Annotated in this window: 113 protein-coding genes and 3 pseudogenes (1 of these 116 running past the window's edge); 52 read left to right on the top strand and 64 right to left on the bottom strand. The window is 58.2% G+C overall.

Annotated features, from left to right (window positions below):
* The 5 genes from dsbG to DMX12_RS06450 all read left to right on the top strand — a co-directional run.
* Positions 1–543 carry the 3' portion of a thiol:disulfide interchange protein DsbG gene (gene dsbG, locus DMX12_RS06465; RefSeq protein WP_009681551.1) on the top strand. It extends 252 nt beyond the left edge of the window, so the window shows 543 of its 795 coding nt (coding positions 253–795); its start codon lies beyond the left edge, outside the window; it ends in the stop codon at positions 541–543.
* A gap of 82 nt (positions 544–625) precedes the next feature.
* A complete protein-coding gene (locus tag DMX12_RS06460; RefSeq protein WP_009681550.1) occupies positions 626–1,027 on the top strand; it encodes a hypothetical protein in 402 nt (133 codons plus the stop codon).
* 195 nt (positions 1,028–1,222) lie between these two features.
* A complete protein-coding gene (locus tag DMX12_RS29260; protein ID WP_009681549.1) occupies positions 1,223–1,381 on the top strand; it encodes a hypothetical protein in 159 nt (52 codons plus the stop codon).
* 5 nt (positions 1,382–1,386) lie between these two features.
* Complete coding sequence (locus tag DMX12_RS06455; RefSeq protein WP_009681548.1) at positions 1,387–3,009, top strand: ArdC family protein; 1,623 nt, start codon at positions 1,387–1,389, stop codon at positions 3,007–3,009.
* Positions 3,010–3,024: 15 nt separating this feature from the next.
* Positions 3,025–4,197, top strand: a complete 1,173-nt coding sequence (locus tag DMX12_RS06450) for a hypothetical protein (RefSeq protein WP_009681547.1) — start codon at positions 3,025–3,027, stop codon at positions 4,195–4,197.
* A 103-nt stretch (positions 4,198–4,300) separates the two neighbouring features.
* On the opposite strand, the gene DMX12_RS29410 is transcribed toward DMX12_RS06450, so the two are convergent.
* Positions 4,301–4,465, bottom strand: coding sequence for a hypothetical protein (locus tag DMX12_RS29410; protein ID WP_009681546.1), 165 nt, complete (start codon positions 4,463–4,465; stop codon positions 4,301–4,303).
* Positions 4,466–4,587: 122 nt separating this feature from the next.
* Here DMX12_RS29410 and DMX12_RS06445 point away from each other — a divergent pair, with 122 nt between their 5' ends.
* From DMX12_RS06445 to DMX12_RS06435, 3 genes are all read left to right on the top strand, one after another.
* Positions 4,588–5,529 carry a tyrosine-type recombinase/integrase gene (locus DMX12_RS06445; RefSeq protein WP_009681545.1) on the top strand — a complete coding sequence of 314 codons (942 nt, stop codon included), beginning with the start codon at positions 4,588–4,590 and terminating at the stop codon, positions 5,527–5,529.
* Between the two features lie 64 nt (positions 5,530–5,593).
* The gene (locus tag DMX12_RS06440; protein ID WP_009681544.1) at positions 5,594–6,214 is read left to right on the top strand and encodes a hypothetical protein; all 621 of its coding nucleotides are present in this window, start codon (positions 5,594–5,596) and stop codon (positions 6,212–6,214) included.
* 20 nt (positions 6,215–6,234) lie between these two features.
* Entirely contained in the window at positions 6,235–12,315 is a 6,081-nt protein-coding gene (locus tag DMX12_RS06435) for a hypothetical protein (RefSeq protein WP_009681543.1), read from the top strand.
* Positions 12,316–12,356: 41 nt separating this feature from the next.
* On the opposite strand, the gene DMX12_RS06430 is transcribed toward DMX12_RS06435, so the two are convergent.
* The 16 genes and pseudogenes from DMX12_RS06430 to DMX12_RS06355 form a co-directional block, all read right to left on the bottom strand.
* On the bottom strand, positions 12,357–12,590 hold the full coding sequence (locus DMX12_RS06430) for a hypothetical protein (RefSeq protein ID WP_009681542.1): 234 nt from the start codon (positions 12,588–12,590) through the stop codon (positions 12,357–12,359).
* Between the two features lie 236 nt (positions 12,591–12,826).
* Positions 12,827–13,743 (bottom strand): annotated as a pseudogene (locus DMX12_RS30235) (Tn3 family transposase).
* Positions 13,744–13,746: 3 nt separating this feature from the next.
* Positions 13,747–14,307 carry a recombinase family protein gene (locus tag DMX12_RS06420; protein WP_009681541.1) on the bottom strand — a complete coding sequence of 187 codons (561 nt, stop codon included), beginning with the start codon at positions 14,305–14,307 and terminating at the stop codon, positions 13,747–13,749.
* A gap of 294 nt (positions 14,308–14,601) precedes the next feature.
* The gene (locus tag DMX12_RS06415) at positions 14,602–15,168 is read right to left on the bottom strand and encodes an OsmC family protein (protein WP_004574805.1); all 567 of its coding nucleotides are present in this window, start codon (positions 15,166–15,168) and stop codon (positions 14,602–14,604) included.
* Between the two features lie 14 nt (positions 15,169–15,182).
* Positions 15,183–15,959, bottom strand: coding sequence for an SDR family NAD(P)-dependent oxidoreductase (locus DMX12_RS06410; protein WP_004574804.1), 777 nt, complete (start codon positions 15,957–15,959; stop codon positions 15,183–15,185).
* A 59-nt stretch (positions 15,960–16,018) separates the two neighbouring features.
* Positions 16,019–16,603 carry a TetR/AcrR family transcriptional regulator gene (locus DMX12_RS06405; protein ID WP_004574803.1) on the bottom strand — a complete coding sequence of 195 codons (585 nt, stop codon included), beginning with the start codon at positions 16,601–16,603 and terminating at the stop codon, positions 16,019–16,021.
* Positions 16,600–17,280: a cupin domain-containing protein gene (locus DMX12_RS06400; protein WP_004574802.1), complete on the bottom strand. Its 681-nt coding sequence runs from the start codon at positions 17,278–17,280 to the stop codon at positions 16,600–16,602. Before DMX12_RS06400 ends, DMX12_RS06405 begins: the two co-directional genes overlap by 4 nt.
* Before the next feature lie 177 nt (positions 17,281–17,457).
* On the bottom strand, positions 17,458–17,997 hold the full coding sequence (locus tag DMX12_RS06395) for an enolase C-terminal domain-like protein (protein ID WP_198528928.1): 540 nt from the start codon (positions 17,995–17,997) through the stop codon (positions 17,458–17,460).
* Between the two features lie 4 nt (positions 17,998–18,001).
* Positions 18,002–18,214: pseudogene (locus DMX12_RS29805) on the bottom strand (GntR family transcriptional regulator); the annotation flags it as partial.
* Between the two features lie 121 nt (positions 18,215–18,335).
* Complete coding sequence (locus DMX12_RS06385) at positions 18,336–19,913, bottom strand: aldehyde dehydrogenase (NADP(+)) (protein ID WP_049696799.1); 1,578 nt, start codon at positions 19,911–19,913, stop codon at positions 18,336–18,338.
* A gap of 17 nt (positions 19,914–19,930) precedes the next feature.
* Complete coding sequence (locus DMX12_RS06380) at positions 19,931–20,938, bottom strand: Ldh family oxidoreductase (protein ID WP_047150112.1); 1,008 nt, start codon at positions 20,936–20,938, stop codon at positions 19,931–19,933.
* A gap of 60 nt (positions 20,939–20,998) precedes the next feature.
* Entirely contained in the window at positions 20,999–22,681 is a 1,683-nt protein-coding gene (locus DMX12_RS06375) for a choline dehydrogenase (RefSeq protein WP_016715857.1), read from the bottom strand.
* Positions 22,682–22,694: 13 nt separating this feature from the next.
* Positions 22,695–24,194, bottom strand: a complete 1,500-nt coding sequence (locus tag DMX12_RS06370; RefSeq protein ID WP_047150111.1) for an aldehyde dehydrogenase — start codon at positions 24,192–24,194, stop codon at positions 22,695–22,697.
* A gap of 54 nt (positions 24,195–24,248) precedes the next feature.
* A complete protein-coding gene (locus DMX12_RS06365) occupies positions 24,249–25,730 on the bottom strand; it encodes an APC family permease (RefSeq protein WP_110676715.1) in 1,482 nt (493 codons plus the stop codon).
* A gap of 69 nt (positions 25,731–25,799) precedes the next feature.
* Positions 25,800–26,138 (bottom strand): annotated as a pseudogene (locus tag DMX12_RS06360) (transporter substrate-binding domain-containing protein); the annotation flags it as partial.
* Positions 26,139–26,526: 388 nt separating this feature from the next.
* Positions 26,527–27,426: a LysR family transcriptional regulator gene (locus DMX12_RS06355; protein WP_029380371.1), complete on the bottom strand. Its 900-nt coding sequence runs from the start codon at positions 27,424–27,426 to the stop codon at positions 26,527–26,529.
* Between the two features lie 133 nt (positions 27,427–27,559).
* Between DMX12_RS06355 and glyA the strand changes: the two genes are divergently transcribed.
* The 7 genes from glyA (at position 27,560) to pabB (ending at position 35,745) form a co-directional block, all read left to right on the top strand.
* Positions 27,560–28,831, top strand: a complete 1,272-nt coding sequence (glyA, locus tag DMX12_RS06350; RefSeq protein ID WP_009683820.1) for a serine hydroxymethyltransferase — start codon at positions 27,560–27,562, stop codon at positions 28,829–28,831.
* Positions 28,832–28,889: 58 nt separating this feature from the next.
* The gene (locus tag DMX12_RS06345) at positions 28,890–30,215 is read left to right on the top strand and encodes a D-serine ammonia-lyase (RefSeq protein WP_009683819.1); all 1,326 of its coding nucleotides are present in this window, start codon (positions 28,890–28,892) and stop codon (positions 30,213–30,215) included.
* Between the two features lie 101 nt (positions 30,216–30,316).
* Entirely contained in the window at positions 30,317–31,219 is a 903-nt protein-coding gene (gene folD, locus DMX12_RS06340; protein ID WP_029380372.1) for a bifunctional methylenetetrahydrofolate dehydrogenase/methenyltetrahydrofolate cyclohydrolase FolD, read from the top strand.
* Between the two features lie 11 nt (positions 31,220–31,230).
* Positions 31,231–32,127 carry a formyltetrahydrofolate deformylase gene (gene purU, locus DMX12_RS06335; RefSeq protein WP_009683817.1) on the top strand — a complete coding sequence of 299 codons (897 nt, stop codon included), beginning with the start codon at positions 31,231–31,233 and terminating at the stop codon, positions 32,125–32,127.
* Between the two features lie 225 nt (positions 32,128–32,352).
* Positions 32,353–33,699, top strand: a complete 1,347-nt coding sequence (locus DMX12_RS06330; RefSeq protein ID WP_016715860.1) for a gluconate:H+ symporter — start codon at positions 32,353–32,355, stop codon at positions 33,697–33,699.
* Positions 33,700–33,794: 95 nt separating this feature from the next.
* Entirely contained in the window at positions 33,795–34,358 is a 564-nt protein-coding gene (folK, locus tag DMX12_RS06325; RefSeq protein ID WP_009683814.1) for a 2-amino-4-hydroxy-6-hydroxymethyldihydropteridine diphosphokinase, read from the top strand.
* 43 nt (positions 34,359–34,401) lie between these two features.
* Positions 34,402–35,745 carry an aminodeoxychorismate synthase component I gene (pabB, locus tag DMX12_RS06320; protein WP_009683813.1) on the top strand — a complete coding sequence of 448 codons (1,344 nt, stop codon included), beginning with the start codon at positions 34,402–34,404 and terminating at the stop codon, positions 35,743–35,745.
* Positions 35,746–35,750: 5 nt separating this feature from the next.
* Here the strand turns inward: pabB and DMX12_RS06315 are convergent, their stop codons facing one another.
* The 7 genes from DMX12_RS06315 to DMX12_RS06280 form a co-directional block, all read right to left on the bottom strand.
* A complete protein-coding gene (locus tag DMX12_RS06315; RefSeq protein ID WP_009683812.1) occupies positions 35,751–36,434 on the bottom strand; it encodes a serine acetyltransferase in 684 nt (227 codons plus the stop codon).
* A 375-nt stretch (positions 36,435–36,809) separates the two neighbouring features.
* Complete coding sequence (gene istB / locus DMX12_RS06310; RefSeq protein WP_009686136.1) at positions 36,810–37,613, bottom strand: IS21-like element ISPst3 family helper ATPase IstB; 804 nt, start codon at positions 37,611–37,613, stop codon at positions 36,810–36,812.
* The gene (gene istA, locus DMX12_RS06305; RefSeq protein ID WP_110676733.1) at positions 37,606–39,105 is read right to left on the bottom strand and encodes an IS21 family transposase; all 1,500 of its coding nucleotides are present in this window, start codon (positions 39,103–39,105) and stop codon (positions 37,606–37,608) included. Before istA ends, istB begins: the two co-directional genes overlap by 8 nt.
* 170 nt (positions 39,106–39,275) lie before the next feature.
* The gene (locus DMX12_RS06295; protein WP_031642852.1) at positions 39,276–39,656 is read right to left on the bottom strand and encodes a hypothetical protein; all 381 of its coding nucleotides are present in this window, start codon (positions 39,654–39,656) and stop codon (positions 39,276–39,278) included.
* Positions 39,657–39,680: 24 nt separating this feature from the next.
* On the bottom strand, positions 39,681–40,589 hold the full coding sequence (locus tag DMX12_RS06290) for a SprT-like domain-containing protein (protein ID WP_366945892.1): 909 nt from the start codon (positions 40,587–40,589) through the stop codon (positions 39,681–39,683).
* Between the two features lie 68 nt (positions 40,590–40,657).
* On the bottom strand, positions 40,658–40,936 hold the full coding sequence (locus DMX12_RS06285) for an HU family DNA-binding protein (protein WP_009683795.1): 279 nt from the start codon (positions 40,934–40,936) through the stop codon (positions 40,658–40,660).
* A gap of 65 nt (positions 40,937–41,001) precedes the next feature.
* Entirely contained in the window at positions 41,002–41,289 is a 288-nt protein-coding gene (locus DMX12_RS06280; RefSeq protein WP_131201113.1) for a hypothetical protein, read from the bottom strand.
* A gap of 418 nt (positions 41,290–41,707) precedes the next feature.
* On the opposite strand from DMX12_RS06280, the gene DMX12_RS06275 reads away from it, so the two are divergent.
* From DMX12_RS06275 to DMX12_RS06220, 12 genes are all read left to right on the top strand, one after another.
* A complete protein-coding gene (locus tag DMX12_RS06275) occupies positions 41,708–41,992 on the top strand; it encodes a hypothetical protein (RefSeq protein ID WP_009683793.1) in 285 nt (94 codons plus the stop codon).
* 8 nt (positions 41,993–42,000) lie between these two features.
* Positions 42,001–42,933 (top strand): recombination-associated protein RdgC, encoded by a 933-nt coding sequence (rdgC, locus tag DMX12_RS06270; RefSeq protein WP_023118078.1) that lies wholly within the window; start codon positions 42,001–42,003, stop codon positions 42,931–42,933.
* Positions 42,934–42,938: 5 nt separating this feature from the next.
* The gene (locus DMX12_RS06265; protein ID WP_009683791.1) at positions 42,939–45,014 is read left to right on the top strand and encodes a DNA cytosine methyltransferase; all 2,076 of its coding nucleotides are present in this window, start codon (positions 42,939–42,941) and stop codon (positions 45,012–45,014) included.
* Positions 45,004–45,234 (top strand): hypothetical protein, encoded by a 231-nt coding sequence (locus DMX12_RS06260; RefSeq protein WP_009683790.1) that lies wholly within the window; start codon positions 45,004–45,006, stop codon positions 45,232–45,234. The genes DMX12_RS06265 and DMX12_RS06260 overlap by 11 nt, the downstream gene beginning before the upstream one ends.
* Complete coding sequence (locus tag DMX12_RS06255) at positions 45,231–45,767, top strand: hypothetical protein (protein ID WP_009683789.1); 537 nt, start codon at positions 45,231–45,233, stop codon at positions 45,765–45,767. Before DMX12_RS06260 ends, DMX12_RS06255 begins: the two co-directional genes overlap by 4 nt.
* Positions 45,764–46,447: a hypothetical protein gene (locus DMX12_RS06250; protein WP_009683788.1), complete on the top strand. Its 684-nt coding sequence runs from the start codon at positions 45,764–45,766 to the stop codon at positions 46,445–46,447. The genes DMX12_RS06255 and DMX12_RS06250 overlap by 4 nt, the downstream gene beginning before the upstream one ends.
* Positions 46,448–46,455: 8 nt before the next feature.
* Positions 46,456–46,875: a hypothetical protein gene (locus DMX12_RS06245; RefSeq protein WP_009683787.1), complete on the top strand. Its 420-nt coding sequence runs from the start codon at positions 46,456–46,458 to the stop codon at positions 46,873–46,875.
* A gap of 28 nt (positions 46,876–46,903) precedes the next feature.
* On the top strand, positions 46,904–47,380 hold the full coding sequence (ssb, locus tag DMX12_RS06240; protein WP_023118079.1) for a single-stranded DNA-binding protein: 477 nt from the start codon (positions 46,904–46,906) through the stop codon (positions 47,378–47,380).
* Between the two features lie 73 nt (positions 47,381–47,453).
* A complete protein-coding gene (locus tag DMX12_RS06235) occupies positions 47,454–47,873 on the top strand; it encodes a hypothetical protein (protein ID WP_033690665.1) in 420 nt (139 codons plus the stop codon).
* Complete coding sequence (locus DMX12_RS06230; RefSeq protein WP_009684309.1) at positions 47,870–48,118, top strand: AbrB/MazE/SpoVT family DNA-binding domain-containing protein; 249 nt, start codon at positions 47,870–47,872, stop codon at positions 48,116–48,118. The genes DMX12_RS06235 and DMX12_RS06230 overlap by 4 nt, the downstream gene beginning before the upstream one ends.
* Positions 48,115–48,468 (top strand): type II toxin-antitoxin system PemK/MazF family toxin, encoded by a 354-nt coding sequence (locus tag DMX12_RS06225; RefSeq protein WP_023118080.1) that lies wholly within the window; start codon positions 48,115–48,117, stop codon positions 48,466–48,468. The genes DMX12_RS06230 and DMX12_RS06225 overlap by 4 nt, the downstream gene beginning before the upstream one ends.
* On the top strand, positions 48,465–49,187 hold the full coding sequence (locus DMX12_RS06220) for a hypothetical protein (RefSeq protein ID WP_009684311.1): 723 nt from the start codon (positions 48,465–48,467) through the stop codon (positions 49,185–49,187). Before DMX12_RS06225 ends, DMX12_RS06220 begins: the two co-directional genes overlap by 4 nt.
* Before the next feature lie 50 nt (positions 49,188–49,237).
* Here DMX12_RS06220 and DMX12_RS06215 read toward each other — a convergent pair whose 3' ends face one another.
* From DMX12_RS06215 to DMX12_RS06165, 11 genes are all read right to left on the bottom strand, one after another.
* Entirely contained in the window at positions 49,238–49,690 is a 453-nt protein-coding gene (locus tag DMX12_RS06215; protein WP_009684312.1) for a hypothetical protein, read from the bottom strand.
* Between the two features lie 236 nt (positions 49,691–49,926).
* Positions 49,927–50,376: a hypothetical protein gene (locus DMX12_RS06210; protein WP_015026481.1), complete on the bottom strand. Its 450-nt coding sequence runs from the start codon at positions 50,374–50,376 to the stop codon at positions 49,927–49,929.
* A gap of 26 nt (positions 50,377–50,402) precedes the next feature.
* Positions 50,403–51,749: a replicative DNA helicase gene (gene dnaB / locus DMX12_RS06205; RefSeq protein WP_009684314.1), complete on the bottom strand. Its 1,347-nt coding sequence runs from the start codon at positions 51,747–51,749 to the stop codon at positions 50,403–50,405.
* Positions 51,750–51,935: 186 nt separating this feature from the next.
* Positions 51,936–52,433 (bottom strand): hypothetical protein, encoded by a 498-nt coding sequence (locus DMX12_RS06200; RefSeq protein WP_023118082.1) that lies wholly within the window; start codon positions 52,431–52,433, stop codon positions 51,936–51,938.
* 156 nt (positions 52,434–52,589) lie between these two features.
* Positions 52,590–52,907, bottom strand: coding sequence for a hypothetical protein (locus DMX12_RS06195; protein WP_110389097.1), 318 nt, complete (start codon positions 52,905–52,907; stop codon positions 52,590–52,592).
* 92 nt (positions 52,908–52,999) lie between these two features.
* Positions 53,000–53,713, bottom strand: a complete 714-nt coding sequence (locus DMX12_RS06190; RefSeq protein WP_009684318.1) for a hypothetical protein — start codon at positions 53,711–53,713, stop codon at positions 53,000–53,002.
* Positions 53,714–53,726: 13 nt separating this feature from the next.
* Positions 53,727–55,706, bottom strand: coding sequence for a DEAD/DEAH box helicase (locus tag DMX12_RS06185; protein WP_009684319.1), 1,980 nt, complete (start codon positions 55,704–55,706; stop codon positions 53,727–53,729).
* Positions 55,707–55,784: 78 nt separating this feature from the next.
* A complete protein-coding gene (locus DMX12_RS06180) occupies positions 55,785–56,135 on the bottom strand; it encodes a hypothetical protein (protein WP_009684320.1) in 351 nt (116 codons plus the stop codon).
* Between the two features lie 433 nt (positions 56,136–56,568).
* On the bottom strand, positions 56,569–57,033 hold the full coding sequence (locus DMX12_RS06175; protein ID WP_031642858.1) for a hypothetical protein: 465 nt from the start codon (positions 57,031–57,033) through the stop codon (positions 56,569–56,571).
* Positions 57,034–57,221: 188 nt separating this feature from the next.
* Positions 57,222–57,548 (bottom strand): hypothetical protein, encoded by a 327-nt coding sequence (locus DMX12_RS06170; RefSeq protein WP_009684322.1) that lies wholly within the window; start codon positions 57,546–57,548, stop codon positions 57,222–57,224.
* Positions 57,549–57,995: 447 nt separating this feature from the next.
* Entirely contained in the window at positions 57,996–59,402 is a 1,407-nt protein-coding gene (locus DMX12_RS06165) for a hypothetical protein (protein ID WP_009684324.1), read from the bottom strand.
* A gap of 22 nt (positions 59,403–59,424) precedes the next feature.
* On the opposite strand from DMX12_RS06165, the gene DMX12_RS29255 reads away from it, so the two are divergent.
* On the top strand, positions 59,425–59,634 hold the full coding sequence (locus tag DMX12_RS29255; protein WP_023118086.1) for a hypothetical protein: 210 nt from the start codon (positions 59,425–59,427) through the stop codon (positions 59,632–59,634).
* 74 nt (positions 59,635–59,708) lie between these two features.
* On the opposite strand, the gene DMX12_RS06155 is transcribed toward DMX12_RS29255, so the two are convergent.
* The 4 genes from DMX12_RS06155 to DMX12_RS06140 are packed head-to-tail and all read right to left on the bottom strand — an operon-like array spanning position 59,709 to position 63,861.
* Complete coding sequence (locus DMX12_RS06155; RefSeq protein ID WP_009684325.1) at positions 59,709–60,422, bottom strand: EAL domain-containing protein; 714 nt, start codon at positions 60,420–60,422, stop codon at positions 59,709–59,711.
* Positions 60,423–60,449: 27 nt separating this feature from the next.
* On the bottom strand, positions 60,450–60,965 hold the full coding sequence (locus DMX12_RS06150) for a hypothetical protein (protein WP_009684326.1): 516 nt from the start codon (positions 60,963–60,965) through the stop codon (positions 60,450–60,452).
* A gap of 55 nt (positions 60,966–61,020) precedes the next feature.
* The gene (locus DMX12_RS06145) at positions 61,021–61,704 is read right to left on the bottom strand and encodes a hypothetical protein (RefSeq protein WP_023118087.1); all 684 of its coding nucleotides are present in this window, start codon (positions 61,702–61,704) and stop codon (positions 61,021–61,023) included.
* A gap of 9 nt (positions 61,705–61,713) precedes the next feature.
* Entirely contained in the window at positions 61,714–63,861 is a 2,148-nt protein-coding gene (locus tag DMX12_RS06140; RefSeq protein ID WP_023118088.1) for a DNA topoisomerase, read from the bottom strand.
* Positions 63,862–63,958: 97 nt separating this feature from the next.
* Between DMX12_RS06140 and DMX12_RS06135 the strand changes: the two genes are divergently transcribed.
* On the top strand, positions 63,959–64,237 hold the full coding sequence (locus tag DMX12_RS06135) for a hypothetical protein (RefSeq protein WP_009684330.1): 279 nt from the start codon (positions 63,959–63,961) through the stop codon (positions 64,235–64,237).
* 16 nt (positions 64,238–64,253) lie between these two features.
* Here the strand turns inward: DMX12_RS06135 and DMX12_RS06130 are convergent, their stop codons facing one another.
* The 22 genes from DMX12_RS06130 to DMX12_RS06020 all read right to left on the bottom strand — a co-directional run bounded on the left by DMX12_RS06130 (position 64,254) and on the right by DMX12_RS06020 (position 88,207).
* Entirely contained in the window at positions 64,254–64,598 is a 345-nt protein-coding gene (locus DMX12_RS06130; protein ID WP_007975543.1) for a hypothetical protein, read from the bottom strand.
* A gap of 9 nt (positions 64,599–64,607) precedes the next feature.
* A complete protein-coding gene (locus tag DMX12_RS06125) occupies positions 64,608–69,836 on the bottom strand; it encodes a strawberry notch C-terminal domain-containing protein (protein ID WP_009684331.1) in 5,229 nt (1,742 codons plus the stop codon).
* A 74-nt stretch (positions 69,837–69,910) separates the two neighbouring features.
* Positions 69,911–71,212, bottom strand: coding sequence for a hypothetical protein (locus DMX12_RS06120; protein WP_009684332.1), 1,302 nt, complete (start codon positions 71,210–71,212; stop codon positions 69,911–69,913).
* Positions 71,213–71,247: 35 nt separating this feature from the next.
* Entirely contained in the window at positions 71,248–72,762 is a 1,515-nt protein-coding gene (locus tag DMX12_RS06115) for a UvrD-helicase domain-containing protein (RefSeq protein WP_009684333.1), read from the bottom strand.
* A 131-nt stretch (positions 72,763–72,893) separates the two neighbouring features.
* Positions 72,894–73,370: a hypothetical protein gene (locus DMX12_RS06110; RefSeq protein WP_009684334.1), complete on the bottom strand. Its 477-nt coding sequence runs from the start codon at positions 73,368–73,370 to the stop codon at positions 72,894–72,896.
* Positions 73,371–73,420: 50 nt separating this feature from the next.
* Entirely contained in the window at positions 73,421–74,311 is an 891-nt protein-coding gene (locus DMX12_RS06105) for a DUF6685 family protein (RefSeq protein WP_023118090.1), read from the bottom strand.
* A 290-nt stretch (positions 74,312–74,601) separates the two neighbouring features.
* Positions 74,602–75,012: a hypothetical protein gene (locus DMX12_RS06100; RefSeq protein ID WP_009684336.1), complete on the bottom strand. Its 411-nt coding sequence runs from the start codon at positions 75,010–75,012 to the stop codon at positions 74,602–74,604.
* Between the two features lie 11 nt (positions 75,013–75,023).
* Positions 75,024–75,800: a hypothetical protein gene (locus DMX12_RS06095; protein ID WP_023118091.1), complete on the bottom strand. Its 777-nt coding sequence runs from the start codon at positions 75,798–75,800 to the stop codon at positions 75,024–75,026.
* Between the two features lie 203 nt (positions 75,801–76,003).
* Positions 76,004–76,609 (bottom strand): hypothetical protein, encoded by a 606-nt coding sequence (locus DMX12_RS06090; protein WP_009684338.1) that lies wholly within the window; start codon positions 76,607–76,609, stop codon positions 76,004–76,006.
* 141 nt (positions 76,610–76,750) lie between these two features.
* Positions 76,751–77,008: a hypothetical protein gene (locus tag DMX12_RS06085; protein ID WP_009684339.1), complete on the bottom strand. Its 258-nt coding sequence runs from the start codon at positions 77,006–77,008 to the stop codon at positions 76,751–76,753.
* Positions 77,009–77,187: 179 nt separating this feature from the next.
* The gene (locus tag DMX12_RS06075; RefSeq protein ID WP_009684340.1) at positions 77,188–77,622 is read right to left on the bottom strand and encodes a hypothetical protein; all 435 of its coding nucleotides are present in this window, start codon (positions 77,620–77,622) and stop codon (positions 77,188–77,190) included.
* Positions 77,619–80,645 (bottom strand): hypothetical protein, encoded by a 3,027-nt coding sequence (locus tag DMX12_RS06070; protein WP_023118093.1) that lies wholly within the window; start codon positions 80,643–80,645, stop codon positions 77,619–77,621. The genes DMX12_RS06075 and DMX12_RS06070 overlap by 4 nt, the downstream gene beginning before the upstream one ends.
* Positions 80,642–80,911 (bottom strand): hypothetical protein, encoded by a 270-nt coding sequence (locus tag DMX12_RS06065; protein ID WP_009684343.1) that lies wholly within the window; start codon positions 80,909–80,911, stop codon positions 80,642–80,644. Before DMX12_RS06065 ends, DMX12_RS06070 begins: the two co-directional genes overlap by 4 nt.
* Positions 80,904–82,136, bottom strand: coding sequence for a hypothetical protein (locus DMX12_RS06060; RefSeq protein WP_009684344.1), 1,233 nt, complete (start codon positions 82,134–82,136; stop codon positions 80,904–80,906). Before DMX12_RS06060 ends, DMX12_RS06065 begins: the two co-directional genes overlap by 8 nt.
* Complete coding sequence (locus DMX12_RS06055; RefSeq protein WP_009684345.1) at positions 82,136–82,849, bottom strand: HNH endonuclease; 714 nt, start codon at positions 82,847–82,849, stop codon at positions 82,136–82,138. Before DMX12_RS06055 ends, DMX12_RS06060 begins: the two co-directional genes overlap by 1 nt.
* A gap of 14 nt (positions 82,850–82,863) precedes the next feature.
* Positions 82,864–83,256: a hypothetical protein gene (locus tag DMX12_RS06050; RefSeq protein WP_009684346.1), complete on the bottom strand. Its 393-nt coding sequence runs from the start codon at positions 83,254–83,256 to the stop codon at positions 82,864–82,866.
* 17 nt (positions 83,257–83,273) lie between these two features.
* A complete protein-coding gene (locus tag DMX12_RS06045) occupies positions 83,274–83,807 on the bottom strand; it encodes a hypothetical protein (protein WP_009684347.1) in 534 nt (177 codons plus the stop codon).
* A gap of 10 nt (positions 83,808–83,817) precedes the next feature.
* The gene (locus DMX12_RS06040; protein ID WP_009684348.1) at positions 83,818–84,747 is read right to left on the bottom strand and encodes a hypothetical protein; all 930 of its coding nucleotides are present in this window, start codon (positions 84,745–84,747) and stop codon (positions 83,818–83,820) included.
* Positions 84,747–85,961, bottom strand: a complete 1,215-nt coding sequence (locus DMX12_RS06035; protein ID WP_171021351.1) for a DotG/IcmE/VirB10 family protein — start codon at positions 85,959–85,961, stop codon at positions 84,747–84,749. Before DMX12_RS06035 ends, DMX12_RS06040 begins: the two co-directional genes overlap by 1 nt.
* Positions 85,962–85,984: 23 nt before the next feature.
* The gene (locus tag DMX12_RS06030; protein ID WP_009684350.1) at positions 85,985–86,905 is read right to left on the bottom strand and encodes a DotH/IcmK family type IV secretion protein; all 921 of its coding nucleotides are present in this window, start codon (positions 86,903–86,905) and stop codon (positions 85,985–85,987) included.
* The gene (locus DMX12_RS06025; protein ID WP_009684351.1) at positions 86,902–87,555 is read right to left on the bottom strand and encodes a DotI/IcmL family type IV secretion protein; all 654 of its coding nucleotides are present in this window, start codon (positions 87,553–87,555) and stop codon (positions 86,902–86,904) included. Before DMX12_RS06025 ends, DMX12_RS06030 begins: the two co-directional genes overlap by 4 nt.
* A gap of 133 nt (positions 87,556–87,688) precedes the next feature.
* Positions 87,689–88,207, bottom strand: coding sequence for a hypothetical protein (locus tag DMX12_RS06020; RefSeq protein WP_009684352.1), 519 nt, complete (start codon positions 88,205–88,207; stop codon positions 87,689–87,691).
* Between the two features lie 1,279 nt (positions 88,208–89,486).
* Here DMX12_RS06020 and DMX12_RS06015 point away from each other — a divergent pair.
* On the top strand, positions 89,487–90,806 hold the full coding sequence (locus tag DMX12_RS06015; protein WP_009684354.1) for a replication initiation protein: 1,320 nt from the start codon (positions 89,487–89,489) through the stop codon (positions 90,804–90,806).
* A gap of 384 nt (positions 90,807–91,190) precedes the next feature.
* Here DMX12_RS06015 and DMX12_RS06010 read toward each other — a convergent pair whose 3' ends face one another.
* Both DMX12_RS06010 and DMX12_RS06005 read right to left on the bottom strand, forming a co-directional pair.
* Positions 91,191–92,147: a ParB/RepB/Spo0J family partition protein gene (locus tag DMX12_RS06010; RefSeq protein WP_015026520.1), complete on the bottom strand. Its 957-nt coding sequence runs from the start codon at positions 92,145–92,147 to the stop codon at positions 91,191–91,193.
* An 89-nt stretch (positions 92,148–92,236) separates the two neighbouring features.
* On the bottom strand, positions 92,237–93,361 hold the full coding sequence (locus DMX12_RS06005) for an AAA family ATPase (protein ID WP_009684356.1): 1,125 nt from the start codon (positions 93,359–93,361) through the stop codon (positions 92,237–92,239).
* 299 nt (positions 93,362–93,660) lie between these two features.
* On the opposite strand from DMX12_RS06005, the gene DMX12_RS06000 reads away from it, so the two are divergent.
* From DMX12_RS06000 to DMX12_RS05965, 7 genes are all read left to right on the top strand, one after another.
* On the top strand, positions 93,661–93,933 hold the full coding sequence (locus DMX12_RS06000; RefSeq protein ID WP_009684357.1) for a hypothetical protein: 273 nt from the start codon (positions 93,661–93,663) through the stop codon (positions 93,931–93,933).
* Positions 93,933–94,856, top strand: coding sequence for a hypothetical protein (locus tag DMX12_RS05995; protein WP_023118095.1), 924 nt, complete (start codon positions 93,933–93,935; stop codon positions 94,854–94,856). Before DMX12_RS06000 ends, DMX12_RS05995 begins: the two co-directional genes overlap by 1 nt.
* A gap of 54 nt (positions 94,857–94,910) precedes the next feature.
* Positions 94,911–95,438 (top strand): hypothetical protein, encoded by a 528-nt coding sequence (locus DMX12_RS05990; RefSeq protein ID WP_009684360.1) that lies wholly within the window; start codon positions 94,911–94,913, stop codon positions 95,436–95,438.
* A 656-nt stretch (positions 95,439–96,094) separates the two neighbouring features.
* Complete coding sequence (locus DMX12_RS28935; RefSeq protein WP_131201116.1) at positions 96,095–96,289, top strand: hypothetical protein; 195 nt, start codon at positions 96,095–96,097, stop codon at positions 96,287–96,289.
* A gap of 41 nt (positions 96,290–96,330) precedes the next feature.
* Positions 96,331–96,636: a hypothetical protein gene (locus tag DMX12_RS05975; protein ID WP_009684363.1), complete on the top strand. Its 306-nt coding sequence runs from the start codon at positions 96,331–96,333 to the stop codon at positions 96,634–96,636.
* Between the two features lie 19 nt (positions 96,637–96,655).
* Positions 96,656–97,417: a hypothetical protein gene (locus DMX12_RS05970; RefSeq protein WP_009684364.1), complete on the top strand. Its 762-nt coding sequence runs from the start codon at positions 96,656–96,658 to the stop codon at positions 97,415–97,417.
* A gap of 112 nt (positions 97,418–97,529) precedes the next feature.
* Positions 97,530–97,892, top strand: coding sequence for a histone-like nucleoid-structuring protein, MvaT/MvaU family (locus DMX12_RS05965; RefSeq protein WP_009684365.1), 363 nt, complete (start codon positions 97,530–97,532; stop codon positions 97,890–97,892).
* Positions 97,893–97,950: 58 nt separating this feature from the next.
* On the opposite strand, the gene DMX12_RS05960 is transcribed toward DMX12_RS05965, so the two are convergent.
* The gene (locus tag DMX12_RS05960; RefSeq protein ID WP_009684366.1) at positions 97,951–98,922 is read right to left on the bottom strand and encodes a site-specific integrase; all 972 of its coding nucleotides are present in this window, start codon (positions 98,920–98,922) and stop codon (positions 97,951–97,953) included.
* A gap of 526 nt (positions 98,923–99,448) precedes the next feature.
* Between DMX12_RS05960 and DMX12_RS05955 the strand changes: the two genes are divergently transcribed.
* From DMX12_RS05955 to pilV, 15 genes are read left to right on the top strand one after another with little or no spacing between them, the layout of a single operon-like run.
* Positions 99,449–99,937, top strand: a complete 489-nt coding sequence (locus DMX12_RS05955; RefSeq protein ID WP_009684367.1) for a DotD/TraH family lipoprotein — start codon at positions 99,449–99,451, stop codon at positions 99,935–99,937.
* Complete coding sequence (locus tag DMX12_RS05950; protein ID WP_023118096.1) at positions 99,924–100,733, top strand: type IV secretory system conjugative DNA transfer family protein; 810 nt, start codon at positions 99,924–99,926, stop codon at positions 100,731–100,733. The genes DMX12_RS05955 and DMX12_RS05950 overlap by 14 nt, the downstream gene beginning before the upstream one ends.
* On the top strand, positions 100,730–101,935 hold the full coding sequence (locus DMX12_RS05945; protein ID WP_110676709.1) for a type IV pilus twitching motility protein PilT: 1,206 nt from the start codon (positions 100,730–100,732) through the stop codon (positions 101,933–101,935). Before DMX12_RS05950 ends, DMX12_RS05945 begins: the two co-directional genes overlap by 4 nt.
* Positions 101,928–102,197: an IcmT/TraK family protein gene (gene icmT, locus DMX12_RS05940; protein ID WP_009684370.1), complete on the top strand. Its 270-nt coding sequence runs from the start codon at positions 101,928–101,930 to the stop codon at positions 102,195–102,197. The genes DMX12_RS05945 and icmT overlap by 8 nt, the downstream gene beginning before the upstream one ends.
* Before the next feature lie 10 nt (positions 102,198–102,207).
* Positions 102,208–103,341, top strand: coding sequence for a ParM/StbA family protein (gene parM / locus DMX12_RS05935; protein ID WP_009684371.1), 1,134 nt, complete (start codon positions 102,208–102,210; stop codon positions 103,339–103,341).
* Positions 103,342–103,344: 3 nt separating this feature from the next.
* Positions 103,345–103,791 carry a hypothetical protein gene (locus tag DMX12_RS05930; protein ID WP_009684372.1) on the top strand — a complete coding sequence of 149 codons (447 nt, stop codon included), beginning with the start codon at positions 103,345–103,347 and terminating at the stop codon, positions 103,789–103,791.
* Between the two features lie 27 nt (positions 103,792–103,818).
* Positions 103,819–104,661 carry a toxin co-regulated pilus biosynthesis Q family protein gene (locus DMX12_RS05925; protein WP_052960512.1) on the top strand — a complete coding sequence of 281 codons (843 nt, stop codon included), beginning with the start codon at positions 103,819–103,821 and terminating at the stop codon, positions 104,659–104,661.
* 2 nt (positions 104,662–104,663) lie between these two features.
* Positions 104,664–106,355, top strand: coding sequence for a PilN family type IVB pilus formation outer membrane protein (locus tag DMX12_RS05920; RefSeq protein WP_015026533.1), 1,692 nt, complete (start codon positions 104,664–104,666; stop codon positions 106,353–106,355).
* 2 nt (positions 106,356–106,357) lie between these two features.
* Positions 106,358–107,701, top strand: coding sequence for a type 4b pilus protein PilO2 (gene pilO2, locus DMX12_RS05915; protein ID WP_023118098.1), 1,344 nt, complete (start codon positions 106,358–106,360; stop codon positions 107,699–107,701).
* Positions 107,688–108,209, top strand: coding sequence for a type IV pilus biogenesis protein PilP (gene pilP / locus DMX12_RS05910; protein WP_009684378.1), 522 nt, complete (start codon positions 107,688–107,690; stop codon positions 108,207–108,209). Before pilO2 ends, pilP begins: the two co-directional genes overlap by 14 nt.
* 19 nt (positions 108,210–108,228) lie before the next feature.
* Positions 108,229–109,791, top strand: coding sequence for a GspE/PulE family protein (locus DMX12_RS05905; protein ID WP_009684379.1), 1,563 nt, complete (start codon positions 108,229–108,231; stop codon positions 109,789–109,791).
* A gap of 1 nt (position 109,792) precedes the next feature.
* Positions 109,793–110,875, top strand: a complete 1,083-nt coding sequence (locus tag DMX12_RS05900) for a type II secretion system F family protein (protein WP_009684380.1) — start codon at positions 109,793–109,795, stop codon at positions 110,873–110,875.
* Positions 110,876–110,907: 32 nt separating this feature from the next.
* Entirely contained in the window at positions 110,908–111,474 is a 567-nt protein-coding gene (locus DMX12_RS05895) for a type 4 pilus major pilin (RefSeq protein ID WP_023118099.1), read from the top strand.
* 26 nt (positions 111,475–111,500) lie between these two features.
* On the top strand, positions 111,501–112,478 hold the full coding sequence (locus DMX12_RS05890; protein ID WP_009684382.1) for an ATPase, T2SS/T4P/T4SS family: 978 nt from the start codon (positions 111,501–111,503) through the stop codon (positions 112,476–112,478).
* Positions 112,475–113,815, top strand: a complete 1,341-nt coding sequence (pilV, locus tag DMX12_RS05885) for a shufflon system plasmid conjugative transfer pilus tip adhesin PilV (RefSeq protein ID WP_256598402.1) — start codon at positions 112,475–112,477, stop codon at positions 113,813–113,815. Before DMX12_RS05890 ends, pilV begins: the two co-directional genes overlap by 4 nt.
* Positions 113,816–114,377: the final 562 nt, after the last annotated feature.

The following is a 114,377-nucleotide window of genomic DNA, read 5'->3' as shown; positions in this document are numbered from 1 at the left end:
CAAGGCGCCAATCTTACCAGCGTGGATCTGGCTCGTACTGCGAGTGTAGAACCGGTTCCGCAGAGTAGTCAGTCCGCAGACAGTCTGGCTCATGCTTGGAAGCAGGCCGAGCAGCTGAAATGGCTGGCGGAGGGGGATGCTGATCGCGTGATGTACGCCTTCTTCGATCCGAACTGCGCGTACTGCCACGAGTTATGGGGCATGCTCCGGGCGCCGGTTGCCGCAGGTGACGTTCAAGTTCGCTGGATCCCGATTTCCATTCTCCGGGCGTCGAGCAACGAGTTGAACGCAGCGATCTACCAGCAGGCAGCTACCGAAGGCGTGCTGATCCCGATGGCTGAGATGGCGAAGCGTCAGCTGCAGCCGGCGACAGTCACCGAAGACATTCGCCAAAACCTTGCGGACAACCTGGCTCTATTCCGCCAGGCGGGGTTTCGAAGAACTCCGATGATTCTTTACCGGGACCGGGACAAGGGCCAGGTAAAGGTATTTGAAGGTGCGCCACTTCCCCAGGAGCTGGCGGTGATGCTCAAAAAAGAGTAGCGACCAAGCTACCAATAATGAACACTTCCTCTGCGCGGCCTACCAGCATCTAGGTCGCGCTAGCTTCAAGGAACACGTGACGATGGAAAACGCAAAAGAAGTATTCGACGGACTCATTCAAACAGTTGTCTCGGAGGCCTTGCTGGCCGACGCCATTGAGCAGTATGCCGAGGTGGAGATCGCTGATCCGAATGAGCGTGAGGAATTCGTTGAGACGTACTCCGACGAGACATACCAGCCCGTGGTTCGGAAAGCAGTTTTGGATGTGGTGGTGGCTGTCGCGGCCGCTGATCGCCTCGTCGAAGACGTCGCCTTCCGGATGGTTGTCGGAATGCTGGAACCTGAGGAAAGCAATGAGGTGATTCGAGCCATGAAGCTCGTCATGCTGGACAAGATTACTGAGGACGCCTTGTCCGATATGGATGATCTTGCAGGCCTCAAATTCAAAGGTCGCATGGACTACTTCCGTACCTGCATCGGCTAAGTCCCGCCTAAAGCGCTCCCCCTTCCCTTACCGGCTCCGGCGCACCATGTGCTTCCCAGATGGAGCTGGCCTTCTTTTCTTGGCATCCTGCCAGGCCCGGCGACGGGTCTTTTCGCGCTCAAAATTGACTATCGTTTGTTTTTAAACGCCTCAGTTAATAGAATCATGGTGATTTCCCCCTAGATGGAGACTGCCATGAGCGATACCGCCAACACCAATACACAGAAGATCCTGCCTGAAGTCGGCGCCCGTGATATCCCCCACGACGATCTGGGCTGGCAGGAAGTCCGTGACCTCGGGCTGGACGCCGTCCCGGGCGATCTGCAGGATGCCGAAGATCTGGACGGGGAGTAAGGCTGATGGCCCTGATCAAACGCCTTCGTCCCAGCGATTCGGCGACACAGGCGCCGCCGGCCCATGCTCCTGTAGCCTCTAACAATGCCAGCCGGCAGGACACGAAGCTTTCTTTGTTGCAACTGGAGGCCATCAGGGTCTTCCGCACCCTGAAAGGCCGAAGCTGGAAAGCCGAGCTGAACAACTGCTGGAGTCGCTCCAGCTACCCAGGCCTTGGGACTCAGCATGCGGCCGTTCTGCAGCAGCTTAGAAACGAGTTTGGCCCTGAGTGGCTGCAAAAATTCAGCGTCAGTCAGCAACAAGATGCGCTGTATAAGGCTGCGCAAGAAGCGCTGCAGGTCGAAGAGTTACTCCGACACGATTCCAACGCCACGTCTGAGCAGATTTCCAGGGTCAAGGATGATCGTAAGACGGCAGAAGCGACTGCCATGCTGTGGGAGCGCGGCGATGATCGGAGCTTTAGCGCCGATGGCCCGTCGGTCCGCTTGAGCATGAGCGATGAGGCGCCGGCAGCCTCGTCGTCACCGGCATTGCCATCCAGCCCTCCCCCGATCGAGGAGCCGATTGATCCCCTCGAAGCAGCAGCCGAACCTGGTCGACGGAAGGGCGCTGGAGCTGGGAAAAAAGGGAAGCACGAGCGAGGTGCGCCTCGTGACCACTACCAAGAGGTGACGGATCAGATCATATCCGCCATCGAAGCTGGAGCAGAGCCTTGGCGATGCGAGTGGGATAACACACCGCGATGGCCGATGAATCCCGTAACCGGCAAGCCCTATCATGGCATCAACGTGATGCTACTTCTTTCGCAGGGTTACCAAGAGAACCGGTGGTGCTCCTACAAGACCGCGCAAGCTCAAGGCTGGCAAGTCCGTGGCGGTGAAAGCGGCTCCAAGATCTACTTCTACAAGCGTCTCACCAAGGAAACCGGCGAGCTGAGTGCGACCGGCGAACCAGAAGTTCGCGTCATACCGCTTCTTCGCAGTTACTCGGTTTTCAACCTGGCACAAATGGACGGGGCTCCTGAGCTGGAGACCACTGGCCGCGGAGAGAAGCTGCTTTCATCCGAGACTCGGGATATCTGCGAGGAGATCATTGAGGCTTGCGGGGCCGACATCGTCCATGGCTTCCGCCGCGCAGGCTACTCCCCTTCCGAGGACAGGATCTATATGCCCGACAGGGAGTCGTTCTCCTCCGACGCCGAGTACTACACCACTCTGCTGCACGAGATCGCACACTGGTCAGGTCACGAAAGTCGCCTAGCTCGTGAGTTCGGGCCCAGCCGCGACTCAGATGAATATGCTCGCGAGGAACTGCGTGCGGAGATGGCCAGCGCCATGATGGCCATGCGGCTTGCGCTGCCCGGAAGCGTCGATGGGCATGCGGGCTACGTCGACCACTACCTGCAGGTCCTCCGCAACGACAAGAAGGAGATTTTCCGTGCCTCGCGTGATGCGGAGCGAATGGCTCGATATGTACTCAGCTTCCATCCCGACTTCCGTGAGGAATTCGAGGCAGAACACCGGGACCAGATGACGGCCGCGGTTGCGGCAGGCGCCCCGGATGACATTTTCGACGCCAGTGACTTCGACTTCGAGCCGGACTTAGAGCTTGAAGGTCCTCGTCCTTAACACAGGTACACAGACATGTTGAACAGTATCGACGACGTTCTGGCGCACTGGCCTGCAGAGGAGCACTGGCCAGTCACCGGAGTACGCGACCGGGTGACGGATCTCCTGCAGCGCTTCGATGATCTGGAGCAGCTGCATCGTTTCTGGACGACGGTACGGGAAATGCGTTTTCCCGGCACCTATGGTCAGACTCCCTGGCCTTTCTCGTGTCGATTGGCCCACTTGACCTTTGATGTCGCAAATCCTCATCAGAAGCTGATGGATGACATCGAGCGCTACCGTGATTCGAGTGACAGCTCCCTGGTCGAGAGCTGTCATGAGGAGCTGCGAGCCCTCATGGCGCTTGAAAACAGGATGATCGTCCAGGATCCGCATCGGCGATTCGCGGACCGGATTTTTCGAGCACTCGGGCAGGGCCTTCAGCAGGGTGTGAAACCCGTGCAGCTACCAGGTGGTCATGTGTTGGCCGCCCCCCATTACGCGGCGCTCGTGTGTGATGGGATAGGCCCGCAGACGGTGCCCATGTGCGCCGTGCTCGCATTGTCACCGAAGCTCCTGGATAGCGAAGTGTACCTATTCCGCGGCAGCTACCCAGGGGCGTGCGGTGATGCACCGTTGACATCTCTAGGTCTCAAGTCGCTGCTTCCCGGTGTGAAGTCGGACCCTGATTTAGGCGAATTGGCCCGAATTTACCTGACCTCGGCAGAGGGTGCTGCGGGATATGCGTGGGGCGACACTCGGGGCGGCGATGGCGCACATGGTGCTGAAAATCTCACCCACCTGGTGCTCCTGGGTTACGCCGAGAGGACAGGCGGATCCGAGCCGAACCAGCTGGGGGGCTCGTGGCCCCAAGTCAGCGTCACTCCCGCCGGCGTCACAGCGATCCACTCTGCGGGGGTGCTTCCTGCTATCGCTCGCCAGCTCTCCCGCGGAACCGCCCTGCTCCATTGCTGCGATGAGACTTATGAGTTCGATGTGTGCAGTGGCGCTATCGTGGCTAGCTCAGGGCGGCTGCCGGCAGTCATGCGCGTTGACGTCGGCGAGCTTCAGGAGGCCTTCCCGGACGAAAGCATTGGCGACCGCGATTACGAAATCCCCGAGGTCTGCTATCTCGATTTTTCTGGCGCCAAAGTTATGGCAGACGCGACATTTCGAGATGAAAATAATGGCACACGGCCATCGCTTTAGGGCATAAAGAAAGGGGCGCCAAACCACTGGTCTGACGCCCCTTTTTTGTAGACTCTTGTCCGCAGAATAGCGACTTTTAATTGGTTATAAGGCCCGCCTGAGTTTAGCGGTACCTGAGCTGGAGGGATTCTTTGGCTTCGGCTGCAGCTTCCCGGACATCAGCGATCTTGACGCTGCGCGAGGGGCTGGAGGCTTGAGAATTACCCAGCGCCGGGCCTTGCTTCACCTGGTCAACCAGTGATTTCAGGGCCAAGGTCATCGTCTGCATGTGGGTTCCTCTGTGGCTATGACTCGCATTGTTTTATAGTTTAACAGCGCCAACGTGAAACATATAGGCACTCTGTAGCTACTCTGAAATCAAATTTATACACGAAAATTGGATCTCTTTCCGTGACCACTCCCGCATTCGCCGTCGACGCATTCGAGAACTGGCTGAGGACCGCCTTCGCCAGCCCGTATTCGTCGAAGACGATTCGCGTCTATTGCGCAGTGGCGACCGGCTTCCTGCGCTACATAGACAGTCGAAGCGAGGAAGCGTTCCCCAATGCGCTTGACGATGATTGCGTGATAGCGTTCCTCCGAGCTCCTGGCGTCGGCGGGAAGCCCTATTCCAGGGCATATCAGGTCTTGCGCCACTCTGCGCTGTGCGCCTTGTTCCACTGGCTTGTTGAAACCGGAGTCGTGACGGATAGTCCAATGGAACGCCTGCCGAGACACACGGGCCGCAGGCCTGGCACGCCAGGTGGAGGAAACCGGCCAAAGAGACTGCCTCCGGTTTTGATGTGGCGAGACCAGCGTCATCTCTTACAGGTGATAGACTCAAGTCATGGCCCAGCGAAAGTCAGGGATTCCGCCATAGTCAGCTTAGGGCTTGCGACCGGTCTCCGGAACGAAGAGATCTGTAATGCCACTATTAGTGGACTGGACCTTCACTACCGCCGGATGAGGGTAGTAGGAAAAGGGAATAAGGAGCGGCTGATCGACTTTTCACATGACGACCGCGCCCTCGATCCCATGCGTGCATGGCTCAAGACCCGGGCCGAAGTTTTGCAGCAGCACGAGCGGGAAAGCGATCTGCTCTTCATCTCAAGGGCTGGACGACGTCTCTCCGGATCGCTTGTGTACCAACAGGTATCCCGGCACCTGCAGTCTGCTGGGCTGGCAGGAAAGCTGAAGCGTTGTGGCGCACATGTGCTCCGCCATACGGCCGCGAGCGTCATGTTCGCCAGAGGCGTGCCGATTTTGCAGATCAAGGAGAATCTTGGGCATGAGGATCTTGCCACAACACAGATCTATGCCCATTTGCTGCCACCAGAGGGAGAGGCGATGTGACGACGCCTCTGTTTTACTTTCGTTTGATTATAAATACTAATCTTAATATGATGGTTTTCGATTGATGGACGAACGACATGATGTCTTGCTTGTCGGGGTGAACACCGACAAGCACGAAGCATACGCCCTAAAGCGGGACAAACAGATCGTTCGGGTCGCGCAAGGGGTTTACTTCAGGACGGGAAAAGATGCCGAGGTCCTTTTTGAGCTCTATGGCATCCGCCTGGCGAAGTTCTGCTTCCAAAGCGCTGCTTTGACGCACTCCACCGCCTGGTACCGCAAACCTGTGGACGGGCGAGTTTTTCTAGGAGGTGACTACCCATACAAGAAAAGCATCGCGCCATACGAGGGTGACTTCCGCATCGTACAGAGCATGGTCCATCCCAAGCTCACCGACGAGAGGATGTACGAGCTCGCAAAGTTCGAGGATCCCCTGGGGCAGTTCGAGATGCACTGCGCTACCCCAGAAATGACGCTGATCCACCTGATGGACGCGACGAAGAAAAACGTCGAGAAACATCTCCCGGAGCAGGAGATGGACAAGATCTTTGAGCAGCTGCAGCTGAAGTATGGCAGCAAGGCCTCCACCCTGGCCGCGCTTGAAACCATCGCCCAGGCAGCCGAGAAAACCAATGAATTCGAGCGCCTCCTCAAGCACTTCTTCTCTCAGCGGAGGCGCAGCTGAAAATGAGATGAGGTAAGTGGATGCCAACCTGGATCGACCTTTCTGAACATGATGTAGAGCTAAACGTCCAACAAGATCCAGAAGGCAAGTCGCTTGTCCTGCGGTCATTACCTGGGGGAGTGATCCCCCAGTCGGTAACGGAGCTGGGTTTCGAGAAAGATGGAGCCCTCTACCGACGCACCAACCTCCGCTTCACCCTCCCCGAAATTATCCGCCACTTCCCCAAGGCCAGGTCGCGCCAGATGGAAATGTCGGAGATATTCTACGTCCCCATCCCGAGCAATCTTGAAGCTGTTTCAGTCGCCGCGGGACAAAACGCCGGCGTCGAAAAGGCCCCCTGGCAGATGAGTTCGGCAGAGTGGATTTCCGCTCGACGCGAGCTCGCCACACCGATGAAGGTTTCCGCAAGTTCCGAGGCTGGGCGAATTGGCAGGCTTTCCGAGCTTTCCTACGGTGTTGCGGCATGGCGGCATCAGCGTGCGCTCGCCGGCGACCAAGAGGCCATCGCGGCGCTGGAAGAGGCCGTAACGCACTACGACGTGGTGATGAAAGCTCTCTCGGAGGGCAAGCAGGTCCCTTTCGATGTTGTTGCCGAGTACCCTTCCCTTCTGGATCCTGAGCCAGACCAGTCGCACACAATCGCTGCAGCTGCGCCTGAACGGTCATCTGTCGCAGCCTTCATGCTTCCGGCAATCAAGTCGGCACGTAAGCGCACTGGTCCTGCGCGAGTCGTGAAGGCCCATGAAGTAGCCAAGTTTGGCCGTCGCGGCATGGTGTCTGAGTACCTTGTGGTATTCCAGGATGGTCGCTTCCCCTGCAGCGTTGAGGCGCTCGACCGAAAGCAGGCGATAGACTTCGCCCAAGCCGAACGCCTTCGTCTCGATACCGCAGAGCAGCCGGTAGATACCTCCCCTGCAGCGCCTCATCCTCAAGACCAGATCCAGGCAGCATCGATCGATGACGCTTGGGAGCCTGAGCGCGTTGGCGCAGCGGCGGGCAGCAGCTCGATCGAGCCCACGGAGGCATGGCTGGTATCCCAACACCAATTCAAGACAGTCGCGGTCACCAGGAGGGCCTCGGACGGAACAGTGGAGGTCCATTTCCGTAACCAGGCATTCGCGACAGACCAGATCACACCCGCAAAAGCGCTGACTGCAGCTCACAAGCAGGCCGTTCGCCGGGCATTCGCCGACGGCAAGCAAATACCATTTCACGTCTTGGTCGACTATCCAGATGTCGCCTACGGCCCAGGTGAACGGGCAGCCCGGTCCGTCTCCAAGCTGCTATCAGAGGCTGGCCTGGCAGAGCGGCTGATGACGGGATTCAACAGCTACGTCCGGCTCGTCAATCCGCCCTACACGGATCTCATTATCGAGCGTCTGCCAGCGGAATCGTCGCCACGTCTCTGCCTCACCCACTACCTGGAGTCGAACGGCGATCGTTTCATCGATAGCGAAATGATTTTCGAGATACGCCCCGCCGGTCACCTCGTTCTGTGCGAGACCGCAGTGCAGAACCCGATCCGTGGCGGAGAACTGCGGGGCCTTGACCGCAGCTTCGCGAACATCTTTGCCCAGAACCTCCTTCAGCAGGGGTTCTCCAGTGCCCGGCTGGAATGGTCGGATGATGCCGATGAAAGCCTGGAAGACGGCCCTGAGAATCGCCTTTACGAGGGGATGGCCATCGTTGAAAAACTCGCCGCCGAGCTCAACGCGGAAGTCTCACCTTGGGAGGAGTCTGGCCCGTCCACCATTGGCAAATGGCGCTACGCCACGCTGGTCCGCGAAGACGTATCTGTCCGTATCGCTGTGTCCCAAGGGGGTGTGGTGCAGGTCAACGGCGACCCCTTCACCAAAGGTGAAAGAGTGCTCCACGTGGCGGCGGAGGCCGTCAGGGAGTCCCTGGTTGAGGCCTTCAAGTTTGAAAGCACGAGTGCAATCTCCTCGCCCGTCCAGCTGTCTCCTTATGAACTAGGTCGACGGGCTGCAGAACAGGGCATGAAGTGCGTTCCAGCCTGGGATAAGGATCTGATGGCAACGTTGGGGGGCAACGTAGGCGATGGCGTACCTGCGATGCGCGAATGGATGAAGGGCTGGCACGAGATCAATGCGCAGCGTGAGGTATTGCCTCGACCTGCAACGACCACCGATGCAGAGCCGGCCGATATCACCAGATCACGTATTTTGCTGCGCTTGCCATCCACCGCTCCCACCAGGCTCCCCCTGTACGGGATCAACACGAGGTACGAAGCTACTCGCTATTCGCTTCCCGGCGATTTTTACGCTGAGACATCCTTCAACGGGTACCGGTTCTTCGCCCCGGCCGAGCACTATCGCTCGGCCGATTTCAGCAGAGCCGAGCGCGACTTGTATGCCGCTCATAAGCGTGGCGACCACAATGCAGTCAAATCCGCCCGGCAACTCATGGCCTCGGAAATGACCGAGATGGTCGCCGCCGCCCGGGCCACCTTGCCACAAAATGAGCTCACCGGGAGCACAATGCAGGCGGGCGATCGAGTCCGCTTCACTCCTGCCAACGCGGCAAAGCAGCCGGTCACCGGGGTGGTGAGCAAGGTTCTTGAAAACTCGGCGGGTGACAAAGGCTTCGAGCTAATTCGAGATGCGGCCGAAGCGATGGTGGAAGTCGAGACGTGCTGGGTAGCTGACGGATCCCTGCAGTTCCTACCGCCCGCTGATCCTGTAGAAGCCTTTCAAGCTGCTCTGGCGGTGTCGAGGAAGGAGGTCGATCCCAAGCGCCGGGTTCAGGCACTCATTCGTGTTCTTTGCGCTGACAGAGGAGTGGTGTCCCAAGGAGACTGGGTTGCCCAGCTCGCCTTCAGCGCCGACCTGCCGGCGGACCAGGCCCAGCTGGTGACGCTCATGGAGAAACATCTACCCTCTCCCGCCTCATTCAACATAGCCGTAGGTCTGGAACAATTTCAGGATATACCCAGCGAGCCCAAACGGCTGGCGGATGCAGTGAGGCGACTGGGTGATAACCTCCGGGGGTTCAAAGCCAGCCATCTGCGGAAAACTGCAGCGCGGATCGAGGACTTGCGCACCATTGCTCCTGAGAACGCGCTGGCCATCGAGATGCTAGAAAGTGCTGCAACCACCGTCCACCAGGCGGAAAGCCTCCTGGTCGACCTGGAGGCCAGGCTCGCGGCAGCCAAAGCCGAAGAGGAGGAGCGCAACTGGGAACGGTTCGAGCCATTCGGGGCCCAGGCCGTGACAAAGCCTCTAGCGTCAGAAATCGGTTTCACCAAAGCATGGATAGACAAGGATAACGGCTGGTTCCGGGTCCGGAACGGAGCTTCTGTCGCTTGGACCAACGGCCACGTATTCGATTTGGAAGAACCGAACTACCGCAGCTTCGAGAAGAACGAGAGCCGTCGCTTCCAGAATACGCCTCTGGCGAAACGGCCGGACATCAGCCGTTTTCTGGAGCATGAGACCGCTGACGCGATGAAACCGGTATTCGTGTACCGAAGGATGCACGACGACAAAGATGCCGTGATCCTAGCCAGGTCCTCGGGCCGCCTCGTTTCACTCGACAAGCGCTATCACGACTACATTGCGGTGAAGTACCCAGGGGCCGTGTTCTTCGTAGCCAATGACTGGGAAATCGACGCTCCGAACCACGGCTCTCTTGTGCACGCGAAGTTGGATGGCCAAATCGTCGCCGGGGTGATGCCGCTACGAGGATTGGATCCGGCCTACACGGTCGACCTCATTCAAACCAAGATTCTTGCTGTCACCCAAAAGGGCGCAGTGGACGAACAAGACTCCTCCGAGGTCGAGAACCTGTTGTATGAAGCCGACCAGCGGGTAAAGGGCCGGGCGATGGCCACCGCAATGATCCAGGTTGCTTTGGACGAGGGCCGCTGGTACAGCGCGATCACAACTCATCACCATCAGGGTAACCATAGCGGCCGATCGGAGCCGATGACTTGCCGAGGGGACGGGTTTACCTCTCGATTCGACGCCGTATTCTATGCCGGCAACCGAATCGTCCTGGAACAGCGTCGGATAGCTCGATCACAGGACAGCGTCACAACGCCCAGACAGAAGGCCGAAGCGCTGAAAATGGCAGATTGGGCGCTGCAGCAAATCCTCGGCGAGGTCGCTGTCTCGTGGAATGACCGCACACCAGGACAGGGATGGTACGAGGCTCGCCGTGAAGGTCCTGAGTACGCCGAGCTGCGCGGCTCCGGCCTATCGGAAGCAGACGCACTGGATGACCTTCGAGAGCGAATCGAGGACTCACTCAGCCAAGCAGATCATTACTGGAAGTCCATTGGCAGCAACGACGCCGGCGAATCTCTTGAAGAGAACACCCTGGGCATTCGCAGCATCGTCAAGGACGGTGTGCGGATCACCGAACCTGCCGCCGCGTTACCGCACGGAGGCCCCGGCGTTCTGCAAGATCGTCCCAAGAATTTCCTGACGAACGATGAAGCTGCTCCATCGGCGCTGGCCACGTCGCCAGAGAGCGGGGTGGCCCAGGGAGCAACGCACAAGGTCGGTGACCTCCTCGACAATGCAACGGTCCACGTGCTGATCCGTGGAACAGCTGTCTCCCTCATTCACCGCAAGCTATCGAAGTATGACCCCCGCCGGCAGGATGGCGGCAGGGATTGCTTCTGGGCGAGAGCATTCATCGGCGGGGAATGGCGCCCGCTCGGGCAGCCCTGGCCCAAAAAGCCGAGTCAGTCTTCGCTTGAGACCGCCTTGGCTGTAGCGGCATCCGCCCCGGCATTCGACAGCAACGCCTTCTTCGTCCAGCTGAATGAGGAAATACGCCAGGCGAACCTCGGCGCCGACAGCACAGCCGAGATCCAGCCTCTTGACCAGAGCAAGTTCCGGGCACAGCCCCTGGACGATCGCTCCTACGAGTTACGGTTCAAGGACCGCGCATCGCCGTTCTTCATCCTGGTGGAATACCAGTCGCCTGGAACCTACTTGCCGAATACCGGAGGCGGTGTGACTGGCCCCAAAACTAGCCTTTCCTCCGCCTGCGCGTGGGCAGTGCGCGAACTGGACCGCCTGCAGGCCCACTACGAGCGCAGACTGCAGGAACAGAACAAGGACAACCCTCGGTTCGAGGTCGACGCTACGAGCTTCATGGAGCTCTTCCCGGCCGATAGCGATGGCCACCAGCTGCTCGACCACGTCCTGCAGGTGTACCAACAGAAAGGTATGCAACGCCGTATCGGCCAAGGCCAGCAGCAAGATGCTGATCTGCCAGCGGAGCTTCAGCTGAACCGTGCCACCGACCAGTCGGTTATGGTTAGGCTGGACGATCCCGACTGCCCTCTTTCGATCGAGCTCCGCTGTGCTGTAGAAGCATCCGGACGCCGGCCGTGGGACGCACTGCAGGCCATCCAGCAGGCTGTCGCAGCTCTACAGACAGAAACGGCCTGGTCACGGTTGAAGAATGAACGCGGCGACGCCGGCATCGAGATGGAGCGGGTCGCCCAAGGCTACGCCGAGTTCATGAGAGCGCAGGATCCGGATCGCCACAGCGGGATCCCCGGCCGGATGCACCGCGAGTTCGCCTTGGCGTTGATCGACAAGGACATCGATCATTTGCTGGGGTGGCTGGCTCGGCCGCGGGGGCAAAACGATCTATCCAAGCGCTACTTCACACAGGTCACAGGCATCAAACTAGCCAAGACAGCCAAGGAGATCACCGTAGCGATCTATGGGTGGGCAGGATACTCGCCGGAGCAGGCCAGCCAGATGGAGGCGGAAAAGCAACATCGCCGCGACGCCGCTGCGCAGCAACGTGCTGCTGAGAGCCACTTGCAGCACGTGCTCGCTCAGCTTGACCGCACGCACTACCGTTACAACGGAAACGTGGTGACCGCACGCCAGTTCGTCGACGACATCATTGCAGGCGGCTTCGATTCGCTGCAGACGAAGCGAGTAGGTGCCGTCGATCGCTATCGGTTGGTCAATCGTGCCGAGGACCGGCTGTACGAGATCTCTGGCCACCTGGTCGACTATGCGCGGCATGTGCTTGCTCAACGTGAGCAGCGACTGGATCTTGAAACGGCTGAAGAGCCAGTTGCAGAACCTTCCCGGCCACGCCTCGGATGACTGTCCACCCGCCCCCCGAGACATCCGGGGGCGGGTTCCTTTCAGCTGGTGAGCAAGGGATCTGCGCCCAAGTCAGCGAGGCGTTTATCGCGGCGTTGCTCTGCGGCCTTTTGCAGGCGGTCAGCCTCCGCCTGGCTCAAAAGTCCAGCATCAGCCAAGGCGTCAATATAGCCCCAGACGTAGGCCATTTTGACACGCACCTGGATCGGATCTGCTTCATCTGTAATGAGCTTTAGTGCGGCCGCTAATTTGGCCTGCTGCGCTGCGGGGTGCATAGTTAGTCAGCCGCAGCTTTTGGATCGGTCGCGACGATCGTCGCGACGCTCCCATCCGAAAATTTCAGGCTCTCGACCTCCTGCCATTTCAGGTCCCGGATCTCCGTTACGCTGACAGAGGAAGTAGCACCTAGGAGTACCTTACACCCAGTGGAGATTTCGACCAGCTGAGGTGACTTTGCAGCGGTCTTACTGATCGATATGGGGCGAATAGAGAAAACGGAAAAAATCGTACGCTAGGGTTTTCCGGGCAGCCTTAGCGGCCGAAACTTCCCGTCCTCCAGCCTGCGGCTCTGCCGCCAGACGTAATTGCCGGTCAGGTTGATGTGTTCCCAGCCCAGCGGCGACAGGTATTGCAGCAGCTCGCCGTCCACCGGTTTGCCGGCCTCGACCAACCCCTGGGTGGCGCGCTCCAGGTACACCGTGTTCCACAGCACGATGGCGGCCGTCACCAGGTTGAGACCGCTGGCCCGGTAGCGCTGTTGCTCGAAACTCCGATCCCTGATTTCCCCAAGGCGGTTGAAGAACACCGCCCTGGCCAGGGAGTTGCGTGCTTCACCCTTGTTCAGACCGGCATGCACGCGGCGGCGCAGTTCGACGCTCTGCAACCAGTCGAGGATGAACAGCGTGCGCTCGATCCGGCCCAGCTCGCGCAGGGCCACGGCCAGGCCGTTCTGGCGTGGATAGCTGCCGAGCTTGCGCAGCATCAGCGAGGCGGTGACGGTGCCCTGCTTGATCGAGCTGGCCTAGCGCAGGATGTCATCCCAGTGGGCGCGGACGTGCTTAATGTTCAGGGTGCCGCCGATCAGCGGGCGCAGCGTCGGGTAGGTGCGCAGTTCCTGGGCGTGCTCGCGGCGAGTCACGTCTCGCTCGCCGTACTTCGGCCAACTCGCCGGGTCGGCCTGAACTTGCTTGGCCACCCATAAGATGACCGGCTCGGGCGGCTCGCTGTCGGTGCCCAACGCATAGCCGGGGTAGCGCAGCAGGCTGAGCTGCACCGCGAAGCCAAGGCGGTTGGCGTCGCGCGTCGCTGGCGGATCAGCGACAGGTCGGAGTCGTTGAAGGTGTAGTAGCGGATCAGGTCATCCTGGCTTTCCGGTAGCGCAAGCAAGGTGTCGCGCTCGGTGGCCGAGAGGATCGAGCGACGCGGCATAAATCAGTCGTCCGTGCGGAGGTACTGGTAGAGGGTTTCACGGCTGATGCCGAACTCGCGGGCGAGCTGCGCCTTCGGCTCGCCGGCAGCGGCCCGCTTCCGCAACGTGATGGCTTGCTCGTCGGAGAGAGCTTTCTTGCGGCCACGGTACGCGCCGCGCTGCTTGGCCAGGGCGATGCCCTCGCGCTGCCGCTCGCGGATCAGGGCGCGCTCGAACTCGGCGAAGGCCCCCATCACCGACAGCATCAGGTTGGCCATCGGCGAGTCCTCGCCGGTGAAGACCAGCCCCTCCTTCAAGAACTCGATCCGCACGCCACGCTGGGTCAGCTTCTGCACCAGGCGGCGCAGGTCATCGAGGTTGCGGGCCAGGCGATCCATGCTGTGCACTACCACGGTGTCCCCTTCGCGGACGAAGCTCAGCAGCGCTTCGAGCTGGGGGCGCTGGGTGTCCTTGCCCGAGGCCTTGTCGGTGAACACCTTGCTCACCTCGGTCTGCTCCAGCTGGCGTTCCGGGTTCTGGTCGAAGCTGCTGACCCGGACGTAACCGATGCGTTGTCCCTGCAAGATGCCTCCATGGGCTGGATGGGCGGCAGGGCTTACGTTGGTTTTTGGTTCCATTGCACCCGAAGCCTTGAATTTATCAGGCTGAAATCTAAGACCTTGGCAAGCATGTGTCAAAGAATGTGAAAGCGGACTCTATTCTGACGGCGCGGCACGGGCATGCCTGACATCCGGTTAGGGTATACCTCAAATTGACACTGCGTATTCCAGAGAACGTGATGACGGAAGGTTGAACCTTCCGTCATAGCGCATCTGGTTTGGCCTCCCGTCAGCCAACCACGGGAAACACTGACTCGATCATTGGAGAATGGTCAGCTTGGCCTTGAGATCAATGGCTCTCGCGAAGTTGTGGTAATTCGGCGATGTTCGCTGCACCTGCGCGTGCAATGCTTTCAGCGCCGCCGAATCCGCCGACGACTCCATTTCGACCTCATACTCGACCTGGTCGTACCCTGGATTGATCCCAGGATCGATTCCAAGAAAACCTCTCAGATCGAGGCTTCCCTTCGTGCGGATAGTCAGCGATTGCAACTCGATGTTCATTGCCGCCGCATTTGCCGCGTAGGTTGCAGTCATGCATGCGTTCAACGCAGCCAGGATCAATTCTTGTGGATTAGCGGCCGTGTCGGTACCGAGCAATTCTGCCGGTTCGTCCGCGTCGATGACAAAGCCGCGCGCCAAGGCCGTGTCACCTAGTACGAGCGGCATGGTTCGCGCACGCGTCCGGGTGCCACCCTCCCAGGTTGTCACGACGCCGAACGTCGCGATGCCTGCGGCGGGCTTTGCTGCGACCTGATCTGCAAACTCACGCAATGCGCCGACGTTGATCCCGTTGCCGGGAGTTCCTTTAATGTTTGTGTTCATTTCTCGTTCCCCCATTATGTGTTACGCCCGGCCATCACGCCGCCGTCAACGTCCCAGATTGCGCCCGTCACCCATGCTGCCTTGTCCGACAACAGGAAGAGGATGACCTCGGCGACGTCTTGTGGCGTCCCAACCCTGCCGATTGGGTGGAAGCTGTTGAATCCCTGTAAGGCGCCATGAACCTCGGCCTTGGGTATGAATCCCTCGTAAATCGGCGTTTCGACAACCGCCGGAGAAACGGCATTGACCCTGATTTGTTTGGATGCCAGCTCCATCGCAAGGTGCTGGGTCAGCGAATGCAAACCTGCTTTTGCCATCGAATACGCGGACGACGGCGTAGCCGCAATCGCCTGCTTGCCCCACATCGAGCCGATGTTCACAATGGCGCCGGGACGCTCGCTGGCCACGAGATTGGCCACGACTTTTTGTGTGATGAAGAAGAACGCTTTATTCAACGTCAAATATTGTTCGTAATCACTTTCCGTGTGCTCAAGAAACGCCTTCGGGAAGAACACCCCAGCCGCGTTGACCAGAAGATTGATGTCCTTGTGGTGTTCATCGATGGTATGCAGGAGTCGCTTCACATCTTCGGCTCGCGAGAGATCGGCAGTCAGGGCGGTCACGGTGCCCAACGACGACAGCGCCTTGCGGGCCTCTTCGGCCTTGTCTTCACGGTGACCGACGATGACGACGCTTCCGCCTTGCTCAAGAACCATGCGGGCAGTTTGCAGTCCCATCCCGCTAGTGCCGCCGATGACCAACAACTTCTTGCCATTAAATTCAGTACTCATAATAATCTCCTTAACTACCAACTAAATGGTAGGGTTGTGTTGCAAAAAAAGTGCCGACCTCAGGTCAACACGGTGGAAAGAAAAGTGTTTCCAACTTCGGCCGGTCCGCGTGACGACCGCATGCCACGGCCCACCATCATCGAGCCTTCCAACGCGCACAAGAATGCCTCTGCGAGAGCCTCTGGGGTGGAATTCGAGGTGATCAGCGCGGCACGCTGACCATCGGCAACGACAAGAGTCAACCAGTCGAGATTGACTTTAAAGAATCGCTCGACCTCGCTCACAACGGCGTCCGGCAGCGAGTCCGACTCGGCACCCAACATGCCGCAGACACAAAGGCGCCGGTCCTTGGCGAAGGTGCGTTCGAAAAGTGCCGCATACGCAGTTAGCCTGTCAGGCGCTTTCGCATGCTGCCCTTCGATGCTCAGCAACTCCTCACGAAACCGGTGCGTGTAGCGCTGTGCGACCACGGCCACGAGTTCACCCTTCTTGGGAAAGTGGTGGTGGATACTTGGTTTTTTGATGCCTACCAACTGGGCCACGTCGTCGTATGAGAAGCCGTTGTAGCCGTGCTGCTGTACCAACCCTTCAGCGGCATCGACCACCCGCTCGGCGGTCGGCGAGATTTCGGAGAAATGCTTCATGCAAGCGCCTCATTTGATTCGGCGACTGGCAGGTGGCCTGTCTTGACCAGGATGGTGCAGCCTGTATTGCTGAAGGGACGGTGAGCACTCAAATGCGGACTGCGCATCCATGTGCCGGTAGGGTAGCTTCCGAACTCATCCTCAAAGACGCCTTCCAACACATAGATTTCTTCACCGCCGTAGTGACGATGCGAATTGAATCGTGTCCCCGGGGCCCAGCGCACCAAAGCCGTATGTTGTGTGTCGAACTCAGAAAGTGGCATCACCGACAGACCCGGCACGAGGCCTGGAAACCAGGGGCCGTTACGGGTGTCGACCACGGTGCGTTGGCTGTCGGCTAGATCAAGATGGCGCAGCTTGACGAACAACGTGCAACCCGTCGCGGAGCTCGGTGCATGCGAAGAACCTGGTGGATTCTTGATGTAAGTCCCAGGCCCGAAGGTCCCGGATTCGTCGCTGAATTCGCCGTCCAGGACCAGAATCTCCTCGCCCAAGTCGTGCTTATGATTTTCAAAAGCGGAGCCCGGCGCGTATCGCACGATCGAGGTGGCACGCGCCACTTCGTCGCCATCACGCTCCAGTAACTGGCGTTGAATCCCGGTCGCTGGCGAATCGACCCACTGTAAGCTTGAAGGCTCGACGACAACACGCTGCGAAAGATCTGAATTGAGTTTCATGGCTTTATTTCATCTACCGACTACTTGGTAGGTAAGTTATAAGATCCCGATTTGTTTGTCAAATAGCTTTCGCCATTTTCTTTCATCCATTGAAAAAACAATGAATTGGTTACAAGAACTCGCGAAGCTTAGCGTACGATTTTTTCCGAATTCTCTATCGTCCCCAACAAGAACCGTTTATTCGACGCTGAACAGCGGCGCCCCCAGCCGGCCGACATCCACTTCGATGCCCAGCCCCGGCCCCGTCGGCGCGCTGCCGAAGCCGCCCTGCGAACGCGGCTGGTAGTGGGCCAGGTGGCCGTCGGTCCAGTCGTTGAAGAACGGTGTCATCAGCAGGCTTTCAGGGCGGGTGGTGGCTGCTACGTGGCTGGTGGCAGCGGTGATGATGTCGCCGCCCCACATGTCCTCCACCGACACCGCCATGTTCAGATCCTGCAGCAGGTCGCGGGCGCGCACCAGGTTGGTCAGGCCGCCGAGCTTGCCGAACTTGATGTTCACCGACACCGCGTTGGCCTCGTACTTGGCGCGGAACACTTCGTCGGCGCTGACGATGGATTCGTCCAGCACCAGCGGCAGGCTCGAGCCGCGGGCAGCGAGGATGCAGTCAATGGTGCTGCGGCACGGCTGCTCGACATACACCGGCAAGCCGGCCATGCCCTGGATCGCCAGCTTGGCGCTGGCCAGCGACCAGCCGCCGTTGGAGTCGGCGACGATCACCGTCGCGGTTGCGGTGGAATTCCACCAGCCCTTCCGACTCCAGGCGCTTGAGCGCCTCGCGCACCGGGATCTTGCTGACGTTGAACGACTTGGCCAGTTCGTCTTGGCGGATCGGTTCGTCTTCCGGCAACTCGCCCTTGATAATCGCGTCCCGCAGGTGCTTCAGGATGATCTCCGAGCTGGAAGGGGCAATGCCCAGGTTGGGGACGTTTTTCAAGAAAAGAGACACGGTGGTTTTTCTCCAGGGCGGACTTCGAATATTTTATACGAAATTTTTCAGCCCGCACCATAGCCCGATCCGCGCCTGCCCCGGTAGCCCGGAGCAGGTACAGGATATGTCAGGCCGCCGCCGTGCTCGCCCGGCCATTGACCAGGCGCGTGATGCCCAGCGGGTTGTCGCGCTTGAGAGCATCGGGCAGCGCGCTGTCCGGGAAGTTCTGGTAGCACACCGGGCGCAGCCAGCGCTCGATCGCCAGGCTGCCGACCGAAGTGCCGCGCGCATCCGAAGTGGCCGGGTAAGGCCCGCCGTGAACCATGCCGTCGGCCACCTCGACCCCGGTCGGGTAGCCGTTGACCAGCAGGCGCCCGGCCTTGTCCTCCAGCAGCGGGATCAGTTCGGCGAAGGCCTCCAGGTCTTCGTCATCGCCGATCAGGGTCACCGTCAGCTGACCTTGCATGGCCTCCAGGCCACGCAGCAGTGCGGCCTTGTCATCGAGGGCAATCAGCACCGATGCCGGGCCGAACACCTCTTCCTGAAGCACTTCATCGCCTTCAAGCAGCAGGCGCTGATCGGCGCCGAACAGGCGGGCCGGCGCCTGCCCGTCGGCCGCGCCCTCCGCCAGCAGGCGAATTCCGTCAGTGTCCTGCAGATGCTGCGAACCGCACTGGTAGCTGCGTAGGGTGCCGGCATTGAGCATGGTCTGCGCCGGCTTGCCTTGCAGGGCGCTGCCGAGCACCTCGCCGAAGGCGCTGAAGGCCGGCGAGCGCAGGCCGAGCACCAGCCCCGGATTGGTACAGAACTGGCCGCAGCCGAGCACGATCGAGTCCGCCAGTTGCCCGGCGATGACCACGCCACGCCGCTCGGCGGCACGGGGCAGGACGATCACCGGGTTGATGCTGGACATCTCGGCGAACACCGGGATCGGCTCCTTGCGCGCGGCGGCCATGTCGCACAGGGCACGGCCGCCCTTGAGCGAGCCGGTAAAGCCCACGGCCTTGATCCGCGGGTGCTTGACCAATTGCTCGCCGACCCCGCTCCCGTAGATCATGCTGAACACCCCCGCCGGCAGGCCGCAGCGCTCGACCGCCCGGGTGATGGCGCCAGCCACCAGTTCCGAGGTCGCCATATGCCCGCTATGGGCCTTGAACACCACCGGGCAACCGGCGGCGAAGGCCGAGGCGGTATCACCGCCCGCAGTGGAAAAGGCCAGGGGGAAGTTGCTCGCGCCAAACACCGCCACCGGGCCAATGCCGATCTTGTATTGGCGCAAATCCGGCCGCGGCAGCGGCAGGCGCTCCGGCAATGCGCTGTCGATCCGCGCGCCGAGGAAATCACCACGGCGCAGCACTTCGGCGAACAGGCGCAACTGGCCCGTGGTGCGCTTCTGCTCACCCTGGATCCGGGCACTCGGCAGTGCGGTTTCGCGGCAGACGATGGCCACGAAATCCTCACCCAGGGCATCGATCTCGGCGGCCACGGCGTCGAGGAAATCGGCTCGCTGCCCGGGGCTGGTGCTGCGGAATCGAGCCGCCGCCGCAGCGGCGGCATCGCACGCCTGGTCCACTTCCTCCGCGCTGGCTTGCCAGAAGGTCCAGGGCAGTGCCTCGCCGGTGCTGGCATCGACACTGCGATGGGGGGTGGTGCCGTTGGCGCAACGCGCACCGGCGATGAAGTTCTTGCCTGATATAGCCGTCATCACATGTTCTCCAGGCGCTACCGATGCAGTAGCGCGTTCAGTTCGTCCAGCAGTTCATCGTTGATCTCGACGCCCTGCGCCAGGCTGCGCCGACGCGCCTCGTAGCGCCGGGCGGAAGGCAGGCGGGCACCCTGCTGCTCGATGCTGTCGAACAGGGTTTCCGCGCTGTGCAGGTAATGCTCGTAGCGCTCGCCAAGAAAGCGCCTGGGGTCGAAGGCCAGGATCAGCTCGCCATGGAACGGCGAGGCTCCCGCACCAGCGTCGTGGGCCAGCGACTGGGCGCTGGTCAGGTCGCCGATCAGCGGCCCCGCCAGCAGTTCGATCATCGCCGCCAGGGCCGAGCCCTTGTGCCCGCCGAAGGTGAGCATGGCGCCCTGCAGCACGGCCTCGGCCGACGTGGTCGGCTCGCCGTCGGCAGATACGCCCCAGCCCAGCGGCACCGGTTTGCCGGCACGCCGGTGCAACTCGATATCGCCACGGGCAATGGCGCTGGTGGCCATGTCGAAGACAAACGGATCCTTGCCCGGGCGCGGCCAGCCGAAGGCGATCGGATTGGTCCCGAACACCGGCCCGCGCCCGCCCGCCGGAGCGACCCAGGCATGGCTCGGGTTGCAGGCCAGGGTCACCAGGCCGAGGTCGGTCAGGGTCTCGATCTCGACCCACAGCGCCGAGAAGTGCACGCAGCGGTTGATCACCAGGGCCGCCACGCCGTTGTCCACCGCCTTGCGCCGCAGCAGCGGTACACCGCGGTCGAAAGCCAGCTGGGAAAAGCCACCGGCGGCATCCACCCGCACACTGCCCGGCGCATGGTCATGCACCTGCGGCTCGGCGCGCGGGTCGACCTTGCCGGCCTTCAGCGTGGCGATGCACACCAGCAGGCGGTAGACGCCGTGGGAAGCGCACTCATCCCGTTGTCCGCAGACCATGGTCCGCGCCACGGCAAGCGCCTGTTCGCGACTGAAACCGTGCAGTTCGAGCACCGCGCGGGCGAGGCTGTCCACCTCGCTCAAAGCAAGACGCGCCAAAAGTCGTTTCTCCATCAGGATGTCCGGCGGCGAACGGGTCGCCGCCGGACCGGGGCAGGGTCAGTGGGGCATGCCGGCAGGCAGTCCGGGTTTGTCCAGGGCCGGCGCCAGCGCTTCGCGCCAGGCCGACACTTCCATCGGCGCAGCGACCTGGCCGAGGATGTGGTCGGACAGTTTTTCCGCCAGCATGATGGTCGGGGCGTTGGTGTTGCCGGTGGTCAGCGCCGGGAACACCGAGGCGTCGACGATGCGCAGCCGGTCGATGCCATGGACGCGGCCGTCATGGTCGACCACCGCCATCTCGTCCACCCCCATGCGGCAGGTGGAACAGGCGTGGAAAGTGGTGCCGGCGTTGTCGCGGATCCAGGCTTCCAGCTCGGCATCGCTCTGCAGGTGCTTGCCGGGGCTGAGCTCCTCGCCGCGCAGTTCGTCCCAGGAGCGCTGGGCGATCATTTCCCGGGTCTTGCGCAGGCCTTCGCGCAGTTGCTCCAGGTCGCCCGGCGCGGTGAGGAAGTTCAGGCGGATCAGCGGATCGGCCTTGGGATCCTTCGAGGCCAGGGTGACGCTGCCACGACTGGCCGGGCGCATGACGCTGGTGAAGTACTGGAAGCCCGGGGTGATGCGCGCCTTGCCGCGGTAGAACTCGCCCACCATGGGGAGAAATTCGTGCTCCAGGTTGGCGTACTCGACCTGGTCGTTGCCACGGAAGAACGCCCCCACCTCGAAGTAGTTGGACGCCCCCAGGCCACTGCGCGCGGCCATCCAGCGCGCCCCGACGAACAGCCGCCCGAGCGGCGACAGCGCGCGGGTCGGCGACACACCCTGCTTGGGCGTCGAATACTGGATCGCCACGGCCACGTGGTCCTGCAGGTTCTTGCCGACCCCGGGCAAGTGGTGGCGCAGCTCGATGCCGAGGGCCTTGAGCTCGTCCTGATCACCGATGCCGGCGAGCAGCAGCAACTGCGGCGAACCGAAGGCACCGGCACTGAGGATCACTTCCTTGGCGGCATGGCTGATCTGCTCGACGCCATCGATCTCGTACTTCACCCCGACCGCGGCCTTGCCGGAGAACACCAGGCCGGTGACGAAGGCGCGGCTTTTCACCACCAGGTTGTCGCGCCCGGCGGCCGAGTCCAGGTAGCCACGCGCGGTGCTCCAGCGCTCGCCCTTGTAGGTCGAGGCCTGGGCCACGTTGACTCCTTCCTGGCGCTCGCCGTTCTGGTCCGGGTTCAGGCGCAGGCCGTAGTCCTGGCCGGCGCCGAGGAAGGCCTGGTACAGCGGGTTGTCGGCCTTGCAGCGGTGCACGTGTAGCGGCCCGGAACCACCACGGAAGTTGTCCGTGCCACCGTCGAAGGTCTCCATCTTCTTGAAGTACGGCAGGCAGTGGCTGTACGACCAGTCGGGCAGCGCGGCCGCCGCCCAGCCGTCGAAGTCCAGCGGGTTGCCGCGGACGAAGACCATGCCGTTGATCGACGACGAACCGCCAAGCACCCGGCCACGGTGCTGGTCGCTGCGGTTGCCGTTCAGGCCCGGCTCGGGCTCGCTCTTGAAGCCCCAGTTGAAACGCTTGCTTTCCAGGGGCAGGCCCAGGGCGGCGGGCATCTTCAGGATCACGCTATCGTGGCGCGGCCCGGCCTCCAGCAGCAGGACCCGGGTGGTGCGTTCGGCGCTGAGGCGGTTGGCCACCACGCACCCCGCCGACCCGGCACCGACCACGATGTAATCGAACTCGTTCTTGCTCATTTGCCGCGCCTCATTATTTCAGTTGGATCCAGATCGTCTTCACTTCGGAATACTGGTCATGGGCCAGGAACGACTTTTCGCGACCGCCGAAGCCGGACTGCTTGAAGCCACCGAACGGCACCGACTGGTCGCCTTCGGAGAAGCAGTTGACCGACACGGTGCCGGCACGGATGGCGCGGGACACCTTGTGCGCGGTGTGCAGGTTGTTGGTGTAGAGCGATGCGGCCAGGCCATAGGGGGTGTCGTTGGCAATGGCGATGGCCTCCTCGACGCTGGAGAAGGTGATCACCGAAAGCACCGGGCCGAAGATCTCTTCGCGGGCGATGGTCATCTGGTTGCTGACGTCGTCGAAGATGGTCGGCTCGATGTAGTAGCCGCCGGTCTCCTGGCGAATGCGCTGACCGCCGAGGATGATCCGCCCACCCTCCTCCACGCCCGCCTTGATGTAGCCGAGGATGTTGTTCATGTGCTTCTCGTCGATCAGCGCACCGATGCGCGTGCCTTCGACCAGCGGATCGCCGACGGTCCAGGTCTTGAAGTGCTCGACCAGCGCTTCCAGCAGCCGGCCCTTGACCTTCTCATGGACCAGCAGGCGCGAACCGGCGCTGCAGTTTTCGCCCTGGCTGAAGAGAATGCCGATGGCCAGTTGCTCGACGATCGGCTGCAGGTCATCGACATCGTCCATGACGATGGCCGGGCTCTTGCCGCCCAGTTCGAGGATGACCTTCTTCAGGTTGGACTCGGCGGCGTACTTGAGGAAGTAGCGGCCGACTTCGGTGGAGCCGGTGAAGCTCAGGCAATCCACGTCCGGGTGGCGACCGAGGGCCTGGCCGACGGTCTCGCCGAAACCGGTGACGATGTTGAATACGCCGGCCGGGATCCCGGCCTCGGCCACCAGTTCGGCGAAGCGCAGGGCGCTGAGGGTGGTCTGCTCGGCGGGCTTGACGATCAGCGAGTTGCCGCCGGCCAGGGCCGGGGCGGTTTTCATCGCCAGGATGGCCAGCGGGAAGTTCCACGGGATCACCGCGCCGACCACGCCGACCGGCTCACGCACCACCAGCGAAACCAGGTCGCCGGGCGTCGGCGAGCTCTGGTCGTAGAGCTTGTCGATGGCCTCGGCGTGCCAGCGCAGGGTCTCGATGGCGTCCGGCAGGTCAGCGGCCAGGGCGTCGTCTACCGGCTTGCCGTTGTCCAGGCTTTCGATCAGGGCCAGCTCTTGGGCGTGCTGCTCGACCAGGTCGGCCAGGCGCAACAGCGCACGCTTGCGCTCCTTCGGCGCCAGGCCGGCCCAGCGCCGGTCCTCGAACGCCGCCTTGGCGGCCGCTACCGCCACCTCGACATCCGCCGCGTCGCACTCGGCGATGCGGGTGAGGACTTCACCGTTGGCCGGGTTGACGGTAGTGAAGGTCTTTCCGTCCAGGGCATCGACGAAGCGTCCATCGATAAAGGCCCTGGTCTGGAAGCGCTGGGCCTTGGCCCGCTCGGCGAAGTTGGGGCGAAGAGTGTTGGTCATGCTGTTTCCTCATTGCTGGATAGGTGACTGCCGCACGGGCATGGCTGGACCGGGTTACTCGCAGAGCACCGACTTGATCCGTTCGTACTTGGCTGGATGGCATCGCTTGACGTAGAAGCCGTAGGCCCAGCCGGCGGCGAACACGATGAACACAAGCGCCGCCAGCAGGTTAGCCCAGGTGCCGCTGAGGCCCAGGAGCAGCTCCACGCTGCTGAGCGCGTAGTAAAGGAAGACGCACAGGCCGGCGACGGCGATCAGCGGGGCCAGGAAGGCATTCCAGAAGCGCTGGTCGCAGCGGGTGCGGCGGAAGAACACGAAGATGGCGATGCTAGCGATGGTCTGCGCCAGGACGAGGCCGATCGCGCCCATGCCGGTCATGCTGGCGTACAGCACGTTGTACGGGTCCAGGCCCATCACCGCGAAGAAGCCGACGCAGATCACGGCACTGACGGTCTGCACGATCGAGGCGACGTAGGGGGTCTGCGCCTTGCGTCCGGTGTAGCCGAGCGGCGACCAGACCAGATGCTGGCGGCCCAGGGAGTACAGGTAGCGGGCGATGTTGTTGTGGATGGTCACCATGGCCGCGAAGATCGCCGTGACGATGAAGATATTGAAGAAGCTGGTGGCCCAGCCGCCCAGGACCATGTCGCTGACCCGGAACACCAGGTTGCCCGACTCCTTGGTGGCGATCTCCACGGCGTGATCGGTGCCCAGGGTGCAGATGATCAGCCAGGTGACGCCGCTGTAGATGGCGGCCATGAAGAACACCGAAAAGTAGGTGGCGCGGGGAATGGTGCGTTTCGGGTCGCGGGCTTCCTCGCTGTAGATCGCGCTGCCCTCGATGCCGCTGAAGGTGACGCAGGCGAACATCAGGGCCACGCCCAGGCCGGGGCTGAGCAACGCCGACGGTGCGAAGGGCGCCAGGCTGAACGAGGTTTCGGCTGGGCTGTTCAGCAGCATGCCGCCGGCCAGGACGAACAGCAGCAGGCATTCGAAGCTCATCAGGAAGCCCAGCACCCGCGCGCCGGAATGCACGCCACTGACGCCGAGGTACAGGCAGGCGGCCGCCGCCACCGCTGCGCACAGCCACCAGGGCACGGCCACGCCGGTGGCCTGGAGGATCAGCTCGGCCGCATAGAAGCCAAAGCCGCCATAGAGGCCGACCTGGATCGCCGTATAGGAAAAGATGGTCAGGGCCGCCGTGCCCAGGCCGGTCAACTGGCCCATGCCCAGGGTCACGTAGGCATAGAGCGCACCGGCATTGCTGACATGCCGGGCCATGGCCACGTAGCCCACGGCGAACAGCATCAGGATCGACGCAGCAAGAATGAAGGCCGCCGGCGAACCGACGCCGCTGCCGATGCTGAGCATGATCGGCACGACGGCGACCACGCTGGTCATCGGCGAGGCCGCCGCGATGATGAAGCAGGCGATGGACGTAACGCCGAGGGTGTTGCGTTTCAGACCGTGGTTGCTACCGCCGCCGAGCGCTGGGGCATCGGCGGAGCGCACCTCGGGTTGCTGGGTATGATTCATCGTTTCAGCTTCCTGTAGTTATTTTTGGCAGCTAAACAAAGGGGAAGGCCCATTATTTTATATTGTATACGATTGTTTCCAATCTCGTGAAAGAAGGTCGACCTCACCAGACTGCAGCGCCGTGAAGCGTTCCTTGGTGGTTAACTGCGTGTACTTGACCTTGGTTGCATCACCAAAGAGGGCTGCAGCAACAGCCCTGCAAACATCTACATCGAATCCGTGAAAATTACCCTTGGGGTCGGTATAAGAGAAGCCTGGCAGGCCATCACTGATACCACATTGAACAAATCCCTTCTTCTTGACATTGTCGAGCGTCGTACCGGCCATGGCACCCATTGACATCATCGAACTCAGCGTCAGTGCTGCGACTGTCAGGCCAACTTTGAAGATCTTGTTTTCATTTTTCATGTTATTGCTCTCATGGATTGCAGCACAGACATTCCGCCCAAGCGATGACGCTCTAGCAGGTACTCAACCAACTCTCAGAGGCAGAAAACATCAGACAGGCCACTACGGCCCAGAGAAACAATCAGAAGATTTTTTAAGTGGCATAGGCTGCCCTCTTTTTATTTTTAAAAAGCCCCGTTTCCGGGGCGAAATATGAAGCACCGTCAGACCTACCGAATTACTGAATGTCAGGATCAGCAATTGAGTGTGCCCAACCGAGAGTCTCCTCCCGGTTGAGATCAACCTAGCGCCTATAGAAAAAGAGAAAAAGCGAATAATTTTACAATATTACGTAAGCTAAGCTTACGAATGCGGCTACACGCCACTATGATGTTGATTTTTAGGGGGGTCACCGAATCTCAGCCGCGTGTTGCTCTAGGCATTGTACGAACACCTGAAGCGCCGGGCTCCTCTTCTCACCCTTGCGAAATGCAATGGATATGCGGCGCCGAATCTCTGGTTCCAGTCGACAAATTCGTGTGCCCTGTAAATCTTTACGAGCCCTAAGTCCAGGGAGTATGGCAATCGCGCACCCCTCGCTAACTAACGCTCTGGTAACCTCGAATCCCTTGCAACGCGCGATGATGTTGGGCGTGTACCCTGATTTCTGGCAAGCATCGGTCAACATCCTGGTGTAAGTGGAGGAGGCTGTATCCATCACCCAGTTTTCATGCTCAAGATCCTGCCACGTGACAGTCTCCATCACTGCTAAGCGATGATCAGGCGACATCATCACGTTGAACACGTCTTCGATGAGTGGTGTGATTTCGATACTGGGGTCAAGCAGGCCGGGTGGTACGTTCAAGTCATCGATCAGCGCAATATCTGTCTGCCAACTGCGCAGAGCATTCATCCCTTCCTCAGGCTCCATTTCCTCAAACAGCACCTCCAGGCGAGGATGAGTGGCATGGAGTGTTTGAATTGTCTTGGGCATCAACGCTGCTGCAACTGAGGGAAATGCAGCAATCCTCAGGTCTCCAGCCACGACCTTTTTCAACTCGGCCATATCGGCCCTAGCGGATTCGAGCTCTTCAAAGATCCTATTGGCTCGCTCAACGAGCTTTCTGCCAGCGATGGTCAGATCTACGCCTCTCCCGCGCCGTTCTACCAGATCGATCCCCACCTCCTGCTCCAACAGCGAAATCTGCTGGGAGACAGCGGATGGCGATACGTGCATCGCTTCAGCAACGGCTGCCATGGTCTTACGTACCGCAAGCTCTCTCAAGGCACGCAACTTACTGATATCCATCAAGTTTCCCCTAAAAAGCGACATCTCAGAAAATCATTAAGTATTGCTTACGTATTATTGAAATATTATTCGCTTTTTTTGATCTGGGACAGGGTATAGGTTTGAAAAAAACCCCAACAAAGGTAACGCCGTAATGACCCACTCCTACTTCAACGACAATCTTGCTGAGCGCGACCCGCTGATCTTCAAAGCTCTCCAAGACGAGAAAAAACGTCAGCAAGGCCAGATCGAACTGATCGCCTCTGAGAACTCGGTGAGCTTCGCCTCTCTGGAGGCCATCGGTTCGGTCATCACCAACAAGACCGTTGAAGGCTACCCAGGCAAGCGTTTCCACGGCGGCGCTGATTTCGCCGACGTTGTCGAGCAAGCTGCCATTGACCGCGCAAAAGAACTTTTCGGCTGCGGCTTCGTGAACGTGCAACCACACTCCGGCACCCAGGCCAACCAAGCTGTGTTCTTTGCACTTCTGCAACCAGGCGACACAGTATTGAGCCTGGATCTGGCTTCGGGTGGGCACCTGAGCCACGGCGCAAAGCCGAACCAGTCGGGCCGTTGGTTCAGCATCGTTTCGTATGGCGTAGATCGCGAAACTGGCCGAATCGACTACGACAACGTCGAAGCTCTGGCCTTGGAGCACAAGCCGAAGCTCATCATCTCGGGTGGCTCGTCTTACCCACGTGAAATCGACTTCCCGCGTATGCGAGAGATTGCCGATAAGGTTGGCGCAACTTACCTGGTGGACATGGCCCACTTTGCCGGACTTGTCGCTGCTGGAGTGCACCCTTCGCCGATTCCACACGCAGACATCGTGACCTGCACCACCACCAAGACCCTCCGTGGTGCTCGCGGCGGCTTGGTCATGACCAACCGCGAAGACCTCTTCAAGAAGCTTCAACCGGCTGTTTTCCCAGGCGTACAAGGCAGCGCACACCTGGCAACCATCGCCGGTAAAGCAGTGTGCCTCGGTGAAGCTCTGACCGATGAATTCAAGACCTATGGTGCAAACGTCAAAGCGAACGCTCGCCTGCTTGCAGAAGTTCTGCAGAAGCGTGGTGTACGCATCGTCAGTGGCGGCACTGATACTCATGTTGTTCTGGTAGATGTTTCGTCCAAGGATCTGACCGGTCAGCAGTCGCAGGACGCGTTGTCGGAAATCAACATCACCTCGAACAAAAACCCGATTCCGTTCGACAGCGCCAAGCCATCAGAGTGGAAAGGCCTGCGCCTGGGTTCGTCAGCGGGTACTACTCGAGGTTTTGGTGCCAAAGAGTTCGAAGTCATCGGCAACCTGATCGCAGATATCTTCGATGCACAAGTTGCTGACGAAACTACCCGTGCCGCCGTCATCGCGAAGAGCCGCGCAGTAGTTGCCAAACTGGTTGCCGACTTCCCAATCTATGCCTAAGGGGTACATGGCGGATGCCTAGACCATCCGCCTCACTCCACGCTGTAGGAAAATAAAAATGAGCGTTCAACTTCCCAATGATCCAGCGCGTGACGATGTCCTGGCTGGCCGACCTGCGCTTTGGCTAAACCCGAACCTGAAAGCCAACGGCATTGCTGACCAATCGCTGCCGATCCGGGCTGCTCAAGTTAAAGAGGCCGAAGAAAACTGGCAGCTGCTGGCGCCAGTGCTGGAGACGTGCTTCCCCGAACTCAAGGCATCGAAGGGCCGGATCCAGTCCAAGCTGATCGAAGCCGAAGATCTGCGTGGTGCTCTCGGGTATGGCACTTCGGAATACGGTCGTGTCTTCGTCAAGGCAGACGGGGACTTGCCCGTCGCGGGTTCGATCAAAGCACGTGGTGGCGTTTATGAAGTCTTTATGCACGCCAAGAAGATGGCTGAAAAGCGCGGCATCCTGACTCCTGGTGGCGATATTACCGTCCTGGTGGGAGAGCAGGCCCGCGCTCTTTTTGCCCAGCACACCATTGCCGTGGGCAGCACAGGTAATCTGGGGCTGAGCGTTGGTATTGCCGCTCGCGCTCTGGGCTTCCGAGCAGTGGTGCACATGTCGTCGGACGCCAAACAATGGAAAGTTGATCGGCTCACACGCCTGGGCGTGGAGGTCGTGCAGCACAAGGCCGACTATACCACTGCAGTCGAACACGCTCGCATTGATGCAGAGGGCGATCCAAGCATCTACTTCGTGGATGATGAGCGCTCGGAAATGCTGTTCTTCGGTTACAGCGCTGCTGCCAGCGAGCTGGCAGTGCAGCTCAAAGAGCAGGGGGTCACCATCGATGAAGACCATCCATTGTTCATCTACCTGCCATGCGGTATTGGCGGTGCACCCGGTGGCGCGGCATACGGACTGAAAGCTATTTTCGGCGATGCCGCTCACGCTTTCTTTGTTGAGCCGGTTCAGTCTCCATGTGCCATGGTTCACATGATGAGCGGTTCTAAAGAGCTGATTTCGGTGTATGACGTTGGCCTGACTAACCGAACTGAAGCAGACGGTATGGCGGTTGCCCGTATGTCGGAGTTCGTAGCGGATGTCATGAAGCCAATGCTGTCCGGCGTTTTCACTGTCGACGACGACGACTTGTTCCGCTGGCTCTGGAAGGCGCAAACCACTCAAGCAATTCGCCTTGAGCCATCAGCTACTGCAGGCTTTGCCGGCCCAGAGTTCATCGTGAACAGCAATCAAGGTCGTGCTTATCAAGAAGCTCACGGACTGAGCAATAAACTCGCTCAGGCAACACACGTCATTTGGACAACTGGTGGCGCTTTCGTTCCTGAAGAGCAATTCAAGGAATTCATGGCGCGCGGAGCTTTACTGGTCAAATAAGACCAGAGCTCTAAAGGGGGTGGCAAACAACACCCCCACTCCTCAAATTTGCGCCAATGAAAACCAATCACGCCAGTCAATGACGTTGAGGTGTTAGTTTCATGAACAATCAATTCTTGGCCGACCGTATCGACGGGAAAGGCTTTGCAGCCAATCTCGTGGACAAACTTACGGAAGAAGTAACCGAGATTAAAGAGCAAACAGGACTCATTCCTGGCCTGGCTGTTGTACTTGTTGGCGAGGATCCAGCAAGTGGCGTTTATGTAAGTGCCAAACACCGCCAGACATTGGCCATCGGTATGCAGTCGTTCGTTCATAGGCTGCCCGCTGATACAACCCAAGCTGAGCTAATGGGTCTCTTGGACGAGCTGAATGCCGCTCCGGAAGTTAATGGCATTCTCGTGCAACTACCTCTTCCTGCACACCTTGATACCAACGCGGTTATCAATGCCATTGATGCAGACAAAGATGTGGATGGTTTTCACATCCTGAACGCTGGCCGTTTGGCCACAGGCCAAGACGCCTTGGTTCCCTGCACCCCGCTGGGCTGCTTGATGATGCTGAAAGACCGTTTGGGCAGCTTGGCCGGAATGAATGCTGTAGTTGTCGGCAAATCAAACATTGTTGGTAAGCCAATGGCCCAGCTGCTGATGGCCGAGAACTGCACCGTGACCGTCGCGCACTCCAAAACGCGAGATGTCCCTGCGTTGTGCCGAACTGCCGACATTTTGGTGGTAGCGGTAGGGCGGCCTGAGATGGTGAAAGGCGATTGGATCAAGCCAGGCGCTGTCGTTATCGACGTAGGTATCAACCGCATTGAACGTGATGGCCGGTCGCGCATCGTCGGCGATGTTGCATATGACGAAGCAGGGCATGCATCGGCGATTACACCAGTACCAGGCGGTGTTGGCCCGATGACCATTGCGTGCCTGCTGGCCAACACTGTGACCGCGTTCAAGCGTCAGCACAAAATCGTAACCAAAAAAGAAGCTGTTGCTGTTTAAGGTGATCCCAAATGACCAAGACTAAAAATAATTATGTACTGCGAGTAACTTGCCCTTCGATCCGTGGCGTCACAGCTGACATCACCAGCTTCTTGTCTTCTCGCGGCTGCAACATCCGCGACAGCGCACAGTTCGACGATGAGAGCACCAACCACTACTTCATGCGTATTACCTTCCGTTCGGAAGAAGGCCAGTCGCTTGAAGATCTGAGAAAAGAGTTCCAACCCCTTGTTGATAAATACAAGATGGAGTTCGAATTCTTCGATGAGCGCGCCAAGCGCAAAGTCATTCTGATGGTTTCCCGTTTCGGCCATTGCCTGAACGACCTGCTGTATCGCTGGGGCATCGGCGCCCTGCCAATCGATATTGTCGGTGTGATCTCCAACCACCTGGATTTCCAAAAGGTGGTCGAAGGGCATGGTATTCCCTACCACCATATTAAGGTGACCAAGGAGAACAAGGCTGAAGCTGAAGCAGCACAGATGCGCATCGTCCGCGAGGCGGGTGCAGAGCTGATCGTACTCGCCCGTTACATGCAGATTCTGTCTGACGAAATGTGCCAGCAGATGTCGGGGCGGATCATCAACATCCATCACTCGTTCCTCCCGTCGTTCAAAGGCGGCAGCCCCTACAAGCAAGCCTTCGAGCGAGGCGTGAAGTTGATCGGTGCAACCTCTCACTTCGTCACCGCCGACCTGGATGAAGGCCCCATCATCGAGCAAGACATTGTTCGAATCACCCATGCGCAAAGCCCAGAAGACTATGTCTCCTTGGGTCGAGACGTAGAAAGCCAGGTGCTGGCACGGGCCATTCATGCCTACGTGCACGGGCGTGTGTTCATGAACGAGAACAAGACGATTGTGTTCCCGCCGTCGCCTGATTCGTACTCCTCTGAGTCTATCGGTTGAGATGAGCGCGTCCCGCGCTCGTTTCGCCATAGTACCTAAGTGTTTGATCAAAAATTGGTGTAGGTGACTTGTACCCTCTTGGACGTCAACCCAAGGGGGTATTCCTACTCGTAAAAATTGAAATTGCAAGTTGAAGTAAGCCATGCCTAATCAATAAAGCTTCGGCACTTTACCTATCTCATTTATAGCTGCCCAAATAAAGAAAACAAGGTGCGAGGCATAGAAATGCAAGATACAACTTGGCTGTTAGGAGTTCTGTTTTCCTCCATTGCACTGATCATCTTCTTGATCATGAAAGTACGACTTCACGCTTTCTTGGCGTTGATAATCGCGTGCTTTGTCGTCGGCTTCGGCTCCGGCATGCCGGCAACTCAAATCGTCAAATCACTGGAGTCGGGAATAGGCGGAACCCTTGGGTTCCTGATCGCCATCATCGGGCTCGGCGGCATCTTGGGCAAAATGCTTGAGGAGTCAGGCGGGGCCGAGCGGCTGGCCAAGACTCTTCTCGACAACTTGGGATCAACACGGGCCCACTGGGTCATGGCTATCGTCGGCGCTATCGCTGGCATTCCTGTGTTCTTCGAGGTTGGATTCGTACTTCTCATACCTTTGGTGTATGTGGTGGCCCGCGAAACCAAGATCAACTTGATGTTTCTTGGGATCCCACTGGCCATCTCTCTGATGACCATCCACTGCATCCTCCCCCCCCACCCGGCTGCCATGGCCATCACTGGTATGCTACATGCCGATGTAGGTACCGTGATTCTTTACGGCCTTATGGTCGGCATTCCGACCATGATCATTGCCGGGCCCATCTGGGTGAGTCTGTTCTGCGGAAAAGCAGCGAGCGAAAAGCAGCAAAGCTTCTTGGAGTCGCACGGAAAGCACTTGCCTGCTGAACGGGCACTCCCAGGCATCGGCATTACGCTGATGACCATCGCCTTGCCACTGATCCTGATGGTCTTCAAAACCGCTGCTGCTGGCCTACCGGCTGACTCTCTGGTACAGCATGTCGCGCAGTTTGTGGGCAACCCACTGACCGCCCTGATGATCTCCGTCGCCTTTGCCTACTGGTCTCTTGGCTTGCGCCAAGGCCGCACCATGCAGCAACTGCTAGAGATTACCCAACGCGGTTTCCCAGCGCTTGCAAACATCATCTTCGTGATCGGCGCCGGCGGGGCTTTCAACGCCGTCCTTATCGAGAGCGGCGTTGGTAAAGCGATTTCGAACATGCTGGCCGGCACTGATATCAACCTGATCATCCTGGCATGGTTCATCGCATGGCTGATGCACTTCGCCGTGGGCTCGGCAACTGTGGCCATGGTAAGCGCTGCGAGCATGATCAACCCAATGCTGGCCGCTGACCCTCACCTGAAACCGGAAATCTTGGTCGTCGCTATTGGCGCCGGCTCCATAGGCTGGGCACACGTCACCGACTCGGCATTCTGGGTCGTGAAGGAGTATTTGAATGTCTCGCTGTCGGAGGCACTCAAGAAGTTTACCGGAGGAACCGTTGTTGCCTCCCTCGTTGCACTCCTGGCCACCCTGATACTGAATTACTTCCTAGGTTGACTTTAGCCATTTGCCATTGACGGCCTCCTTTCCCAACCTATTTGACGCCAAGCGGAATGGACGTCAAATAGGTAAGCACCTGGTGAATTGAAACTATGCCAACACATTATGTTTATCTCGGCCTTGGCAGCAATGTAGAGCGGGAAATCCACATTGATATGGCCCTGTCGATGCTTGAAGAACACATCGACCCTCTGCGCCGTTCGCCTATCTATGAAAGCGCCTCGATAGACCCTCGACAATCCCCGTTTTACAACCTGGTCGTAGGGGGCAGTACCGACCTCAGCCTGGCCGAACTCAACGCGTGGATCAAAGACATCGAACTCCTTCATGGGCGAACCAGCAGCACTCAACGCTTCATTCCCCTTGATATCGATATCTTGCTGTTTGATGACCTCGCGGGCCTCCATGAGGGGATAGAGCTCCCCAGAGCAGAAATTCTCGACCGGGCGTTCGTGCTCTATCCGTTGCAGCAACTGGCCCCACACCTCAAGCACCCAGGCCTCGGCATTTCATTCGCCGAGTTGTGGCGTCAGTTGCAGCCAGGGCCTCAGCTGTCATCTGTACGTTATCCCTTCGGTGTCAGCTCGTTTGCTCTTACAGTGCAAGCCGGGAGATTTCCGCTACCGGGTGATCCCTGCCAGCTCGCAGCGATATAGCCCGATCAACGATCCACACGTCTTGAACTCGCTGGAGCCTTGTATGCAGCCTTTTCACGTGCATCCTCTCCCTTACTTGGCAGACCCCACCGTCTTTTTCGCAGTTATCCGTAATGCCCCTGGGGCTGTTCTCTTTGACTCTGGTCGCCCAACGTCCCAACGAGGCCGCTACGATCTGATGAGCGCCTGGCCGATCAGAAGCTTTCAACCGTATGAAGGTGAGTCTTCAGCAGCATTCGCAGAGCGTTTACGGGCTGCGCTCAAGAGCCTCGGGCATAGGCGCCCAGATGAAGAGTTGCCATTCACGGGCGGCCTCATGGGGTATCTCAGCTATGACTTTGGCCGAGCAGTGATTGGTCTCAAGCCGTCGGAGAGGGTGCAGATCCCAACTGCCCTTATCGGTCTATACACCTGGGCCCTAGTATCAGACCATCAAACGCGCCAATCACGACTGATCTTCAATCCGGCTGTAAATAACCAGGAACGCAAAAGCATCATTTCGCTGTTTCAATCGGGCACGACAAGGAAAACAGACGAGCCTTTCACATTGGGCGCCAAGTTTACTCCGACCGTTACCTACAACGCTTACGAAAATGCCATCTCCAGCATCCATGACTACATCGCAGCGGGTGACTGCTACCAAGTGAATTTCACACAGAAGTTCTTTACCAGCTATTCGGGCAATCCATGGCGCGCCTATGAAATCCTCCGAAACCATTGCGCAACCCCTTTCGGTGGCTACATCAACCTGGGTCAGCATGACGCCATAATGAGTTTTTCACCCGAGCGCTTCATTCAGAGCATCAATGGGCGGGTTGAAACTCGACCTATCAAGGGCACGATGCCTAGGGGCCGGACAAGCGCTGAAGACCAACACTACGCAGAAAAACTGGCAGCCAGCGAAAAAGATAGGTCTGAAAACCTGATGATCGTTGACCTGCTTCGTAACGACATCGGGAAGAACTGCAGATCCGGCTCAGTCAGCGTCCCTGAGCTGTTCAGCATCGAGTCATACCCAAACGTTCATCACCTGGTCAGCACTATCCAGGGCGAGCTAGCCGAGGGCAGAGATCCGATAAACCTGCTGTTCGATGCGTTCCCCGGTGGATCGATCACGGGTGCACCGAAGAAGCGCGCCATGCAAATCATCGATGAGCTGGAAGCGACTGAGCGCAGCATCTACTGCGGCTCTATGTTCTATCTCGACACAGCCGGCCATATGGACAGCTCGATCACCATCCGGACACTGCTCGCCAACAGTGGGACGATCAGTTGCTGGGGTGGTGGAGGGATAGTGGCCGAGTCGACCGCCCAGGGTGAGTATCTAGAGTCCGTGACGAAGATCCGAAACCTCCTGAAGTGCCTGGAGAGCTACTTTCTACCGTAATCAACCTAGTTCACGACATCAGCAACAGATTCAGTGAACAGGGTGCACTCCGGCAACGTGACGCCCTTCTTGACGATCACGCCTCCACACAACACTGACTGAGCGTGAACAGTGACGCCCCGCTTCAACACCGGGCTTTTGCATGCCCCTACAGGGCTGCGAAGGACGCTAACCGCATTCCAAAGCGTGACATCGTCTTCGATCACCACACCGTCATCAATCACCAAGCCTTGGCCATGGCGGACAACTACACCTTTGCCGATCTCCGCGCCAGGATGAATATCGATTCCCCACACCTGAGCAGCCCAGTTCTTCAACATCATGGCGTTGTGGTGTTCGAGATTGAGCCAGAGCATATGACTGATGCGATAGAGCTGCAGAGCCTGGAAGCCTGCACAGGAGGACAGCGCGACATAGTGATCGACACAGGACGGATCATCTTTTACGAAACGCTCGAGATCAGCTGCAGACTGCACAGCGATTGCCGGCTCAGAGCGGAGCAGCGCCGTCAGCCAGGCCTGCAGCTTGTCTCCGCCCAGGTGCCTCAAGCTGAACCCGAGATTGGCGCCCAGAGCTGCCTCGAAGCAGTCATGTTCGAGAACGCGGTACTCCACATTCCATCGCATAACGGGGTTCCAGCCCGCAAACTGCTCAGCTTGTTGCCTGAGCGAACGCCATACCTTGCTCATGTGGCCTCATGAATTTCAGAATCAAGGAGATGATGAGTTAATGTGGCACGTAGTTCCACAACAGTATAGCTTAAGTTTCCTTAAGCATTAGGTAAGAATAGCTTACCAAAAGGAGGAACCTACCCAAGCCTTACGCTGATGAGTAATTTTGAAGCATTAAGGATGTGAGGTGCCGCAGCGCTGTTGGCGCTGATGGAAAATTGACCCACCCTGCCGATTGAAATTTGACCCAGGGCGGATTGCTGATTTTGTTACCAGCAACTGTGGATAAGTCTACCAGCGCAGCTGCTGTTGCCCCCACTCCTTCGCTAGCCCAGTTCAGTTGTTTAAGACCTGCCACACGCAGCCATGTAGCAGGCCGTCGTCGCCATGAAATCAGAACGGCTCATCGTCCTCCGGTTCTTGGCCGCCCTTACGCTTTCGCTCCCGTGATTTGATCTTGGCCTGGGCCGCCAAGCTACTGTGTTGCAGGCGATAGGACTCGTTACCGGTTTCGACGATGTGGCAGTGGTGGGTCAGCCGATCCAGCAGGGCGGTGGTCATCTTGGCGTCGCCGAACACGCTCGACCATTCGGCGAAGCTCAGGTTGGTGGTGATCACCACGCTGGTGTGTTCGTACAGCTTGGACAGCAGGTGAAACAGCAACGCACCGCCAGCCTGGCTGAACGGCAGATAACCCAGTTCGTCGAGGATGACCAGATCCATGCGCAGCAGTGCCTGGGCGATCCGCCCGGCTTTGCCGTCGTGTTTTTCGCGCTCCAGCAGATTGACCAGATCGACCGTGGAGTAGAAGCGCACGCGCTTACCGTGCCGGGTGATGCCGGACACGGCCAGCGCGGTGGCTAGGTGGGTTTTACCGGTACCTGGCCCACCGATCAGCACCACGTTCTGCGCGGTGTCGGTAAAGCTCAGATTGGCCAGCTCGCTGATCAAGCGAGCGTCGGCGCTGGAGGCGCTGAAGTCGAAGCCGGCCAGATCGCGGTGCATCGGCAGCTTGGCCATGTTCATCTGGTGGCTCACCGAGCGCATGGCGCGATCTGTGTGCTCTTGTTTCAGCAGGTGTTCGAGCAGCCACTTGGACGAGGCTGTGTTCGACTCACCCTGTGCAGTTAACTCCGCCCAGGCCGTGGCCATGCCGTGCAGGCGCAGCTCCTTGAGTTCCGCCATCAAATCACGCATGACCGACCTCCTCGGCCTGGCCACGCAGGCGGTCGTAGCGCGCCGTGTTAGCGACGGGGGCTTCCTTGAGCGACAAGTGGGTTTCGACGCTGGGTGGTGGTTCGGATGCTGTCAGCCGTGCCACGACATTGAGGATGTGTTCGGCGCTCAGGCTGCCGCTCTCCAGTGCCAGCTCAACGGCTACCAGCACGGCATCGAGTCCGGCGACCGGTACGGCAGCCAGGACTTGCGCCATGATCCGGTCACCGCCGGCATGACGCCCCAGACCGTGCTTAAGCTGACGCAGCGGCGCTGGCAGATCAGCAAAGGGCGCTCCGTTGCGCAGCGCACCGGGCTTGCGTTCGATCAGCGGGAGGTAGTGCTGCCAGTCATAGCTGACCTGGTCGCGATCCAGCAAGCGGACATGGCTGGCAATCAGCGCATCATCGGCCACCACCTCGATTCGCGTCGGATACAAACGGCTGCTGACCCACTTACCCGCGTACTCACATGGCACCGAGTAGCGGTTGCGCCCGACGCTGACCAGGCAGGTGCTGGAGACCCGCGCAGGCCGCTCGACGTAACCGTCGAATGGCGCTGGCACAGGCATCAGTTCAGCGCGCTCCAACTCCAGCACTTCGGCCACACTCAGCCCGCTGTATTGAGGGTGCGTCAGCTCGTTCCAAAGCGCGCGGCAGCGCTGGCCCAGCCAGGCATTGAGTTCCTCGAAGGAGTGAAAATGACAGTCCTGGGCGTCTAGCCAGATGCGCCTACGGCTGTCTTGCACGTTCTTTTCAACGATGCCCTTTTCCCAACCAGCGGCGACGTTGCAGAAGTCCGGATCGAACAGGTAATGCGCGCACATCACCGCAAAGCGCGCATTCACCGTCCGGCCTTTGCCCTTATTGACCTTGTCGACGGCCGTCTTCATGTTGTCGTAGATGCCCCGGCGCGGCACGCCGCCCAAGGAGCCGAACGAGCGTGTATGGGCGTCAAATAACATCTCATGGCCCTGGCTCGGATACGCCACAAGCCAGAACGCACGGCTGGCACACAGCTTCAGATGTGCCACCTGCATACGCCGGTAAATGCCGCCGACCAGCAAGCCTTCCTCGCTCCAGTCAAACTGAAACGCCTCGCCAAGAGCAAAGGTCAGCGGCACAAAGGCCTGCGACGCCTTGCCCTGTCCCCCTCGCCAGGCACGGATAAACGCGGTGAGCTGGCTGTAGCCACCGTCATAACCTTCGGCTTTGATTTGCGCCAACAGCGCCTTGGCACTGCGCCGCTGTTGCTTGGGCCGCAGCGAATCGGCTTTTAGCGCCTGCTCCAGCGTGGCGTGAAAAGGGCTGAGTTTGTTGAAGATCGCGCGGCGTTGGTAGACCGGCGGCTTGGCCTCAGGTGCTCTGACCCACTTGCGAATCGTGTTGCGCGCCAACCCGGTGCGCTTGGCTATCTCATGCAGCGACAGCTTGTCGCGGAAATACATCCGGCGGATTTTGCCCATCATTTCCATACTGATCACCCTGTGTTCTCCTGCTCAAAAATTGAGCAGAAGCAGTTGAGCACCTGGGTCAGTTTTCAGTCGGCAGAACAGTCTCTACTGGGTCAGTTTTCGGTCAGCGGCAACACTCTTGAACTGCTCGGGAGTCATTCTGTCAGCCATAAGAGCCCCTTCCGCCTGAGTCAATCATTGAGCTCGACAACGGCAACGCCAGTACCGACCACCGCCTGGAAAGCAGCAGCATCCAGCGCTTGGTATTCGCCGCGGTGCAGGTGGACACGAATCACCGGGTCAGCTCCGCCAGAAGAGATCAACGCCAACGAACGCTCTAGCAATTCGCGCAGTTGCTCGGTCGGTCCGCCCTCAGGACCTGCAAGACGGGTATAGAACACTGCAGTGTTCTCAACGGTCGGTTTCGCCTTCTCGGCCAGTAGCGGACACCAGGTGTCCGGCCCCATGATCTGAATGCCGGCCTGATGGAAAACGCCCGATGCGGTTTCCAGGGTGAACTCATGAGTCGCTCCATACTGCATAGTCTTCTCCAGTCTTTTGAACATCGCCATGGGGCCAACAGTTTGAACTGAGGTTCAATCAGCAGCAAGAGCTTCCTGGGTAGAGTCTGCAGACAGCTCCAGGACAACCAAGCGCTCCTCGCATTCCTCACAAATAACTTTCAACCCTGGCTTGCCCCACATGTTTAGCCGGCAGCCTGGGCAGGAATATTTCAGCCTGTTGCTCCTGTCACCTGGTTGCCTCACTGACACATCGAGACTCGCCACTGCTGCTGGGGCCTGATAGGCCAGGGCGATAGCCGGATCCAGCTCGTCAGCTATTTCGTCTACGCCGGCGTCCAAATCATCGTCCCCCTGGTAGTCCTGACTTGCCGGAGGCATCAGCGATGCTGGCATAAGCGACATCGGACGCGATGGTCCCCTCACGTCGACCGGGAATCGGTCCATCCACGAGATGGCGAACCCTCTTTTCAGCAACTCCCGGGTTGCGACATCGAACCGACCGCCAGGTATGACGTAGTCGTTCATCGACTGCCCTACCCTCTTGCCGCCAGGCTTGCCCGTGTCGGAGGGCATCAAGCCCAGAGCCTCCATTTTGTTGGCCCACTCTGTGTTGTGGTAGCAGGCTCGACTTGGCTTTCCAAAATGGTATTGCCAGAGGTGCACCATTTCATGCACTAGCGTCTGTAGGATCTCGACCAGGGGAATCACTGCGAAGTAGTCGGGATTCATCGCAATCTCATCCGCCTTGATCCCATCGCGGCGAATGAAACGGGCCTGAGAGAAATACCCCATGGTCCGCTTTTCGCGCTGATATGTGATCAAGCACGCCGGCAGCCGCTCCTGGCTCGCGAACAAATGGTCATTGTAGAAATCGTAGGCAGCCTGCAGCTCTGCATAGGCTTCCTCGGTCGGCCGTCTGTGGCTCACCAGCACCCCCGCTGCTTGCAAGTCTGTAATGTGCAATACAGAAAAAACATTCAAGTCTCTGTATTGTGCAATACAGAAACCACGCCTGAAACAAGGCCCCGAAGGGCCTGGCTCTACATCTATTACTGAGCGTTCACTGCACGCTTCAGCGGTTCCCCCGGGGTGAATCTCACCGCCTTCCTGGCTGCCACAGTCACAGGCTCACCAGTATTCGGGTTGCGTCCGTTTCGCGCAGCACGGTCGACAACGCTGAACACGCCGAAACCGACCAGGGAAATACTCCCTTGACTGACCAGCGCACTCTGTATACCAGAAAGCACGGTATTCACGATTTCCGATGCTTCTGCCTTGGTTAACCCGTGTTTCTCGGCGACAAGCCCAACAAGCACAGCCTTGCTCATCCTCCGCTCCTTTGTTCGTCCTGGCTCAGTTCCAACGGAAAACGCCTCACAGCCGCGGCCAACACTCAGGAAGTCGCGCTTTCCGTGATTCCAAGCAGCTTGTTGATGTCTGCTGGCCTACAGCCAGCATACTCTAGAAGTTGATCTATTGCAGGGTACCTCTCGCCCTTTTCGGCTTGGTAGCGCTGAATTGTGGCATCCAGCACGAGCATTGCTGCAGATATCGCCAGTGACTGCTGCCGCTGCTTACCCGGCGCTCGCGCAGGAATTTTCAGCGTTACCTGGCATTTCTCGAAATCGAGAGCCGCATCGCCTACGAGGACGCAGGAAATCTTCAAGTTGTCTTCACCCACGTCAAAACCTCCGCGCACTATGACAATACGCATTAAAACCATTTTTCCACCAAACCGCCACTCTACTTCTCTCCCTCATCACTGAAAGCTGCCTGCGCGATACCTCGCCAATGACCGCTGAAACGGCCTCAGGCCGCCCTAGACATGGTGTAAATATGTTATTTACACCATGTCTAGCAGTTATAATACAACGAAAGTTGACAGATGCCCGCCCATTCGCTCAAATCAGGCGCGGATAGTCTAACGATAGTCAAGGCATGGCCAGGTGATTGGCTCACGTTGAAGCGTTACCGGTGATCGGAGCAGGAAATCCCTGCTTCGGTAGAAATCAGCCGATTTTCTAAATTTCCTTGCATCGTTGTTATTTTTGCGTATTGTCTGCGATTATAGCACAACGAAAGTCAAAAGGAGATCACGCATGAAGCTTTCGCAGCTCGCCGGGCTCTGGTCGAAGGACAGGGGGTTTATCCAGTTCTTGAACGAAGAATCTGCTTTCCGCTCGGAAAGCTCGCCATTTGGTCTGGCCAGCGGTGATCGGGATCCCGCTGACCTGATCCGTGCCAAATGCTCGATTTCTTCCCGCCGGGACCTGGACACCGACAAGGCAGCTGCTGCGATCTTCAATCGCGAATTTCGTCACCCGTACATGGCTTGGGCTGCAAAAACCAGTCGGACTCAGCAAGCCATCCGCACAACGTTCTAGGAGCTGTCATGTTCTTCTCTAACCTGTTGCTTTACCGCCTGACGCAAGACCTCGCGAAAGATCTTGGAATCGATGGCGAATCGCTCGCCCATGCGTTGAAGTCGAAGCCAGCTCGCGCCTGCGGCAGCCAAGAACTCACTACCTACGGCTTCATTCCTCCGCTGGGCAAAGGTGAAGATGCTCCGCTCGTGCACGAAAGCAGCGGCTTCTACCTAGTGGCGGCTCGGAAAGAGGAACGCATCCTTCCCGGCAGCGTCGTCCGTGACGCATTGACGGAGAAAGTGGAAGAGATCGAGACCGAGCAAAGCCGCAAGGTCTACAAGAAAGAGCGCGACCAACTCAAAGACGACATCGTCCAGGCGTTCCTCCCTCGGGCCTTCATCCGCAAAGCAACTACCTACGCCGCGATCGCTCCAGCTTTGGGACTGATCATCGTGAACGAGTCGAGCGCCAAAAAGGCCGAAGATCTCCTCTCGACACTTCGCGAAGCTGTGGGCTCTCTGCCGGTACGACCGATAGCGGTGAAGGTGGCCCCCAGTGCCACTTTGACCGATTGGCTGAAGAACCAGCAGGCCAGCGAAGGATTCTTCGTCCTGGACAACTGCGAGCTAAGCGACACCCACGAGGAAGGCGGCACCGTTCGCTGCAAACGTCAGGACCTGACCAGCGACGAGATCCAGAACCACCTTTCCGCAGGCAAGCTCGTCACGCGGCTGTCGTTGGCCTGGAACGACAAACTCAGTTTCACCCTGGACGAAAAACTCACCGTCCGCGGTCTCCGCTTCGAAGATCTGCTGCAGGAACAGGCCGAGCGCGATGGAGGCGACGATGCTCTATCCCAACTCGATGCCAGCTTCGTTCTGATGATGCTCACCCTGAGCGAATTCGTTCCGGAGCTGCTGGATGCCCTGGGCGGCGAAGAACAGCCGCAGGGGATCTGAGCGATATGACTGCCTATATTCACCCCAAGATCCTTACCCGCGAGATTCGCCATTTCCACCTGTTCTGCGGGCTGGGCGGTGGAGCTAAAGGTTTCAACAAAGCCAACCCTCGCGTAGGGAACCTCCAAGGCAAGTTCCGCTGCATCGGTGGCATCGACGTCAACGCGGCAGCAATCCGGGATTTTGAACGCCTCAGCGGATCTCGCGGAACCGTCCTCGATCTCTTCGATCGTGATCAGTTCAAGGACTTCCACGGCAAAGAGCCGCCGCGGGAGTGGCGCGAAGCCACTGCGGCAGATATCCGTCATGCGGCCGGCGGCGAATACCCCCATATCGTCTTCCTCTCGGCCCCCTGCAAAGGGTTCAGCGGACTGCTGTCGGAAAACCGCAGCAAGACCGCCAAGTACCAGGCATTGAACCGTCTAACCCTACGTGGCGTATGGCTGATGCTGGAGGCCTTCCAGGATGACCTCCCGGAGCTGATCGTTTTCGAGAACGTGCCTCGCATCCAGAATCGTGGCCGCCGCCTCCTCGATCAGATCGTTCAACTGCTGCGCCGCTACGGGTACGCCACTGCCGAGACGACGCACGATTGCGGCGAGCTCGGTGGCCTCGCTCAATCCCGTAAACGATTCCTGCTCGTCGGCCGCAACATCAACAAGGTGCCGGACTTCATCTATGAACCTGTGAAAAAGTCGCTTCGTTCGGTAGGCGATATCCTGGGCCGTATGCCTCTCCCCGGCCATTTCGACGGCGGTCCAATGCACCGCGTACCGAACCTGTTTTTCAAGACTTGGTTGAGGCTGGCCTTCGTTGAAGCGGGCAAGGACTGGCGATCGCTGAACAGGCTGAATGTCGAAGACGGCGTGCTGACCGACTACTTAATCGTACCCGAGCAGACCTGGCGCGATGGTGCCCTTGGTGTTCACCGCTGGGATTCCCACGCCGGGACCGTTACCGGGCGTGCCGAAGCCACCACGGGGCGATTCAGTGTTGCGGACCCACGCCGCTTCGACGCCATGCACAACGGCATTCTGGGCGTTCACGAATGGGCAGATCATTCCGGCACCGTCACGGGTAATTCCCGGCCGATGACTGGCGCCTTCGCTGTCGCGGATCCGCGACCGGAAAGCAAAGCCGAGTATGCGCAGTATGGCGTCATGCACTGGGGAGACACTAGCGGCACGGTGACCAGCCAGCGCTCGCCTGGCCAGGGCACCTTCAGCGTGGCTGACCCGCGCCTGTCTGCAGACAGCAGCACTCACAAGAACGTCTTCCGCGTCGTCCGCTTCGATCAAGCGTCCGGTACCGTTACCAGCGGGCATGGTCCAAGCTCAGGCGGCCAGGCAGTGGCGGATCCTCGTCCAGGTTGGAATCGCCACAGTAACAACCTGGCAGTCCTGGAATGGGAGAAACCCTCGTCCACAGTCATTGCCGGCGGCAAGGGCGTGCAAGGTGGCCAACTCTCCATTGCGGATCCTCGCTATACCAACTGGCATCCTGGTGCGAGCAGCCGAAAGCTCGGCGTTACACGCTGGGACGAAACTTCTGGTTGCGTCATCGGTGCCCAGCAGGTTGCGTCAGGTGCTCTCGCGGTCGCTGACCCGCGCCCGGGCCTGGACCGCAAGAAAGGCGACAACTACCTGACTGCCGGTCACTACGGCGTGGTCCCTTGGGACTCGCCTGCAGGCGCGGTATCCGCAGCAGCAGGCCATGACAACGGATCCTGGTCGGTAGCTGACCCAAGGATCCCTGCAGATAACGAGCGCGTTGTGGCTCGGATCATCGCCCCTGACAACACCTGGCATCGTCCCTTCACCACGCTCGAACTCTGTGCGCTCCAAAGCCTGATCGAGCCGGAAGAGTATCTGGAACTCGACGGGCTCTCCGATGGTGACTGGAGGGAGCGGATCGGCAACGCGGTGCCCCCGGATGCAGCCGAAGCGATCGGCGAGGCGTTCGGTACCACCCTACTCCTGGTCTGGAGCGGGCAGACCTACTCAATCGGCAAAACCCCAATCTGGGTACGCAACAGCCTCGCAGCGCTGTCCGTTGCCCAAGGAGATTTCAATGTCCAGTAACCATGCCAACGGCCGTATTCGCTACTTCGTCAACGACACCTCGCGCAAGGCACTCGCGGCTGCAGGGCGAGGCCCTGCGCGAGAGGCCCTGGAGAACGGTTTCCGAGAGGTATCCCAGGAAGAGCATCGCCAGTTCACCGCAGAGAATGCCCGCCTGCTGCAGGCAGTCCTCTCGAACGTAACAACGTACCTTCCACTAAAGGAAGAGGTTGCGGCATGACCCAGGTATCGATTCCTGAGCAGCAGCTTCGTCTGCTGCATCACACGCTTGGCCTTCGCCCCGACCAACGCGAGTCGCATCGGAACCATTACTTGGCCGGACCAGGGCATTACGCGATGCCGGATCTGGAGGCGCTGGTCAAAGTGGAGTTGATGGTTGTCGGCCGGACACCGGCATTCTGCGACCCCACCGACGTGGTGTTCCACGTCAGCGAGGAAGGCAAGCGATATGCCTTGCAGCATTTGCCGCTGCCGCCGAAAAAGACCAAGTTCGCGGAATACCTCGACTGGGACTGCTGCGAAAGTTTCGGCGATTGGTTGCTTGGCGGGATGAAGCCAAAAGTCGAATGGCGCGAAAGCGGAGGGAAATTTGAGTACCGCATGTACCGCTGTCGGCATAGCGAACAGCACTCGGAAGTGAAGGGAGAGTGGTGTCGCACCCAGAAAGATGCCAAAGCCAGCTACAAGTCCGCCCTGCGGCAGCACCGCCAAACCATGAGCCAGATGCGCTCGGCAATGCAGAAGGCCGCATGAAGCCCTCCAATCAGCCCGACTTCACCCACCGCGATCTGTGCGACATCGCGGTGAAATGGCTTCAACGGCCAAACAGCGCCGGTGGTCCAGGCTGCCATGTTGCTGTCAGTGAGTGCCGCACGGGCTGGACCGGGGAAATTCCCGACGCAATCGGCTTCCGCGCCGCGGGATTCGAAGACGGATCCATCGTCATCGAATGCAAGGTCAGCCGCTCTGACTTTCTCGCGGATCGTCGGAAGTCTCATCGGGTGTCGGGAGGCGTCGGCAACTGGAGATACTTCTTGGCCCCGGCCGGTGTGATCCAGGCGGACGAACTCCCTCAAGGGTGGGGCCTCCTGGAAGTGAACCGACGTGGCCACGTCAAAGCCCTCGCGGGCGTAGCCGCCTATTACCGGTGCGGCTACGACGAGCTGCGAGAGCAAACCGCCGTGTGGCGTCACGAGGCCGATCGTGACCGCGAGCAATTCCTCCTGGTGAAGGTTCTTCATCGCGCCGGCAATCCCGAAACGGCCAACCGGAATCTGCAGATCGCCTTCACCGAGAACCAGCGCCTGAAGCAGCGCGTCAACGAGCTCACCGAAGAGATCCGCTCCGACCGCCTACGCCGGTTCTCCAAACCGCCTCGAAACGAACAAGCAACGCCCCGATCGACCACGCGCTCCGTCCCCTGCGAACTGTGAGGTAACAAATGAGCAGCTTCGTCAATGTCATTTTCCGATTGCCCGAGGATCCGGCCGAGGCCCGAGCCTTCTTGGACTCCATCGGGGAAGCCTTCGAGAACGACAAACCCCTGCAGGGTGCGCTGATCAGCTCCGCCTCTCTACTTCCCCAGGACGGCAGGGTAATCGCTTTACCCCCGATTTCTGCGCCTGACCTGCTCGCTCCCGGCCTGCAGGTAGCAGGCGCGATATTCCGCCAGATCGCGCAAGCCTACCGACGCGACCATGAGCGCCTGGTGGCAGCAGGCGCTGACCCACAGAGCAACAAACACCTGCTGGACGCCGAGATGATCATCCGCATCGCGCTCAAGCAGATGAATCAGGAGACCGAACGTCTCCTTTACAAGGCATCCGGCGAGCACGCTGAGGCCGAATCTTCCTCCACCTGAGCTTCACTCATCCGATAGGAGCAACACCATGGCACGAGGCGTCAACAAAGTGATTCTCGTCGGCAACGCCGGCGGCGACCCGGAAGTCCGCTACACCCCGAACGGCAACGCCGTAACGAACATAACCCTGGCCACCAGCGAAAGCTGGAAAGATAAGCAGACCGGCCAGCAGCAGGAGCGTACCGAGTGGCACCGCGTAGTGTTCTTCGGCAAGATCGCCGAAATCGCGGGTGAGTATCTGCGAAAAGGGAGCCAGTGCTACGTCGAAGGCACTCTCCGCACCCGCGAGTGGGAAAAAGACGGAGTGAAACGCTACACCACCGAGATCGTCGTCGACCAGGTGAATGGCCGACTTCAGCTGCTCGGCGGTCGCCCTCAAGGCCAAGGCGAAGAGCCCGCTCAGCGGCCGCGACCGCAGACCCCACCGCCGTCGCAACAAGGTACTCCGCCAGACTTCGACGACGACATCCCGTTCGGGCCGCTACCTTACCTCGCAGGGGCATAAAGCGTAGCTGGTAGTTTGATTTCCCCTGCGCAGGGTAATAACATTGTTAGCACCTTGCGCAGGGAGAACCAATATGCCGGATATCACTCCGAACACTGCCGTAAACCACCCTCAAGCACTCAGCCTACGAGCAGCTGCAGATCGAGTCTGCAGTTTGATCAGCGCCTCGCCGATAGAGCGTGGAGACCAGCTCGAAGCATTCGTCTCCGAGCTCACACCGGAACATGCGCAGATCTCCTTCAACTTCCAGGGGGGAGTGGTTCAAGGCCATCTCAACCTGACCCTACGATCAATCCCACCGAGGATCTGGGTGCAATTCCCAGTACCTGGCCACGAGCCGACAGCAATATCTGGTGACGGGGTGGATGCACAGGCGTCGACGCTTGCGGAGCTCGTCCGCAAGCAAATGGCAAAACGCCCACCTGTCTCCGAGCGATTCAAAGCGCTCCAGGCGCAGCGCAACCGCCTTTCGCAAGAGGCTACAGAACGTTGAAAACGACTATCCGTGCGATTGGGAATTCTCAGGGCATCACGATACCCAAGCCGTTGCTGGCCGAACTCGGCGTAAGCCTTGGCGACCCTGTAGACGTCTCCTTCAAAGATCAGACCCTGGTGGTGTCCAAGGTCGCTACCGAATACGACCTCAGCACGCTAGTCGCCCAGTGTGACCTGGAGGCCCCGGAGCCGCCGGACATCCACTGTTGGAGAACATCCGCGCCGGTAGGAAACGAAGCATGAGCAAGCGCCCGCAGCATCAATTCGACCGCGGTGACATCGTCTCCCTGGACATGGGTAGCGCTTCAACGCAGGTGGCCTGTAAAGCGCTCGTGCTTTCCCCAGCAGCGTACAACGCCCTGGGGCTCGCCCTAGCCGTTCCTATCACCGAGCACGACAGCAGCCGCTACGCCGGCTTTGCCGTCGCGATCGTCCTTCCGGGGCGCACGCCGGCGAGCGGGGCAGCCTTGGTCAACCTGGTGCGGCCGGTGGATCTTGCTGCAAGAGGTGCGAAGCTGCTCGGGAAGGCACCCCAGACAACCATAGATGAAGCCCTGCAGCGCCTGCAGGCGGTTGTTGGGAAAGACCAATGAGCAGCGAACCCACGCTTCGGCAACGCACTGGTGTTGTCATCATGGCAGTTCACCCAGCGCTTGGCCCGCTCTACTGGGAGTTCGTATCCGAGGCCAGCGTGGGTGGTCCTGATTACCACTCGATCACCACCCGCATCGACAGAGCTCTGCTTCTCGCCCCTGACTGGCGTACATCCTCCACTTTCAGGCTGCACAGCAACCATATGGAACGTGTTCTGCGCGATCAGGTGACCGTCGTAGACGACTTCGACCCCGACGGCGGCCCCTGGTCCCAGATCGATTTCGAGGGCGAGCTCAGTGCCCTGCACTCGCAATCAGGTCAAAGTGATAAAGAATTTCTGGATTGGATACGGTCTGCCGAATGGGGTGATGCCCCCGGTCCAATCGTAATCGAGAGGCTGGTTGATCATGGCTACTTCTATGAGTGGGAACGATCAAGTATGAGTGACGCACTTTCGCATCGAGGTCCGGTCGACCTGACAGTGGTGTACGGCGATGGCGGCCAGGCGAATCGCCCGGCCGCCGACGTCGTGATCAGCCGCGTCGCCGCCGGCGAAACAGTCGCAGTGCTGCTTGATACCGCCTTGGGATTCGCGATGCTCAGCCGCGGGGATGTGAAGCGGGCTCGTCTCGTTCTGCCAGACGGCGCGGTTATCGCCGGCAACGTCGGCGAAGTGTCAGCGGACTATTTCGAGCTGATTGAAGATTGGCACCAGTAGCACCTGGTGCCTGTGGGCTGGCAACCACCAACCAGGGTGGATAGGTCCACTCACTTCAAGGTCTGAAAGAACACTCGATCGGCAAAATCCATTTCCTTGTGCACTTCCCAGGCCTTGGTCACCAGTTTCACGTCTGAGTGTTTCTTGATAAACCACTGCTTCTGCCCTTCGGCGAGGCTCTCCCACCAATCCACGGCCTCGTCGTAGTTCGGGTGCATGGAATCGGCGATCTGCTCTGCAGCGGTCGGCTCCCCGGGCTCACGCGCCTGGTCCATCAGATCGAACAGACGCTCCATCGTCATGGGCACTTTCGGGAGGTTGGATTCCAACTTGTAGCTATAGTGGCTCTGCGCAGTGCGGGAGCCACTACCCTCACTGGAGAGCCCGAGGTTATCGAGGATGCCCTGCAGGACTTCTCCAATAAGCGGTTGATCTTCTTTTGCGAAATCCAGCTCAATGGTCAGCTTCGCCTTGATGCGATCCGGGATTTTTTCATCGCTCATTTTTTGTTTCCTGCTCGATCCTGCGAAGTAAAAAAAGTGGTCGGAGCCGCGAAAACCGCTCCGAGAGCGGAAGGATATTACTGTCACTTGCGAGGCCGGCAAAGAACCCTCGCCACCAGTACGTCCAGCGCTCTGTAGGTGTTGGCTCTGGATCTCCGTAATGGGCATGAGCTTCTTCCGCAGAGGCCACGCTGTAAGCCGCATAGTCGAATGCTGCCGCGAGCCGCGGCCACCTGCTACCCATGGCTCCCTCGTGGCACAATCCGAATCCAGCTCTTGCGGGCCTGGTATTCAGAGAAGGGATGGCAATGCACGCCAGGCGGCGCCGAACTGAAGCTCGGCAGATCGAAATCCGGATCATGGAGGACAACACCGAAACTCGTGTGTCGCTCAGCCACGACCCAATGCCAGTTCCGGCTGGCAGTGCCCTGGCCGTTGTTTACAGCCACGATGCCAAGGCCTTCCACTGCATCCCAGGTGCTCCAGCGCTTCAGCTCAGACTCGATCCCGAGGAGCGCCAGAGCGTACTGCATCTCTGAGAAATTGGTGGCGAGGGGCCGCTTCTTGCGAGCACCTATGCCATTGTCGACGAACAGCTGTCGCACGACACCGTATGGTTTGCCGGAAACCATCGCTGCACAGGCCACCCCGCACCCCAGGCGATCCCGCTGCATCACTTTCTGCACGCGGCAACTCTGTTCCCAGCAGCTCATCAATCGAAGTTCCGAAATTGCTCGGCCGAGAGCGGCACAAAACGAGTTTCCTTGCCAATAAACGCGGTCCGCACGGTACCGGTTTCACCGTTCCGGTGCTTGCCGAGGATCAACTCGGCAACCCCCTTGTACTCAGTGTCCGGGTTGTAGACCTCGTCTCGATAGACGAACATGATGATGTCCGCGTCCTGCTCGATCGCGCCGGACTCCCGCAAGTCTGCGTTCACAGGGCGCTTGTTGGGCCGCTGCTCACACTGGCGGGACAACTGCGATAGCGCGATGACGGGGCAATTGAACTCTTTGGCCAACCCCTTCAATGCCCGGGAGATCTCCGCGACCTCCTGAGTGCGGTTCCCCTCGTAGCCTGGGCAGCGCATCAGCTGCAGGTAATCAACCATGATTGCCGCCGGCGGACCGTACTTACGGGCACCACGCCGAGCCTTCGCTCGTAGCGATGTCGGCGTAAGGTTCGCGGAATCGTCGATCGCCAAACGGTCCTGCATACCCTGAAAGACACCAACGGCTGCCGTCAGCTTCGGCCAGTCTTCATCCTGAAGCTTGCCCCGCAGCAGCGCCTTCAGGTCGATACGCCCCAGCTGGGCGAGGAATCGGAACTGCAACGCCCTTGCCGGCATTTCCATGCTGTAGATCTGGATCGACTTCCCGGGAGAAGCGTCAAGGATCGGCTTGGCCCAGTTCATCACCAGGGACGTCTTGCCCATCGAGGGACGCGCCGCGACGATGATCAGATCTGCAGGCTGCAGGCCGCCAGTCATTGCATCCAGATCGGGCAGGCCAGTAGGAACACCCGTCACCTCCGTTTCGGAGTTGAAGTTGCTATCGATCTCGTCGATGACGGCGCTCAGGACTTCGCCCATGTCGGCAAAGTCCTGGTCGCGTTCATCCTGGCTGAGACCGAACAGGGCGCGCTCCGCTTCTTCATGAACCAAGGCTACGTCGGCCCCAGGCTCGTAGGCCTGCCGGCTCATCTCGAAGCCGATGGAGATCAAGCGGCGCAGATGGGCTCGCTCAGAAACGATCTTGGCGTAGTGAACGATGTTCGCGACCGAGGGAGTATTTTTGGCGAGCTCGGCCACGTAGGCCAGGCCTCCCCAGCCAGACCGCCCTTCCAACACCTCACACACCGTCACGATGTCGAACGGTTCGCTACGGTCCGCCAACTCCAAAATCGCTTCGAAGATCTGGCGATGATCGTTCCGGTAAAAATCCTCCGGGTGGACTTTATCCGCGACCAGATCCCAGGCCTTGTTATCCAGCAGCAGACCACCAAGGACGCCTTGTTCGGCCTCAATCGAGTGCGGAGGCACATTGAGCTGTCTTTCCATTGTTCAGGAACTCCTCATTAGCTCGAAAGAATACGCCATCCGACATACAGGATCACGCCAACAACAACGCAGATCAGGACCTGCCACCTCGCTCGGTCTTCGCCGGCATGCCGCCCGCGAATGAACGCTCGGCGCTCAACCGTTTCCGCAAGGTCAAGCTCCAGATCTCGAAGCACTCGCTCACAATCAGGCATTCGGGTCCTCCGGCAGAAAATCCGCGACAAGTGGAAGCAGGATCCTCACCGAGCTCCGCATGTGGAACTTGGTCGGAGACCGTGCAATGCGATCCATCAGCAGATACCAAACGGCGAAGAGGCTACCTCCCTCCATCGGCCGCAGCTCGATGTCGGTTTTGGTCGACTGGAACTCGACTTGAGCTCGGTTGAATAGCACCGTCTGCCGGCAAGCCGCCGCGAGTTCCCTGATCGGGCCTTGGAGCTCAGCAAGCCGTTGACTGATCGCTTCCGGGCTATCGTACCCATCGAGAGCGTCCATCAGCTCAATGAACTGGTCGTCGATCGATTTGCGTCCGATCTCGGCGTCCCATTCGGCCACCCGCTCGGAGCAACAACTGCAGACGCCCTCGCCACGGCTGTAATCCACCCGCAGCCAGTAACAGGGCCCATCCTCTGAAACGCAGGCGCACATATCAGTGCACCCGCAACCGATACACTCAGCAATCATGGGCACCCCCTCAGCTCATCTTCACAGGCACGGTTAAAGCCGGCCTGCCACTCTTCCGCCAACTTTGTTCCAGCCGGATACGGGTTATCGTCCAGATTCTTTCCGTCACGAAACGCCTGGTTGCCCAGCTGCCAGGCAGCGCCTGCAGCGGGCTGCTCAGTAGTCATTCAACGTGCCCTCGGCCTGGGTCTGCTCGATCAACCGCACGAGCTCGGTTTCACCCTGAACGCGAACAACCTCCGCGAGATGTCGCTCAGCAGCGGAGATCAAGCGGCGCTTCGCTTTCATGTGCAGCAGGCCGCACTGCCGACCTGTCTTGAACTCGGAAATGACGTAGGCGACGTGCTCCAGAGGCGCAACAGGGGGATGAATGGCGAAACGGAACGACCGCCCTGCTATCGGGTAGTCGAATGCGCGAACCACGCGAACTTCACTGAAGATGAGCCCGCGCCCGTTCGAGCGGGGTACAAGCATGGTCGCTTGAACTGACTTTCCGACCACGACAGCCTCCGAAGGCTTAACCAAGTAATAACAATGTTATTACTTGGTTATCACCTGGTCAACCCTCACATCCGAAGAGCGGGGCGCCCGACCTGGCGCTGCAGCGCGTCCTCGCGGAAGTCCTCGTCAGGGGAAACCCGGTCTCCACCGCCTCGCGGCCAATACCCGACGGCGCGAATATCAAGCGTCCGGCCAGCCAGCTCGAAATTGCGGTCGCTGACAGAGTGGAACCACTCGGCCAGCTCGCGAATATCGACGCGCTCGATCGAACGCAACGTTTCCGCCGCGGCGTCCTTGACGATGCCTTGAATGCTCACTTCCAGGACGTCACCACTATTCGCCGAGCAAACCATCGAGAACCCTTCGCCCGAGACAGTGAAGCGATCATGCCCCCAGTAGGGCGACGGATTAGCTCGGTTGACGACCTGCGCGGCCGCGAGCTGGACATACTCGTTCAAGAGCCCGTCGTACTCGCTCCTATGAGCCCGGAAAACCGAGAGCCCGTCGACCGACGTGCAGATCCGGCTGTAGAGCTCGTGAATGCGGTTGTATACATTGAGCAACCTGGTCGCCGGTGCCTTGCCGTCGACAGAGGGTTGCGCCTGTTGGGCACGGGCCGTGCCCCCAGCTGACACCTGGTTGAGTGAGTCGCAGCGCCGAAAGGCCGCCTCGATACTCCGGTAGCTCACTTCCAGCTTCTTGTTGAGCAGCGTGTCGTAGGGAACAAAGCCCAGCTTGGCATCTGCTTTCACCATGAAGCGCATCAACGATAACGACATGACTCCCCTCCACTCACGCTGCGTTAAAAAGCTTGGCGGCCATCTGCTCTTCGACGAGGCCGGGATCCTGAACAGAGTCATCGAGCAGATCCTGCTCAATGCTTTCCTTGTGCTGCAGCAGTAGTACGACCTGCTCGTCGATCGTCCCGGAGATCACGGGCATCAAGACGGTGACGGCTCTTTTTTGGCCGTTTCGGTAGGCGCGATCTTCGGCCTGTCGCTTCGCCGCAGCAGTCCACGGTAGCGACGCGAAGAACACGTAGTTGGCAGCGACCAGGTTCAGGCCTACACCGGCTGCTTTGGTCGTGCCGATGAACACCTTGACCGCCGGATCCGACATGAAGGTGTCGATCGCTTTTTGCTTTCTTGTTCCAGAATTAGATCCGGTGAAGGTCACCGTCTGGATCCCGGCCTTGGCGAACTCGTCGGCCAGGTAGGCCACAGACTCGGTGTACTCGCAGAAGATGATCGACTTGTCGTCGTCACCCAATGATGTGATCGTATCGATCAGCCACGAAGCCTTTAGACGCTCCAGTAGCTGACGGATCTTTCCGATTTTGACGATGGCGGTCTGCGTGTTGTCGGAGACCGCTGCTAGGTACTGATCACGCTCGCCAGTCGCTAGATCTACATACTTAAATTCGTGACGTTTGCCCTTCAACGAAGCCAGTACATCTTTACGCCGGCGCAACATCCATTCGGAAACGCGCTCGCTCAATGCCTTCCTGAGCTCTGGAGAGCCGGCAAAGTCCGACAGAAAATCGCTAAGCGGAATGGCTCCGATTGGGTGACCGGAGAGCCGCAGCAGGTTATGCAGCTCGCTCTCCCGGTTCAGCACCGGAGTCGCAGTCAGAAGGAACCGGCGCTCGATATGCTTCGAGAGCAGGAAGGCATTTCGGGTACGGGTGGAGTCGGGCTCCTTGAGATAGTGAGCCTCATCGCACAGCATCACTCGGAAGCGCACATCGCCGTCGCTCATGGCCTGAACGACGGCGCCCAACCTCTCGTAGTTCACGATCAGCCAGTCAGCCTGCGACCAGGCCTCGCCATCGCCGCAAATCACAACCTTCGCGTCGGGCTGGATTATATGGATCTCCCGCTCCCAGTTGATCCGCAGGCTGGCTGGGCAGACCACCAGCACTGCACCCGGCCCCGTGACCAAGCTCGCAGCGACGACAGCCTGGCGGCTCTTCCCGAGCCCCATATCATCGGCCAGCAGACAGCTTGAGTACCTTAGGAGATGACGAACGCCCACTTCCTGGTAGGCATACTCACCATGCAGCCCATATGCCTGGACAGCCTTCGCCAAATCCGCCTCGTTGATCCAAAGCTCCTTCATCGGTTTTGCGATCACGCTCAACATCGCGTTCTCGCCTTCCGCATCCCCAGCGCCGACTCGCTCAGGGACCATACCGCCCACCTGAACACCTGGTCGGTCTCCCTCACCCATCGAAGCATGCTGCTCCAGAACGATTTCGGTATCGCTGAGGAAGATGTGTTCTCGACGGATTCCAGCCTGCGTCTCCAGCACCTCAAGCAATCGCGGCAGGGCAACCTTCACCCGCCAGGCATTTCGATTACGCAGGAAGGTGCCCTGCAGGCCCTGCAACGTGCTAACTAGGAGAGGATCAAACCGCGATAGGCAAACGAAGTCTCCGCCCTCAACAGGGAAGATCTGGACATCCAGGAAGGGCGCGAACAGGTCCGGATCGGGAGACGCCAGGGCGATGCGAAGCTTTTGCGCAAACTGCCCGACATCGTAGAGGATTCCGGATGGCAGGTTTTCGGCCAAACTCGCCGCGAATGCGCCATTGATTTTCGAGCGGTCGAAGGCCCACATACGGCCCTGGCCAAACCAGGTACCACCATGCTTCTCACGGAAAAAGGCGCTAATCCAAGGAGCGAAAGCCGTGGACAAGCCCACCCGGAACCCGTCAGAACGGACCCCCTGAATGAACTCTTTCGGTGACTTCTTGTAGTCGGACAGCTTCATGCGCTAAAGCTTTCTCAGCAAATTAGCGCTTACTATAGCCTAATGAAAGTCAAAAGATCGAGAGCAACCCATCTGCTCTCAGAGAGACCACCAAGCCAGCAATTTCGCCAGGTCGACCTCGCCAAGCCGAGCCCTTCCCCACTCCAATGCCGTGCGGAAGTCAGCCTGCCCGGATGTAGCAGGCTCGACGCGCACCGAGTCAGCGCCGGCCAGTGGGGCACTCAGCATGCCAGCCACCAGCAAGGCTTCATCTACTGAGGAAATCACATCCGCGTGCTCAGCACCCCTGAGACGATAACGAACTGAGCAGGAGCCAACCCAACCCTGGAACTCAGCCGCGACCACACCAGGTAGGCGCATATCGGCGACCAAGCGCCTATGGCGAATGAATTTCGCCACCGGTGAACTATCCGCAGCCAACTTGATCACGACCGGCTCCTATCAACAACAGTCCTGCACATGCCAATTCGCGCAGCGACAGCCCTCTTCCGGCCCCACCGATACCCCCATACCCAGACAGCAAAGACAACCAGCAATCCCCACAACCCAAGCCCGAGGCCAATCGGGACAGCCACACCGAAACAGCTAGACACTACCACCGGCAACAGAAACAGGACTGCAAAGGCAATAGACGCCCAGACCGCCCCTGCAGCACCCGCTCCTTTCGAAACCTCTTCCGGAAGGGCGCCATAAACGATTCGACCGTGACACCCCCGGCACACATGATCGCCGGGGGAAAATTCCGCTCCACAGCCACCACAGGTATATGTCTCTGCCACCACCAACACCCCTTCGCTCGCAACTTACGGTGGACTATCCGTGGCGTGATCTAGGTTTCAAAATCACGCCACGGATAGATGCCTCAGCGCTCAGCCTGGCGCTTGATGAAACGAAGAGCGTCAGCATTACCTGCCTCTGCTGCCTGCTGCATCAATGACTCGAATTCGCCTTCGTCGCCGTCACGGAGGCGCAGCGCCGCGAGGGTGAAGAGCGCCGTTCCGTTCCCTTGGCTCGCCAAAGCTTCGAGAGAGGTCCTGTTCTCTTTCGGGAAGTTCTGCGCAAGCCAGATGATCGCTTCCGGCTTGCCCTGCTCAGCGAATTTTCGCATCACCGGCTCCAACTTAGCGCGATCAGCCTCTCGATCCATGGACTGCAGCCACGACGAGACAGGGCCACGTTCGCCGAGGACCGCCATGCCCCCGCAAAATAAAATGGCGATGGCCAAGAGGGTGAGACCTACCCGCTTGCGCGCACTGGGTTTGACCAGCAAGACGACGTCCCGCTTATGCGGCCAATCGGCATCGCTCAAAATGCTTGTATTCGACATCTAGCGTCCCTAGTAAGGTGAATGGATATGGGGCGCCCTACCCGAAAGGTGAACGGATATGGGGAGACCGCGCCAGACGTGCGTTCTACGCGGCTCACAGAAGCGCCCAGGCACTTCAAAGGTGAAAGTTTATGGGGAGCGCCTTTTCACGGTGAAAATCCCCCCACTTCAACATCATCATTTAGCCGCTACATAGCGCATCTGCTCCCATGCAAGGCGGATTCGACAGCCTCCTCGACGCTTTCGCCATCCAGCACAAATCGCCAGACATCATCGAGCCGCCCATTCGCTTCCAGATCTCGCCATACGTCGCCATCGATCACATGACCGATACCGGTACGCCCTTCGATCGTCGGCACAACTCCAACCTTCTCCGTCGGCGAGTCGGAGGGACTTTCCGGCTGCCACTCTGGCGCTGTGGACACCAACTCGCCTTGCTCGTTAATCGAAACCTTGAACGTGCCGGCATTCCCATCGCGACAAAGGACCATTGCGCTGATGTAGTTCTGGTTCATCGCCCCTCCCACTCAATCGGTCGTAACCACGATCTTGACTGCCTTCGTCGGCATCCCCCACCTGGCGGCCAGCTGGATCGCCTCTCGACGCGATACCGGCCCATGGCAGTCACCCCAGCCGCGACCATGGGCGGCATACCAGCCATCCGGGTTTCTGCATACGCCGGCCTTGCCCCGCGCTGCACGCTGTTTAAGTACCCGTAAACGATTCATCCGACCTCCTTACCAACTTGTTCGGCCACAACCACCCTCTACGCCATCGACCGCCCCTTCAGTGCTCGAAAATGACTTTGTGGCCCAGAGAGGGCCCTACGAGCGTCAAAGGACGTTCGACCTCTACATGCCCTGTCTGGCGTCCAAATTGGCCTTTGGGTTTTCGATCACAACACTCAACATCAACATTCAGCGCGCCCAAAATAATCTGATGGCCACCCTACCCTTTGCGACCTAGATCGGCGAGGGCCTCAACGAGTCCGCCTCGTGCTGTCGAACTATTTCCTGAGTAAGCCCGCTGGATTGAGCATTCAGCATGTCCAGATACCCTTCCGCCCCCAGACCTTGATCGCCTGGCAACTGAAAGACGGGCTGACGTCCGTGAGCCGTGATTTCGTCGACCAAAGCCATTCTGGCAACTTGCTGAGCAGTGGCGTGCTCCCCAACGAGATCGAGCAGCGCCTTGTACATCTCGGAAGACCGCAGCTTCTCTTCAGCGAGAATGTGCGGATGACGCAGATCGTTCTGCAGGAGTACATCGACCAGGCGTGAAGCCCGACCATCGACATCCAGGGCAGGTCGGCTCTCACCAGAAAGGACCAGTGCCGGCAACAACTTCATAGCCTCGTCAGCCCATGTCGCCGGCCGGCGCTGAATCCGCTCGTAGAGCTCAGCCTTCTCGGCAACTTCGCTCACAAAGGCATGCCGCAGCTGCCTGTTAGAAAGGGGATCCAACGTCTCGAAAATTTGCTCAACGGCGTCATACAGTTCGGCGACGTGCATGCCGCGATAGCTACTTGCGTCCAGCCGCTGAAGGACAATCCCGAGCATGTGCTCCGTCGCATGCTCGGGATCCGCCAACGAAGCCCCGCGGAAGGCCCCCAGCGACGCCGCTGCGTTGACGAAGGAGCCATCCTTGCTCGCATGCGCGAGCGCTACAGCGAGGTCGGCCTTGAGCTCGCGAAGCGCAGTGCCATATAACTTTCCGGCTACCCCAAACTCAGCAATGGCACGACGCCGCAGGTCATCACCACTCACATCGCGGCAATGCTGCAGCTCGTGGACCGTCGCAAAAAACAATTTTTCCTCTGCCGACTGAAGGACCCGAGGCCCACCATTGATCGCGTCATCCACATATTTGAGACCGGAATCGCTGATAGCCATATCGGCGCCGACGCCTTCAAGACCGCCAACAAAGCAAAGAGTCTCTCGCTCACTCCAGAGGTACTTCTTCTCCGACAATTTGATGGCGAACTGGCGGTCCCCACCTCGCTCTGCTGCCAACCAGAAACGGCTCTGCGGATCCAGAAGGTCTGGGGAACCTCGCATCAGAAAAGCGGGGGCCTGGCTGACGAACTGCATGAAATCAGCCGATGATGTCGACACGATTCGGATAGAAGTAGAGCCCGGAGCCGCCAGATTCTGAAGCTCCTGGGAAATGGAGTCCTGCCCCAGATGAGCCAGGCCCGAGAGACCCGCCTGGCGGCCATCTGCAGCGCTCACCGGCGCTGCCAAACACAATGACGCCAGGACGCCGGCAGCAATCGTTCTGAGCAGTGTCTTCGCCCCAGGCGTAGAACCCTCTTTCGAGTGCACAACAGTCGTCCCGGACATCAGAAAATCGGTAACTCCGCTACCCATGCAGTCCTCCGGACAACGGAACATGCCGGACCTCGGTCACTCCGGGCCGCGGCTGGAAAAGCACGTGAAGACCCGCCGCCTCGATAATCTCAAGGCATTGACTCTCCACGGCCGGCAGGACGATATCACCGGCCTCGCTCTTGATCCGGACATCACGTCGAACGTCGAGAGGCCTCGACACCACCTGCACAACGGCATCGTGGAACGGCCAATCGGACGCAAGCCAGAGTAAGGCGCAAGACTGCACGCCATCGAGCTCACCTCGGTGCAAGAGGTATTCGTCGAGCACAACCGGCAGAGCGGATGTCATAGCCCGATCCTCGCAACACCGAGAGCGAGCTGCCGGCTTTCCTGCAGATCGGGCAGCTCTTCCAGGATGGGGCCTACATGAAACCCCTGGACGAGCCCCACGCGCAGCTCCCTCAGCCGGGCGAGCTTTTCTTCGGAGTCGACATGCTCGGCGATCAACTCACCGCCGAACGAGCGCGCAAGATCCCGGATAGGCAGGATCTCTCCGCTGCTGCAGAGCCTTGCAACCAAGTCGCCACTCAGCTTCAGGTATTCCGGTTGGATTTCGCGCACGAGCGGCGCGGTAAAGTAACCATCGCCGAAGTCGTCGATGGCCACCTTCGCGTTCAATAGGCGAACCGCCGCGACGAACTGCTGGATCCTCGGCATGTCGTTGATCTGCGCAGTTTCGGTGATCTCGAAAACGACCTGGTGTGCCAGATCCATATTCTTGAACACCAGCGAAAGCAGCTCGTTACAGGATTCTTCTATCGTCAACACGGACACGTTAACAGCGACGCGCACATATGGCCGATCGCGCAGTAAACGGAAAACATGCCGCAGCACTTCGAAGTCGATGAGGTCGATGAAACCGAATTCCTCGCCCAGCTGCAGTAGTTTTACATGCCCGGAACGGACCCCCCTCGTTCTGGCAAGGGCTTCGTAATGCGAGACAGCACCTGTCCGAGCGTCCACGATCGGCTGGAACACCGGGCTTACTACTTTCCGCATTCGTCCCCCCTCGCCTATTGGCAGTTCTTACAGCTCTTTGGATGCCCAATTGATCGGTGCATCAGTGATCGCCTCGATCGAGTTCAGGTGAACCCACAAAGCACGCTTCGCATAGACACGCGCCTCGCCGGCGATCCGCTTCAGCTCGGCCGAGTTCAGAGGAGCGATACCCTGGTGAATGGCGTTACGGAGAGCGACCACTAGTTCCAGGTGGCTGTAACTATCCGCAGCTCCGCCGAAGGCTTGATGCACGGCGCGAAATAGATCCGCGTTATCACGAGTGATCGAATCCAGGTCTCCCAGATCAACAGGGCGGGAGCTGTCCTGGATCGGCACATAACCGGTTCCGTCGACGTTGAGGTAGGCGACGGAAAACTCTTTGCCATGCGCGGTCACCGACTGAGCCTGGACCACTTTGCGGCCGAGGCCGTTCGCCTCGAACGCGATATCGTCCAGCTCAACATAGTGGCCGGCGGGGAACTGAACGGCCGACTGGATGACGACCTGCGGATAGGTGAATTGGGTATTCAGAGCAACAGTCATGGCGATACCTCTATCTGAATTGGCAAATGTTATTTTCTGTTATTATTGCGTATTGTCAACGGACTTTCAGGCTATTCCCGCCCTCTTCCAGCTCGTTGCTCATACGCTGAACTCCCGCCAACATTTGCGCCTCGGACAGCAGCGAATTCGCAAACTGGTCTTCCTGCAGCTCAACCAGGCCGTCACGCATTTCTCTACGCAGTTCACGACTGACCTGAGCGGCCGCCCCGGTTTGCACCCGAGAAAGGCGCTCCAGGGTTTCGTTGATAGCATTCAGTCCACCGGCCACCTTGTGCGCCAGGGCGTTCAGGCTGGGATCCCGAGCACGCAGTTCACGGATGCTCTCGGCGCCGGCGTTCAGCTCGTTCACCGCCCGCCCATGGACCAGGTAGTCCTGCACCTGCTGCAAATGGCGCCGGATCTCCAGGTGGTAGAAGTTCTTCGCCGACTCGACATAGAGCGGCAAACTGAAGCCTTGGCCGTTGGCCGCCCGATTGCGGTATTCCAGATTCAGTCGCTCGGCGAAAAAATCCTGCCGCTCTTGCTTCGCAATGGCTGCGGGCAGGCCCGCGACTTCCTGGCGTCTCATCATCTGTTCCAGCTGCTCCCGGTACAGGTAAATCACGTCGGCAGCGATGCTGTCTTGGATCCGCACCAACACGTTGCGGTCCAGCCCATTCGGTACGGCTGCGACAGCACGCAACTCGTCAATCACCAGATCTCTCACGCCGATCATCATCTCTGCCCCTTATGCGGCTACTTGTTCGGTGTACTTGCAACCCGACCGGAAGCCCTCGCAGCCGATAAACGGCCCATTGCCTCCCATTCGTTTCATCAATTGGCTGCCGCATTGCGGACAGGCCTTGCCGACCGGCTCCGGTGCGACACGAGGGCCCGAGCTTCCACCTTTGCCTGCCCCCGCTTTCGCCGGCCCCGTGTAGGGGATATTCAGGGGTTTGGAGCGGATCTCCGCGATCACCTTGGTAATCCACGAGCGCTGCATCGCCTCAAATCGATCGATGGTGCTTCTGCCCGCCTCGATCTCGCGCATCGCCGTTTCCCACAACGCGGTCATGTCCGGTTTCGCGATCTCGGCAGGCAGCGCCTGGATCAGCGCCCTGCCGGCTTGAGTCGAGATGATGAATTCTTCCTTCTGCTTACCCTTCGGCTTCACGAACTCCACCTGGGCCAGGTCGACCAACTTCGGCACGAAGGTATGCCTTGTTGCAGGGGTCCCCAGGCCGCCTGCGGCTTCTTCTTCGCCCGCTTTCCGGTCATCGATCATCTGCTTGAAGATCGCTTTGATGCGCTCGTCGGTGACGTACTTGTGCACGTTGATCATCGCGTCGAGCAGCGTGGCGTCAGTGAAGTGATCGGGTGGCGTGGTTTTCTTCGCAGTGATGTCCAGGCCTTCACATAGGGCAGCATCCCCAACAGCCATCGGCGGCAGCACGTCGTTCTCGCCGCTGTCGTCTTCCCCTTTCTTCTTCGTTTTCATGCCCGGGTAAAGGGCCTTCCAGCCCGGCAGAAGCGGGGTGGTGCCGGAGGTACCGAAGCGCTGCCCCGAGACCTCGACCACTACCTCTACCTGGCGGTAGCGATGAAGCGGCATGAACTGCGCCAAATAGCGTCTGCAGATTTCCTCGTAGAGGTCCTGCTCGATCCCCGAAAGGACGGAGATATTGGCCCGTCGCGTAGTGGGAATGATCGCGTGGTGGACCGGAGTCTTGGACGTGTTCCAGGCTCGCGACTTGCGAGTTAGATCAATGTCCTGCAGCGGTGCACCAAATTGCAGGTTATTCGTGACGGCGGCATACACTTCAGGAGCATCAGCATGCTGACTCTCAGGCAGATACTGGCAGTCGGATCGCGGATAGGTGGTGAGCTCATGCTTTTCATAGAGGCTCTGCAGGGCCTTCAGCACCGCATCCGACTTGTAGCCGAATTTCTTCGACGCCAGGATTTGCAGCTGGTCGACAGAGAACGGCAAAGGGGCCGACTCGGTCTTTTCAGTGTCGCTGTATTCGACCACCTTGCCAGTCTTGCCTTGGACCGCAGTGTTCAACTGGTCGGCTACTCGCCGATCCAGCAGCCGCCCTCTTTCATCCAGCCCCGCCTGGCTGGGGTACGGTTTCCAGCGCGCACGGAAATCGCCTTTGGTGACCTTGAATCGCGCCGAAAGCGCGAAATAATCAACGGGAACAAAATTTTCGATCGCCAGGTCACGCTGGACGATCAGCCCCAACAACGCGGTCATCACGCGGCCGTAGGCTATGTGCGACCCTTGAAATCCACATTCCTTCGCGTGAAGGGAAATGGCACGACTGAGGTTCATCCCCGCCAGCCAATCAGCCCTTGAGCGCGATCGCGCTGCGTCACGAAGACCGATGAAGCCGGCGTTGTCGCACTCCCCCTTCAAACCGTTCGCGACAGTCGTCTCATCGAAACCAGAAATGAGCACGCGCCGCACCGGTTTCCGGTTGCCCAGAAACTCCAGGATCTCGTCGATAAGCAACTGCCCTTCGCGGTCGGGATCCCCGGCATTGACCACCACAGTGGCCTTCGCGACAAAAGACTTGATCGTCTTGAACAGATCTTTTTTCTCGGAGTCGAGCGCTATCGACCACCCTGGTAAATCGCTCTGCCCAGGGAAGAGCGGCAGGTGATCCCAACTCCATTTGAACTTGCCGTTCTTACCCTTCGGGGCGCCTGGGAAAGCAGCTCCGATGTAGTAATCGGGTTCTTCGAGCGCAAAAATGTGCCCCGCAGCCCAGCAAACCGCCCAACCATTTCCTTCCGCAAAAGTCCCCCCCCTGTTGGTTATTGGCGAGGTCTTTGACAAGACCTGAACCATGGCCTTACCCAGCTTTGGCTTCTCGGCGACGTAGACTTTCATCTCAAGATGCCTCCACTGGCCAATTGCGAAACGGTTTCCAAGCCGAGTTCGGAAGGTTTGGTATCATCAAAACGAGTTCGAAAAAGGAGTCCATCAGATGGACAAACAACTGAAAGACTTGGTGAAAAAAGCCGGCACCTTCGCTCGGGAAAAAAACGGGGGCCTTTCTCACCGAATCCGCACCAAACTTGACGAGATCAAGCCCGCCATTGCGGTGCTTGCTCAGGAGCGTCTCACCCCCAGCGATATCCGCGAGTTCATTCAGAAGGAAACTGGCATGAAGATCGGGATCCAGAACCTTCGCCGGTACCTGAAGGACAGCTTGAACTACCCCCCGAATGGATCCGGCGGCAAAGATTCGGCCGCGGGAGAGTGATACCAGGGCAATGCTTCTACGCGCTTGCATCATCACCCCCTAGCACCCTCATACCCTGCATGGCCAACAGCAGATCGGCCATCACTTCGCCACCCTCACCGGCGGGCACCAAAAGCTCACCGGAGCTTTCCGAAAACTCGACCTGCATTACCGGCTCACGGATGACGCCGGCCTCGGCCTTTTTCCACTCGGATACCGAAAATCGGATCCGGTGCTCGTCATCACCCTCAATCCACTCAACTGCGGCATCTGCCCCAGTGCTTTGATCAGCGCTAACAAACCCGAGCTGCACATAAGGCAGCTCGCGGCCGATACCCGATGGCATTTCCATGCGGGAGCAGAATTTCTCGAATGGCGTCATGCAGCCTCCCTAAGCTTTCACAGCGCGCATGCGCTCTTCATTTTCACTTTCATTAGAGTATATGACACCTCTTAAATTGTTAATAGCTTGTCTCAAAGAGGATTCCGCATATAGCGAAACGCCCTGCCTGTACAAAATCCCCATCGCTTTCGAGATGTTTTCGGTGGGAAACTTGGCCACCATCACCTTCCGCGTACCGGCGAAAGGCCCGGTAACCTTGATCAGGTCCTCGTTCGCAAAGTAACGACCGCCCCAGACCTTGCTTCCGGGAACCTCCATGACGGCCATGCCGTCCTGCAGGAAAAGACGCATCTCGCTTTCGTCGTCATCGCTCAAGCCTGGCGAAGTTGTGAGCTTCACCGCTGGGAACCGGTCGAGTACCTCACCACACATAGCCGCCGTTTCCACGCGAACTGGCAGGCTTTGCAAATGCTTGAGGTCGACGCCCCTGGCCATCAGCACCCCGCGGTGACGCGCACCCCGCTCATCGGTGTAAATGATGCTGCTGCCGATGGAGCCCGCAGCCGCGATCTGCGCGGCCTTGAACAGGTTGCCGTCGAGAATCAGCCGCTGGTATGTCACGTTCCCTGCGGGCGCAGTGTCGAACCGCAGCATGAGGTCATCCAGCAATCCGGCCTTTGGCATGATCCGGAACTGGACGTCGTCCTGCAGGCTGTAGAGCGTCCGGTCGATCAGCGTTTGCCGGCCCGGTACTGCAAAGCTGAGCTCATACCCTCCAAGCAGGTGGATGTGTTTCGGGTTGTCAGGCACGGCGATCGAAGCGATAACGCCGAAATCAGTTTCACCGTCGTTGTTGGTAAACCTGGCTACGGCCCCGACCTGCAGTCCGTCGAGGACGCCATCAAGCACCTTGAGGCGGTGCATCATCTTCTGAACAGAGTTCGGCCTCTTAGCCGCCAACGCCTCGTCAACCGACTTGCAATCCTTCGCTAAAACGGTTTCCAGAAACTTCCGTCGGTTGACCGCAAGGAACCCCTTGAGGGCAAGGAAGAAGTCCTGGTTCTGACGTCGCTCATGATTGATCCTGAAGTGCTCAACCGCAGCAGAACCCTCACGAACCAGGCGCTTGACGGCATCCGACCTCATCGGATCCAGCGCGACGTCATACTCGATCGTCTTGGCGAAGACCGGCTGATTGAATGCGCTATCGGAATGGGGATTCCCGCTCTCGTACACCACCCGCGCCACCTCCCGCGCTCGCACATCAAGCTCTCGCGATTTCAAGGGGTTCACGCCCTTGGCGTCGAGCTCCTTGATGACCCGGAGGTATTCATTGGTGAGCGCTTCGTAGATCTGCTCTTGCTCGACCACACGCAGCATCACAAGCCGACTGGTCAGCTTGTTGATGAAGTACGATTCTTCGCGCTCGTCCTCATTCTCCAGATTGATGTCGAGACGCTGCGCAATTCGCGGATTGGCCTCCAAATACCGGAAGGCGACCTCGTCACCAATGGCATTGATGAAGTCCGGTACCGATCGGTCCAGAGCAGCGTTGTCCTGGTTTGCGGTTGTATTGGCAGATAGCTTCCGGAGCTTGGAATTCTGCATCGCGATGGGCCGGGCCTCGCCGATCAAGCCCGACGACAACGTCTCGATTTCCGGCGACGACGTTTGGCCCTTCCGGTTGACGCGACCGAAGAACTGCACCCGAGTGTTCACGTCCGCGGCGGACTGAAGCTCGATCATTACCCGGCGCCGCTGGTCAGGGAACTTTTCGCCGGCATGCAAGCTGATACCCGTGCTGCCGGCACGTGTCAGCAGAAGGGCATCGGTAGTGCCCGTCACGAAGTCCTTCACGATCTGCGCCTTGGGCCGTTCAAGCACAGGCGATGCAAAGAAGCTCCCTGCTCGCTGATGGATCTGCAGCTTGCGGCCGGAAAGCTCATCGCAGATGAAACCAGCCGTCGCGATTCGGGTTCGGATCTCATCCAGTGGCGACACCGGCAGATCCGGGAAGTCATTGATCAACCCGTCCACTGTCGAAACCACATCCATGAACTCTTCGGAGGTCACGGGGACCTTGGTGGCCTCACCATAGCGGTTGGTCTCCACGTAGTAGGTCAGGCGATGCAGCATGCGGTGCAGCACATCCCGGAAGGTGAGATAGCCATCCAGTTCGGTCTCGCCCTGCAGGCTGGTTCCGAACTCTTCGGCATCAACGTCATCGAAGCCAGGCCGTAGGTCGGCCACAATGTCCACCAGGAGGGACTCCATGGTGTTCTCCAACACGATGACAGGCTTTTTGCCCTCTTCCAGGGCCTTGATAGCCCTGTCAGCAGCGAGGTCTGTCTTGATGGCCATCATGAACTGGCGGTAAATCGCGTAGAGGCGCGACCCAAAGTTGGTGCTGACCGCTCCCATCCGGTTGCCTTTGCGCTCCACCTCCGGAATGGCTTCAAGTGCTTTTTTGATCTCCTTGTTCCGCTTGTTGACCAACTCATTGATGTCGCCGGCCAAGTAGTTCATCAGCTCCAGGATCTCGGCGAGCTTGTCCGAAAGCGATCGATTTCGTTCCTCTCGCCCGTCGTCGCTGACGGTGCTAAATGCCAGATTGCTGAGGTCATGCTCGCGCCGAATAAACACGCCGTCCCGAGCCAGCATTCCCGAGAGCACCTCCTGCAGAACCTCGCCGCCAATGGCGAGCGTCTCCGGTAACGCTCCCATATCCACTGTTTCGGGGAAGAGCTCGGAATACAGCATCACGTTCTTGCCAGCCTTCATGGCCGTCGCCGAGGAGTAAACGACGAAGTCGGCGTTGTCGATGGCGAGACCGATGTTCTGCCCGGTATTCGACTCGCCGGCCGCGTTGTGCGCTTCATCCAGCAATAACGCTTTGCCCTCCGCGATCTGGCTGATCCAGCGCGCCTTCGAAGATTTGGCTCTGTCCCGGTTGAACTGGGAATAAGTACCGAGCACCAGGTTGTAGGCGGGATCCACCACCCCGCCATCGAGCGCGGCCTGGATCACCGCCTTGGGTGTGGCTGGAACCAGTTTGTTGCCAGAGATCGGATCGAAGATCGACACTCCATCGTTGACGATCATCGGCGTGAAAAGCTCGGCCGATCCGATGTCGCTGATGTCCCGCCAGAAGTCCGTGAACAACGTCGGCGTTTCGGTTAGGAAGACAACCGTCTTCTGCTGCAGGACCGAGTACCTGGCCAAGGCAGCCATCACCCGCCCTTTACCCAACCCTGTCTGGTCCGCCTCCAGGAAGCCCCTCCCCTTCTGCAAGGAGTTGATGGCCAGGGCCACGGCGTCAACCTGCTCAGGGGAGAGATAGCCGCCCAACTCCTCCACGGACCACCCCAGTTCAGCCGCCACGAAACCGTCGACATCGCCCTCTTCTCGCACAACCTCTGTCAGAGCCATACGGGTAGGCGTCGCCAGGTTTCGGGGGACCATCGCTGTGGCCTCGCCGGCTCGGCTGAAAGCCGCATATGGCGACTGGTACGAGTTTTCTTCTTCCTCGCTGCGATCCACCGGCGCGACCGCCCTTGCCGCACCGGACTCCGTCTCAACTGGGGGATGGGATTGCTCAGCTGAGCGATCCTCCACCGGGGCATCGCCATCGAGCTCGACGACGGCCGAATCGCTGAGCGCTTCCTGAAGGCCCATTTCAGGAGTTCGAATCTCCGCCAGGCCATACTTCTCGTACATGCCGGCAGCCCATTCGAACACCTCGTCGTGGTCCAGCAGCACCGGCAGCCGATCGGGCACTTGGGCATGCCCGGCTTCCTTCCTCCCGACCACGACGATACGAATCGGGAAAGAAGCCCCCTGCTTGGTGTAAATCCCACCATCCACCTCGACGGCGTCGACCTGGTAGCGATCCGCCAACCAGTTGAAGAGATACCGAGAACCGCCTGTGACGAGCCCGGCCTGGCTGTCAAGGTAGCTGTCCGCGCCGATGATATAGACCCCTACGCCGTCGTCCGCCCGCGCCTGCAGCGACCGGATCATGATCAGGTGGTCTACCCTGCTGACCTTGAGCCCGGACATCATGCGGGGTGGCTGCAGGCCCCCAAATGGCGGGTTGCTTAAAACGACATCGAAGTCCCCGCCACCATTAAGCGAGCGGAAGTCGAAGGATGTGGCATCGCCATGCTGGAGGTTCGCCTCCGACCGGTCTCTCCGGATCGCATCAAGGCGCCGAGCGTCGAGCTCGACGCCGGCCAAGGCGGCGTCCTTGACGGTGCATACCAGCGAGCCGTTGCCAATCGTCGGCTCCAGAACAGAACGCCCCTTGAAGCCGCCAACGATTTGCTGGACAGCAACACTCAATGGAAGCGGCGTCGAATACTGCTGCAGAGCAACGGATTCGGAGGTACGTGCAGCCAGCGGCGGTTGCCCTTCGTGCAGCTTGATGGCCAGACTGTAGGCAGCTTTAGGCGTCATCCCAGGTTGTTTGCGAATGTGCCGAACCAGCGCGGCCTCGATTGCCTCCTGTACCTCTCTTGCCCGAGGAGAAGAGAGAACAGCCCCCTCAGGGATCTCCGTCACGATACTGCTGAAGCGCTTCAGATCGTCGAACCGCAGGACCTTGCCGCCGGCAATCTCCCTCACCAAGCCATCGGCGCATAAAGCCAGGTCCTCCGCAGTTGCCCCATACAGGAATGTGGCACCGCGGCTGTCGGCCTCCCGAATGATCTGTTGGGCTGGCCCCTGAATGAAGCGTCCATCCTCACCCAGGAAGACCATCTGGCCACGGTAATTCATGCCAAGCGGCCGGGCTGACATCACCGCGTTGTTGACGGTGACCGTTACCGGAAGAACCTCGTCGGGCCGGTCTTCGCTTTCGTTCCCTACGGACTGTTCGCGGCCTTGCGCCGGAACCTGCGGGGGGATGCTGATTGCCGGGGCAGAGACCTTGGGAGTGGACACAGTCGCACTAGCTGGTGAAACCGGGCGCTCCGGCATGATGCGAGTCACCCAGTTCATCGGCACCTTCACCGGATGGGCTTTGGGAAAAGCTTTCTGGATCTGCTGCAGGCTGAAGCGCAGGTCATCGCGAACCAGGAACCCCGACCGACTGCGATAGAAGCCCAGCTCGCCCAACACCTGGAGCTGGCCGTTGGTGAGATCCTGGTTCGCTACCAACACGAGGCGCTTGGTACCCGAAGGGAACTTGACTGCCACCAAGCGCGTTTCCGGATCATCTGTGTTGAGCTGGATCCAGTTGACGAGGTTCTTGGTTTGAGTGGGGGTGGCTGGTTGCATGGCGATCACTACCGGAGGCGTAAAAAACAGCCGCTCGAAAGCGGCTGAAATGGCTACTGCTTGCCTTGAAGGCGTTACGGACGAGGACCGGCCGGAGCCTCCTCCTCGCCCTTGAGCGCGGTATCGAACTCGCTTTCGAGCGAGGCGAAGTCGGGGGCCGGTTCCTGCGCTTCTTCAGCCGGAAGCTTCGGCGGTTGCGGCTCGGCGCCCGGGCGAACCAGAGGGGTACTGAACTGGTTCGCCAGGTAGGTGCCCGGTTCGTCGGCGAGGATGTTGAACGGCGAGAAGCCGGAGATCGTGTCGGTGCGAGCGATGCCGGGGAGGATGACCTTGCTGAACAGGTTTGCCTGTTCACCGAAAATCATTTCGTAGCGCTGGGTGCGACCGGCCTTCACCTCGCTGATCAGCTTGAACGCTGCGTTGTTGTCCTGCGTCGGATCGCCGGCGTAGTTCATGCGGTAGCCGGGAATGCTTTCCACACGCACGTCGCCATTGACCAGGCCGGCGAACAGGTCGTCGTTCGGGATGCCCTTGAAGATGTTGTTCTTGAACAGATCTTCCAGGGTTTTCTCGGTGTCGGGCACGTACTCGTCACCGTCGCGCTTGAAGCCGACGTACACAGCACGAGTCAGTACATCTTCACCATCAGTCACCCGCAGCAGCGCGAGCGCCTTGGTGCCACGGCCGAGTTGTTCGGCGAGGACTTCTTCCAGATCCTGGCGGCTGCGCACATTGCGGGCGTTCGACGGCTCCACGGTATCGATGTGCACTTGCGGTTTGTCGTTCGGGCCGAGGGCCTCCAGCTTCTGGACCGCCCAGGTAACGGGAAACTCCTTCTCGAAGGTGCCATGGTCGGTCTTGACGCGGGCCGTCACGGTACGGGCGTTCACTGGCAGGGTGATGCGCTCGGGCTCGCCCGGCTGCACCGCGGGGTTCTTGAACGAGATACGCGGCGCCGTCGCCAGGATGTTCTCGATGAACGAGCGGTTGTCGTGGTCGGTGTCATTGCTGGACGCCAGGGTGTTGAGCCAGCGCGAGCTGAGTACGCGCTTGCCATCCTCCATCTCGTCGCTGAAGAAGCAACCTTCCAGGGTGAGGAAGGTGCCCTTCGCGGCATCCGGGGCGGCCAGCGACTTCTTGCCGTTGCCCTTGACGAAGTTGGTCAGGGATTTACTCGCGGACTCGCCGCGGAAGGTGACGACGATCTCTTCGCCGGCTTTCACCTTGGGGTTGCTCTCGTTCAGCAGCTTCCCGGTCAGCTTGACCGCGCCGTTCGATTCCACGGCGGTGCTGACCTCGAACACGGCGCCGAAGGCGTCGTACTTCTTGTCGGCGCCGCCCTTGTTTACATCTTGGATACGCTTCAGCAGGGACATAGTGTGGTGCTCCTTGTCGGGGGATAAATCGTTGATTACGCCATGGAAGGACGACTGGAGCGGTTGGCCGCCAGTTCTTCGAGGTGTTCGAGGTAGGCCTCCAGCTGCTCATTGAGGTGGAGAACGCGCTGCGCTCGGGTTACCCCGACGTAGTTGACGTTGATCTCCTCGATCAGGTTGGTGTCGGCCTTGCTCATGTCGATCAACTGGCCGGTGTCGGAGTCGAGAAACTCCATGAAGTCGCCAGCCAGCTGGACATTGGGGAATTCGAGCCCTTTCGACTTGTGGCCCGTGGTGAGGATCAGACGGTTGTCCGCAACGTTGCCGTCTTCGACCGGTGCCAGGGCTGCCCGCTCGATTCGCTCCAACAAACCTGGGATATCCCGGCCATAGGCAGTGACGATCTTGCAGCGCGACTTAACTTCGCGGTCGTTGATCATTTCGGCGTATTCCACCAGCTCATCGAAGCTGCTGAAGGACCGGATGAATGGATCCTTCACCTGGCCTTTGATCGACAACTGATAGACGTCCAGGATCTGATCGAAGCGGTAACCGCGGATGTCACCGACGAAGGAGAAGGGCTCGTTCTTGGTCAGAGCTTTCACGGCCCGGTCGAACAGCGCAGCATTGCCTCGGCTGAGGTACGCATAGCCCTCGCTGGCAGTCAGAGGACGGATCTTGCTTTCCGCCCCCAGTCCACGCAGATGAACGACATCACCCTTGAGGTCCAGGATGCGGTTAGCCACTTCCGCCACTTCGTTGCCGAAGCGGAACGAGCCCGTCAGGTAGAAGGTTTCGTCCGAGGGGATGAGCTCCATCGCGTTGCTCGCACCACGGAAGCCGTAGATCGCCTGATGGCGATCGCCCACATACACCTTCTTCGCCTGCTGCTGATTTACGATTGCTTGGGTGACGGGATTGGTATCTTGCGCTTCGTCGAAAAGGATCAGGTCGTAGGGCAGTCGACGACCTGCGACCTGGTAGAGCTTGAGGTACCCGTCATGCAGCATCGGGACTTCGGAGCGCAGATCCTGCATTGCGGTCCAGACCTGCATCGCGTCCTGCAAGATCCGCTGCGGATCGAAATGGCTACGCTCGACCGGGGCGTCGCCGATGCTGACGTGCTTCGGGCTAAGCGTGGAATCGGCCGACACGAGGTAGTTTTTCACGGTCTCGATCACGCGACCGCCATACAAGTTGTGGGCACTCGACGGGACGCCCGACAGGCTGGAGGTCAGCTGTCGAGTAACATGGAAGGGCTTGATGTCCCCCTGAAGCTTGCCATGTACGTTGCCGTAGTCACGGCCAATGGCGCCGTAGGCAAGCGAATGTGCGGTCTTGCAGGTGACGTTGGATGGGAACTTCCTGGAGGCCTCGACCTGGATCGATTTGTTGAACGCGACATATAGCTGACGCTTGTCGCGCTTGGCCTCGGCGATGCCTCGCAACGTGGTGGTCTTGCCAGTGCCAGCACCGGCTTCGATCTTGATTACATCGGAGTTGCTTTCGCAGGGAGCACGTTGCTCCTCGGTCATCTGCAGGCCATCCATAACAAAACCCTCGTTACCTGATATTGCATCAGGATAAACAAACGAAAGTCGTCGTGTAAAGCCTAACCTTTTAACACCTGCGCCCCCTCCCCCATCACCCGGCCAAAGCGAGCGCAGGGACCAGCTCGCGCCTAGCGCTCACTCACGCGGGCAATTACATCCTTCCATCCCGGCCAATCACTCGCCGCCAAGTTGCTATTCCCCGAGGCGTGCCGATCAACCCAGTCAGCAACCTGGGCCTTCTCTTCGTCATTCATCGCGACTGCAGCGGTGATGATGCGTTCGTAATGGGCTACTAGATGAGGGGGCGTTAGCTTGGTGGAGCCGAGGAACATTTTGCCGGCCTGCCAATCCTTGAATACCCTTTGAATCTTTCTTCCCCCGCTGCCTGGCTCCAAGAAAATAGTGGCGAAGTAGTCAATCTCAACGATTCCATCATTCGGAATACTAGGTACACCATCCGGCATCAGATGCTGCCCGTTGCAAATCACCTCAACATACTCAGGCTCTTCGGGATTGATGTCGTGCCAGTGAATTTGGTAGCCCTGTTCCCTTAAAAACTGGATGAACTGCTTAAACAGCTTGCCTGTAGTGGTGAGTGCCTGCATAGATTGCCTCTCGCGTTTTTCTCGTTACAATGCAAGTATATAATTGAACTTCAGTTCAATCTGAAAGCCGCCATGTTTCTGCGAGCCAGCTCTTGCAGATGATCACCCAGATCGAAGAACCCCCACTCGTGGAGCACGGCCGCAACTCGCACCGAACGAATATCATCTCGCGGCAGAAACACAGCTCGGGAATCCTCATAAGGACGGGGCAGGCGTCGGTGCAGGTAGGCAGCGCCATAAGCCCGCATGGCATCGTGAAACGCCATGTAGCTCATCGGCTCGTCCCGTAGCGCGAATATCTCAAAGTCACGCACCAGGGAACTGACAGAAGCGCTGTTGAGGCCGTAGATCTTTAGCCGCCCCTGCAGCGGCACAGAACGACGCAACCGCGAAGCGATATAGCGTGCTGCCGCAAAGTGATGCGAGCCACCGGAGTTCATCAGGAAAAGCCGCCCATCCCACCGATAGCAGGCGAAATGATCCGAAGGATCCTCGCGATGAAGTATTCGTATCTCGGACCAGGCGAGGTTTTGATCCAGCTTTTCCAAGCTCATAGGCTCGATCATCGGTCGCGAGTTGGTGGCGACCATATCGTCAAGGCTCGCGAAGTCACGCAGCTCCGATTTCGACGCTGAAAGGCCTTCGACATCCTGAATCTCGCACCGCCATTGCTCCTTGACCTCGCGACAGCCCAAGCGGGCGAGATCCTCCCGGGTGAGATGGAAGCTGCCGTATTGGCCGCCCTGATTGCGCCACCCGAGCATTTCTCCGGCAGCTAGACGGGGCCAAGAGCCGTGCACCGCGCCACCCCATTCATGCCATAGAACAACGCTCGACGCGGCAATACTTTGAGCGGGTTCCCGCAAGTGCACTTTCAGAGCAGGAAAGGCCTCAACAATAGCGCGGACCGAAGCGGGGATACCGAGATCATCCTGAATCATCCGCTTCATCCGGAGGAAGAAATGTCGCACTCCCGCCCCCTTATGCAGCAATCGGAGCCGGCGACTCCGGCGAGTTAAGCAAGCCATGCTTCAGCCCAACCAGGTCAATCATCCCCACGAAAACGCTCCCCATACAACGCCAACGACCACCAGCACGCCCAGGCCGGCCAAGATCCACCGAGTCCGAACTTTACGGCGCAGACGCGCCTTTTCGGCAGCCAGTTTCTCAAGCCATCCATCCGGCCGCGACCCCATGAAATGCGCTTGCACGATACCAACTCCTGCAACGGCTAAAGCAGAACGACGGATGCCAAAGTGCGTGACAACCAGGAGAGAAGTATCGGCACCGGGATCGAGTATTCCGCTGCCTGAATAATGACCATGAGATCGGGTGACCCAACCTTTTCAGCACATTCGGCGAAGGTCAGAACGGGCTGGGGGGGGGAGGCAATCTTTTCGACATCCGGTTCGCCTGGAGATCCGATGCAGACAGTCCGGTAGCGGGCCACCGCCTCGCCATCTTCCGGATGTTCATTCAGCCATTGAGCGATAGCTGCGTCCCTGGCCTCCCCCACCTTCCCCAAGTAGACGCTACCCTCGGCCAGCACCAAGATGAGGAACAAGAACAGCGCAACGCCACCCCATAGGATCACCCTCGGGACGGCTCGAAACATCTTCGAATCGCGGAGAACTACAAGCATGGACAGCCCCCTCAACCTGCTGCGAGGTACAGCACGCGCCCGCCGCTGCTATCCAAATCGATGCCTTCGTCATCCTGTGCCCCTGCTCCATCGGGGACCAGCTCGCCATGTCGCTCCAGGATCCACTGCGACACATCAGCAGCCGTAACGCCGAATTCGCGAGCCATGAGCGAAACATCAGCCCAGCTCACGTTTTCGCTAACCTGATTGAACATGCGATCGAACTCATACGTGGTCAGGTCGCGCTCAACCAGGTGCGTCCACAAACGACGGTTTGTCGTGATCAGATGATCATCACTGTCATCCCGCCAACAGGCCCCTTTGATCACCTCGGGAGATACCGCCGGCGCCCGGAAGAAACTGCGACGCACGCACACAACAAGTCGCACCTTGGCGCTCGCCACCAGGTAGAAGCGATGCCCAAGGCGCTCTTTGAGCCGTGGCGACGTAGATTCGACCGCCGTGATCGAGCAGCCTGCCAGCAACTTGGAAAGCTTCGTCAGCGCCGCGTAGACGCTCTTCTTCTGGCTGAAAATGCTGTCTTCGATGTACCAATAGTGAACCCGCGCGTCATCCAGGCGAAGTCCGTTGTCGACCTTCAACCCCATGACCGACATCAAATTCATCACCGACTGCAGCCGAAGGTTTTCCTTCTTGCCGGCCAACCAGGAACGCAGGTTCTGGACAGGGATATTGGCAAACCTGGCCATCATCTCGATGTCCATCACCACCAGCTCAGCGAGCAGAGTGACCAGCTCGTTAGCTTTCATTCGCTTCTGGGTAGCCATAGCTTTTCCTTAGATTTTCGCCGCAACAATCATCAACAACACGCCAGCAAAGCTGGGCCAAATTAAGTTTTGTCATCCAGACTGCGCCCCGTTACCGAATGCCCGAATCCGAGCGCTAAGTGCCTCTTCGGCAACGAACAAAACCGGCGATGACCAAAATCAGCATTGGCGAGCAAAAACCATTTCCGGACACTACATCTGGATCAGCCCGCCCTCTTCTCAATGGGCAATCGGAATAACGGCTCATCCGTCCAGAGACTTTGTATGCTCGCAAACACCGAAGCGTCTGCAGGGGTTTGCCACAGCGCCTGAATCTGCGCATCGCCAGCCCGGTCGAGATCCACCAAGCTGATGCGCTGCCCGCCTTCAGTTGGTTTCAATCCAGAAGCCACCCGCTCAGCAATCTCAACAGGCAAACTCGCGAACACCGCGTTGGCCTCGCACACCTGAACCACTGCGAATGCCCGTAGGCCATTCCCCAAGCGGAACACATACCCTCGCTCGAACTCGCTTTTATTCAGCAGCTCACACAGGGAATCGACCATTTCTTCATCGACCTCCCAACGGTGGAGGCCTGGAGCTAACATCCCGCCATCCAGAAGCCCGAGGTCAAACAGGACCATCCGCAGCTTCTCCATCGAAACATTCCGCGTCGTCCCCTTGCTCGAAATGAACGCCGACAGATTCCCCCGATGGGTAGCGTGAGTTTCTGCGATGCTCTGCAGAGTCACCCGCTTGGCCTTCCTCAGAAAACCCAGCCATGCCGCCATTTCGGCGCTGACTTCTCGTTCCTTATCGGTGACTTTCATTGATCTATATTACCATGTCAATATGTCGTTGATAGTAAAAAAATAACCAATCAGACGCAATCATACGCGGCAGGTTTTTCCCTCACCATGAATCTAACCATCGAGCTTGTTCCTAGATCCTGCTGGTACAGCAACGTCCGTTCAAACGTCAGCGAAGCCACTTGGAGTCGGCTGAAAAGCATCTGCTTCAAGGCTGCCAACTACCGTTGCGAGATCTGCTCTAACCGAGGCCCGCACCATCCTGTCGAGTGCCATGAAATCTGGCACTACGATGACCACCGGCTCATCCAGCGCCTGGATCGATTGATAGCGCTCTGCCCGAGGTGCCACCAGGTAAAGCATATCGGTCTCGCCATCGAGCGCAGCGAAACCCACAAAGCCATCGAGTGGCTGTGCCATGTGAACTCCATCAGCCCCGGCCAAGCCCTACAGCTGGTCAAGCGAGCCTTCGCGATCCACGAGATCCGCTCCGCGTACAGCTGGTCGCTCGACCTCTCTCAACTATCTGATCACTACCAGGTGAGGCTCGCTCCAGATAATCGCGAAGCTGGCCTCAACCGCCCCTCATCGACAAGAGCTCAATGAGGCGCCAACTGCTGCATGCGCAACATGTGTTCAGCACCGACACGCTCTAGTTCTGCTGCAGACGTTTTGTAGACCTGCTTCATACGAGCGATGTAGTCGACATCGCTTTCGTTTGGGTAGCGGTCGTAGCGCCGAACTTCTGCATCGTCCGATATCGGGGCAGGCAACACCGACGCAGCCGGCGGCGTATAGGGCTGATAGACGGGGGGGCTTTCCACCGGTACCCGTTGCGGCGATGCACTTTCCACAGGGACAATCGGTGTCGATGCTCTCCCCGGGCCAGCATCAGGGCGAACAACCACATTGCTCGAACTGCTCTCGTTCGAAGCGCCTCCCGAAGTTCCGATGTTGAAGATCCCCGCGCACGCGGGGAAAGCGGTCGCCACCATCAGAAGGAAAACGACCGAGCAGTTGATCCGCTTGATCATGCGCGTAGTGCCTCCGACCGCTGCTGTTGGTAGATATCGAGCAACTCGGCGACCAGCCCATCAATTACTCCATCGTCCCGATCCTGGCCAATCAGGCCGCTGATCTCGACCTTCTTCTTCCGCGCCTCGATTTCCCGCGCAACGCTACCACCAGGGTAGAGCCGAGCCAGGAGGCGCCGCGTTTCGACTGGCCCAATTTCCCGATACAGTGTGTCGCGGACGTAGGTGTCTTCTTGCGTGGTCGAAAACGCCCAGAGCCTGATACCGCCCATAGTGCTATTCAGCAAATGCACCGATTCGCCTTCACGAGTACTGAACGCGCCAACGAACGTAGACCCCTTCGCACTCGGAGGACGGATCATGTGGCGAACCGCGTATTCCGCCGTCGATGACAGGCCGAACATTTCGCGCATGCGCCCCGCCTTCTTCTCGTTCTGCTTCGAGAAAACCTTCTTGACGGTAGCGAAGGACAACATTTCTTCGTCAAAGTCATCCACGTCCTGAGACAGTACGGTAACCATTACGCCCTCCTTACCCCCCTCGCGCATATCGCCGATAACCTGGTCCCGTACCGGACGCACGCGCTTCGTTCGATGGAGTTCGTCCCACTGAAGGTGCTTTTTGTCTTGGCGGATTTCGCGAATACGGTGCTCATGGTACGGGCGGTACCGTGGGGCGAAGCACTCGACATCTTCCTCGGTCAAGTAGAAGTTCCTCGCCACGACATAGCGAGCCAGCATGTAACACATCGCTGTCTGGTGGTCGGCCGCGGCGGATCCACTACGAGCAACTTCGGCGAGGTCGATCGAAACGACCCTGGCTTCGCCCAGATCAAAGGCCGTAGGCAAAGCGAGAATCGGGTAGCTGCGCAACGATTCCGAAATCATCCGGGAGAAGGCATCCAGTAGCGCCTCACCATCCTCGGTGCTCTTGCCTCCATAGAGATCGACGAATTGTTGCTCGCGACTCACCGCCGCCAAGTCGGCCAGCGTAGGAACGGCTTGCCGCTGCGCCAGGGTTGCAGAATGGATGTCACCATGGTCGTAGAGCGCGTCGACGATCTCCCACCAGGAAGTTCGCCCGTCTACCTGGATACCGAAGCGCTCAACCGCCCGGTCGACCTGCTCAGCCCCTCGGGTGTTGGGGATGTAGGGCTTGGCCCTGGTATTGTTGCCATCGCCTGCGTAGTAGCGGTAGGCCTCCTGCAGGGTGAACTTGACCAAGCCAACCATGCCGTCTGCCGGTGCGGCAGCACCCATTGGCGTAACAAGCAGCGACACAAAGTTAGTTTGAAAAGCAACTTCGCTGGGTAGTGGGTAACGGGACCCTACCTGAGTGTCCAAAGGGTTGATGGCGAACTCCGGCGTCATACGCAGACGCAAGCTCATCGCCAAATGCCGCTTTTCCTCGGGAAGAGCGTTGCGTAGCAGAGATATCAAACCAGCACTCCCCTTGCCGACGTCGATGATCCCGATCATCGGCAGCCGGGTGATACCCGGCGAGAGGCAAAGCGCAAGGTTCCCTTGGTTACCATCAACCGTTTTACCGGACCGAGGTTCAGCCACACCGACCGTAATCCAACTGGACTGGACTGGTGAGTTGGGTTGATAAGGCCAGATCTTTCCATCCGGCGTGCGATAGAGAACCGCTCCGCCATCAGCCCAAGGCGACGCAGGACGGTACAAAGGCAACATCTGCGTGACATCACCGAGAACCGCACAAGAAGGTGTTGCGACGCTATTCAAGCTCAGGCAGAGCGCCGACGATGTAAAACCTTGGAACTGATCGCCGCTGGCTTCGCGAATATCAATACCTCCCCATCCCTGTACGGCACGGGCGAGGCGAGATGCGCGGGATGCGAGTAATTTCTCGTCATCCTTCGGAGCCCACGTCGCGAAATCCACACGCAGGCGGACGTCCAGTTCATTCTGTTTCTTCACCATCTCACGAACCGCCGAAACCCCCTCCCGGAAAACCTTGTTGTCCGGATTGGTGAAGCTGATGATGCTGGCAACCATGTTCTTGAAGCCGACCATCTTCAGGCCGCCTGACTCAATCAAAAAACTGATCCGCCAAGGCAAGCGGTTCTGACTTACCCGCACAAACAGCTTCTGAAAGGGCTCAATGTCTTGTGCATGCAGGTGCACGTACATCGGGGCATATATCCTGTCGCCAACTATCGTGTACTTCCGCCCTGCTTTTTCAGCATCTCGCGGTACCAGCTGGCGATCGAGGCGCGGCCAAAATGCCCCTGACATGTCCTTGGGATTTCTGCTGATGTCCCGCACGGGAATCTTGTCGCCCGGAAGCCGCGGGCGCCAATCATCGGCGGTGAACTCCGGATCCACGCTCATCCGCATTTCGTAACCGGCCTTGTGGACGTCCAGAACCTCTACAGCGATATGGACCGACCGCAGGTCCCCGACCAGGGCGTCGACGAACGAGCGGTGCCGAGTACGCAACGACTGCATCGCCGCGAAGACGTTCGGCACATCCCGCATCCGGGGAAGCGGCGAGGCCTCGCGCAGCTCCTCCTTCGCCTTCACATCGCGCTTCTGCTCGCCACTGGTGGCCGCCGACGGCCTGGTGATCAGGGTGATGAAGGCCTTCTCGTTGGTGCAGAACTGGGAAAGGTGTCTGACGTCCTCTTCGAAGAGGTCATCCAGCTCCAACCCGAGGCGCTTGGCTGTCGCTCGGGAAGGAGCGATGGCCGCTTCGATATCGCGTACAGCACTATCGGGATCACCGCTGAAGTACACGTGGACGGCATGGCCGCCATTGCTCAGGTACGCCTTCAAGCTCTTGCTGAACAGGCTGTCACATTCAGCAAATTCGACCTCGCCGATCATCCTGGTGGAGCCGTGCAATTGCAGGACGGTGAGCAAGGTGCCATCCCGCATAGTCATGGTCTGCTCGTCGTCGATGCTTTCTATATTAATGTAGTCAGCCATCGCCATTTTGAATTTCGAGCAGACATACGCGAGGAGATCCTCAATCGTGTCGACGATACCTGCAGCGCTCATCTAGCGGTCTCCCCGGTTTCCAATTTCGCCTTGTAGTGCTCCGCCACCAGTCGGCCATGCTGGACGAACAGTCCTCTGGCAAACTCTTTAAGGTGACTTGGCAACTTTGTATTAATGAATGATTTTACCGTCTCAAGATCTTTCATTGCCGCATGAAGTGCAGCATCGTTCTCCGGAAGAAGAAGCAGTCGATCCAGCGCAATTATCACTTCCAAATTGCGCGAATCTCGCAGTGCAACTTCAAGCAGAGTGTTAATGTCAGACATTGTGTAAGTCCTCTTGAACTTCAATGTCCGACGACATATTTGGAGGAGCAAGCAGACCTATAGAAGATGCGATGTCATAAGCATCCTTAAAATTATGCTTTGGCACCAGACAGGTCACGCTACCCGCGCCATACTTTCTGATGGCGAACCCGGCCTTATGAAGCTGTAGCGCATAGGTGAACATCAAGAAACGGTCCACCGCGGTTATCCAGGCTGCACGCGGGGAAACTGCCCGATACTCCGTACTCTTAGGCTCAAGCCGATAGCAGTTCTCACGTGAAAGACCGACCCAATGGTTCATAGCCAAGAGCTCCGCTCCAGGACTCATAGCCTGCAAAGCAGAGAACATCGGCAGCTCGCAGGACGTCTCAAGCATTTCATAGCCGCTGAATACAAAAGCACATGCCACTTCAACCTGGGCGTACTGAGAAAGTAGTAGAAGTTCTGGCTGCGATACCCAGGATCGGTTACTACCAGCCTTTGCCCCGTTAGCAAAAGCAATTACGTTCACATAATCAGGATTTATATTTGAAACGGATACTTTAGCCAGCACTGGGCGGGGGTTATTCACAACCCATTGAACTTTATCCGAGATTGGAGCTATCTGTTCTGCAGAGAAATACTCAACTTGTTCTCCGGGTACGATCATGCTCAGCATTTCGCGAGCATACGCCACTGCCGGCGCAGAAAATCGAACCACTACCATTTCTTCCCGATTGTAATGGGGCGTCAGGCAATAAGTGTAATACTGATGGGCAGCCGACAGCGCACCATCTACTTCCGGCGCAATGTGTGGATCTTTATCTGGAAGGATCTTGCACCGAATTTCGTCCGCCAAATTGTCGTGCATAGGAACAGAACGAGAGCCATCAATGCCGTAGGCGCCTTTCGCGTACCACATGACCCGAGAAAAAACACCGGAAAGGATTTCCGTGATTTGTTTCTCGGTGTAGCTACGCCGCATTAAACCCCAAGCACTGCAAATGTCTGCCTGCCCCTCTTGCAGCCACGAGTTAAGATAGGTTGTCCTCTTTATATATGGCGTCTTATGTAAATTCGCACCATAAATCGCCGAAAACGAAAGATTCGTCCACCAGAGGGTGTCGTTATCCAAGTTCCCGACAGAAGAAATACGAAACGCCTCCATACCTTCCACGGACGCCCAACCGCCCATATTCGGATCGTCGGCATCGAAACGGACACAACCGTGCCTGACTACCCCCATCAGGCCACTCCTGCAACGCCAGGCCAGGCCGCGAGATCCAGGCGACTGAAAGACGCACCGTTCCCAGACCACATGCCAGCTTGCTGGATGAAATAGTCCGCTCCAGGAACGTAACGACAGCCACCCAGAAGGACACTACGCTGCTCGTACTCATCGTCGCTCATGTCCAGCAAAACTCTGCTACATACCAAGGGGTCCGAAAGGCCTTTCCGCACAGTTTCCCCCTTCGAGTTCATCTCGACCTGGTGGGCTCGGTCGGTGATACGGCGGTAGACCGTATGCGGGTTAATACCCTGTTCCGCCGTCGAAGCCACCTTTTCCGGCCCAGCCGCAACAGACTGCATCGCCATGCAGTAGAAAATCACCTGCAAGAGATTGTTGAGCTGAACTTGAGTCAGCTCAGGCAGGAAGACAATTTTCCCAGGATCGGATGGCCATTTCTTAGAAACCGTATCGAGATGAAATGGCGCGTGGCATAGCTCACAAACAGGAACTAAGTTTTCGAGTTCATTATTCGTGTGATCACCATCCAGATTATGGATATCGAAACTATCGGTTGTTCCGAATGCAAAATCGCAAAAATGACAGCGACGTCCAAAGCGCCCTTGCGCAATAACCTGCTTGCGCAACTCACCCGCGCTCTTGTCCAGCCGAGAGCCGTGCTGAATAAGAGGCGCTTTCCGGATGTCACGAACAACCGATAGCTCGATCATTTTACCAACTCACCTTAACGCTGGATCTGCACACGAGACTTGTCGCCGCCGCCTTCACCCCAAATGGTGTCAGAGCCAGTTTCGATCCCGCTTGCGATGTACAACAGGAAAGCACCGCCAAACAGCAGAATGGCAGCCATTGAGATCTTCCCTTGCGCACCATCGGTTTTGTTGTATTTCTTGATCTCGAAGATCGACAGGCCGACCATGATCAAACCACCCAGCGCGAACAAAGCCTGCGCTCCCACCCCCAGGCCGTCAGCTTCAGTGGCTGCGCGACGACCGATTGCACCTACACCCTCGCCGTGAGCAAGCTCGGTAAAGGCCAGCATCGCCATTGCGCTGGTAGAGTAAAAACAAACTTTCGCCTTGTTCCAAAAACCGCGCAGCGTACTCATTACTTTCATAGGATGGTCTCCTTTCTCTATAGAACTTCCCCGAAACCGAAGGTCTCAGAGAACATATTTACTGTACCGACGATGTTGATTAGCGCTACACCAGCCACTAATCGGATAAACGATTTTTTGAAAACCTCATCACTTCCGTTCTGACCACTTCCAATCCGCCGCATACTCATCCAGCCTCGGGCATAGGTGATGTATCCGTAGAACCGGAGGCAAAGAACAATGACCCCAATCAACTCTGAAGTTTGAGCCGGCATATTTGCCGAGCCTTGATAGCTCATGAGGTTCTTCACCGATACCGAGCCACCCCAAAATGAGTCCAAAGCGGTGTCAATACTTGCCGCGAAGTTGAAAAGTGCCACGCCGCAGAAGAAATACATAATCGGCGTGGTCCAGGTCATACCCTGGCCACCCGTCTTATCAACTTGGATTGCTTTAAAAACTGCGTTGCCAGTCAGTACTAGGCCCAGCAAAGCCACAACCGCGTTCAACAGATCCTCCAGTCCGGGGAACTGCTGGGCGAAGCTGGCCAGCATCGTCGAGGCGTCGATCATCTCAGCGGCCTCAGCGGTAGACGACGCCGTTGGACATGATCACTTGCCCTTGGTCTGGATCAATGCGCTGCACGGAGCCAACTCCTGGGATCGTGTCGCCAACGGAAACGCTGATGCTCTCCCCTCCCTTCGTCACGAACCACGCTCGACCTTCGAGCACGGCCTTGAGCGACATGCTGGCAGGCGAATTTTTCTGCTGGCCCGATCCAGCCTGAGACTTCTGAACCTGACGCTGGGGTTGCGGTTGTGGCTTCTTCTGCGAGGCTGCTTGAGAAGTGCTGGACTTACTTGCGGAACTAGGCTTCGGCGCCGGCTTGGCAGCGGTTTTCGGCAGCGACTTCTTGATTTCGTCCAGCGTTTCCTGAATTGCCTTCAACTGAATATCTTGCTGCTCCAACTGTTTTTGAACCTGAGCAATCGAAGCCATTTCCTGGCCCGATGTCGGCACCGGAGCCGCCGTTGCAGCTTGCGGCTCCATCGTTACGTGCGGCTGTATCTGCGCAGCTTGTCCGACCGGAGCAACAGGCTGCTGCATAACCGGTGGTGCCGGCGATTCGGATACCGGCAGCGCGGCCTGCACTTGTGGATCTGCCACATAGTTCTGCGCCTGCTGGTACTGGCCAACCGGCTCCGGCACGGGAGAGGGGGGATTCGGTTGCGGCTGATACCCCTGCCCCTGGTAGCCGTACTGCCCTGCCCCTTGGCCAGAAGGCTGATCGATAGTGATCGGGGCGGTCCCATAACCTTGGTCATTGCTATGGAAGAACCGGGGGCCGAATATCTTGAACAATGCGAGGCCAACAACGAGAGCCGCAACAACGTACATCCCGTAGGTCATCAGTTGACCGTTCTTGTTGCTCTTTTTCTTGTCGGCAGGCGGGGCATCGTCCTCATCGAACTCATTCTGTTGCCCGAGAATATCTTCCTGATCAATACTCATTACTTATTCCCCTCGCCCTTAATTTCAACATCATTCATGAACAGGAAGCAGACGGCAGTTCCCGAGTCGATAGTAATCGTTGGTTTTCTGTTAACCCCATCGGCCAGGCTATCGGCAACTCTTTTACCTACATTCCCAGCCGCAGCAGAAAGAATTTGCGTGTTATCCAAAGCATCGGTTTGGACGACAGTCCCGCTGGGACTCGCTACAAGTTGTTGATTCTGGCCAGCCTGCATAATTGCAGTGCCATATCCTTCTAGAAAAGTTGCAGCGAGGAACAGGCCATAGCGCTGAACCAGGTGATTATCGACATCAGTGGCCAGAGCAGTTCTAGCGGTATTCGGATCGACTGCATAAGCATCGACTTGGACAGATCCATTCACACCAGGAATATTTGCGGTAGTAAAATGCAAAGTTGCTTTTTGGGCGTTTTGACCTGTTTCAATCTTACCGAGCAGCTTGGTACGCTTCAGCTCGCCTTCTTGCCATATCGTGGCAAGAACCGGCCCTGGCTCGTCAGTATTAACTGCAGTATCAACTTGCCCACATTGCAAATCACCAGCCCGGGCGAGCTTCAGCGCTGGTGTCTGCTGCACATTTGAAGCAGCACCGACCTGCCCTTTTCCTCCAACCCCTGAAGCCGTGTTAGCCGTCGCTGTCGAGTAAATATCAAGTGTTTTATGGGAGGAAGGCTCCCAGTTTTTTACTAGCAAACCGACTTGTTGGCTCATAGCCTCTTTGCGGGCCTTGATCGCCTCGTCATTAGCGCGCCTGGCCTCGTCATAACGTTTCTGCGCATCAGCCAGCTGCTTCTCGCGCTCTTCGTTACGACGTCGGACTGCTTCCGGATCTTCCTCCGGCGCCTTTTTCTTTGGCGGCGCAGCATCCTCAATGACGGTCTCGGTTACGCCAGTTCGGACAGTAGGGACCGCGCTGCTGCCGGATTGAACAGCAGCTCGAACATTGTCGGAATTTTCCTGAGCAATGTATGCGTCATACTGAGGGGTAGACTGGGGCATTGGCCCACCACCACTCATGACAGCCGGACCTTGGAGCCCTTGGTAGCTATTGACGTAGCTCGGATCTGCATTGGTTTTCTTGTTGCTCGTGAAGAGCCAATAACCAGCCCCCGCAGCTATCAACATAATCAAAAAAGAACCACCATAGATCAACCTGGTAGGCCCATCACTTAGGGCAACTTTCAGATTATCCAACTTCGAAATCTTATCCGCCATAATCAATAGCCGCTCAGACTGACGTTAAGTGGAGCCCCATTGCTCAGCGCAACAACGACAGGAGTCCGAGGTATCTCATAAACAGCAATTCCATCCGGTGATCGCTGCATAGAAAGATAAGCTGGGGACAAAAGTGCATAGTTCGTCCGCACAAAAAACTTATCTTTGTATTCCCATGCCATCACTTCCGTATTCGAGCTAGTCAGTAGCTTGGCGCCGTCAGGGCCGAATCCCGACAGCATGGTGAGGATTGCAGGCGCGACTCCTTTAGGCAGAGCTGCGGTCGCAATATTGCCGATCCCCTGAACACGGACATCTACTCGATCATCAACTTCCCGCTGACCACTTACCAGAGTCAGTGAAATAGGAACGCTCACGTCAACCAAAGTGATTGATACGTTGCCAAAAGCGTAAGGTGACTTGGGCGAAATCTTCACGTAGTTAGAGCCTGACTTTTCAGCATCCTTTTCCCAGGTGACTGTGAAGTCTTTGTCCCCGCCTCCGATATCGACTGTTTTGACGATTAACGGGTTACCTGCCTGGTCAACAACCATCAGCGTTGTGACAAAACCACTGAATAAGCGGACTACTTGCGGGGTAGCGCCCGGCGAAAGCGACACCGTCACCGAATTGGTGACGATTTTCGGGAAGAATCGCGGGAGGGCCGCAGCTGCTCGCTCAGTATCATCAACCTGCTGCCGTAGGTTCCTGATCTGAGAAGGAGTCAAAGGCGCAGCTTGCTCGACGGCCTGCTGATACGCGGCATCATTGATGTCCGGCAGCGGTGGCAGCGCAGGAATAGCCATCTCCCCCGCGGTGGCAGGATTCTGACCAGGCACACTTTCAGCCGTATCAGCATGCGCTGGGCCCGCCGAAAGGACGAACCAAATCAAGCCGGCTGAAACTTTGACCAGGCGGCTCATCGAAGGTCGCCCCCGAGGTATTGCGCGATCCCCAGCCCATCGCGGCTTTCAAACGGGTTCACCCGGGTGACAAGCAGCGTCACCAGCGTTTTCTGAGTGGCGACGGTTCGCCCACCTTGCCCCCCCTGGAAACTGACGATGAAAGGAACTTCGATCTGCCAGGTCCACACACCGCGGCGCATCCCTTGGTTGGTTACCACCGGTGCAGCAAGGGGCACCGCCGAGGTCACCAGTCGCTGTTTCTTGACTAGGTCCAGATTGCCGGAGCGGTCCAGCGCTTCCATGAACATCGACCAGCCGTCCGGAGTGAAGCACTGCGAGTTGCGCTGCAGCTGCTTCTGCGAGTGCACGAAGTCGTAGCTGTTCGCACCAGCAACACATTCGACTGTCCAGTCCAACAGTTTCTGGGGCGATACAAAGGGTTCGCTCAGCGGAACCATCTGCGTGAGCCTTCCAGTCACCGAGTCCTGGCCGAAGTACTCACGCTCGACGTCACGGGTTTTGACCCAGACGAAAGCACCGCCGGTGACGAAGTTCAGCACAATAGAGAAGATCAGGGCGTTCAGCAGTTTGCCGAAGTATTTCTTGTAGAACTGCAGACGGCTCAGATCCAGGCAGTGCTCGTCATCGCGTGGTGAAGTACCTGACATACCGAACGAACCCCAACGACTTTCATTAGTTGATAGATGCGGAAAATACGCAAAAATACCTTTAGTGTCAACGAATGGACACCGCACTTTTTCCTGTTGTCGGGTTGAGATGCTACTGAGGATGGGGCCGCCCTCAGGCGGCCGATTTGAAATTGACCACGCAGCTGTGGTCGAACGAGGCATCGTCGTCGGCTATCGCCATCATGTCCGCCATTGCCTGGCGGAGCTGCTCCAAGGACGTTGCCGACTCGACAACAAAACCCAGTCCTTTCAGGTAGGTCACAACGAAGTCGACATCGCTGGCCACAATGAAACCAGCCTTCAATGCCCCAAACGCATCGACCACATGCCCCGTGAAGCAGAACACGTTGCTTTCAGGATAGGGCTGGATCTCTGCCGGATAGACGTCTACGTAATCAGTCGGCTCGATATCAGGATGGCGATGAGCGATGAGCTCCAGGATGGAAACGGTCTGTTTCACCTCAGCCAATGAAGTGATCGCCGAGATGTAGAAACCACATTCCCGCATCGACCGAATTGCCTCCTCGGCCGACTGTGCAACGGCGTATCCACTCTTCAGCTCGCCACCGAGCTCTCCTTCAAGGTGCCCACAGAAACTGAACACCTCGTTCTCTGCATAGGTAGAAGACATGTATTCGCTCCCCTACCTGGTTAGCGGGGGCGCAGAGTGCCGTTCTGCGGCGGAGACGGCAGATCAGCCAGATCAAGCTTCGGCCGGTTACTGGTACTGGAAGCCACAGCGAACATACCGCGGCTGACCCCCGTGTTGTCTTTCGGCACATCGAACAACGGCAGCGGACCTTGCATAGCGAACCTCTCCCATACGGCGAAAGCCGCAAAATTGGTTTATGTCGCCTAAAAGCATCGCGGATAGCACAACAAAAGTCAAAATAAGCCATCGGCCCCATATCCATTCACCTTTGCCACCCACGATCCCCCCAGACACGATTTGCCGCCCCATATGCGTTCACCTTTCATGCTCTCCTCCCCAAGCCAACCCCATAAACGTTCACCTTTGGCGGGATTTAGGTCACATGTGGCTGCTTGTTTATGGCCAACGGGAGATCGGCTGCCTGCCCATAAATGTTCACCCTTTAAATAAAAAGTACCCCGCAGACGCCTGTATTTACTGGGGTTTATGCCGCGCTTGATGGCCTCCCCATATTTTTTCACCTTTGCCACCTTCCGCGCCTCATCGGGGCATCGAACGGTGACTCATTTCAGTGGCCTGGTCGGATGCCGACCCGTTGTCAGATCCACAACTCACGCTCAACCCCATAAACGTTCACCTTTTAAGGGGCTACACCTCCTAACCTCCCCATAAACGTTCACCTTTCCCCCGATCCTGGTGCTCGACCAGTAGCCTTCAAATGGCCCCATATGCTTTCACCTTTGCTCAGGAGGCCCCATAAACGTTCACTTCACGCTCCCCACATCCATTCACCTTTCGCCCCACATCCATTCACCTCTCACCCCATAGCCTTTCACCATTGCTCCCCATAAACTTTCACCTTCGCCCCATAAGTTTTCACTTCTCACCCCATATATATTCACCCTCACCCCATAAACGTTCACCTTAACCCCAATAAAACCCTTTAAAATCAAACACTTAGCAGCCTCTAAATATCTGTTTGTTTGTTTAAAAAAGAAACAGACAAACAGACATGGGATCCAATCCAGAAAGTTTTTGTATGTGTGTGAAAATATATTGACTAGAATTTAAACAGCGGTTTAACTACCGCAAAATTCGACCGAGCGGGTACCTGCAACCGGACCGGACCGGAGTGGAGTGGACCTCAAGCACCGCAGCTCGCGAGAGGTTGTCTGTCTGTCTGTTTTGTTCGTTTCTTGATCATTTTTGACTTTCGTCATAGTATCTATGCAGTTTTGGAGGCTTGCAGGGGGGAAGCATGGGCATGCCGGCAGCAACACCGGGGCAAAACGTCCTGGCGCCAAGCGTTCGGAAGCACGCTGGGGCGATTCACATCAAGAACGACATTTCGTGCCTTCAGCGGAAGGCTTGGAACGTCCTGCTGCACAATGCCTACGATGACTTCCCAGACGTGAACCTGCAGCTGCACACCATCCCTGTTCGCGACCTTATGGATCTCGCTGGGTTTGACAGTAAAAACGTCAAATACCTCAAGGACGCCCTTGAGGACATGGTCACCACCAAGATCAAATGGGACATCATCGATCACCAGGGCAAGAGCGACTGGGGTGTGACCACGGCGCTTGCTAGCGCCTCGATCAAAGACGGGATCTGCAGCTATGCCTACAGTCCGCAGCTGCGGACAAAGCTCTACAATCCGGAGTTCTATGCTCGAATTGACCTGCTGATCATCTCGCGCTTCAGCTCAGGGCATGCCCTTGCTTTGTACGAGAATTGCGCTCGCTACAGAGCAATCAATCAAACACCAATCCTCCCTCTCCCCCTCTTCCGTGAGCTGCTCGGTGTGAACAACACTGCCAGCTATGATGAGTTCAAGATCCTCAACCGGGCTGTCATCCAGCCTGCGATCAAAGAGATCAACTCAATATCGGACATCTGTCTTGAGGTCGAGCTGCAGCGTGAGAAGCGCAAGGTCGTCGGTGTCAAGTTTCGCATCCAGGAGAACGTCCAGGGCGCGTTAGCGATCGACTCTCCATCCAGCTTCAACCACGAGCTGCTGCGGAAGTTGCAGGACGATTTCTGCCTGACGGAAACTCAGGCGAAGGAAGCGCTGGCCCTCCACTCTGAGGATCGTATCTCCATCGTTATGGAATACGTCCAGGAGAAGTACACAGAAGGAAAGATCAAGGCCGGCGCGAAAGGCATTGCCCCCTACTTCCTCCGTGTTCTGCGCGATGGAGATGTGAAGCTGGCCAAGACTGGGCTCGACAAGCTTCTGCAAGGCGGGGCTCAGGCTAGTCCCAAAGCCGCTCAGGCTGGTCAACAGAGCCTTCTGCAGGATGACGATGCTGTCCGCCGCGAGTTCAACGCTCAGCGCCGGTCGGAGGTTGAACTGCTCCTTGCTGGTATGGACAGTGAGGTGCGCAATTCCCTCAATGATCAGTTTGCAGCAACCCTGGTTGGGCAGCGCCTCATGTTGAAGAAATGGGCCGAATTCCTCGCCAAAGGTGAAGGTAGTGCCATGGTCGTCAACAACTTCTACATGTTCGTCGCTGAAAAACTGCTGCCTCCTTACGAAGAAGCGCTTGAGCTCTACAGAAAATCGCTTGGTGCGTAAAGGAAAGGGGGCTTCGGCCCCCTTCTCTTTACGCATACCCTTCCCAATCTCCCCTCCCCCACCCTCTCCTTTCCGACCTCCTGTTCTACGATGCACTCCCTCGACCACGTTCAGGCGGAGATGCTGCATGGATGATCTACAAGCAACAACCGTATCGGTTTTCACGGTGAAAAAAACATAGGCATATGCTTGGCACCGGATAGGTGAAAGGATATGGGGGTTGCATGCGAATGTGGTCTTGTTGGCCCTTCTGGCAGCATGAACAGCCCTTTTCACCGTGAAAAGGGCTGCCACATCACTCGCATCAGCTGGTGTCATGTAGGTAAGGTGAAAGAATATGGGGCAAAAAAAAGGGCGCTCATCGCGCCCTTGGTTGGGAAAATCTCAAGCCTCAGATGGTGGATCGAAGTGTTTCTTGATGAGCTCCAGAACCTCCTCCGGATTGACGCCTTTGGGGCAGTCGAGCGTGATCTTCTGCCCTCGAACCTTCAGGTCGGCCAACTCGCGACCTTTCGCGAAGAGCTTAACGGGCACCGGAGGCGCCGGCGGCAAATCACTGCTCTTCCTCACCGAGCTCTTGATCCAAGCAACTGCGGCTTCCTGGGAGAGCTTTCCATCGAAGACGAGTTGCGTAGCTTGGACAACCAGGTCCTTGTGCCCTTCGTCTGCCAATGCCGCCAGATCGGCCACATGCTTAGTGCCGATGAATGCCGGATCGTCTTCAAGCAGTGTGAGAGTCTCTTGCGGCAGCTTGAAGTAGGCCAGGCAGCGACTGATGGTGGCCATGCTTCGACCAACACGGCGGGAAAGCGTCATCTGGTTCTTTACGGCCTTGCTGTCTAGTAGCTTCTTGTAGCTCAACGCACGTTCGAAGTCCGTCAGTGGCTCCTGGGATTCGTTATCTGTGACGGCCAGGACAGCTGCATCTTCGTCAGACAGATCCCGGACATAGGCCTCAATCTTGGTCCATTGCAGGATGTCATGCGCCCGCCAGCGGCGCTCACCACCAACAAGCTCGAAGCGACCATTGGCTTTGGGGCGGACGACGATAGGATTGTTGAGACCGCCGTTGGCCTGGATCGCGTCAGCCAGAAGCTGGAGTGCAACTTCGTTGAAGATCTTCCGTGGCTGATACGGGCTTGGATCAACCATGTCGGTATCGAGAAGCGTGACACCTTCCTTGGCTGGCAGATACTGACCTTCGAGAGGCGCTGCAGGTCCTACAGATTTTTCACCGTGAAAATTCGTCGACTTTTCACCGTGAAAAGTTTCAGCAGGGACACCGGAAGTCTGGGCCTGAGAGTCGTCGAGCAGCCCTCGCTCCGCCAGTATGTCGCTCATCGACCTGCCGAGATTAGCTGCAGGCGCCTCGGCGACGGGGACTCCTTGAATATGGGTTGGTTGGCTAGTCCCGAGTGGGCGCGTAGATTTCATTTCGAAGCCTCCAGGACGTCACGGATACGGGACACTACCTCAGAGAACACGGTGCGGAAAGCGCCGACGGAATTGTCGCTGGCCTGACGCCACAGCGAAACAGGGATGCCTTCCTCAAGACTCTTCGAATAGTCCTCGTTGTGATAAAGCGGGCTCTGCGTCACTTTGCCCGGGAAGAGGGTAGTCAGGCGCTCCAGGTTGGCCTGGATCCGCGGGCGGTTGCGAATGTACATAGTCGGGATCGCAATGATCTCAGGCGACCGCTGGAAGTCCTTGGCGAACTCGCTCAGCCGGAATGCAAGGCGCGACAGGGCTCTGAACGAGAACTTATCCATCCGGATGGGGCAGACCAGGAAATCTGCAGCGACCATCGAGTTGCGAGAAAGCATTGTGCCGGACGGTGCATTGTCCATGATGATCACGTCGTAGCTAGAAAGATCGCAGTGCGGCAGCTTCCCGTTGCGTGCTTGCTCGATGAAGATCGAGTAGCGGAAGTCGCTGCCGTTTGCGTTCCGCAGCACGATATCCATCTCGTCGAGCGTGACTTCGGCCGGAATGAGATGCGGCCCGAATTCGCCAAACGGCTTCTTGATAACCTCTTCCAGCGACAAGGGGGTGTAGGTGCTGCCGACACGCATAAGATTCCCGATGTGCCCGTCTACAGCTCGGGCCCCTGGTACACCGACGTCCTCCAGCTCGGCTGCAGTGAGGTCGGGATCGTAACCCAACATGCTCGTGACATCGGCCTGTGGATCGTTGTCGATCACCAGAGTGCGCAGCCCCATCAAGCTGAACTGTATCGCCAGGTTGCAGGCGGTGGTCGTCTTCGCCGTGCCACCTTTCTGCACGTATACCGAGAGTGTGATAGGTCGAGGGAATGGCTTGATTACGCCACTCTCACGTCTGATCGACGCGATGCGAAAGATATCGTCGAGGGTATAGCCACGTGCTTCGACAGTGCCGCGGGGAATGCGGCGGATGTTGAGATTGTGCTGCTTCTCGATCAGGGCAAGCATGTCCTGGCTTACCTGGATGCACTCTGCCGCGTACTTGCTCGAATAGAACAATTGCTGAAAGTCGGTGAAGGGGTACTGGTCGATGCCGAACTCATTGTTTTCCATTGAAGCGAATCCTTCTCGGGGTTTGTGTGCCTAAAAAGTAGGGCTAACCCCGAGGATTTGCAATACCTGATGCGAAATCCTCGGGGTTTTAGGCTAAAAAAAGGCGTTAAACCCCGAATCGATAGACGGTCAAAGGTGACCTAATCGAGTTTTAGCCTAAACCTATAGGGCTCATGTGACCTAAAAAATGTGCGCTGAGAAGGGCAGGGTAGGGAATAGGTCACAATTGACTTTTGTTTGTTGATCTTTTCGATTTGCTGTGTAGTATAGGTGCACAAGTGCACCGTGGAGAGAATGGCATGACTGCCGAGGAAACCAACGGGGCGTTGCTCCGAAGGCTGATTGAAAAGGCCGGGATGACTCAGCTGGAAGCGTTGGAGCTGGTGAATGTTGGACAGGCCAAGCCGATCGCGGTGAGCACCTGGAAGGCGTACCTGGCGAGTCGGGAAAGCAAACGGTGGCGTGATTGCCCCGAAACGATCCTGGCGCACGCGAAGAGCAGATTGAGCTCTGATAGTCGCGATTCGATAGCAACAAACCAGACAACGGATACGCAGGGTAGGGGACAGTGATGGCAAAACAAGTTGAGATGCCGCTCGATAGCTTCGAACGCGACCTGGTTCAGGGCAGCACGAAGAAGGCTATGTCGGGATCGAAAAGCCGTGATCTCTGGCAGGTGGATCCCCGCGAACTGAAGTTCATGTCGGGCTTTAATGCGCGCACTCCGCGCCCTGGTCTGGAAGCGCATATCCGGGCACTGGCGGACTCGATGAAGTCCGAAGGCTACTACATGGACAAACCCATCGCGGTGTACATCGCTCGCGAAGGTGATCAGGAGGTCAAGTACGTCTCCGATGGCCACTGCCGGACCAAGGCCGTGCTTCTGGCTATTCAAGAAGGCGCCGAGATCGAAACGATTCCTGCGGTACCGGAAGAGCGCGGCGTCTCCCTGGAGGACCTGACCGTAAAGCTGTACCGCAGCAACACCGGTTTGCCCCTGACGCCTTACGAAACGGGCCTGGTTTGCAAACGCCTGATTCGCTACGGCCTAGAGCTCGAAGTCGTCGCCGATCGGATGGGCCTCGGTACTGCCTATGTCGATGGCCTGCTGATGCTCGTAGGGGGACCGAAATCTATTCGTGATGCCGTTATCGACGACCGGATCTCGGCCACTGAAGCGGTCAAGCTGCTGAAGACGCATGGCGACAAGGCCGTCGAGGTTCTTGAGCAGATGCTTGCTGCAGCACAGGCCCAGGGCCGGAACAAAGCGACTGCGAAGCACGCGCCTGGCGCAGCAATCAAGCGAGTGGTGAAGAAGCACTCTGACTCGCTCTACCAGGCTGCTAAGACCGTTCGCCAGGATCCTGGCTATACCTCCCTGGCTGTCGAGACTCGGCTGCTGCTCGATGAGCTGCTGCGTACCCTCGACAGGGCTGAAAAAGATCTGGCGACTGAGGACTCCGACGCGCCTGAAGAGGAACGACAGCAAGCTTAGGTGCTCGCTGTTTTCACCGTGAAAACTGAAAAACCAACCCAAGGATAACAAGCGATGAAGCGCTTCCTGATTGTTGCTGTAATGTTTCCCATGCTGGCCACTTCGGCTCTGGCGGAATCCGGGTCGAACATCTTTCTGAGCGGTAAGGTGTTCAAAGGGGACGAGGTTGTCGCTTCGTTTGCCGCACCGACTCTTCTGGGGAATACCCTTCCCGTTAAAGACCAGGTCCTCCACAGCTATATCGAAAAAGCTGTAAGCGACGGCAAAAAAACGACGCTGATTCCGGGCAAGCTTGTTACGGGCCTCGATATGTCGATGACTCCGACAGCTGTTGTTGGTGAAAACGTGATCGTCGCCGTAAAAGGCTCGCTGGCTGTGCTGGAGGGGTTCGACAAGGCGCCCCTGGCTGGTACTAATCTGGCGATTGATTTGCCGAAGATGAGCCGAAACGAGTTCAGTCAGTCGTTCGAAATCAAAAAGGGACAGCCCCTGGAGTTCGGTTTCGGAGGGTGCACTCTGGTCGACGGTAATCCGACCAATTGCAGCCATAAGCTGATTCTTGATGCTTCTGCAAACAACTGATTCTGCTAGTGGCCTGGCTTTGCCAGGCCACTGTTTGAGATCGCGAGGAAAATACTCAGATGGCAAACAAAAGAAAAACCCCAGCGCAACTGCAGTCCCAGTGCGACGCTTGGAACAAACTGCACGGGCTCGGCACGCTAATCGCCTACGAGGACATCCGCGGTGAAGGGGAGACGCATCGGGGCAAGTCCACCACCGAGGCGCAAGTGCTTGGTGGCCACTCGGCAGTCATTTGGCTGGAAGGGAAGAGTGGTTGCGTTAGCCTCGATCATTGCATGGCTCTGGCGTCGTAAGAGACACACATGATGAAGAACATAGTTTTCTCACTCGCTCTGCTTGGGGCTCTGACGGAGACTGGCCCGGCCTTTGCCGAAAGTAAGTCACTACCCGATTGTGCGGTGACATCTGCCAAGTCTCATGGGGTGGAACTTGCGCTGTTCAGAGCCCTCATGATCCACGAGCTGGGGGAGACGCCTCTTGCAGCGCCTTGCTCGTTCTACGAGGCTGCTGCAGCCAATCTTGCGACTTCCCTGAACAGTCAGCATGGCGATCGCTGGGGTGCGGTGAGTTTGTTCATCCATGGGCGTGTTCTACTGGACGACCCGGTCGTAGAGCGAGTGCGCACAATTTACGAGTCCAAATAGGAAAGCAAGACCATGACTGAAAAACCGCAGGCGATCCCCGATTCGACAACCGAGCAAGAGCAATGCCTGGGCGTTTTCAACGCAGGGCATGGTGTTGTGACCACGCCATCGAGCTACGATCCAGCCCTGTATGAACGTTTTAAGCGCATTTACTCAGAAGGTGAACCGGTGATTATTACCGGAAATATGAAAGTCTTCCGACCATAAGAAAATAGCCGTTCCAACTGAACCGAGTAGGTGAACCAAGCATGGAATTGAAGTTTCGAACCATCACTGGCGCCATCATCGGCGCCGACCCGCAGGCAGAAGCGCCTACCCCCGTGGGCCTAGCTGATCCAGCCTCTGAGCGTGGAGTAGGCCAGGTCGAGCCCGCGCACCTTCTCCGTAAACAAATCGAGCGCGTCATTCGTGAGTACAGCGCTGATCCAGCGCAAGCCGCTCTGGCCGTCTGCGTTATCCTCGACGAGAATCTGGGCCTGGCTGAAGACGGCTGCTTCGACGATGACGAAACCGTGTTGAACGCAATTTTGGCCAATGAACAGGCCGACGACTGAGCTGTTCAGGGGAGTTCCTATGGCAACCAGCAAACGCAACGGCCTGACACAGGCGTCAGGCATCACGGCTGATCTAGTCTTGGAGCTTGGAACCTACTACAGCGCCCAGGACATGCGAAAGGTTCAGACCGGCCTTACTGCCGCTGCCCGCGAAGTCCGTGCTCTGACTCAGTACGGCTCGCTACTTGGGCGCCTGGGCGAGAAACTTTCCCCCGAGCAACGGGAGCTTTTGACCAACGCTGCAGCGCTTCTGGATTCGGTCAAATACAACGTGCAGCACGCAAAGGAGCGCAAGGCTCGCGACGAGAAGGCTATAGCCAAAAAGCGCGAGCTGTGGGAGCGACAGGCCGAGCAACTGGTCAAGACGAACTTTGCCATGCCAGCGGATACCGTGAACGAGCAGTTGCAGATCCTTGAGCTTTACCTGGTTGCCCGGGTTGTTCTGGGGCACGCGGTCTACCTGCAGGACCACTCCCGGCTGCGTAAGGTGATGCAGGAGGAACCGCCGCGTTCTTCACATTACACCGTTGCGCAATGGCGTCGAAATGAGGTTTCGAGCCTCGTCGCGGATTTGCGATCTGCCTTCCGTGACTATTTAAGCTGGGATCTGGAGCGGACGCCCGCCCAGCGTCTGGACGAGTTGCAGGCGAGCCTGGCTACGTATCGCGCCGAGACTCTTACACAGCCTCAAGCCGTAGAAACTATCCGCATCTGGGCCGACGCGCTTAAAGGCGCAGCCTTTATTGCGAGCGTGATGCCCACGTCCAGACCCCCAAAATAGCAAAAATGCTCTCTGCGCGGCCGTATAAGGAGATCGCACGGAAAGTGCACCTGTTTTGAATTCGAACACAAATTCTTTTACTATCAGACCTCCAGAATAAGCGAGCCATGCTATGTCTCTGATTAACGAGTACCGTATTACCGAGCAGGCCATCAAAGATCTCCAGGCTCGTTTAGCTAGCTTGCAGCAGAATGGGCAGATGAAAGCAGAGCTCGAATTCGATACCAAACTGCGTGCTTTGATGTCTGAATACAATAAATCTCTCCGTGATGTCATCAATTTACTTGATCCGCAAGCACAAAACCGCAGTTCGAAGACTCAACCGAATTCTGGGCGCCGTGAGCGGCAGTTAAAACGCTATCTCAACCCAAACACGAACGAGGTTGTTGAAACGAAGGGTGGTAATCACAAGATTCTGAAAGAGTGGAAAACTCAATTCGGCGCCGACGTAGTGGAATCCTGGCTGCAGTCGTAGTTGTCATAGCGATACAAACAAAAAAGGGAGCATAAAGATCCCTTTTTTTTGCCGATCATTATTCGCCGCCTAAAGCAACTTTGGACCTCGGTTTGAACGTCTTCGACTTCAATCGCACTTTTTGGACATCAGAGGCTAACGGCTTCACCTTTCCGGCGGCATCACCTGAAACCTTTCTCGCGTAATGCTCTCCTGCGGTCTCGTCACTTCCATGCCCCATCAGCGCGGCCACCTCGGCCTTGCTGTTGCCGGCCAGCTTTGCGTTCGCCGAGAACTGATGCCGCATTGAGTACAGCGTCGGATACTTCATTCGCTTCCCAAAGCAATGCCTGGTGGCGTACTTCATGTAGTCGCCCATCCTCTCCTGCAGGGTGTCGAACGGGAGCTCGCCGGCGTAGCCTTCCAGCATCGCAATCATCTCGTGGATGTCCTCCAGCTCGTCAGCTGTCAGATCCCCCAGATCCAGGGAGCGGAACGTTCCATTGCCGCGGCCGTTCGTGGCCTTCGCGTTCTCGACATTAAGTACGGGGCGGCCGTGGATCTCAGTCACGCCGGCTGACTTCCATTCTCCCGGCCGCAGACCGACCAAGTAGGTCGCTTTCAACCAGGTCTTCAATGGGCGCGCATAGCGGTGTTTGCCCTGGTGCATCTCCAGGTACGAAAGCAAACGTTGGTAGTCGGCTCGCTTAAAGCCCTTCTGCTTCTTGGAGGATGTCTGAGTCCCTTTTCGAAGGGTGCCCTCTGATGAGGTCGTATCCAGCATCTGGAGAGCGGCCTGGAGCTCTTCCTGGACGACTTTCTCCTCAGTCGCCGCCATACGCTCAGTGAACAGATGCCGAAGGGCGTTCTTGTACTGCTTCCAGGTGTTACGGGCGATCGAGGGCTTACGGGTGATGAGGTGCTCGATCACCGTGAGTGGCGGTACCGAATGGGGGGAGTCGATGCCGTATGCCTGGGCAGCTTGGGAGCAGACAGAGAGAGCCTTGATGACGTACTGCTCATTCGTTTCCGGAAGTCTACTCGGAATCATAAGTTTTATTTGGCTACCCCCGTTACTCGGAACCGTAAACGTCTCCAAGTAACGTATCAGATGCAGACTATTGTCGCCAGAAATCTTCGTTCGATACCCGTGTTGACCTATTCGGAAACGGACGTTGCTGAGTTCGTCATCGATCCATCGGCGAGCGCATCACCCGCTGCGAGTGATCTGCCAGCTGTGACCTAAAAAGAGTCGGCGTGTCTGGGTATTTGTCGGCGGAGTAGGGCGGTGCTGCTGCCGAGTGTCACATGTGACCTAAAGGGGGTATTGGCTCCCGAAAGCCCTGTATCTGCGGCATCTCGCACTGGCTATAGGGATGGTCACAGGTGACCTATTTGGCGGGCAGAAGGGATTTTAGGTCACCTAAGACCTATATGGGTGTGGGTTGGTGTTGAGTGGTGGGTCACTTCTGACTATCATTGTCTTATCGTTCGACTTTCGTTGATGTATAGTCGTGCGCTAAAGCGTTGTTTTCCTGTAAGGAGCGCTTTATCCATCAACCAACCGAGCAGATACGATGAAGAACCGAGTGATTGCTGGCTCTCTGCTTGTCGCTACGTTGTTGTCCGGGTGCGCTGGGACTGGCCGTGGTGGCGACAAGAGCTACAGCGACGACCCCGCTTACCAGAAGCTCCAGGAAACAGCGAAGAACATCCAGCAGTCGCTCACGCAGCTTGCTGAAGCTGAGCAGTACGAGAAGATGAAGAACCGGCCTTCGCAGCCGCGGATCTATGCTCAGATCCGCGGCATGGAGCAGGTCGTGACCATGCCCTGGCACGGCTCTCTCGAACAGGCGGTGAGCAAGCTCGCATCGTTCTCCGGCTACGAAGTGAAGTTCATGGGTAAACCGCCGGCTGTTCCGATCCTTGTGCAGATCGGCGAGTCCCCCGCGAGCATTTCTGACCATCTGCGTAACGTCGGCATCCAGGCCGGTGTGCGTGCGGACATCGTAGTGAATCCTTCGCTTCGTGTTGTGGAAGTGAGGTACACCGATGGCGCCGTTTAAGTGTGGTCTTTTGGCTGCTTGCCTGTTGGCCGCGTCTGGCGCATTCGCCGGACAGGATGCTCCGCCGCCGGACTTGTCGGGCGTCCTCACTGGAAGCACCAATGCAGCTCATGAATCGAGTATTGAAAGCGACATTCCGGCTATCCGTCTCAGCTCGTTGAAAGAAGCGGCTTTGGGATATGGCGTTCGAAGCGGTTTGGCTCGTCGATCCTATGAGATTGGCAAAATGCTGAGTGCCAACGAGTCGCTTCTCGACGGCATTTTTAATTTTGCCGCGCTAGTTCTTGAGCGAAATGTAATGCCCCCGGTTCTGTCCTACGGTCAAGTAAGTTTGAACTTGCCTGACACCGAAACTATCCGCGTCGCTGACGCTACTTACCGCATTGAGAGCCAAGCAAGATTTGTTACTGCGCCGACTAACTGGCGCGATTACTTGCTGCACGACTTCCAATATCAAGTAGAAGTCCCGGCCACGAGCCTGTTGCCGAAAAATGACGCCGAAAAGAAAGTATGGGAGAAATATGTCTCCCAAGGCTGGGATATCGGTTTCAAACAAGCTGATGAAATATTCGGTCAGTCGTTGGCTCGCTTGGAACGAGATTACAAAGGTATGGTTCTTTATAAGAGCCTTCTTGCCAAGGGCATGATTAGCAAGCCCTATGTTGCCGAGTCGAAGATGGGCGTTACCGGAAATGGGAACGAAATCAATATCAATGATCGAGTTCTTCGTATTACGGCGAAGCCGCAGCTGCAAACCAATCCGGCGATCTGGAAGCCGGTGGCGGTGCCGAGATGAGCTCCGTGACCGTTGCTCGTGATCGGCTGACCGGCTATCTCATGAAAGGGGAGGCGGCTCGCTTCAACGATGCCGATTTCGACCAGGTGCTCATCCATGCAATGGACATGGAAGCGTCTGATGTCTACTTCAAGACTTCCCGCCCGGTGGTTGCCCGGGTGCATGGGCGACTGGTTCGCCTCACTACCAGGCCGCTGCAGCATGCTGAGGTGGTTCGTCTGGTGGTGCTGATGTACGGGGCTAACGCCGAGGTTGAACTTCGCAAGGGTACGCCGTTGGACCAGGCCTTCTCAGTGAAGGTCAACCGCGAGAAAGACTACCGTTTCCGCTGGTGTGCCACCGGCGTTCGCATTGATGGTGCTTTCGGCATCTCCGTGATCATGCGGGAGCTGAAAGAAGTTCCGCCTGCAGCGCGAGAGGAGGAGTACCACGCGGATCTCTGGCGGGCTCTGTTCCCACTGCAGGGTTTTGTCTTCATCACGGGGGAAACCGGCGCCGGCAAGACGACGACGCTCGCCTCGTGGATTCGCAAGATCGCCGAGGATCCCGAGTCCGACACGCACATTGTCTCGTTTGAGGCGCCGATCGAGTACCGCTTGGACTCCCTGGCAACCACGTCCTGTGAGATCGACCAGTCTGACGTGCCGGCCGACGTCGCTTCGTTCGCTCTGGGAGTCGTTAACGCACTGCGTCGCGATCCAGACGTAATCCTGGTAGGTGAGTCGCGGGACGCCGAAACCATCAAGGCGGCGGTGCTCGCAGCGCAAACGGGTCACCTCGTCCTCAGCACTCTTCATAGCAACAGCGTACAGACCACTTTCCTGCGGTTGATCCAGGCCTGCCCGGTCGAGGAGCTCTACTCGATCATGGGGGCTGTGATCGGGAACATCGAAATCATCGTCTGCCAGCGCTTGGTGCGCTCCACAGATGGTCGTCGTTGCGCTGTGCGGGAACACCTGGTGTTCAACAGCTACATCCGCAACGAGCTGCTCAAAACGGCCGCAACCAACATCTCGCTTCTGCCGTATCGCGCCGGCCAGCTGCTGGCCCAGTTCGGCCAGTCGATGTTGCAGGACGCGGAACGTCTGCACGCGGAAGGACGCATCGATCAAACGCAGGTGGATCTGTTCCGGGCGGAGGGCGAGGCGGCCGAGGCGACCTCGCAGGCGCCGTTCGGTGTGCTGGAGGTGGCTCATGCCTAGAAAAAACGAATGGCGTAATACCGCCCTCACGGTGCGGTTCTTCATTTTCGATGCACGGGCGGCGTTCCCGTTTGCTTTGGCTCTTATGCACATTCGGCCGTGGACGATGGGCGCAGCGCTCGCAGTGTTTGTGCTTTTCGGGGTGCTGGAGTGGCTTGGAATTTCAATGGTGGTGGCTTTACGCGCCCTGCGCAGTTGGATCGCCGGGCCGGTTCGGTACGGCGTTGCGTGGTGGCACAAGCCGCAAAGAAAAATCAAATAAGGGGAGCATGATGGCTTCGAAAAACAATTCTCCGGCCGCGGTCGGAGCTGATGATGTAGTACTCGCGGTAGTAGATGACGGCTTCCGCCAGATGAAAGGGCTGGCGAGCGACGCGCTGATCGCGCATCCATCTCTGGCCCGGGCAGGCTTCACCTTGTCCCTGATCGGCGGTGGCGACGGGGATGCAGGCTTGGGCGGCTACCAGACCAGCGGGCGCGAGTACACCGTGGATCCGCAAATCGACGGCGAAGACACTCGCTTCGATGATTTCTCGACCAGCGAAATCAACCGCGTCCTAGTGCACCACACGCTCCATTCGCTCGGGCTTTCTGGAAAACGAGTGGTATTGGCCACCGGCCTGCCGTTTCAGTCGTTCTTTGTTGCCGGCAGCAGCGAGCCCAACCAATCCCTCATCGATCGCAAGATGGCGAACCTCTCCGAACCCGTCGAACCGCTGGGCGGGTTGCAGCCCATCCAGATCATCCAGCAGCGGGTGACGGCACAAGGCCTGGTGGCCTACATCGACTACGTCGTCGACGACAACGGCAATTTCAAGTCCGATGTTGAGATGGACGCTCCCGTTGCCGTTATCGACATCGGTGGGCGCACTACTGACTGTGTCACCGTCTATGGCGGCGGCAAGCTTGATCACGTGGGGTCCGGTACCGGTGTGGTGGGCATCAGCAATGTCTACGACATCATCGAGAACGAGCTCAAACGTAAGTTCGGTGCCAGCAAGATCCGCCTCTCCACGCTGGAGCACGTTGCCCGGCACCGCAACATCCGCCTCAGAGGTCTGCAGCACGATGTCGGCGACATCGTCGACGCTGCGGTAGCCGAGATCTCGCAACAGATCATCCGCGAATCTAAGCGCCGGATTGGCGATGCCGCCGAGATGCAGGCGGTGATCCTGGTGGGCGGCGGTGCTGCTCTCATGTCCAACTGCTTGAAAGAAGCCTTCCCGCACCTGCTCGTACCGACGCGCCCGGAGTTTTCCAACGCTCGCGGAATGCTCAAGTACCTGAAGATGGAAATCGATGTCGATGCGCTTCTCCAGGAGCTAGCCGGGAAGTCCCCTGCAGAGCAGCAGCGGGTGATCCAGGCCCTGGAGGCAATCGCGGACTCCTCGGGGCAGGAGGCCTGATTCATGGCCAGGACGACCAGCAAGAGTTGGGAGCGTTACGGGCGGAGATTTCTTCTCCGCCTCTCCTTCAAGCGTCCTGCCGAGCTGGCTGTTATGGATGAGTTCGATCGCCGATCAGCCGAGCTCGGTAAACCTGACAAGGAGTACCTAAAGCTGTGCCTCTCCGTGGGAAATCAAATCCTTTCGGCAAAGGCTTTAGGCTCTGTTAGTGTTGCGTTATCAAACAACGAAAGTAATAATACGCAAAAAGACGAAGTGCGATTTTCAAGCAATGAAAGTCGCGTGGAAACCACTGTTGTGGAGCAGCAGCAAGCCCAGGAGCCGGAGCCACCGAGCGTGCCCCGGAACGCTGCTCAGCAGGAGCGGGAGGCGACACCTCCACCTGCTGCCGAGCAGGGCAGGGCACCGTCCGCCAAGGGTCTCCTTGGTGGGCTCATGAGGCACGGCTAGACACAAGACATAGGGGCTTCAAGGCGGATGAAAAAATTAGTTTTGATTGCAGCGGCGATGGCGATATTGCCCGTTGCTGCTCATGCGGGTTTCTTCGTCACGGAGGAGCCTCCGGTGCGACCGGCGCCGTCTCCTGCTGTGCCGGCGGCGATGAGCCGTCCTGCATCCGCTGCGGTAGCCACTGCAGCGCCGCCGACGGCCGTAATTCAGCCAGGCGCGACTACCGGCCTGTCGGTTGCATCGGTGCCGGCTGCAAACGTCGGCGGCTTTACCCTTCTGGCTGTCACCTTCGTTGGGCAGCCCTCCGGGGAGGTAGAGATTCGCCGCGGCTTCGGTCGCCAAGTGCGGATCACCGAAGCGCTGAAGCAGATTGCGCCGGTGGGTTGGCATGGGTACCTGAAAGCGGAAATGGTTGGCCGTGTCGACAAAGGCAAATTGGTCGACTGGCGTGGTGGCCGGCGCTGGGTGGAGGTCCTCGACATTCTGGCAACCGAGCAGGGTCTCTCTGCAGAGGTCGACTGGAACAAGCGCGAGATCTTCATCGGCGAGAAACGCCCGGTGTACGCGCCGGCAACTGCTGTAGCAGCGGCCAAGGTGCCGCCCCCGCCTCCGCCGAAACCTCAGTGGGTGGCCAAGCCGGGCAGCACGCTTAAAACCTCCGTCCAGGAGTGGGGCAAAAAGGCTGGTTGGGACGTGGTGTGGAACGCCGACTACGACTACCCCATCAAGGCCTCGCTCACTTTCGAAGGGTCTTTCCTAGACGCCATTACCACGCTGTTCCGGAGCTACGAGAAGGCTGAAAAGCCGTTCTGGGTCGACGTGTACCAGAAGCAAACTCCGCCCGTCCTGGCCATCTCAGCGAGAAACTGAACATGAATTTGAAGCCTTTGATCGCGAGCTTCCTGCTCGTCGCCGCAAGCGGCTGCACGATCAGCAATGTCAACGACACCATGCGCCGTGCCGAGGATGCGAGCGAGTCGGCCGAAGGCCTCGCCGCCAGTATGCGGTCGCGCCAGGATACGCCGGCAAGGCCAACCGTTCGCTACTCCGACACTCCGTGGGTATCGACTCGCCCAATCAACCTGAAGATCGACGGGATCCCGGACGCGCTTAACTGCGACATCACCTACTCGCCGACGGCCGACGTCGACATTTTTCAGGTCGGTCAGGAGATCACAAAATGGTGTGGCATACCGGTTCGTGTCACTCCGGATGTGACCCTGACAGGCAGTAGCGCTTCTAGCTTCTCGCTGCCTCCGCTGGGCGAGCAACAGGGCTCCGCCGCCAATCCTGGCGGCGCCATGGGGCTTCCGCCGCTGCCGGCACTGCCCCAGGGGGGCTCGGCATTGGGGGCATCGTCCGGTGGCCGCAATTTGTCTATCAGCGGATTAAAGTGGAAGGGCGGCCCGGCCAAGGGGCTGCTCGATATGGCTACCGTGCGTCTGGGACTCTCCTGGAAGTATAGCGCTGCGGAAAACCTGGTCACTATCTTCTACGTCGACACCAAGACGTTCCGCCTGTATGCAATCCCTTCGGTCACCGACATGACTTCTGTCGTGTCTTCAGGAACCACTTCTGCTGCTGGGGTAAGCAACTCCGGTACCAGCAACTCAGGCAGTGGCGGTGGGATATCGGGCAACTCCGGCAGTTCGCAGTCCACCGGCGTCACTATCAACACTGATATCACCAAGGATATCGGAAACAGTGTTCAGTCGATGCTCACTCCGGGCGTGGGCCGAATGTCGATGTCTAGCTCCACCGGCACGATGACGGTAACGGACACGCCTGAAGTGCTTGCCCGTGTCGGCGACTTCCTGAACGGCGAAAACAGCAACATCACCAAGCAGGTCCTTCTCAACGTCAAAGTCCTGAGCGTGACCTTGACCGACAAGGATGACCTCGGCATCGACTGGAATCTGGTCTACACGGCCGTAAACGGCAAGTGGGGCATCGGCTGGAAGAACGTCACCCAGGCGGATGCTGCAGCAGTACAAGGCTCGGTCAGCATCCTCGACACAAGCAGCCAATGGGCTGGATCGAATTTGCTGGTTAAGGCGTTGGCCCAGCAAGGTCGTGTATCGACTATTACCAGCCCATCCGTCACCACGCTGAACCTGCAGCCAGTGCCTGTCCAGGTCGCTCGCCAGACGAGCTACCTGGCCAGCATTCAGACCACCAATACGGCTGACGTAGGTTCGACCACTTCGCTGACTCCTGGGACCGTCACGTCCGGCTTCAACATGAACCTGCTTCCCTACGTGATGCCGGGTAAAGAGCTACTGCTGCGCTACTCGATCAACCTCAGTGCGCTGAAGCAAATCCGCCAGGTCTCCAGCGGCGACAACACCATCGAGATTCCCGAGGTCGACAACCGAATTTTCTCGCAGATGGTCAAGCTGCGGTCCGGTGAGACGTTGGTTCTTTCGGGCTTCGAGCAGTCCGTGGACAACGGCAGCAAGGCAGGCGTTGGTAGCGCGAGCAACTGGCTGATGGGCGGTAGCCTCAAGCGTGACAACAGCAAGGACGTCATCGTCGTCCTGATCACTCCGATCGTGGAAGGTTGAGCATGGGCCCGATGGAGGATGAGGTCATCTCGACGCCGGTCACCGTGACAACGGTGAACGGACAGAGCTTCGTCAGCGGCCTTTTCTGGCAGCCACTGAGCAAGCCGCGGGCCTACATGCAAGAGGCCCGGGAGATCGGAAAGCGCGAGAAGATGGACATCGTGGCGATTCGTCACGGGAGCATCATCCAGGCGGGTTTCGTCTCGAAGAACGCTGGTGTGACCAAGGGCATGTACAGCCTGGCCGCTGCGCTAGCAGGAGCCTTGGGTGAGTCCTGGCTTGGCGTGTTTGCCCTTGGTGCCGAGCGCTACGCGCTGGTCGGCGTGAAAGATGGTGCGATCCTTCCGGGTTGCGACATCGTGGGTGATCAAGTCGAGATTCAGGAAAAACTGCAGATCTTCCAGGCGTTCTTTACCGACGAGAACGACAAATTCTTTTCTCCACCCGAGTTTGGGTTTTCCAACAACGAGCTCTACCTCGACAAGGTGCTGGTAGCATCCAGCCTCAAGAAAGAGTACCGGCTCAAGCAGCTGACCTTCGGCCTGACCTCGAAGGAGTGGGGCGTTGTCGGCGTACTGGGCGTCCTTGCCCTGGTCGGCGCTGTTGTGTTCTTCCAGTGGAAGGCCGCGGAAGAAAAGCGGATCCGTGAGGAACGGATCCGCATTGCAGAAGAGCAACGCCTTGAGCTGGAGCGCCTGAACGAAAAAGCCCAGCAGGAACAGTCGCTGCAGGCTCTCGAACACCCGTGGGCGAAGATGGCCGAGGTTGATGGCTTTTGGCGCGTCTGCTTTGCCCAGGTCACCAAGCTCCCTCTGGCTTTCGACGGCTGGGTGTTCCAGTCCGCCCGTTGTTCTTTCGACAAGGTCGACGTCACCTACTCGCGCACGGGGAACGCCACGGTAGGCGATTTCATCATCGGCGCTGCCCCACGTTTTCCTGCCGCCGAGCCCGCCTTCTTCGAAGAGGGTCAGGCGGCAGCTGTACATGTGCCTCTCGACATGGGGGTAGGCGGCGATGAGGACCTGGAGCAGATGAATCCGCTGCTGAACAGGTTCTCCTCTCATTTCCAACGTCTCGGCTTGAAGCCCGTCATCAACGAGAAGGCCACAGAAGAGCAGCGGCAGGTGATGCCCGGCGAGGATCCGAACGATCCAAACGCGCCGAAGAAGCCCGAGCCGTTCTGGCGCACGTTCACCTTCAGCTATGAGTCGCCGCGGGCGCCGAACGAAACGCTGTCTGGGCTTGCTGGTCCTGGGCTTCGACTGACCGAGATTTCGGTAAACCTCAACTTCGAATCGGCCCAACTGACCTGGAAGGTCGATGGAGAGATCTATGCCCAAAAATAAGATGCCTGCTGCGATCGTAATCGCAATGTTGGTCGTATCGTCCAGTGCGCTCGCTGCCGACGCAACCGTGGGCGACCTGACTCAACTGCAGGGGCAGGTGCTGCTCAAGAAAGCGCAAGTCGACCTGGCCAGGCAGGAAGATGAGCTGCGCAAGCTCAATGGCGGCAGCGCCGGCGGGGTCCCGATGGGGTTGTCGTCGGGCGGCCTCGCTGACGCAGGTACTCCATCGGTTCGATCTGTAGCGGGTGTCAACGGCAAGCTTTACGCGACGTTTGTTTATTCCTCGGGGATCACGGCCGATGCTGCAGCCGGGGAAACTATTCCCGGCGGATTCAAGGTCGTACACGTCACCGTGGACAAGGTGGAGCTGCAGAAAGGAGGTCGACGGTTCCAGGTGGGCTTCGCCTCGCACGCACCGTCGGCAGGTGTCGCTAACGGCATGAATCCTGGGATGGGGCAGCCTGGATACGGCGTACCTCAGCCGATGCTTCCTGGCTTGAATCCGTAAAGGGGCACGGAGAGAGCATATGGGCGTTCCTGCGCTGGCTACTATCGAAACACCTCGTGAGGTGCTTACCGCTCCCGGCGGGAAGTACTCTATCGATGAGAAGCTGCGGGATCTACTGTGCCTGACCGATGACCTGGTGCTCCATGTCTCGGCTTCGCACCTCGGCGATCCGTATGTGCTCGGCTTCATGGAGCGTCTGGGGCGTAGCAAGGTCCGCTATACCCTGCAGAAGCACCCGTTGCCGGAGATTCGCGAACTCTATGCCAACGCAGCGGCCGTGCGGCCGGCGATCGCTGTCGCCAAGCCGGTCGGTCTGATCGAAGAAACCACGCCTCGGCAAGTGCAGGTGCAACGTCTCGTCAAGGACGCGATGACCTGCGGCGCGAGCGATATCCATTTGACCATCGACAAGACACGGCATACCGCGCTCGTTGAGTACCGGGTAAATGGGGATCTGGTCGTCAAGGACCAGATCCGGGCGGAAGATGGTCAAGCTATCGCTTCGACCATCTACCAGTCGATGTGTGACGTAGCGGATCCAACCTACAACGACCTCCAACCGCAAGATGCCCGTCTGAAGCAGTCCTTCGTGAAGGCCTGGGGCCTGTATGGCGCCCGCATCGCGACCAGGCCGACCGACAAAGGGACGTTGATGGTCATGCGGTTACTGCGGAGCTCGGCCGGCGGGTCGCTGGAAGAGCTCGGCTATCTGCTGGAACAGATCCAGCTGATCACGCGCATGATCCAACGCCGCAAAGGGATCATCATTTTTTCTGGCCCGACCGGCTCAGGTAAGTCGACCACCCTACAGCGCGTGTTGAGCGACCTGCTGGAGCTGTTTGAGTACAAGATCCGCTTGCTGACGATCGAGAACCCACCGGAATACGAGATCGGCAAGGGTAGGGCGATTCAAACCCCAATTCTATGCGACTCGGACGATGCTGAAGCGGTATCCCAGGAGTGGGCGCGCTCGATCTCCAACACGCTTCGTCTCGATCCCGATGTCCTGATGGTGGGTGAGATCCGCGATCTCGCGACCGCAAAGGCGGCTTTCACTGCCGCGATGACAGGGCACCAGCTGTGGACGACGCTCCACGCGAACGATCTCGTCGCTATCGTTGAGCGCCTGAAAGACCTCGGCATTGAGATAAGTCTCCTGACGGATCCCATGTTGATGACCGGGCTCATCAACCAAGAGCTGGTTAAAACGCTCTGCAACAGCTGCAAGCTGCCGTTCGTACAAGCCAAGGCCCAACTGCCATCTGACCTCATTGAGCGTGTGGAGCGCTTCTGCACGCCCAGCACCGTTTACGTGTGTGGCCCAGGTTGTTCTGACTGCAACGGCACGGGTGTGCGCGGTCGGACGGTGGTCTCGGAGGTCATGATGCCGAACAAGGGGTTCATGAAGGCATTCCGAGAGAAGGGCAAGGCCGACGCCAGGGCTTACTGGGTCGACCACATGGGCGGCATCACCAAGAACGCGCACCTCATTCGCCTGATGAACATGGGGTGTGTGGATCCGCTGCACGGAGAGCGCGACATCTGCACGCTCGACGAAGACGAAATCACCCTGAGGGATTGAAATGCAGTTGCACGATTTGATGGCCAGGCTGGATCTCGCGGTGATCCGACTGCAGTTCTACGGCTCTATAAGGATGGAGCTCTACGAGGCGCTGTCGTTGCTCCTGGAAAACCGAGTGCTCCTCGATGTTGCATTGAAGGACATGTACAAGATCTATAGTGAGAACGGGAAGAAACCGAAGCGAGCGCTCGCTGCGGTGACCTACGACTGCTACCGTGAGGTGGCCGACGGCAAGCCGCTATCCAAGGCCTTGGCAAAGTGGGTTCCCTATCAGGAATACACGCTGATCGCCGCTGGCGAGCGTTCTGGCGATCTGAAGACCTCATTCGACAACTGCGGAAAGATCATCACGGCCAAGCAGGACATCGTGGGAGCCATCCTGCTGGCTACGGTGTATCCGTCGTTCCTGATGGCCATGGTCTGCGTGATGCTGGTGATGGTGTCCACCAAGTTGGTTCCCAAATTGGCCAGGACCTCTAATCCAGAGACCTGGTCCGGCGCCGCGGCCTTCCTCTACGAGATGTCCCAATACGTCGTCCATTACGGGGCGATCACCCTGGCCGGCATTCTGATCTTCCTGTTCCTGGTCTTCGCCTCGCTTCCATATCTGCGAGGTGGACTGCGCGTCCACCTCGACAAGCTTCCGCCTTGGTCGGTGTATCGAATGCTCCACGGCTCGACGTTCCTCCTCAACGTCGGCGTGATGATCCAAGCAAACGTTTCCCTGCAGGACTCCCTCCGGATGATGGCCGCGGAAGCGAGCCCGTGGTTGCGCGAACGCCTTAATGCCGCCTTCTACGGTCTGGGTATCGGGGGGAACCTGGGGGTCGCGTTGAGCAAGGCCGGATACGACTTCCCAGATAAGAAGGCAGTCCAGTTCCTCATGATCCTGTCGGGCAAGGATGGTTTCGAAGATGCGTTGAGCAACTTCGGTGATCGATGGCTGAAGAAGAGCATCAAGCAGATCCAGTCGGCCGCAAAAATGGCAATCGCCGGCGGGATCATCACGGTCGGTGTGATTCTGATGACGGTTATTTCGGGGGTGTCGGGCATCCAGGACGCAATTCAGGCGGTAGCGAAGTGAACAACAGCAAAATCCCAACCACAGAGGTAGCTATGGAAAAAGCAGCAGAAGTAAAGCCAGTTCAGCCTGGCATCAATCGCAAGGCCCATGCGAAGAAGCAGGCGGGTTTCGGGGCTATCGAGATGATCGTGGTGCTCATCATCGTGATCGGCCTGCTGGCCCTGGCGGCGAGTCGCTGGGACACCCTGTTCGGTAGCAACGAGGCCGCCGAAGAGATCTCCAACGTCAACATGCTCATGGCTGGCACCAAGAACCTGAAAACCTCTTCCGGCTACGGCGCTTCCGGTACGAACCTGGTGCCGGCGCTGATCAAGGCCGGTGCTGTGCCGAAGAACATGACCGTTACCTCCGGCGCGCTTTACAACACCTGGGGTGGTGCTGTGACCGTGGTATCCACCGGTACCGGTTTCACGGTCGCGTCTGCCGCTGTTCCCGAAGGCGTTTGCCTGACCTTGGCCACCAAGCTGGCCCGGGGTGGGGTGTACTCCACCAGGATCAACTCCGGTACCGCGATCATTGGTGAGGTCACCCAGGCTGCTGCGACCGCCGGTTGCAGCAGTGCCACCAGCAACTCCCTCACCTGGGCGAGCAACACCTAATCTGCCGGTGGCAGTAAGGGAGGGGTATGAGCGGCCCAGAAAACCATTCGCCTAAAGAGTTCGGCTGGATCGATCTCTACATTGGTGAGGGCTACAGCGACATGAAACAGGTGGCCGGGGCGCATGCGCCCCGGATCCCTGTGCCAGACAGCATGCAGGAGCTTATTCATGCACTTCGCCAGAAGTGCATGGAGGGCTACGCCACGCATGGTGAGTCCGAGTTTGCGGTGATCCACGAGGGTACGATGCTGCGGGTCACCCAGATGACCGACGTGACCAACAGCAACGTCTTTTTCATTCGGCGACCGGAGGCGGAGATCCGCCGCTTCGCGACTCTGGGCCTGCCTCCGCACGCGGTAAAGCTCCTGCTCGATAAGGGGACGCGGGGGCTGATCCTTTTCGCTGGTGAGATGGGGGTCGGCAAGACGACCTCTGCAGCATCTCTCGTGGTGGAGCGCCTGATGATTCATGGCGGCGTCGCTATCGCGATTGAGGATCCGCCGGAAACGCCTCTGAACGGGCTGCATGGTCCTGGCCGTTGTATCCAAGTGCCGGCGTCGCGAAAGGCTGGTGGATACCGCGAGCACCTCATCAAAACGATGCGAGCCAGTGCGGACCTGATCCTCATTGGTGAGATTAGGGACACGGCCGCCGGCGTCGAGGCAGTCACCGCGAGTACCAATGGTCGCTTGGTCATCGCGACCATACACGGTCGTGACATTCCTGATGCTCTGTCGAGGATCTCGACCTGGTGCGCGGAGCTGCCGAACAACAACGACCTGCTTGCCGACGGTCTGAGTGCAGTCATCTGGCAGACCATCAAACGGCAGCCTGGTCAGCCTGGTCGACTGATGGTCAAGACGCTCTCCATTGGCGCAGGCGATACCGGGATCCGGGCCAAGATCCGGAAGGGCGAGTTTGGCCAGTTGCACCAAGACATCGAACAACAGCTCCGGCAGGCCTCGTGGAGCACCGAAAACCTATTTGGAGGGACGAGAACATGAAGGCGAGAGGCAGGGTATTGCGGGGTGCGAAGAAGCAGCAGGGCTTTGCCGCGATCGAAATGATCGTGGTGCTGATTCTGGTGATCTCCGCCCTCGGGATCGGTGCCCAGGCGATGTTCGATCACGCGGACAACATGGCCGCGCAGACCACTGCCGATCACCAGAAAATCATTTCCGACGCGGCTGCAGCCTATATCAAGGACAACTACGCCGCGGTCGTTGCGGCTGCAGGGCCGACTACGCCGGCGACGATTACCACGACGATGTTGAAGAACACCGGGTACCTGGAGACGAGCGTCGCCGACCTGAACAGCTTCGGCCAGGCCTACAGGGTACTGGCGATCGAGCCGACGCCGAATAAGCTGCAGACGCTGGTTGTCACCACCGGCGGTGAAACCATTTCCGAGACCAGCATTCGTCGGATTGCCAAGCAGGTGGGCGCTCGCGGCGGCTATGTCTCGAACGTCGACACAGCCCGGGTGGAGGGCTCGTTTGGAGGGTGGGGCGTGCCGCTGGCGTCCTACGGCGTTTCCCCGGGGGCAGGGCACTTGGCGACCGCTCTGTTTTTCGACGACGGCGCCCTTACCAACGACTACCTGTATCGAAACTCGGTAGCGGGTCACCCCGAAGTGAACCGGATGAACACCTCGATCGACATGGGAGGCAACAACCTCAACAACACCGGCACGGTGAACGCTACTACAGCAAACATCACCGGGAACGCTGCCGTCGCCGGCAACGCAACCGTCGGCGGCACGATCAAGGGGCAGACGGCTGACATTACCGGGGAGACCTATACCGGTGGGTGGTTCCGTACTCGCGGGGATAGTGGTTGGTACAACGAGAAATGGGTCGGCGGTTGGTATATGAGCGATCCGACCTGGGTGCGCTCGTATGCAAACAAGAACGTCTACACCGCCGGCGAGATGCGCGGGGGCAAGTTGACCTCGGAAGGGAGGACCGAAGTAGGGGAGTACCTCCAGCTCAACGGAGTGGCAACTGAGGGTGCCGGATGCTCTCCGAATGGCCTTGTAGGCCGCAACGCTGCTGGCCTCACACTATCTTGCCAATCCGGGGTGTGGACATCCAATGGCGGCTTAGGGACACCAAGCGAGTATTCAACTTCTTATTACCGCCCTAAAAGTGTAGGGGGTTGGGGCGGAACACTTAATATCGGAGCCCACAAGATCTGCACCATAACTTCAAACCATGGTACAAACGTAGCAAGCACCTATCCAGGCTTCGGCTGCAAGGTCTACGACTCGTCTGGAAACTGGATTCTCCAGGCTTATGCCCAAGATCAGGGCACCGGGTATTGCACAGCAACTTGCTATTAACAGGCTTGCCAACCATCACGAAGTCCATGTGCACCAGATTCGAATAAACCCTCCCATAAAAAAGCCCCGGTAAGGGGCTTTCTTATGGGCAGCGTAAACAGTGAACTAAAAGCATGTTAGGGCTGCAGCATCTTGGGGGACGACATACTCCTGTACCTGGCCGGCTATGAATCCGTAACTCATGCACGCTCGATTGCCGCAGGATAACGACCACTGGAAAGAGCCAGTCTCCTTTCCGGGCTCACTTCCACAGGTCGCGTATCCGTTAGCTCCTGGTTGATTGTTTACATAAGAAATTCTAGTCAGGACATACGATGGTTTATACATCCTGAACCACACCCCGGATTGGCAAGCTTATTCGAAGCGGGCGCAGATACATTGGGCAGGCCCGCCTTCGCCGTAGCAAAGGTTAGGTTCGACTGCGTATGTGTCGTAGCTGCTCGACTGTTTTCCGGAACATCCGGTGCGTATTTCGTTTGCGGCGCATCTACAAGGATTGCCAACCCGTATCACTGTGGCAGCGCTAGTTATACCGCTCCCTTTCCACGCTCCGGATTGGCAA

It is taken from the genome of Pseudomonas sp. MB-090624 (genome assembly GCF_003205245.1).
Classification (GTDB): domain Bacteria; phylum Pseudomonadota; class Gammaproteobacteria; order Pseudomonadales; family Pseudomonadaceae; genus Aquipseudomonas; species Aquipseudomonas juntendi.
Note: the sequence above shows the minus strand (reverse complement) of the source record. Positions and strands in the feature narration are given on the sequence as shown.

Coding starts and splice junctions, on each gene's coding strand:
- DMX12_RS06460 (WP_009681550.1), top strand. CDS start 626: ATGGAAAACGCAAAAGAAGTATTCGACGGACTCATTCAAACAGTTGTC.
- DMX12_RS29260 (WP_009681549.1), top strand. CDS start 1,223: ATGAGCGATACCGCCAACACCAATACACAGAAGATCCTGCCTGAAGTC.
- DMX12_RS06455 (WP_009681548.1), top strand. CDS start 1,387: ATGGCCCTGATCAAACGCCTTCGTCCCAGCGATTCGGCGACACAGGCG.
- DMX12_RS06450 (WP_009681547.1), top strand. CDS start 3,025: ATGTTGAACAGTATCGACGACGTTCTGGCGCACTGGCCTGCAGAGGAG.
- DMX12_RS29410 (WP_009681546.1), bottom strand. CDS start 4,465: ATGCAGACGATGACCTTGGCCCTGAAATCACTGGTTGACCAGGTGAAG.
- DMX12_RS06440 (WP_009681544.1), top strand. CDS start 5,594: ATGGACGAACGACATGATGTCTTGCTTGTCGGGGTGAACACCGACAAG.
- DMX12_RS06435 (WP_009681543.1), top strand. CDS start 6,235: ATGCCAACCTGGATCGACCTTTCTGAACATGATGTAGAGCTAAACGTC.
- DMX12_RS06430 (WP_009681542.1), bottom strand. CDS start 12,590: ATGCACCCCGCAGCGCAGCAGGCCAAATTAGCGGCCGCACTAAAGCTC.
- DMX12_RS06415 (WP_004574805.1), bottom strand. CDS start 15,168: ATGAACACAAACATTAAAGGAACTCCCGGCAACGGGATCAACGTCGGC.
- DMX12_RS06410 (WP_004574804.1), bottom strand. CDS start 15,959: ATGAGTACTGAATTTAATGGCAAGAAGTTGTTGGTCATCGGCGGCACT.
- DMX12_RS06405 (WP_004574803.1), bottom strand. CDS start 16,603: ATGAAGCATTTCTCCGAAATCTCGCCGACCGCCGAGCGGGTGGTCGAT.
- DMX12_RS06400 (WP_004574802.1), bottom strand. CDS start 17,280: ATGAAACTCAATTCAGATCTTTCGCAGCGTGTTGTCGTCGAGCCTTCA.
- DMX12_RS06385 (WP_049696799.1), bottom strand. CDS start 19,913: ATGACGGCTATATCAGGCAAGAACTTCATCGCCGGTGCGCGTTGCGCC.
- DMX12_RS06375 (WP_016715857.1), bottom strand. CDS start 22,681: ATGAGCAAGAACGAGTTCGATTACATCGTGGTCGGTGCCGGGTCGGCG.
- DMX12_RS06370 (WP_047150111.1), bottom strand. CDS start 24,194: ATGACCAACACTCTTCGCCCCAACTTCGCCGAGCGGGCCAAGGCCCAG.
- DMX12_RS06365 (WP_110676715.1), bottom strand. CDS start 25,730: ATGAATCATACCCAGCAACCCGAGGTGCGCTCCGCCGATGCCCCAGCG.
- DMX12_RS06355 (WP_029380371.1), bottom strand. CDS start 27,426: ATGGATATCAGTAAGTTGCGTGCCTTGAGAGAGCTTGCGGTACGTAAG.
- glyA (WP_009683820.1), top strand. CDS start 27,560: ATGACCCACTCCTACTTCAACGACAATCTTGCTGAGCGCGACCCGCTG.
- DMX12_RS06345 (WP_009683819.1), top strand. CDS start 28,890: ATGAGCGTTCAACTTCCCAATGATCCAGCGCGTGACGATGTCCTGGCT.
- folD (WP_029380372.1), top strand. CDS start 30,317: ATGAACAATCAATTCTTGGCCGACCGTATCGACGGGAAAGGCTTTGCA.
- purU (WP_009683817.1), top strand. CDS start 31,231: ATGACCAAGACTAAAAATAATTATGTACTGCGAGTAACTTGCCCTTCG.
- DMX12_RS06330 (WP_016715860.1), top strand. CDS start 32,353: ATGCAAGATACAACTTGGCTGTTAGGAGTTCTGTTTTCCTCCATTGCA.
- folK (WP_009683814.1), top strand. CDS start 33,795: ATGCCAACACATTATGTTTATCTCGGCCTTGGCAGCAATGTAGAGCGG.
- pabB (WP_009683813.1), top strand. CDS start 34,402: ATGCAGCCTTTTCACGTGCATCCTCTCCCTTACTTGGCAGACCCCACC.
- DMX12_RS06315 (WP_009683812.1), bottom strand. CDS start 36,434: ATGAGCAAGGTATGGCGTTCGCTCAGGCAACAAGCTGAGCAGTTTGCG.
- istB (WP_009686136.1), bottom strand. CDS start 37,613: ATGCGTGATTTGATGGCGGAACTCAAGGAGCTGCGCCTGCACGGCATG.
- istA (WP_110676733.1), bottom strand. CDS start 39,105: ATGGAAATGATGGGCAAAATCCGCCGGATGTATTTCCGCGACAAGCTG.
- DMX12_RS06295 (WP_031642852.1), bottom strand. CDS start 39,656: ATGGCGATGTTCAAAAGACTGGAGAAGACTATGCAGTATGGAGCGACT.
- DMX12_RS06285 (WP_009683795.1), bottom strand. CDS start 40,936: ATGAGCAAGGCTGTGCTTGTTGGGCTTGTCGCCGAGAAACACGGGTTA.
- DMX12_RS06275 (WP_009683793.1), top strand. CDS start 41,708: ATGAAGCTTTCGCAGCTCGCCGGGCTCTGGTCGAAGGACAGGGGGTTT.
- rdgC (WP_023118078.1), top strand. CDS start 42,001: ATGTTCTTCTCTAACCTGTTGCTTTACCGCCTGACGCAAGACCTCGCG.
- DMX12_RS06265 (WP_009683791.1), top strand. CDS start 42,939: ATGACTGCCTATATTCACCCCAAGATCCTTACCCGCGAGATTCGCCAT.
- DMX12_RS06260 (WP_009683790.1), top strand. CDS start 45,004: ATGTCCAGTAACCATGCCAACGGCCGTATTCGCTACTTCGTCAACGAC.
- DMX12_RS06255 (WP_009683789.1), top strand. CDS start 45,231: ATGACCCAGGTATCGATTCCTGAGCAGCAGCTTCGTCTGCTGCATCAC.
- DMX12_RS06250 (WP_009683788.1), top strand. CDS start 45,764: ATGAAGCCCTCCAATCAGCCCGACTTCACCCACCGCGATCTGTGCGAC.
- DMX12_RS06245 (WP_009683787.1), top strand. CDS start 46,456: ATGAGCAGCTTCGTCAATGTCATTTTCCGATTGCCCGAGGATCCGGCC.
- ssb (WP_023118079.1), top strand. CDS start 46,904: ATGGCACGAGGCGTCAACAAAGTGATTCTCGTCGGCAACGCCGGCGGC.
- DMX12_RS06235 (WP_033690665.1), top strand. CDS start 47,454: ATGCCGGATATCACTCCGAACACTGCCGTAAACCACCCTCAAGCACTC.
- DMX12_RS06225 (WP_023118080.1), top strand. CDS start 48,115: ATGAGCAAGCGCCCGCAGCATCAATTCGACCGCGGTGACATCGTCTCC.
- DMX12_RS06220 (WP_009684311.1), top strand. CDS start 48,465: ATGAGCAGCGAACCCACGCTTCGGCAACGCACTGGTGTTGTCATCATG.
- DMX12_RS06215 (WP_009684312.1), bottom strand. CDS start 49,690: ATGAGCGATGAAAAAATCCCGGATCGCATCAAGGCGAAGCTGACCATT.
- dnaB (WP_009684314.1), bottom strand. CDS start 51,749: ATGGAAAGACAGCTCAATGTGCCTCCGCACTCGATTGAGGCCGAACAA.
- DMX12_RS06200 (WP_023118082.1), bottom strand. CDS start 52,433: ATGATTGCTGAGTGTATCGGTTGCGGGTGCACTGATATGTGCGCCTGC.
- DMX12_RS06195 (WP_110389097.1), bottom strand. CDS start 52,907: ATGCTTGTACCCCGCTCGAACGGGCGCGGGCTCATCTTCAGTGAAGTT.
- DMX12_RS06190 (WP_009684318.1), bottom strand. CDS start 53,713: ATGTCGTTATCGTTGATGCGCTTCATGGTGAAAGCAGATGCCAAGCTG.
- DMX12_RS06185 (WP_009684319.1), bottom strand. CDS start 55,706: ATGAAGCTGTCCGACTACAAGAAGTCACCGAAAGAGTTCATTCAGGGG.
- DMX12_RS06175 (WP_031642858.1), bottom strand. CDS start 57,033: ATGTCGAATACAAGCATTTTGAGCGATGCCGATTGGCCGCATAAGCGG.
- DMX12_RS06170 (WP_009684322.1), bottom strand. CDS start 57,548: ATGAACCAGAACTACATCAGCGCAATGGTCCTTTGTCGCGATGGGAAT.
- DMX12_RS06165 (WP_009684324.1), bottom strand. CDS start 59,402: ATGGGTAGCGGAGTTACCGATTTTCTGATGTCCGGGACGACTGTTGTG.
- DMX12_RS29255 (WP_023118086.1), top strand. CDS start 59,425: ATGCCGGACCTCGGTCACTCCGGGCCGCGGCTGGAAAAGCACGTGAAG.
- DMX12_RS06155 (WP_009684325.1), bottom strand. CDS start 60,422: ATGCGGAAAGTAGTAAGCCCGGTGTTCCAGCCGATCGTGGACGCTCGG.
- DMX12_RS06150 (WP_009684326.1), bottom strand. CDS start 60,965: ATGACTGTTGCTCTGAATACCCAATTCACCTATCCGCAGGTCGTCATC.
- DMX12_RS06145 (WP_023118087.1), bottom strand. CDS start 61,704: ATGATGATCGGCGTGAGAGATCTGGTGATTGACGAGTTGCGTGCTGTC.
- DMX12_RS06140 (WP_023118088.1), bottom strand. CDS start 63,861: ATGAAAGTCTACGTCGCCGAGAAGCCAAAGCTGGGTAAGGCCATGGTT.
- DMX12_RS06135 (WP_009684330.1), top strand. CDS start 63,959: ATGGACAAACAACTGAAAGACTTGGTGAAAAAAGCCGGCACCTTCGCT.
- DMX12_RS06130 (WP_007975543.1), bottom strand. CDS start 64,598: ATGACGCCATTCGAGAAATTCTGCTCCCGCATGGAAATGCCATCGGGT.
- DMX12_RS06125 (WP_009684331.1), bottom strand. CDS start 69,836: ATGCAACCAGCCACCCCCACTCAAACCAAGAACCTCGTCAACTGGATC.
- DMX12_RS06120 (WP_009684332.1), bottom strand. CDS start 71,212: ATGTCCCTGCTGAAGCGTATCCAAGATGTAAACAAGGGCGGCGCCGAC.
- DMX12_RS06115 (WP_009684333.1), bottom strand. CDS start 72,762: ATGGATGGCCTGCAGATGACCGAGGAGCAACGTGCTCCCTGCGAAAGC.
- DMX12_RS06110 (WP_009684334.1), bottom strand. CDS start 73,370: ATGCAGGCACTCACCACTACAGGCAAGCTGTTTAAGCAGTTCATCCAG.
- DMX12_RS06105 (WP_023118090.1), bottom strand. CDS start 74,311: ATGATTCAGGATGATCTCGGTATCCCCGCTTCGGTCCGCGCTATTGTT.
- DMX12_RS06100 (WP_009684336.1), bottom strand. CDS start 75,012: ATGCTTGTAGTTCTCCGCGATTCGAAGATGTTTCGAGCCGTCCCGAGG.
- DMX12_RS06095 (WP_023118091.1), bottom strand. CDS start 75,800: ATGGCTACCCAGAAGCGAATGAAAGCTAACGAGCTGGTCACTCTGCTC.
- DMX12_RS06090 (WP_009684338.1), bottom strand. CDS start 76,609: ATGAAAGTCACCGATAAGGAACGAGAAGTCAGCGCCGAAATGGCGGCA.
- DMX12_RS06085 (WP_009684339.1), bottom strand. CDS start 77,008: ATGGCACAGCCACTCGATGGCTTTGTGGGTTTCGCTGCGCTCGATGGC.
- DMX12_RS06075 (WP_009684340.1), bottom strand. CDS start 77,622: ATGATCAAGCGGATCAACTGCTCGGTCGTTTTCCTTCTGATGGTGGCG.
- DMX12_RS06070 (WP_023118093.1), bottom strand. CDS start 80,645: ATGAGCGCTGCAGGTATCGTCGACACGATTGAGGATCTCCTCGCGTAT.
- DMX12_RS06065 (WP_009684343.1), bottom strand. CDS start 80,911: ATGTCTGACATTAACACTCTGCTTGAAGTTGCACTGCGAGATTCGCGC.
- DMX12_RS06060 (WP_009684344.1), bottom strand. CDS start 82,136: ATGGGGGTAGTCAGGCACGGTTGTGTCCGTTTCGATGCCGACGATCCG.
- DMX12_RS06055 (WP_009684345.1), bottom strand. CDS start 82,849: ATGATCGAGCTATCGGTTGTTCGTGACATCCGGAAAGCGCCTCTTATT.
- DMX12_RS06050 (WP_009684346.1), bottom strand. CDS start 83,256: ATGAAAGTAATGAGTACGCTGCGCGGTTTTTGGAACAAGGCGAAAGTT.
- DMX12_RS06045 (WP_009684347.1), bottom strand. CDS start 83,807: ATGATCGACGCCTCGACGATGCTGGCCAGCTTCGCCCAGCAGTTCCCC.
- DMX12_RS06040 (WP_009684348.1), bottom strand. CDS start 84,747: ATGAGTATTGATCAGGAAGATATTCTCGGGCAACAGAATGAGTTCGAT.
- DMX12_RS06030 (WP_009684350.1), bottom strand. CDS start 86,905: ATGAGCCGCCTGGTCAAAGTTTCAGCCGGCTTGATTTGGTTCGTCCTT.
- DMX12_RS06025 (WP_009684351.1), bottom strand. CDS start 87,555: ATGTCAGGTACTTCACCACGCGATGACGAGCACTGCCTGGATCTGAGC.
- DMX12_RS06020 (WP_009684352.1), bottom strand. CDS start 88,207: ATGTCTTCTACCTATGCAGAGAACGAGGTGTTCAGTTTCTGTGGGCAC.
- DMX12_RS06015 (WP_009684354.1), top strand. CDS start 89,487: ATGGGCATGCCGGCAGCAACACCGGGGCAAAACGTCCTGGCGCCAAGC.
- DMX12_RS06010 (WP_015026520.1), bottom strand. CDS start 92,147: ATGAGCGACATACTGGCGGAGCGAGGGCTGCTCGACGACTCTCAGGCC.
- DMX12_RS06005 (WP_009684356.1), bottom strand. CDS start 93,361: ATGGAAAACAATGAGTTCGGCATCGACCAGTACCCCTTCACCGACTTT.
- DMX12_RS06000 (WP_009684357.1), top strand. CDS start 93,661: ATGACTGCCGAGGAAACCAACGGGGCGTTGCTCCGAAGGCTGATTGAA.
- DMX12_RS05995 (WP_023118095.1), top strand. CDS start 93,933: ATGGCAAAACAAGTTGAGATGCCGCTCGATAGCTTCGAACGCGACCTG.
- DMX12_RS05990 (WP_009684360.1), top strand. CDS start 94,911: ATGAAGCGCTTCCTGATTGTTGCTGTAATGTTTCCCATGCTGGCCACT.
- DMX12_RS28935 (WP_131201116.1), top strand. CDS start 96,095: ATGACTGAAAAACCGCAGGCGATCCCCGATTCGACAACCGAGCAAGAG.
- DMX12_RS05975 (WP_009684363.1), top strand. CDS start 96,331: ATGGAATTGAAGTTTCGAACCATCACTGGCGCCATCATCGGCGCCGAC.
- DMX12_RS05970 (WP_009684364.1), top strand. CDS start 96,656: ATGGCAACCAGCAAACGCAACGGCCTGACACAGGCGTCAGGCATCACG.
- DMX12_RS05965 (WP_009684365.1), top strand. CDS start 97,530: ATGTCTCTGATTAACGAGTACCGTATTACCGAGCAGGCCATCAAAGAT.
- DMX12_RS05960 (WP_009684366.1), bottom strand. CDS start 98,922: ATGATTCCGAGTAGACTTCCGGAAACGAATGAGCAGTACGTCATCAAG.
- DMX12_RS05955 (WP_009684367.1), top strand. CDS start 99,449: ATGAAGAACCGAGTGATTGCTGGCTCTCTGCTTGTCGCTACGTTGTTG.
- DMX12_RS05950 (WP_023118096.1), top strand. CDS start 99,924: ATGGCGCCGTTTAAGTGTGGTCTTTTGGCTGCTTGCCTGTTGGCCGCG.
- DMX12_RS05945 (WP_110676709.1), top strand. CDS start 100,730: ATGAGCTCCGTGACCGTTGCTCGTGATCGGCTGACCGGCTATCTCATG.
- icmT (WP_009684370.1), top strand. CDS start 101,928: ATGCCTAGAAAAAACGAATGGCGTAATACCGCCCTCACGGTGCGGTTC.
- parM (WP_009684371.1), top strand. CDS start 102,208: ATGGCTTCGAAAAACAATTCTCCGGCCGCGGTCGGAGCTGATGATGTA.
- DMX12_RS05930 (WP_009684372.1), top strand. CDS start 103,345: ATGGCCAGGACGACCAGCAAGAGTTGGGAGCGTTACGGGCGGAGATTT.
- DMX12_RS05925 (WP_052960512.1), top strand. CDS start 103,819: ATGAAAAAATTAGTTTTGATTGCAGCGGCGATGGCGATATTGCCCGTT.
- DMX12_RS05920 (WP_015026533.1), top strand. CDS start 104,664: ATGAATTTGAAGCCTTTGATCGCGAGCTTCCTGCTCGTCGCCGCAAGC.
- pilO2 (WP_023118098.1), top strand. CDS start 106,358: ATGGGCCCGATGGAGGATGAGGTCATCTCGACGCCGGTCACCGTGACA.
- pilP (WP_009684378.1), top strand. CDS start 107,688: ATGCCCAAAAATAAGATGCCTGCTGCGATCGTAATCGCAATGTTGGTC.
- DMX12_RS05905 (WP_009684379.1), top strand. CDS start 108,229: ATGGGCGTTCCTGCGCTGGCTACTATCGAAACACCTCGTGAGGTGCTT.
- DMX12_RS05900 (WP_009684380.1), top strand. CDS start 109,793: ATGCAGTTGCACGATTTGATGGCCAGGCTGGATCTCGCGGTGATCCGA.
- DMX12_RS05895 (WP_023118099.1), top strand. CDS start 110,908: ATGGAAAAAGCAGCAGAAGTAAAGCCAGTTCAGCCTGGCATCAATCGC.
- DMX12_RS05890 (WP_009684382.1), top strand. CDS start 111,501: ATGAGCGGCCCAGAAAACCATTCGCCTAAAGAGTTCGGCTGGATCGAT.
- pilV (WP_256598402.1), top strand. CDS start 112,475: ATGAAGGCGAGAGGCAGGGTATTGCGGGGTGCGAAGAAGCAGCAGGGC.